This is a genomic window from Candidatus Tisiphia endosymbiont of Stenodema calcarata (assembly GCF_964030695.1).
Taxonomy (GTDB): domain Bacteria; phylum Pseudomonadota; class Alphaproteobacteria; order Rickettsiales; family Rickettsiaceae; genus Tisiphia.
This window is the reverse complement of record NZ_OZ034911.1, coordinates 57,672-173,014: the sequence shown is the minus strand read 5'-3', so window position 1 is coordinate 173,014 and position 115,343 is coordinate 57,672. Positions and strand designations below refer to the sequence as shown.

98 protein-coding genes, 2 tRNA genes and 1 pseudogene (2 of these 101 cut by a window edge) are annotated in these 115,343 nt (G+C 32.5%); 39 read left to right on the top strand and 62 right to left on the bottom strand.

Annotation, left to right across the window (positions count from 1 at the left end; translation table 11 throughout):
* The 3 genes from ACQH1W_RS00845 to ACQH1W_RS00835 form a co-directional block, all read right to left on the bottom strand.
* A protein-coding gene (locus ACQH1W_RS00845; RefSeq protein ID WP_425361071.1) for an autotransporter domain-containing protein crosses the window boundary here: on the bottom strand, nucleotides 1–4,545 show its 5' portion. 237 nt of this gene lie to the left of the window's left edge; only the first 4,545 of its 4,782 coding nucleotides appear in the window; it begins with the start codon at nucleotides 4,543–4,545; the stop codon falls past the left edge of the window.
* Between the two features lie 361 nt (nucleotides 4,546–4,906).
* Nucleotides 4,907–5,074 carry a palindromic element RPE2 domain-containing protein gene (locus ACQH1W_RS00840; protein ID WP_341762508.1) on the bottom strand — a complete coding sequence of 56 codons (168 nt, stop codon included), beginning with the start codon at nucleotides 5,072–5,074 and terminating at the stop codon, nucleotides 4,907–4,909.
* 374 nt (nucleotides 5,075–5,448) lie between these two features.
* Nucleotides 5,449–7,266, bottom strand: coding sequence for an AAA family ATPase (locus tag ACQH1W_RS00835; RefSeq protein WP_425361070.1), 1,818 nt, complete (start codon nucleotides 7,264–7,266; stop codon nucleotides 5,449–5,451).
* Between the two features lie 402 nt (nucleotides 7,267–7,668).
* Here ACQH1W_RS00835 and ACQH1W_RS00830 point away from each other — a divergent pair, with 402 nt between their 5' ends.
* The 4 genes from ACQH1W_RS00830 (at nucleotide 7,669) to ACQH1W_RS00815 (ending at nucleotide 12,444) form a co-directional block, all read left to right on the top strand.
* Nucleotides 7,669–8,940 carry an HlyC/CorC family transporter gene (locus ACQH1W_RS00830; RefSeq protein WP_375332495.1) on the top strand — a complete coding sequence of 424 codons (1,272 nt, stop codon included), beginning with the start codon at nucleotides 7,669–7,671 and terminating at the stop codon, nucleotides 8,938–8,940.
* Nucleotides 8,930–10,903 carry a heme lyase CcmF/NrfE family subunit gene (locus tag ACQH1W_RS00825; protein WP_425361069.1) on the top strand — a complete coding sequence of 658 codons (1,974 nt, stop codon included), beginning with the start codon at nucleotides 8,930–8,932 and terminating at the stop codon, nucleotides 10,901–10,903. Before ACQH1W_RS00830 ends, ACQH1W_RS00825 begins: the two co-directional genes overlap by 11 nt.
* Nucleotides 10,900–11,427: a histidine phosphatase family protein gene (locus ACQH1W_RS00820; RefSeq protein ID WP_375332496.1), complete on the top strand. Its 528-nt coding sequence runs from the start codon at nucleotides 10,900–10,902 to the stop codon at nucleotides 11,425–11,427. The genes ACQH1W_RS00825 and ACQH1W_RS00820 overlap by 4 nt, the downstream gene beginning before the upstream one ends.
* 126 nt (nucleotides 11,428–11,553) lie before the next feature.
* Nucleotides 11,554–12,444, top strand: coding sequence for a HEPN domain-containing protein (locus ACQH1W_RS00815; protein ID WP_375332497.1), 891 nt, complete (start codon nucleotides 11,554–11,556; stop codon nucleotides 12,442–12,444).
* A 188-nt stretch (nucleotides 12,445–12,632) separates the two neighbouring features.
* Here ACQH1W_RS00815 and prfB read toward each other — a convergent pair.
* Nucleotides 12,633–13,743, bottom strand: a protein-coding gene (gene prfB / locus ACQH1W_RS00810; RefSeq protein ID WP_341762514.1) for a peptide chain release factor 2 whose coding sequence is annotated in 2 segments (ribosomal slippage) — nucleotides 12,633–13,673 and nucleotides 13,675–13,743 — 1,110 coding nt in all. Because the reading frame shifts where the segments join, the coding sequence is not laid out codon by codon here.
* Between the two features lie 83 nt (nucleotides 13,744–13,826).
* Between prfB and lepA the strand changes: the two genes are divergently transcribed.
* From lepA to recO, 6 genes and pseudogenes are all read left to right on the top strand, one after another.
* The gene (gene lepA, locus ACQH1W_RS00805; protein ID WP_341761419.1) at nucleotides 13,827–15,629 is read left to right on the top strand and encodes a translation elongation factor 4; all 1,803 of its coding nucleotides are present in this window, start codon (nucleotides 13,827–13,829) and stop codon (nucleotides 15,627–15,629) included.
* Between the two features lie 240 nt (nucleotides 15,630–15,869).
* A pseudogene (locus ACQH1W_RS00800) lies at nucleotides 15,870–16,324 on the top strand (IS110 family transposase); the annotation flags it as partial.
* Nucleotides 16,325–16,528: 204 nt separating this feature from the next.
* Nucleotides 16,529–17,317 carry a signal peptidase I gene (gene lepB / locus ACQH1W_RS00795; RefSeq protein ID WP_375332498.1) on the top strand — a complete coding sequence of 263 codons (789 nt, stop codon included), beginning with the start codon at nucleotides 16,529–16,531 and terminating at the stop codon, nucleotides 17,315–17,317.
* Nucleotide 17,318: 1 nt separating this feature from the next.
* A complete protein-coding gene (gene rnc / locus ACQH1W_RS00790) occupies nucleotides 17,319–18,029 on the top strand; it encodes a ribonuclease III (RefSeq protein ID WP_375332499.1) in 711 nt (236 codons plus the stop codon).
* A gap of 10 nt (nucleotides 18,030–18,039) precedes the next feature.
* Nucleotides 18,040–18,939, top strand: coding sequence for a GTPase Era (gene era, locus ACQH1W_RS00785; RefSeq protein WP_425361068.1), 900 nt, complete (start codon nucleotides 18,040–18,042; stop codon nucleotides 18,937–18,939).
* Nucleotides 18,936–19,661: a DNA repair protein RecO gene (gene recO / locus ACQH1W_RS00780; protein ID WP_375332501.1), complete on the top strand. Its 726-nt coding sequence runs from the start codon at nucleotides 18,936–18,938 to the stop codon at nucleotides 19,659–19,661. Before era ends, recO begins: the two co-directional genes overlap by 4 nt.
* A gap of 19 nt (nucleotides 19,662–19,680) precedes the next feature.
* Here recO and rpoD read toward each other — a convergent pair whose 3' ends face one another.
* From rpoD to ACQH1W_RS00765, 3 genes are read right to left on the bottom strand one after another with little or no spacing between them, the layout of a single operon-like run.
* Entirely contained in the window at nucleotides 19,681–21,609 is a 1,929-nt protein-coding gene (gene rpoD, locus ACQH1W_RS00775) for an RNA polymerase sigma factor RpoD (RefSeq protein ID WP_341762520.1), read from the bottom strand.
* A 17-nt stretch (nucleotides 21,610–21,626) separates the two neighbouring features.
* A complete protein-coding gene (gene dnaG, locus ACQH1W_RS00770; RefSeq protein ID WP_425361067.1) occupies nucleotides 21,627–23,399 on the bottom strand; it encodes a DNA primase in 1,773 nt (590 codons plus the stop codon).
* Complete coding sequence (locus ACQH1W_RS00765) at nucleotides 23,396–24,016, bottom strand: diacylglycerol/polyprenol kinase family protein (RefSeq protein WP_425361066.1); 621 nt, start codon at nucleotides 24,014–24,016, stop codon at nucleotides 23,396–23,398. The genes dnaG and ACQH1W_RS00765 overlap by 4 nt, the downstream gene beginning before the upstream one ends.
* 76 nt (nucleotides 24,017–24,092) lie before the next feature.
* Between ACQH1W_RS00765 and greA the strand changes: the two genes are divergently transcribed.
* Nucleotides 24,093–24,584 (top strand): transcription elongation factor GreA, encoded by a 492-nt coding sequence (gene greA, locus ACQH1W_RS00760; protein ID WP_341752303.1) that lies wholly within the window; start codon nucleotides 24,093–24,095, stop codon nucleotides 24,582–24,584.
* Between the two features lie 342 nt (nucleotides 24,585–24,926).
* Here the strand turns inward: greA and ACQH1W_RS00755 are convergent, their stop codons facing one another.
* Nucleotides 24,927–25,100, bottom strand: a complete 174-nt coding sequence (locus ACQH1W_RS00755; protein WP_375332504.1) for a palindromic element RPE1 domain-containing protein — start codon at nucleotides 25,098–25,100, stop codon at nucleotides 24,927–24,929.
* 188 nt (nucleotides 25,101–25,288) lie between these two features.
* Between ACQH1W_RS00755 and ACQH1W_RS00750 the strand changes: the two genes are divergently transcribed.
* Nucleotides 25,289–25,456, top strand: a complete 168-nt coding sequence (locus ACQH1W_RS00750) for a hypothetical protein (protein WP_375332505.1) — start codon at nucleotides 25,289–25,291, stop codon at nucleotides 25,454–25,456.
* Nucleotides 25,457–25,598: 142 nt separating this feature from the next.
* Here ACQH1W_RS00750 and ACQH1W_RS00745 read toward each other — a convergent pair.
* A tRNA-Ser gene (locus tag ACQH1W_RS00745) sits at nucleotides 25,599–25,688 on the bottom strand.
* Between the two features lie 217 nt (nucleotides 25,689–25,905).
* Here ACQH1W_RS00745 and ACQH1W_RS00740 point away from each other — a divergent pair.
* Nucleotides 25,906–26,319 (top strand): helix-turn-helix domain-containing protein, encoded by a 414-nt coding sequence (locus tag ACQH1W_RS00740; protein WP_341751650.1) that lies wholly within the window; start codon nucleotides 25,906–25,908, stop codon nucleotides 26,317–26,319.
* A gap of 60 nt (nucleotides 26,320–26,379) precedes the next feature.
* Here ACQH1W_RS00740 and ACQH1W_RS00735 read toward each other — a convergent pair whose 3' ends face one another.
* From ACQH1W_RS00735 to ACQH1W_RS00720, 4 genes are all read right to left on the bottom strand, one after another.
* Entirely contained in the window at nucleotides 26,380–28,551 is a 2,172-nt protein-coding gene (locus ACQH1W_RS00735) for a tetratricopeptide repeat protein (RefSeq protein WP_425361065.1), read from the bottom strand.
* Nucleotides 28,544–29,977 carry a hypothetical protein gene (locus tag ACQH1W_RS00730; RefSeq protein ID WP_341762527.1) on the bottom strand — a complete coding sequence of 478 codons (1,434 nt, stop codon included), beginning with the start codon at nucleotides 29,975–29,977 and terminating at the stop codon, nucleotides 28,544–28,546. Before ACQH1W_RS00730 ends, ACQH1W_RS00735 begins: the two co-directional genes overlap by 8 nt.
* Nucleotides 29,978–30,223: 246 nt before the next feature.
* Complete coding sequence (gene pgsA / locus ACQH1W_RS00725) at nucleotides 30,224–30,772, bottom strand: CDP-diacylglycerol--glycerol-3-phosphate 3-phosphatidyltransferase (RefSeq protein ID WP_375332507.1); 549 nt, start codon at nucleotides 30,770–30,772, stop codon at nucleotides 30,224–30,226.
* A gap of 193 nt (nucleotides 30,773–30,965) precedes the next feature.
* Complete coding sequence (locus ACQH1W_RS00720) at nucleotides 30,966–33,581, bottom strand: AsmA family protein (protein WP_375332508.1); 2,616 nt, start codon at nucleotides 33,579–33,581, stop codon at nucleotides 30,966–30,968.
* Between the two features lie 150 nt (nucleotides 33,582–33,731).
* Between ACQH1W_RS00720 and ACQH1W_RS00715 the strand changes: the two genes are divergently transcribed.
* Entirely contained in the window at nucleotides 33,732–35,516 is a 1,785-nt protein-coding gene (locus ACQH1W_RS00715) for an ABC transporter ATP-binding protein (RefSeq protein ID WP_425361064.1), read from the top strand.
* Between the two features lie 29 nt (nucleotides 35,517–35,545).
* On the opposite strand, the gene ACQH1W_RS00710 is transcribed toward ACQH1W_RS00715, so the two are convergent.
* The gene (locus ACQH1W_RS00710) at nucleotides 35,546–36,226 is read right to left on the bottom strand and encodes a hypothetical protein (protein WP_341747327.1); all 681 of its coding nucleotides are present in this window, start codon (nucleotides 36,224–36,226) and stop codon (nucleotides 35,546–35,548) included.
* Nucleotides 36,227–36,533: 307 nt separating this feature from the next.
* The gene (locus ACQH1W_RS00705; RefSeq protein ID WP_375332510.1) at nucleotides 36,534–37,454 is read right to left on the bottom strand and encodes a murein hydrolase activator EnvC family protein; all 921 of its coding nucleotides are present in this window, start codon (nucleotides 37,452–37,454) and stop codon (nucleotides 36,534–36,536) included.
* Nucleotides 37,455–37,545: 91 nt separating this feature from the next.
* On the opposite strand from ACQH1W_RS00705, the gene rpiB reads away from it, so the two are divergent.
* Nucleotides 37,546–37,980, top strand: a complete 435-nt coding sequence (gene rpiB / locus ACQH1W_RS00700; RefSeq protein WP_425361063.1) for a ribose 5-phosphate isomerase B — start codon at nucleotides 37,546–37,548, stop codon at nucleotides 37,978–37,980.
* Here rpiB and ACQH1W_RS00695 read toward each other — a convergent pair.
* The 3 genes from ACQH1W_RS00695 to ACQH1W_RS00685 form a co-directional block, all read right to left on the bottom strand.
* Nucleotides 37,977–39,428, bottom strand: coding sequence for an ankyrin repeat domain-containing protein (locus ACQH1W_RS00695; protein WP_425361062.1), 1,452 nt, complete (start codon nucleotides 39,426–39,428; stop codon nucleotides 37,977–37,979). The two genes, rpiB and ACQH1W_RS00695, sit on opposite strands and share 4 nt — an antisense overlap.
* Nucleotides 39,429–39,805: 377 nt before the next feature.
* Complete coding sequence (locus ACQH1W_RS00690) at nucleotides 39,806–40,345, bottom strand: DUF2497 domain-containing protein (protein WP_375332512.1); 540 nt, start codon at nucleotides 40,343–40,345, stop codon at nucleotides 39,806–39,808.
* Nucleotides 40,345–41,694: a TolC family outer membrane protein gene (locus ACQH1W_RS00685; RefSeq protein WP_375332513.1), complete on the bottom strand. Its 1,350-nt coding sequence runs from the start codon at nucleotides 41,692–41,694 to the stop codon at nucleotides 40,345–40,347. Before ACQH1W_RS00685 ends, ACQH1W_RS00690 begins: the two co-directional genes overlap by 1 nt.
* 261 nt (nucleotides 41,695–41,955) lie before the next feature.
* On the opposite strand from ACQH1W_RS00685, the gene ACQH1W_RS00680 reads away from it, so the two are divergent.
* The 3 genes from ACQH1W_RS00680 to ACQH1W_RS00670 all read left to right on the top strand — a co-directional run bounded on the left by ACQH1W_RS00680 (nucleotide 41,956) and on the right by ACQH1W_RS00670 (nucleotide 47,062).
* Nucleotides 41,956–43,209 carry a hypothetical protein gene (locus ACQH1W_RS00680; protein ID WP_375332514.1) on the top strand — a complete coding sequence of 418 codons (1,254 nt, stop codon included), beginning with the start codon at nucleotides 41,956–41,958 and terminating at the stop codon, nucleotides 43,207–43,209.
* A 290-nt stretch (nucleotides 43,210–43,499) separates the two neighbouring features.
* Nucleotides 43,500–45,926, top strand: a complete 2,427-nt coding sequence (gene gyrB / locus ACQH1W_RS00675; RefSeq protein WP_375332515.1) for a DNA topoisomerase (ATP-hydrolyzing) subunit B — start codon at nucleotides 43,500–43,502, stop codon at nucleotides 45,924–45,926.
* A gap of 122 nt (nucleotides 45,927–46,048) precedes the next feature.
* A complete protein-coding gene (locus tag ACQH1W_RS00670; RefSeq protein WP_375332516.1) occupies nucleotides 46,049–47,062 on the top strand; it encodes a DUF2608 domain-containing protein in 1,014 nt (337 codons plus the stop codon).
* Between the two features lie 192 nt (nucleotides 47,063–47,254).
* Here ACQH1W_RS00670 and ACQH1W_RS00665 read toward each other — a convergent pair whose 3' ends face one another.
* Entirely contained in the window at nucleotides 47,255–48,079 is an 825-nt protein-coding gene (locus ACQH1W_RS00665; RefSeq protein ID WP_375332517.1) for a DUF2608 domain-containing protein, read from the bottom strand.
* A 149-nt stretch (nucleotides 48,080–48,228) separates the two neighbouring features.
* On the opposite strand from ACQH1W_RS00665, the gene ACQH1W_RS00660 reads away from it, so the two are divergent.
* The 5 genes from ACQH1W_RS00660 (at nucleotide 48,229) to ACQH1W_RS00640 (ending at nucleotide 51,662) form a co-directional block, all read left to right on the top strand.
* Nucleotides 48,229–48,831: a hypothetical protein gene (locus tag ACQH1W_RS00660; protein ID WP_375332518.1), complete on the top strand. Its 603-nt coding sequence runs from the start codon at nucleotides 48,229–48,231 to the stop codon at nucleotides 48,829–48,831.
* Nucleotides 48,832–48,943: 112 nt separating this feature from the next.
* Nucleotides 48,944–49,747, top strand: a complete 804-nt coding sequence (locus tag ACQH1W_RS00655) for a tetratricopeptide repeat protein (protein ID WP_425361061.1) — start codon at nucleotides 48,944–48,946, stop codon at nucleotides 49,745–49,747.
* 207 nt (nucleotides 49,748–49,954) lie between these two features.
* Nucleotides 49,955–50,398, top strand: coding sequence for a PH domain-containing protein (locus ACQH1W_RS00650; protein WP_375332520.1), 444 nt, complete (start codon nucleotides 49,955–49,957; stop codon nucleotides 50,396–50,398).
* 34 nt (nucleotides 50,399–50,432) lie between these two features.
* On the top strand, nucleotides 50,433–50,798 hold the full coding sequence (locus ACQH1W_RS00645; RefSeq protein ID WP_375332521.1) for a DUF1016 N-terminal domain-containing protein: 366 nt from the start codon (nucleotides 50,433–50,435) through the stop codon (nucleotides 50,796–50,798).
* Nucleotides 50,799–50,816: 18 nt separating this feature from the next.
* Nucleotides 50,817–51,662, top strand: a complete 846-nt coding sequence (locus ACQH1W_RS00640) for a PDDEXK nuclease domain-containing protein (RefSeq protein WP_375332522.1) — start codon at nucleotides 50,817–50,819, stop codon at nucleotides 51,660–51,662.
* Nucleotides 51,663–51,725: 63 nt separating this feature from the next.
* Here the strand turns inward: ACQH1W_RS00640 and ACQH1W_RS00635 are convergent, their stop codons facing one another.
* The 4 genes from ACQH1W_RS00635 to ACQH1W_RS00620 form a co-directional block, all read right to left on the bottom strand.
* The gene (locus ACQH1W_RS00635; protein ID WP_425361193.1) at nucleotides 51,726–52,385 is read right to left on the bottom strand and encodes a 7-carboxy-7-deazaguanine synthase QueE; all 660 of its coding nucleotides are present in this window, start codon (nucleotides 52,383–52,385) and stop codon (nucleotides 51,726–51,728) included.
* A gap of 165 nt (nucleotides 52,386–52,550) precedes the next feature.
* On the bottom strand, nucleotides 52,551–53,387 hold the full coding sequence (gene mreC, locus ACQH1W_RS00630; protein WP_425361060.1) for a rod shape-determining protein MreC: 837 nt from the start codon (nucleotides 53,385–53,387) through the stop codon (nucleotides 52,551–52,553).
* A 3-nt stretch (nucleotides 53,388–53,390) separates the two neighbouring features.
* Nucleotides 53,391–54,431 carry a rod shape-determining protein gene (locus ACQH1W_RS00625; RefSeq protein ID WP_341751642.1) on the bottom strand — a complete coding sequence of 347 codons (1,041 nt, stop codon included), beginning with the start codon at nucleotides 54,429–54,431 and terminating at the stop codon, nucleotides 53,391–53,393.
* Nucleotides 54,432–54,465: 34 nt separating this feature from the next.
* The gene (locus ACQH1W_RS00620) at nucleotides 54,466–55,554 is read right to left on the bottom strand and encodes an LptF/LptG family permease (RefSeq protein ID WP_341763027.1); all 1,089 of its coding nucleotides are present in this window, start codon (nucleotides 55,552–55,554) and stop codon (nucleotides 54,466–54,468) included.
* A gap of 35 nt (nucleotides 55,555–55,589) precedes the next feature.
* Between ACQH1W_RS00620 and ACQH1W_RS00615 the strand changes: the two genes are divergently transcribed.
* Nucleotides 55,590–55,841, top strand: a complete 252-nt coding sequence (locus ACQH1W_RS00615; RefSeq protein WP_341763026.1) for a palindromic element RPE1 domain-containing protein — start codon at nucleotides 55,590–55,592, stop codon at nucleotides 55,839–55,841.
* Between the two features lie 260 nt (nucleotides 55,842–56,101).
* On the opposite strand, the gene ACQH1W_RS00610 is transcribed toward ACQH1W_RS00615, so the two are convergent.
* Nucleotides 56,102–56,695, bottom strand: a complete 594-nt coding sequence (locus tag ACQH1W_RS00610; protein WP_375332523.1) for an ankyrin repeat domain-containing protein — start codon at nucleotides 56,693–56,695, stop codon at nucleotides 56,102–56,104.
* A 299-nt stretch (nucleotides 56,696–56,994) separates the two neighbouring features.
* Here ACQH1W_RS00610 and pheS point away from each other — a divergent pair, with 299 nt between their 5' ends.
* Both pheS and pheT read left to right on the top strand, forming a co-directional pair.
* Nucleotides 56,995–58,044: a phenylalanine--tRNA ligase subunit alpha gene (gene pheS, locus ACQH1W_RS00605; protein WP_341763022.1), complete on the top strand. Its 1,050-nt coding sequence runs from the start codon at nucleotides 56,995–56,997 to the stop codon at nucleotides 58,042–58,044.
* Nucleotides 58,041–60,422, top strand: coding sequence for a phenylalanine--tRNA ligase subunit beta (gene pheT, locus ACQH1W_RS00600; RefSeq protein ID WP_425361059.1), 2,382 nt, complete (start codon nucleotides 58,041–58,043; stop codon nucleotides 60,420–60,422). Before pheS ends, pheT begins: the two co-directional genes overlap by 4 nt.
* 85 nt (nucleotides 60,423–60,507) lie before the next feature.
* Here pheT and ACQH1W_RS00595 read toward each other — a convergent pair whose 3' ends face one another.
* The 16 genes from ACQH1W_RS00595 to ACQH1W_RS00520 form a co-directional block, all read right to left on the bottom strand.
* Nucleotides 60,508–60,801, bottom strand: coding sequence for a hypothetical protein (locus ACQH1W_RS00595; protein ID WP_341761466.1), 294 nt, complete (start codon nucleotides 60,799–60,801; stop codon nucleotides 60,508–60,510).
* A gap of 205 nt (nucleotides 60,802–61,006) precedes the next feature.
* Nucleotides 61,007–65,152, bottom strand: a complete 4,146-nt coding sequence (rpoC, locus tag ACQH1W_RS00590) for a DNA-directed RNA polymerase subunit beta' (RefSeq protein ID WP_425361058.1) — start codon at nucleotides 65,150–65,152, stop codon at nucleotides 61,007–61,009.
* An 83-nt stretch (nucleotides 65,153–65,235) separates the two neighbouring features.
* Complete coding sequence (gene rpoB / locus ACQH1W_RS00585; protein ID WP_375332526.1) at nucleotides 65,236–69,342, bottom strand: DNA-directed RNA polymerase subunit beta; 4,107 nt, start codon at nucleotides 69,340–69,342, stop codon at nucleotides 65,236–65,238.
* Between the two features lie 1,536 nt (nucleotides 69,343–70,878).
* Nucleotides 70,879–71,247, bottom strand: coding sequence for a 50S ribosomal protein L7/L12 (gene rplL / locus ACQH1W_RS00580; RefSeq protein ID WP_375332527.1), 369 nt, complete (start codon nucleotides 71,245–71,247; stop codon nucleotides 70,879–70,881).
* A 32-nt stretch (nucleotides 71,248–71,279) separates the two neighbouring features.
* Complete coding sequence (gene rplJ / locus ACQH1W_RS00575; protein WP_375332528.1) at nucleotides 71,280–71,756, bottom strand: 50S ribosomal protein L10; 477 nt, start codon at nucleotides 71,754–71,756, stop codon at nucleotides 71,280–71,282.
* Nucleotides 71,757–71,777: 21 nt separating this feature from the next.
* Entirely contained in the window at nucleotides 71,778–72,485 is a 708-nt protein-coding gene (gene rplA, locus ACQH1W_RS00570; protein ID WP_341761989.1) for a 50S ribosomal protein L1, read from the bottom strand.
* Between the two features lie 3 nt (nucleotides 72,486–72,488).
* A complete protein-coding gene (rplK, locus tag ACQH1W_RS00565; protein WP_341758590.1) occupies nucleotides 72,489–72,923 on the bottom strand; it encodes a 50S ribosomal protein L11 in 435 nt (144 codons plus the stop codon).
* Nucleotides 72,924–73,691: 768 nt separating this feature from the next.
* On the bottom strand, nucleotides 73,692–74,240 hold the full coding sequence (gene nusG / locus ACQH1W_RS00560; RefSeq protein WP_341763380.1) for a transcription termination/antitermination protein NusG: 549 nt from the start codon (nucleotides 74,238–74,240) through the stop codon (nucleotides 73,692–73,694).
* A 3-nt stretch (nucleotides 74,241–74,243) separates the two neighbouring features.
* Nucleotides 74,244–74,444, bottom strand: coding sequence for a preprotein translocase subunit SecE (secE, locus tag ACQH1W_RS00555; RefSeq protein WP_341748453.1), 201 nt, complete (start codon nucleotides 74,442–74,444; stop codon nucleotides 74,244–74,246).
* Nucleotides 74,445–74,465: 21 nt separating this feature from the next.
* A tRNA-Trp gene (locus ACQH1W_RS00550) sits at nucleotides 74,466–74,541 on the bottom strand.
* 209 nt (nucleotides 74,542–74,750) lie between these two features.
* Nucleotides 74,751–75,362, bottom strand: coding sequence for a palindromic element RPE1 domain-containing protein (locus ACQH1W_RS00545; RefSeq protein WP_375332529.1), 612 nt, complete (start codon nucleotides 75,360–75,362; stop codon nucleotides 74,751–74,753).
* Between the two features lie 86 nt (nucleotides 75,363–75,448).
* Nucleotides 75,449–77,524, bottom strand: coding sequence for an elongation factor G (gene fusA / locus ACQH1W_RS00540; protein ID WP_375332530.1), 2,076 nt, complete (start codon nucleotides 77,522–77,524; stop codon nucleotides 75,449–75,451).
* Between the two features lie 9 nt (nucleotides 77,525–77,533).
* Entirely contained in the window at nucleotides 77,534–78,022 is a 489-nt protein-coding gene (rpsG, locus tag ACQH1W_RS00535) for a 30S ribosomal protein S7 (protein ID WP_341747240.1), read from the bottom strand.
* A 19-nt stretch (nucleotides 78,023–78,041) separates the two neighbouring features.
* Nucleotides 78,042–78,425, bottom strand: a complete 384-nt coding sequence (rpsL, locus tag ACQH1W_RS00530) for a 30S ribosomal protein S12 (protein ID WP_341747241.1) — start codon at nucleotides 78,423–78,425, stop codon at nucleotides 78,042–78,044.
* A gap of 166 nt (nucleotides 78,426–78,591) precedes the next feature.
* Nucleotides 78,592–79,281 (bottom strand): RNA methyltransferase, encoded by a 690-nt coding sequence (locus tag ACQH1W_RS00525; RefSeq protein WP_375332531.1) that lies wholly within the window; start codon nucleotides 79,279–79,281, stop codon nucleotides 78,592–78,594.
* Between the two features lie 139 nt (nucleotides 79,282–79,420).
* Nucleotides 79,421–79,795 carry a helix-turn-helix domain-containing protein gene (locus ACQH1W_RS00520; protein ID WP_341747243.1) on the bottom strand — a complete coding sequence of 125 codons (375 nt, stop codon included), beginning with the start codon at nucleotides 79,793–79,795 and terminating at the stop codon, nucleotides 79,421–79,423.
* A 451-nt stretch (nucleotides 79,796–80,246) separates the two neighbouring features.
* On the opposite strand from ACQH1W_RS00520, the gene ACQH1W_RS00515 reads away from it, so the two are divergent.
* A complete protein-coding gene (locus tag ACQH1W_RS00515; RefSeq protein ID WP_375332532.1) occupies nucleotides 80,247–81,065 on the top strand; it encodes a YihY/virulence factor BrkB family protein in 819 nt (272 codons plus the stop codon).
* A 171-nt stretch (nucleotides 81,066–81,236) separates the two neighbouring features.
* Here ACQH1W_RS00515 and fabG read toward each other — a convergent pair whose 3' ends face one another.
* From fabG to ACQH1W_RS00500, 3 genes are all read right to left on the bottom strand, one after another.
* Complete coding sequence (gene fabG, locus ACQH1W_RS00510; RefSeq protein WP_375332533.1) at nucleotides 81,237–81,962, bottom strand: 3-oxoacyl-ACP reductase FabG; 726 nt, start codon at nucleotides 81,960–81,962, stop codon at nucleotides 81,237–81,239.
* Between the two features lie 2 nt (nucleotides 81,963–81,964).
* A complete protein-coding gene (gene recA / locus ACQH1W_RS00505; RefSeq protein ID WP_341763013.1) occupies nucleotides 81,965–83,005 on the bottom strand; it encodes a recombinase RecA in 1,041 nt (346 codons plus the stop codon).
* A 170-nt stretch (nucleotides 83,006–83,175) separates the two neighbouring features.
* The gene (locus ACQH1W_RS00500; RefSeq protein WP_425361057.1) at nucleotides 83,176–85,419 is read right to left on the bottom strand and encodes a tetratricopeptide repeat protein; all 2,244 of its coding nucleotides are present in this window, start codon (nucleotides 85,417–85,419) and stop codon (nucleotides 83,176–83,178) included.
* Nucleotides 85,420–86,052: 633 nt separating this feature from the next.
* Between ACQH1W_RS00500 and ACQH1W_RS00495 the strand changes: the two genes are divergently transcribed.
* The 3 genes from ACQH1W_RS00495 to ACQH1W_RS00485 all read left to right on the top strand — a co-directional run bounded on the left by ACQH1W_RS00495 (nucleotide 86,053) and on the right by ACQH1W_RS00485 (nucleotide 87,397).
* On the top strand, nucleotides 86,053–86,706 hold the full coding sequence (locus ACQH1W_RS00495) for a nucleoside 2-deoxyribosyltransferase (protein ID WP_341761982.1): 654 nt from the start codon (nucleotides 86,053–86,055) through the stop codon (nucleotides 86,704–86,706).
* A 164-nt stretch (nucleotides 86,707–86,870) separates the two neighbouring features.
* On the top strand, nucleotides 86,871–87,071 hold the full coding sequence (locus ACQH1W_RS00490; RefSeq protein WP_375332535.1) for a hypothetical protein: 201 nt from the start codon (nucleotides 86,871–86,873) through the stop codon (nucleotides 87,069–87,071).
* A 98-nt stretch (nucleotides 87,072–87,169) separates the two neighbouring features.
* Nucleotides 87,170–87,397, top strand: coding sequence for a hypothetical protein (locus tag ACQH1W_RS00485; RefSeq protein ID WP_375332536.1), 228 nt, complete (start codon nucleotides 87,170–87,172; stop codon nucleotides 87,395–87,397).
* An 11-nt stretch (nucleotides 87,398–87,408) separates the two neighbouring features.
* Here ACQH1W_RS00485 and ACQH1W_RS00480 read toward each other — a convergent pair whose 3' ends face one another.
* From ACQH1W_RS00480 to ACQH1W_RS00470, 3 genes are all read right to left on the bottom strand, one after another.
* Entirely contained in the window at nucleotides 87,409–87,696 is a 288-nt protein-coding gene (locus ACQH1W_RS00480; RefSeq protein WP_425361056.1) for a transposase, read from the bottom strand.
* A gap of 283 nt (nucleotides 87,697–87,979) precedes the next feature.
* Complete coding sequence (locus ACQH1W_RS00475; RefSeq protein ID WP_341763009.1) at nucleotides 87,980–88,516, bottom strand: NUDIX hydrolase; 537 nt, start codon at nucleotides 88,514–88,516, stop codon at nucleotides 87,980–87,982.
* A complete protein-coding gene (locus tag ACQH1W_RS00470; protein WP_341763008.1) occupies nucleotides 88,513–89,568 on the bottom strand; it encodes a mannose-1-phosphate guanylyltransferase in 1,056 nt (351 codons plus the stop codon). The genes ACQH1W_RS00475 and ACQH1W_RS00470 overlap by 4 nt, the downstream gene beginning before the upstream one ends.
* Before the next feature lie 88 nt (nucleotides 89,569–89,656).
* Here ACQH1W_RS00470 and ACQH1W_RS00465 point away from each other — a divergent pair, with 88 nt between their 5' ends.
* From ACQH1W_RS00465 to rpsD, 3 genes are all read left to right on the top strand, one after another.
* Entirely contained in the window at nucleotides 89,657–90,430 is a 774-nt protein-coding gene (locus ACQH1W_RS00465; RefSeq protein WP_341763007.1) for a LicD family protein, read from the top strand.
* 8 nt (nucleotides 90,431–90,438) lie between these two features.
* Nucleotides 90,439–91,728 carry a DNA recombination protein RmuC gene (locus ACQH1W_RS00460; RefSeq protein WP_375332537.1) on the top strand — a complete coding sequence of 430 codons (1,290 nt, stop codon included), beginning with the start codon at nucleotides 90,439–90,441 and terminating at the stop codon, nucleotides 91,726–91,728.
* A gap of 422 nt (nucleotides 91,729–92,150) precedes the next feature.
* Nucleotides 92,151–92,768, top strand: a complete 618-nt coding sequence (gene rpsD / locus ACQH1W_RS00455; protein ID WP_341755185.1) for a 30S ribosomal protein S4 — start codon at nucleotides 92,151–92,153, stop codon at nucleotides 92,766–92,768.
* A 313-nt stretch (nucleotides 92,769–93,081) separates the two neighbouring features.
* On the opposite strand, the gene ACQH1W_RS00450 is transcribed toward rpsD, so the two are convergent.
* The 4 genes from ACQH1W_RS00450 to hflK are packed head-to-tail and all read right to left on the bottom strand — an operon-like array spanning nucleotide 93,082 to nucleotide 97,382.
* Complete coding sequence (locus tag ACQH1W_RS00450) at nucleotides 93,082–93,840, bottom strand: rhodanese-like domain-containing protein (protein WP_425361055.1); 759 nt, start codon at nucleotides 93,838–93,840, stop codon at nucleotides 93,082–93,084.
* 16 nt (nucleotides 93,841–93,856) lie between these two features.
* Complete coding sequence (locus ACQH1W_RS00445; RefSeq protein WP_375332539.1) at nucleotides 93,857–95,425, bottom strand: Do family serine endopeptidase; 1,569 nt, start codon at nucleotides 95,423–95,425, stop codon at nucleotides 93,857–93,859.
* Nucleotides 95,426–95,450: 25 nt separating this feature from the next.
* Complete coding sequence (gene hflC / locus ACQH1W_RS00440; protein WP_341755183.1) at nucleotides 95,451–96,308, bottom strand: protease modulator HflC; 858 nt, start codon at nucleotides 96,306–96,308, stop codon at nucleotides 95,451–95,453.
* 6 nt (nucleotides 96,309–96,314) lie between these two features.
* Complete coding sequence (hflK, locus tag ACQH1W_RS00435) at nucleotides 96,315–97,382, bottom strand: FtsH protease activity modulator HflK (RefSeq protein ID WP_341763004.1); 1,068 nt, start codon at nucleotides 97,380–97,382, stop codon at nucleotides 96,315–96,317.
* Between the two features lie 945 nt (nucleotides 97,383–98,327).
* On the opposite strand from hflK, the gene ACQH1W_RS00430 reads away from it, so the two are divergent.
* The 4 genes from ACQH1W_RS00430 to ACQH1W_RS00415 are packed head-to-tail and all read left to right on the top strand — an operon-like array spanning nucleotide 98,328 to nucleotide 99,688.
* Complete coding sequence (locus ACQH1W_RS00430; protein WP_375332540.1) at nucleotides 98,328–98,597, top strand: hypothetical protein; 270 nt, start codon at nucleotides 98,328–98,330, stop codon at nucleotides 98,595–98,597.
* 23 nt (nucleotides 98,598–98,620) lie between these two features.
* The gene (locus ACQH1W_RS00425; protein ID WP_341763002.1) at nucleotides 98,621–98,797 is read left to right on the top strand and encodes a hypothetical protein; all 177 of its coding nucleotides are present in this window, start codon (nucleotides 98,621–98,623) and stop codon (nucleotides 98,795–98,797) included.
* On the top strand, nucleotides 98,766–98,987 hold the full coding sequence (locus ACQH1W_RS00420; RefSeq protein ID WP_375332541.1) for a hypothetical protein: 222 nt from the start codon (nucleotides 98,766–98,768) through the stop codon (nucleotides 98,985–98,987). Before ACQH1W_RS00425 ends, ACQH1W_RS00420 begins: the two co-directional genes overlap by 32 nt.
* A 35-nt stretch (nucleotides 98,988–99,022) precedes the next feature.
* Nucleotides 99,023–99,688 (top strand): HD domain-containing protein, encoded by a 666-nt coding sequence (locus ACQH1W_RS00415; protein WP_375332542.1) that lies wholly within the window; start codon nucleotides 99,023–99,025, stop codon nucleotides 99,686–99,688.
* Here ACQH1W_RS00415 and ACQH1W_RS00410 read toward each other — a convergent pair.
* The 5 genes from ACQH1W_RS00410 to ACQH1W_RS00390 all read right to left on the bottom strand — a co-directional run bounded on the left by ACQH1W_RS00410 (nucleotide 99,668) and on the right by ACQH1W_RS00390 (nucleotide 104,694).
* Nucleotides 99,668–100,996, bottom strand: a complete 1,329-nt coding sequence (locus ACQH1W_RS00410; protein WP_341762999.1) for an MFS transporter — start codon at nucleotides 100,994–100,996, stop codon at nucleotides 99,668–99,670. The two genes, ACQH1W_RS00415 and ACQH1W_RS00410, sit on opposite strands and share 21 nt — an antisense overlap.
* Before the next feature lie 83 nt (nucleotides 100,997–101,079).
* On the bottom strand, nucleotides 101,080–101,241 hold the full coding sequence (locus ACQH1W_RS00405) for a hypothetical protein (RefSeq protein WP_425361054.1): 162 nt from the start codon (nucleotides 101,239–101,241) through the stop codon (nucleotides 101,080–101,082).
* 167 nt (nucleotides 101,242–101,408) lie between these two features.
* Nucleotides 101,409–101,633, bottom strand: a complete 225-nt coding sequence (locus ACQH1W_RS00400; RefSeq protein WP_341761959.1) for a portal protein — start codon at nucleotides 101,631–101,633, stop codon at nucleotides 101,409–101,411.
* 212 nt (nucleotides 101,634–101,845) lie between these two features.
* Nucleotides 101,846–103,936, bottom strand: a complete 2,091-nt coding sequence (gene risK1, locus ACQH1W_RS00395) for a T4SS effector phosphatidylinositol 3-Kinase RisK1 (protein ID WP_425361053.1) — start codon at nucleotides 103,934–103,936, stop codon at nucleotides 101,846–101,848.
* A 35-nt stretch (nucleotides 103,937–103,971) separates the two neighbouring features.
* Nucleotides 103,972–104,694 (bottom strand): alpha/beta hydrolase, encoded by a 723-nt coding sequence (locus tag ACQH1W_RS00390; RefSeq protein ID WP_375332544.1) that lies wholly within the window; start codon nucleotides 104,692–104,694, stop codon nucleotides 103,972–103,974.
* A gap of 190 nt (nucleotides 104,695–104,884) precedes the next feature.
* On the opposite strand from ACQH1W_RS00390, the gene ACQH1W_RS00385 reads away from it, so the two are divergent.
* Nucleotides 104,885–106,528, top strand: coding sequence for a hypothetical protein (locus ACQH1W_RS00385; RefSeq protein ID WP_375332545.1), 1,644 nt, complete (start codon nucleotides 104,885–104,887; stop codon nucleotides 106,526–106,528).
* A 166-nt stretch (nucleotides 106,529–106,694) separates the two neighbouring features.
* Here ACQH1W_RS00385 and ACQH1W_RS00380 read toward each other — a convergent pair whose 3' ends face one another.
* From ACQH1W_RS00380 to dapD, 7 genes are all read right to left on the bottom strand, one after another.
* A complete protein-coding gene (locus tag ACQH1W_RS00380) occupies nucleotides 106,695–108,770 on the bottom strand; it encodes an ATP-dependent DNA helicase RecG (protein WP_375332546.1) in 2,076 nt (691 codons plus the stop codon).
* A gap of 13 nt (nucleotides 108,771–108,783) precedes the next feature.
* Nucleotides 108,784–111,360, bottom strand: coding sequence for an N-6 DNA methylase (locus ACQH1W_RS00375; protein WP_425361052.1), 2,577 nt, complete (start codon nucleotides 111,358–111,360; stop codon nucleotides 108,784–108,786).
* Nucleotides 111,361–111,394: 34 nt separating this feature from the next.
* The gene (locus ACQH1W_RS00370; RefSeq protein WP_375333228.1) at nucleotides 111,395–112,006 is read right to left on the bottom strand and encodes a ribonuclease D; all 612 of its coding nucleotides are present in this window, start codon (nucleotides 112,004–112,006) and stop codon (nucleotides 111,395–111,397) included.
* A gap of 14 nt (nucleotides 112,007–112,020) precedes the next feature.
* Complete coding sequence (locus tag ACQH1W_RS00365) at nucleotides 112,021–112,338, bottom strand: FtsB family cell division protein (RefSeq protein ID WP_341762992.1); 318 nt, start codon at nucleotides 112,336–112,338, stop codon at nucleotides 112,021–112,023.
* A complete protein-coding gene (locus ACQH1W_RS00360; protein WP_341762991.1) occupies nucleotides 112,335–112,997 on the bottom strand; it encodes a phosphatidate cytidylyltransferase in 663 nt (220 codons plus the stop codon). Before ACQH1W_RS00360 ends, ACQH1W_RS00365 begins: the two co-directional genes overlap by 4 nt.
* Entirely contained in the window at nucleotides 112,984–113,673 is a 690-nt protein-coding gene (uppS, locus tag ACQH1W_RS00355; protein ID WP_375332547.1) for a polyprenyl diphosphate synthase, read from the bottom strand. Before uppS ends, ACQH1W_RS00360 begins: the two co-directional genes overlap by 14 nt.
* 370 nt (nucleotides 113,674–114,043) lie before the next feature.
* Complete coding sequence (dapD, locus tag ACQH1W_RS00350) at nucleotides 114,044–114,865, bottom strand: 2,3,4,5-tetrahydropyridine-2,6-dicarboxylate N-succinyltransferase (protein WP_375332548.1); 822 nt, start codon at nucleotides 114,863–114,865, stop codon at nucleotides 114,044–114,046.
* A 95-nt stretch (nucleotides 114,866–114,960) separates the two neighbouring features.
* Between dapD and ACQH1W_RS00345 the strand changes: the two genes are divergently transcribed.
* Nucleotides 114,961–115,343 carry the 5' portion of an MJ0042-type zinc finger domain-containing protein gene (locus tag ACQH1W_RS00345; protein WP_375332549.1) on the top strand. 268 nt of this gene lie beyond the right edge of the window, so 383 of the gene's 651 nt are visible here — the first part of the coding sequence; the start codon lies at nucleotides 114,961–114,963; its stop codon lies beyond the right edge, outside the window.

Here is a 115,343-nt window from a genome sequence, read left to right as displayed (position 1 = left end):
TGCTTCAGGCATCACTGTAATACCGCTAGTATCTACAGAAACTGCAAATCTAGTACCAAGCACAGCTTCAACTTTATTGTTAGTCTTCTTAGCAACGACCTTATTTGCGTTGTCCGTACCAGTTTCCTTATAACCTTCATCGCTAGATCCTGTATAACGAATTCCAGCCATCGGTATTAATGACATTGAGTCAGACATTTTAGCATTGTAACCAAATAATACTTGACCACCGTAAGACAGAGAATCATAACTAGCTTTAGCAATTTGCTGACCACTAGCATTACGAGAAGTAGGAACTTTTCTAGGATCGCTATTCTTAATTTTATTTGAACCAAGAGAAACCAAACCTTGTACAAAGAAATTTTTATCAAGTTGTTGTGATCCATAAATAGAGAGCATCACAGTATTAATGTTTGTTTTTTCTCCAATTTTATAATCTTTGTATTTCATATCAGTTCTAACAATACTAACAGCAGCACCGATCATTAGATTTTCGTTTGCTAAAGCATCGAAACCAAGGATTCCACCAGCAGATTTCGCTTTATAGCCAACAACACTACCTTCACCCTTCTGAACAGCTTGATTATAGTATGGCATAGCCCATGCACCCATTGATTCACCAGCTACATCATCAGAGCCACTAGCTACAGGTTTTTGTTGATCATCAACTTGGGCAAGTCTTGCTCCCACTAAACTAGCAATCCCAGCATTAGTATGTTCGACAGCATCAGTTACTAGTGCATTCTCAGCATTTGTAATTCTTTTTAGTGCTTCACCACGTACTTTTGGGTCTTGTGATAACGTACCAATATCAGTCATAGCAGCTAATGCCTCACGACCAAGCAAAGCAGCATTTTCCTGATCTTTATCATCGCCACCAGCAGCTTTCATATCAGCTGGAGCTACAGTTGCAGCATCATTTAAACGCAACAAGTAAACATCTTTATCATCTTTAGTAGAAACAACCCACTTTGCATATGCTTGATTTGTTGATTTTGCTACTGTTAGAGAACCAAATCGTACATCATTACCTAGAATTAGATTTTTACCATTGCTAATCAACTTGTACTCTTGATCCGCCCCTAATTGAGCTTCATCCTTCACAACTATAACATTAACTGGTACACTAGCAGCCACCTCTATAGGAGTATTAACTTCTATAGAGCCAAGTTTTCCATCTGCAGTTAAGGTAGTTGCAATAGAAGTTTTAGGACCCCATGTAGAATTTACGTCATTTTGGTTATCTTGGAAGATTAACTTACCAGAGTCCAAATTAATATTGGCATTAACATGTGAAGTACCACTAATTATGTTGCTATCCTCAATTTCGATATTTTCAGTACCGAAGTTAACTACTTTTGCATACATAGCAGCATTCCCCAAGCCTACTGTTTTATTGCCATTAAATGTTATAGCCTTAAAACGAGCATTCTCTGTACCAAGCTTAGCAGTAATACCAGCATAATCTGTGAAGTTAATCTTATTATCTTCTCCCTTACTGGTCATATCAGCCTTCACCCAAACACCATCTTTAAACTCAGCTACAGAACCACCTTTATCACTACCAACTTGTAGTCTACCAGCTACTATTCTACCAGCTTTGTAAACTACATTGTCATTAATAATACCATTATTGACATAAGTATCACCAAAGTTTTCGGTATTTACTTCAAAAGTTACATCTTTTAAGCTGTATTCGTCAGAACCTAAACCATAAACCTTATCAGAACCAACCTTAAAGTTAACAGCACCTTGATTATCAGTTGTAGTTGTTACACCAGCAAAGAAAGTTGGAGTATTAACATCTAAGGTATTATCTCCAGCAAATTGTAGATTAACCAAATGATCCTTATCAGTACCAATATGGTTAGGTTTACTAATAGTGTGATTAATATCTGATAATATAACTGTAGGTCTAGCGTCTATAGGACTCTCATCAGGAGTACTAAAAGTACTATCAACATTTATATCTTTAAGTTTCATATTTGAAGCTAAAGTTAAGCTTGCAGCAGTTGCAAACTTAATATTGCTAAATTTCAGACCGTTATCACCTACTAATTCAACATTACCACCATGCAATTCTAAGGTAGATATACTGCCAGCATTAGCATTTGCTGTAGTAGTGAATTTTACACCAGTACCAACACCAGCAGCATTAACAAATTTTAGTATTCCCTTACCAGGAACATTACCAACAACTGCATTAGCAGTATAATTACCATCTACAACTAATGTAGATCCGGCATCTGCTAATTCTATATTTCCGCTGAAAAAGCCTTGACCCGATGTAATTGCCTTAACACCAGCATTTACTTTGAGACTCTTAAAATTCCTTCCTGATGTTCCTATGTCGCCTTTTAGAGCAGCATCCCCAGCAAAAATTAGATGACTTCCGCCAGCTCCATTGGAAGCAGTTATACTATTAGCAGTAATATCATTACCTTTATAAAGAGTAAGAGTCTTATTATCTGCTGTAAACTCAATCTCCTTTACTCCCCCATCCTTAGAAGTTGTTGTATTATATAAGGCAACATTCTCACTAACTTTAAATATAGCTTCCCCTGCATTTGTCAAAGCTCCAAAGGCATATTTAGCATCACCAACGTCCATCTTAACTGTTGAAGCTTCACCACCAAAATCAATTCCAGCAATATTAACCCATTTATTGGCTGCAGCTATGTCAAAGTTAAGTTTTTGTCCTTTCAGTAATAATTTATCTAGAGGCTTTTTATTATTATTATTATCAGCAGGATTCATACCAATAGAGCCAACAATCTTTAAAGTACCATTTTTTTTCATTTCAGTTGCATCAATAGTACCGTTACCATTAGCACTCATTGTAGATGTAATGGTTACATCACCTGCTTTATTAGTTAATTTCAATGTTCCACCATCAGTATTACTAAAGATACTAGCAGCATTAATCGTAGCACCACCAACTTTTACTGTTTTATCCTTAGGGATGATAATATTACCAACTGTTCCAGCACCAGCAGCACCAATGTTACCAGTAATTTCAGCATTACCCTCAAACGTTAAATTTGAAGCAGCAGCATCAACATTAGCAGCAACTTCATTAATATTACCGATCAGTTTATAACCATCAGTAAATGTAAAATGTGTATTAGCCGCCTTTCCTCTTAGTTCAGTGACAGTATGCTGTCCTGACAATGTCAAAGTACCAGCTTGTGTATTTTCAATTGCAACTAAGTTGTTTATTATATCAGCTTTTAATACACCCTCACCTTTAAAAATTATCGTCCCAACTTTAACTGCACCGCCACCGTTTAAGTCAGCATGAAAGTTTCCTTCAAGTGTTTTACCAGCTTCCACAGTAATTGTACTATTAGCTACACCACGGAAATCTGTTGTACCAAGATTACTATTTTCGTTTAGAGTTAGATTTGTAAGTGCTTTCATGTTTGTAGCACCATTATTTCCTACATCAACCACACCGTTGAAAATGATATCCCCACCGTTAGATTCAATCTCTTGAGCATATACTCCTCCTGTAATTGTTGCAAGATTAGCAGCAGTAACTATGAACTTCTTAGCTCTATGCTCCTTATCTATACCAATTACGGCACGAGCTGGACCTCCAGCACTAGCAAGCAGTCCAGCTGCTGCATCAGTATGGAAGTGGATTATACCGTGTCCATCTTTATCACCACCAAGAGATCCATTATCAACTGTAAAGTTCGAAGCATCAGGACCTGCTTTAGAAGTAAGTAATAATGTACCACCACCATTAGCACCAAAGTTGATTCTACTATCTGCTCTTTGTTGTAAGTGCAACGTAGCAGCAGCAGCAGTAGATTTGAATTCAACAGTGCTACCATCAGAGATGTTAATTGTCTGGGCTGTAGCAACTGATGCTTTGTTAAATGTTATTGTATTATTAACATTGTCAATATCCAATGTTGCATGTGCACCGTTAGCAACTTCAAATTTAGCAAACGTGATGTTAGCAGCAGTAATAGGTTTAATATTTAAGGTATGATCACCTACAGCTGTGAAGTCAATCGTACCTAAAGCGGCATAATTGTTAATAGCTGTAGTAAAACCATGGTGAACCTCAGCAGCATCTGCACCGTTTAAGGTAAGAGTACTACCAGGAGCAACAAAAGTAAAATTTACTACTTTATTACCAGCAGCAGCATGACCAAGAATATCAACGACAGAACCAACAGTAAGATTTGCATTAAGTCTTACAGAAACATCATCCTTGCCACCAGCACTAATTGCCCGAAGCGTACGATTAATATCAATATTAATTACATGATGATCATCACCAAATATAGCTGCATGACCTTCACCTGGACCTGCTTGGTCAACATCAGCAGTAGCAGCACCAGCATTATCAACACCTGACCATTTCCCAACTGTACCATTTGGTGCACCAACGTCAGCTGGGCTACCGGCAGTAATCCTAGCGTCTCCGACCATACCAAATGCTACATTACTTCCACCTACTATAACTGAAGCAATAGAAGCAGTCGCTAGCAAGTTTTTCAAAAAACTGCTTTTTTTACTTTTATTATTCATAATTTTTTCCTATTTAAGTTAATTCATTTTCTAAATACAGTTTCTTGGAGCAATTAGTTTCAAAAGTTATTTCTGCTCGATGTCATTCCCGTGCAGGTAGAGAAATCTAAAAAAACAGCCTAGCAGACTATATTAAACTTTTCTAGCCCCATACTTTCGCAAGGGCAACCATCGAGTGCACAGGGATGACCCTACGCAATCATAATACCTTAAAACCTTTTTAGAAATATCTAAACACGCAGCTACTATATATGTAAAAATAATTAATTACAAGCTACTTGACTATTTTTTTTATAAATTTCTATCAACTGTGTTATATTTGAAACAGCTATAGAAATTTGTCATATCATGATAGTTTGACTTACTTGACTCCCAAACTTTCTTCCAAGCACCAAACAAACCGCTGTGCATTTGTGATATAGTCAATTGATGAGAATTTGGTGACGTCGTCTTCGATCGCTCGCCTATTATCTATAGGCTTCGCTCCATCGTTCCTAGCATCAAATCCTCCTGAATTGACTATAAACATAAACAAACTGTTGTGGTGATCTATCAATCTTAAGTATAGGCTAAAATAAATCCTTCTTTAAACCAGTTTGTTAGAAGACGCGAATTCGGGATAAGAATTAACTAATTCTTATCCCGAATTGAGGTAGAAGGCACAAGTGTTGAAAGTTCAACAAACGTCATTGCGAGGAGACCGTAGGTCGACGAAGCAATCCATATGACAAGCTTCATGGATTGCCGCACTCACATACGTTCGCTCGCAATGACGGTTTAGGGCTGGCAACGCTCATTGCAATGACGTTTGTTGAACTTTCGACAGTTGTGGGGCGTAGTGGACAATTTCAGAACCACGATAGACATAAAATTATTAGTTATTCAAGCACTAACGCTCTATTATTAAAGATTTGTTACTTGATATTGTAAATCCATATTTTTACCATAAAAAGCCATGCAGATTTTTAGTATTTGTTTAACATGTTGATGTTCTTTTATTTTAGTATCATATTTCCTATCAATAATTTGTTGTAGACCAGACCCTGCTATAGTCGTTAAATCTTCTGTATTTTTAGCTATCTTATACTCAATAATAATTGCCTTATCTCCTTTACCAGCTTTGGGGATCATGATTACATCAGGGCGTCCATCACCTGATTCTTGCTCACTTGATATTATATAGCTCGGTGCTAACATGTTAACAATCCCTAGCATAAAGCCGCTATAAAATAATTCGGCCTTTTTCTCTCCCACTTGATGAAAACTAGTAGCGTTAAGCAGCAACTCCTGCATTTTGTGTTTAAACTCCTCTATTCTGCCATCTATTAACAAGCTAATAAATGAGTAGTACCTAGAACTATCAATGTTTATTTGTTTGCTAACCCATTGGAGTACTCTTTTTTCGTAAATATATTTTACTTCATAATTAGGAATAGATAGTTCATAAATATCCCTTTCTGGCATCTTAGCATGTGGATTTAAATAGCCACTAAATAACAATAAACTAAACAACCCTTCCGGCTGACCAATGTCCATGAAACTGATATGCTTGGTAATGCTAGAAATGATAGGTTTACCAGCAGCTAATAGCTGAATATCCTGCTGCATTTCATCTGACAATAAGATATGGTCGATCCAACCAGTTCCTCCACTATCTAGCCAGTAATGATCAAGCTTACCTTCACTTGATAAACACATCATAATTGACCAAGGATTATAGATGACTTCTTCCCCAAAATTATAGCCATTATACCAATCCTTAATTTCTGCTGGACTGGTAGTAAGTGGTACTTTAGTTAATAACTCATCTACTTCTGTTTGAGTAAATCCATAGCTACTTGCAAATTTTTTATCTAATAAACTATATTCTTTAACATTATTCAAACCGGAGAATAACTCAGCTTTGGCAATCCGCAAAATTCCTGTAATAACTCCCCGTTCAACTGGTAATTCCTGATCGCCAGTTTCCTTTTTAAAGGTAGATTTCATGATGCCACGAAAAATTTCTAACACTTTCTGAAATTCTGCCTCATTAGTACCAAACCATCTGTAAGCACTATTAATGGGCGTATCATATTCGTCAATTAACACCCAAGGCTTTTTATTATAATGTTTGTACAGCAATCGGCTTAAAATAGCCAAACTATTCTTGATATTGTCTAGAGTTACCTCGCCAAATAAATATTGGTTGAAATCAGCTATCTCACTTATTTTAAGTTTGTTACTATCACTTAAATAGCTATGTGCCTGAAACAATTTCCGTAACTGGCTCTTTACCCCCTGTTTGATATCATGATAGCTTGAACCTTCTACGCTTTTAAAGGTGATGAATATTACGGGAAATTGACCTTGGCGTTTCATTATATTTTCATAAGCCGCTATCTTTAAAGGTTGCAATTTTTTTACTTCGTCAAACCCCAAATCTACTTCTCCTCCAACAAATAATTTATAATTTACTCGCTCTTCTGGCGGTAAAGGATTACCCCTATTATCTAGCTCTATTTCTAGAAAGCATCTGACCATATCCATATTAATACTCTTGCCCCAACGCCTTGGACGAGTAATTAGAGTCACTACACTATTATCCTCTAGCAATTCTTTGATCATTAGGCTTTTGTCAACAAATACATCGCTATTTAATAGTAATGTCTTAAAATCATCAGTACCAACAAACATCCTTAGTTGATAATTAATATTATTTTTGCTCTTTTTTTCTGTCATTGTTTTTACTATTTTTTACTAACTATAATATCATTATACACCTGTTTTATTATCCACTAATAGATTATTAGTAAAATTTTTGCTAATAATACTATTTTTTATCAATATTGAAGTCAAACCTTAACTTCCTTAACTTTTGTATTCTGGTCGAAATTAATTATATATGCCTCTTCTACACCTAATAAGTTAAAATGCACTCGCGTCAGCCGCTTCAAGAGTGCATTTTTCCTTATAACAAAGCCAGTTCGATATAAGAATTATTAATTCTTATATCGAGATTTAGGTTATTTACAGTTGCGACTTTTAAATTACCATGAGGCAAGAGCATACTAAAAAAGTATTAGGGGAATTGCACAGTTGCCAATATAATTAGATTTACGCTAATAATTTATACAAGGATCAATGACTATTTTTTTGACAATCATTATTGTTCTAATGATAGGATGTGCCGCACTGCTTTCAGCTACTGAAACAGCCATCACCGCGTCTTCTCCGGGGAAAATACAAAAATTTAAGGCAAAAGGTGCTAAACGTAACACTGTATTACAAGTTCTAAAGAATAAAGAAAAAGTAATTGGCACATTATTGATTGGTAATACTCTGCTTAATACTGTTTGCACTACCATTGCTACCAGTATATTTATCGACTGGCTAGGTGATGGCGGCACTGTCGCAGCTTCAGCAGTTATGGCTTTCGTGATAATTGTTTTCGGCGAAATAATACCTAAAGCTATTGCTGTAGCAAAAGCAGAACAGTTAGCATTATTCACTTCTCCAGCAATTATATTTTTCCTAAAGCTTTTGAAACCAATTAATTCTATTTTTGAAGTTATAGTTAAGCTGTTCTGTTTTATTTTCCGTATTAATCTACAACAAAATATCTCGGGAACAGAAGAAGTCAGAGGAGTTATTGAACATTATCATCAAGAAGGTAATGTTTATAAATCTGACCGTGACATGTTAGGGGGTATATTAGATATTAGGAAAATGACAGTATCTGAAATTATGATACATAGAAGTAACATAGTAGCCATTAATGTAGATTTGCCTAAAGAGGAGATAGTGAAGCGAGCATTATTATCCAGCCCCCATACAAGAATACCATTATGGAAGGATACTCAGGACAATATAATTGGCGTACTGCACATGAGAGATCTACTCCGGGCTCTTTATGAAAAGAATAACGATGCAAAAAAAATTAATATCAAAGAATTAGTAAATCAGCCTTGGTTCATACCTGACAATGCCTTGGTAACTCATCAACTTCATGCTTTTAGGGAAAGAAAGAGCCATTTTGCCTGTGTTGTTGACGAATATGGTGATCTACAAGGTATTATTACTCTAGAAGATATTCTAGAAGAGATTGTTGGTCCTATTATCGATGAGCATGATTATCCTATTAACACAATTGTAAAAAAATCTGATGTGGAGTTTATTATTGATGGATCTGTAACCATAAGAGATGTAAATAGAGAATTAAATTGGAGTCTACCTGATGATGACGCAAATACCATAGCTGGCTTAATTATCCATAAACTTGAGCGTATTCCCAATCAAGGAGAATCTATCAAGATATTTAATTTAAGTATCACCATTAACAAAAAAATAGGTAACAGACTTGATAGCATAAAAGTCATTATTCTACCAAATAAAGAATCTGAAAGTGATAAGTAGTCTTGGCAATTATTTACAAATATCTGCAATCTTATTCAGCATACTAACAGTTGTTAGTTCTTTATATTTATATCGTTCTGCTACTTTTTTTTTCTACCTTAGTTTCCTGTCAACATTATTATCTTTCTTACTATTAGTATATGGATTTATCATATCAGATTTTTCTGTGCAGAATGTCTTTCTGAATTCTAGTACATTAAAACCTCTTGGATTTAAAATTGCTGCTAGCTGGGCAAGCCATGAAGGTTCTATACTGCTGTGGCTATGTTTGTTGCAGATTATAGGTTTTATTTACATCGCTCTATTCAATAGCCGTCCAACTCAAGTATATCACATAATTATACTAGCACTAATACAAATATTATTTGGTAGTTTTATTTATTTTACCTCTAACCCATTTGACAGCCTATCATTCCGTCCCGCCCAAGGTCTTGGTTTAAACCCTATGCTGCAAGATATTGCACTAATAATACATCCACCTATATTATATTTAGGTTACGTCTGTTACGTCGTACCTTTCACATCTGCTTGCGTAATCCTACTTACGTCTAGTTTAGACTTTATTAATCTCAGAGCAATTAAAATATTTACCAATTTAGGAATGCTATTTTCAACCTTAGGAATAGCCTTAGGATCATGGTGGGCTTATAGAGAACTTGGCTGGGGAGGGTTTTGGTTTTTTGATCCAGTAGAGAATATTTCCCTGTTCCCATGGCTATCTGCTATTGCTCTACATCATTCAGTCTTGGTAACGATAAAATCTGGACAAATGAAGAATTGGACTATAACCTTATCAATCATCACTTTCTTACTTGTAGTATTTGGTACGTTTTTGGTACGTTCAAGCGTAATCACCTCAATTCACTCTTTTGCATCATCACCTAAGCGAGCAATCTACATGCTAGCAATATTTGCTATCCTCGCTACATCAAGTTTAGTTTTACTCATTCTAAAAGGTCAAAATATCGGTATCCTTCTTCCGACAAAATTAGACAAACCTAGACTTATTATTTGGGGTAGTAGCTTTTTCTTAATAGCCTTAGTAGTATTACTATGTGCCACCATTTACCCCATAGTTTATTCTTTATTATACCAAGAATCTATTACCATTAGCGAAAGATTTTTTATCAATAATTTTATAATCTTTATTATTCCAACGCTTTTACTAGCTGGTATTGCTCAAACAAATAATATAAGAACAAAAAACCTACTAGACTTCTTGCATAAATCAAAAAAACTTTCGGGGTTTTTAGGAAAAACGAAGCCAAACACCGCAGCACACATAGACGATTGTTACGGAGCAAGGCAAGTTTCGAGCGAACAAGAATCACCAACTAGATTGATTTATCCAAGAAGTCTACTTATCCTAGCTTTTTCTTTAGTAATAACTTTTACTAGCTCGTATCAAATTCAGTATGGTTTTATTTCAGCATGTACCATGACATTTTCTCTTTTTCTAATAATACAAAATTGTTATTACATACTAGCAAAAAGTAATTTTTTTAGAAAAAAGCTAAAAGCTATTGCAATGATCTTAGGACATCTAGGTTTTGGATTACTTGTTTTTACTATTACTGTTAATTCATTATTACAGAGCGAAGTAGATTTTATAGGAAAAGTTGGAGACAAGGTAGTATCAGGAAATTTTGAAGTTACGCTCAGAGATATTAGAGTATCATCAGCTCAAAATTATTATCGTCAAATTGCTGAATTTTGGATTCAGGATAAACAGAATAATATCACTATATTAAAGCCTGAAAATAGATTATATATAATAGAAAAGCAGCTATCGCAAGAAAGTAATATATATTCTTATTTAACTTATGATCTTTACGCAGTTCTAAGTAAAATTGATGATGATGTAATTCACGCAAAAATATATTACAAACCAATGATGAGTTTTATTTGGATATCTATTATGCTTATGGCTGGAGGATTCTTAATCGGATTATTGAAAAAATGACAGTTTTCTTCTTAATAAGGCATGGTGAAACCGATTGGGCATTAAACGAGAGGTATAAATTAAAAGGTGCAAGTAGAGATTTACCTTGTTTGACAGAAAATGGCATAAGAGAAGCTAACGAAGTATCTAAAGACCATAGATTAAAAAAAGCAGAAATAATTTTATCTTCTCCTTATACTAGAGCCCTTCAAACTTCTGCAATTATATCAAAAAATATTAACCTAGATATTATTGTTGAATTTGATTTAAGAGAATGGCAACCAGATTTAAATTTTATGATAAAAAATCAATACGAATTAAAAAGTACAATTGAGGATTATGAAAGAAATAATGGGGTATATCCAGCTGGTATTAGTAAAAGATGGGAATCAAAAGAGTTATTAAGTAATAGAGCAAATAACGTATTAAGAAGGTACTTAAATTATAAATATGTAATAGTTGTAACTCATAAACAAGTAATAAAAACTTGGATAAACACTATCAAAATAGATCACTGCTTTATTAATGAGTTAAATATGGTTTAAGTTAATAAAAGAAGTGTTGCTAACTTTCATAGCAACTTTGAGAAAATAAATCAATTCATGGTTAAATTATTATTGACTATTTACTATATTTAGTATATGATTGATTTGGAATAAAAAAGCATTTTTATGAAAACTACCTTACCTGACCGCTCACTAGTGATTAAAGAAAAGCTAGATAATATTATTAAAGAAATCTTATATGTAGGCAAATCAAAAATAGCAATGATTATCTTATTTGGCTCTTATGCTAGAGGAGATTGGGTAGAGGATATAGAGAAGGTAGGGGATATTAGTTATTATAAGTATCAAAGTGATTTTGATCTTTTGTTGATTTTAAAGAACGGAGAATATGCTGGCTATCCAGCTATCAACCTACAACATAAGATAGAGAACAGGCTAAGTAAAAAATTCTCATTAGATGAAAAACCACCAATTACTCTGATACTTGAACCTATTAGGTTGGTAAATAGGCAACTGGAAAAAGGGCAATATTTCTTTAGTGATATCAAGAAAGAGGGAATTCTTTTATATGATAGTGGTGAATTTATACTGTCTGAAGCTAAGGAACTATCATGGCAGGAACGCAGGCCAATAGCTGAGAAAGATTTTAAATATTGGTTTAGGAAAGGTATAGAATGCATAATTGACGTCCATAATATCTTACAAAGAAATAATTTTAATAAGTGTGCTTTTGAACTCCATCAAGCTACCGAGAGCTTTTATAATGCTATCCTGTTAGTTTTTACTGGTTACAAGACCAAGTCACATGATATACTAGGACTTGGCGATAGGGCTAGAAGTCATCATTACGATCTCTATAAGATATTTCCACATGAGACTCCTGAGCAAGAAGAGTGCTTTACGTTACTGCGAAATGCTTATGTTGATGCAAGATATGATCAAGATTATACAATTAGTAAAGAACAATTACTTTACCTTATTAACCGGGTAGAGGAATTAAAGATAGTGACTGAAAAGATATGTCTAGAAAGGATTAATAAAGAAGACTTAATGTGATTATTTTTCCTGAGGTATTTTTTCAATAAAAACTTTATCAAATTAGGAATATATACTCTTCTGCTTTGAAGAATTGTTTTTTGAAAATATAATGTTAGCATGCTCATCATTCATTTTCAAATCCAATTCTTCAAAACAGAAGAGTATAGATAATTTATGTAAAAAACTAACTATATAACTAGTATAGTCTAATGACTAATATTACCAACACTCATTGATAGGCTGGCTGAAACGAATTTCTCTAAATCTCCGTCAAGTATCCCCTTAGTATCAGAAGTTTCATGGTTGGTACGTAAATCCTTAACCATCTGATAAGGCTGTAATACATAAGATCTTATTTGATGTCCCCAACCATTTTCAGTCTTGGATGCATTTTGTTCATTAATATCATCGGTACGTTTTTTTAACTCTGACTCATAAAGCCTTGCTTTAAGCATTTTCATAGCTTGTGCTTTATTTTTATGCTGCGATCTATCATTTTGGCACTGGGTTACGATATTAGTCGGTAAGTGGGTAATCCTTACTGCAGAATCGGTAGTGTTTACATGTTGCCCCCCAGCCCCGGAAGACCTATAAGTATCAATTCTAAGATCTTTTTCATCTATTATAATGGAAATATCATCATCAATTTCTGGATATACCCAACTGCTAGCAAAACTAGTCATCCTTTTACCTGCGGCATTAAAAGGTGATATCCTAACTAGCCTATGCACACCAGATTCCGTTCTAAACCAACCATATGCTTGGTAGCCATTAATTTTGATAGTACATGATTTTATTCCAGCTTCTTCGCCATTAATAAGATGAATAATTTCGCTTTTAAAACCCAGCCTTTCTGCGAAGCGTAAATACATACGCATCATAATTGATGCCCAGTCGTGGCTTTCTGTTCCTCCAGCTCCGGCGTTGATTTCTAGAAAGCAATTATTACTGTCAAATTCTCCAGAAAATAAACATTCAGTCTCAAATTTTCCGGTAATAATAGATAGTTTCCCTAAATCTTCTTGAACTTGCTGCAAAACTTGTTGATCATTTTCAGTAAATGCCAAATCCTCAAGTTCTAAACATTCCGTAAAATTAGACTGAAGTTGTTTAAACGAGTTAAGCTTGATCTCTAGAAGTCTTTTTTCTTTTAGAATACTCGAGGCCTTCTCTTGATTATTCCATAGATCCGGATCTTCTGATATATTTTCTAGCTCTAAAAGCCTTTTGCTTGCATTATCGAAATCAAAGCGACCTCCTGAGCAGTTCTAAAGACTGTTCGATTTTTTTTACATAATGTTCAATTTCAGCACGCATTGTTAATTTTCCTACTATAAAATGGAATTTTATTATATAAAGATAAAACTTCTTTCTAATTTTAACATTATACCAAATATACCATGAATAATCAAAACTTTATCAGAAATTTCTCAATCATCGCTCATATTGATCATGGTAAGTCTACTCTAGCAGATAGATTAATTGAATATTGTGGGGGGCTGGCAGCTCGGGAGATGAGTCATCAAGTACTTGACTCAATGGACATAGAAAAAGAACGTGGTATCACTATCAAAGCACAGACTGTTAGATTAACTTACAAAGCAAAAGATGGTAATACATACTATCTAAACCTAATGGATACTCCTGGTCATGTGGATTTCTCTTATGAGGTGAGTAGATCGTTAGCTGCTTGTGAAGGTTCTTTGTTAGTAGTGGATAGTAGCCAAGGTGTTGAAGCACAAACTCTAGCAAATGTTTATCAAGCGATCGATAATAATCATGAAATTATTCCAGTTCTAAATAAAATTGATCTACCAGCTGCTGATCCTGATAAAGTTAAGCAACAGATAGAGGACGTAATTGGCATAGATGCAGGCGATGCATTGTTGATTTCTGCAAAAAGTGGTATAGGAATAGAGGAGATACTTGAAGCAATTGTTAATAGGCTGCCATGTCCAAAAACTAATCAAACAGATATTCTAAAGGCATTATTGGTTGATAGCTGGTACGATTCTTACCTAGGGGTAGTAATTTTAGTTAGAGTTATCGATGGAGTTTTACGCAAGAATATGCGTATTAAAATGATGGCTACCAATTCTACTTATAATGTTGAAAATGTTGGGTATTTTACTCCTAGAAAACATATATCAGATATTTTATACCCAGGAGAAATAGGCTTCTTTACTGCTTCAATAAAACAAGTTGCTGATTGTAAGGTTGGGGACACAATAACTGACGAGAAAAGACCTTGTCAGGAATCTCTGCCTGGTTTTAAGCCGCATTTACCGGTAGTGTTTTGTGGTTTATACCCTTCAGATGCTTCACAATTTGAGCATTTAAAAGATTCTTTAGCTAAATTAAAACTTAACGATGCTAGCTTTGAATTTGAAGTAGAGAGTTCAACAGCCTTAGGTTTTGGCTTTCGCTGTGGGTTTTTAGGGTTACTACATCTTGAAATAGTACAAGAAAGATTGGAACGCGAATTTGACCTTGATATGATAACCACCGCTCCTAGTGTGATTTATAAGATTAATATGCGTGGTGGAAATCAATTAGAAATACATAACCCAGCTGATTTGCCACCTGTGCAAAATATCGACTCAATGTTAGAGCCTTGGGTTAAGGCAACAATATTAGTACCAGATGAGTTTTTAGGTAATGTGTTATCTTTATGTACCGATAAAAGAGGGGTGCAAATTGAATTAACTTATGTAGCCGGTAGGGCTATGGTAATTTATCGATTACCGTTAAATGAGATAGTATTTGATTTTTATGATAAGTTAAAAAGTTATACAAAAGGCTATGCTAGCTTTGATTGGGAAATAGATGTTTATCAGGAGAGCGATTTGGTAAAATTATCTATTTTAGTTAATAGCGAGCCAGTTGATGCTTTATCTACTATAGTACATCGTTCAAGGTCAGAATATCGAGGTCGAGAATTGTGTAAACGCCTCAGTGATCTAATCCCAAGGCAATTATTTCAAATTGCTATTCAAGCTGCTATTGGTAGTAGAATAATTGCTAGAGAAACTGTCAAAGCAATGCGTAAAGATGTCTTATCTAAATGCTACGGCGGTGATATAACTCGTAAGCGTAAATTACTGGAAAAACAAAAAGCTGGCAAAAAACGTATGCGTAATATTGGTAATGTTGAGATACCTCAATCTGCTTTTATAGCTGCTCTTAAAATAGGAGATGAGTGATTTAGATTACTTCGCTTACGCTCGCTAATAGACGCTGTGGTATAAGTATTTGTAAACTTTCAACAGTTGTGCCCAAAGTGGCTTCTCGCTAATAGACTCTAGGCTATTTTCCCTATGACTTTTAAATGCCATGCGTAAGGTAATGGTATGGACCTCCTGATATACAGAATGAAAAGCAGTGACTAATCTTCTAGAGTTAATATTCAATATATTAAAACAACAAACAGGAGGCTAAGATGGATAGTTACCACAATTGGTATAGATATTGCAAAAAGAATTTTTCAAATTCATGGTGTAGATAAAAATGGTAAGACGGTATTAAAGAAAAAATTGATGAGAGATCAGGTTTTAACATTTATGGCTAATACGCCAAAATGTTTGGTAGGAATGGAAGCTTGCAGTGGAGCTAGTTACTGGGCAAGAGAAATAACTAAATTGGGACATATAGTAAAACTAATGACTCCACAATTTGTCAAACCGTATGTTAAAACTAATAAAAACGATCAAGCTGATGCTGAAGCTATATGTGACAAGACCTAATATGAGGTTTGTACCAATTAAAACTATAGAACAACAAGATATTTTGTCAATTCATCTGGTAAGAGAGAGATTGGTAAAAAGCCGTACGGCACTTGCGAATGAAATTAGAGGATTATTACATGAATTTGGTTTTATTATTCCTCAAGGGATCAATAAGGTTGTGATAAAATTAACTGAGATTTTAGATGAAGGAAATTTAAGTCAGCTAGGTTACCAAATATTTAGTGAACTGAAAGAGGAATTTTTGGATAATGATAAAAGAATAAAAGAGAGAGAAAAGAGATTAAAAATAATAGCTGGATTTAAACATAGTAATAAGGTATTGTAGGCTGAATTTAGTTCGTTATTAAATAATAATTATGCAAACAACAGCTGCGGTTACCAACAAAAAAACACAAATTAAAGAATATACTTCTTTTATCTTTACAATATTTTTGGCACTGATGATAAGATTTTTTGTCATGGAACTTTTTTTTGTGCCAACAGGTTCAATGAAAGCAACAGTGCTAGAGAATGATTATATTTTTTCAACAAAATATTCTTATGGATATAGTAATTATTCTTTTCCTTTTAGTCCCAATATTTTGAATGGGAGAATATGGGCGTCACAGCCACAAAGAGGAGATATAATAGTTTTTCGCCCACCAAATAATATGGATATTCGATTTATAAAAAGACTAATTGGTCTACCTGGAGATAAAGTACAATTAATCAATGATGTAGTGTATATAAATGATAAAGCCATAGAACGCACTGAAATTGGTACATATATAAGTGAAGAAGGAAAAAATTATATAAAATATAAGGAAATATTACCTAATGGTGTAAGTTATTTTTCTTATAAATTAAAACAAAATAATCATTCATTAATAAATAAATATGGTAATACGGAAAGCTTTTATGTACCAGAAGGTAAGTATTTCTTTCTTGGAGATAACAGAGATGAATCGAATGATAGTAGGATAGATTTAGGATTTGTACCGTTTAAAAATTTTATAGCCAAAGGACAATTTATTATTTTTTCTACAAAAGAAGAATTATGGCAAAGTGATATTGGGATAATTAATCAAATACTCCGTGTTGGTACTTGGCTGACATCTATTAGATTTAACAGAATATTTACATCCCTTTATACAGATAAAATATAAAATGATAACAAGTAAAGAATCAGCTCTTTCTGCTCCGGAAAAGCTTGAACAAGATATAGGATATAATTTTAATAATAAAGATCTTTTACTTGAAGCGTTAAGTCATCCTTCCCTTAAGCAACATACCCTAAAGCATGGAATTCAAAAAAACTATGAACGTTTAGAATTACTTGGTGATGCAATAATTAATTTTATCATTACTGAAATTTTATTTAAAAATTTCTCTACTTATGATGAGGGGAAATTAGCAAAAATTAGAGCATATCTAGTCTGTAAAGAATCACTTTGCAAAGTAGCTGCAAAAATCAATTTGTCAGACTATATTATTATGACCCATGGCGAAGCAGTATTAGGGGGAAGACAAAACCCTAATAATATTGAGAATACTATGGAAGCATTAATTGCTGCCATTTATCTTGATAGTAATATTGATACGACCCAAAAAATAGTATATGATTTGTGGTATGAGTTTATATCTATTACTGATTTAACTGATTATGACCCTAAAACTACTCTTCAGGAATTAGCACAAAGAAAGGGAATTGAAAGACCCGTGTATGAAGTGATAAAAAGAGAAGGATCTCCACACGCATCTATCTTCACTGTATTAGTAAAAATGGAAGCCTACCAACAAACTGGTACTGGTCATTCAGTTAAAGAAGCAGAAAAAGTTGCGGCTCGTAAATTAATGAACTACCTCAACAAGTTGTAAGGTTTAATCCGTGGGAATATCTCAAAAGACAATTTCTCTATGTATAATCGGTAAACCAAATGCTGGTAAATCATCATTATTAAACAAACTTATTGGACAAAAAATCTCCATAGTAACGAATAAAGTTCAAACGACTCGCTCCATTATAACTGGAATAGTTACTATAAAAGATACGCAGCTGATAATACTAGATACTCCAGGTATATTTGAGCCAAAGAAACAGCTGGAAAAAGCAATGGTACGGTGTGCATGGTCAAGTTTACATGGTGTAGATTTAGTTTTATTGATAATAGACAGTACGAAACCTATAGACCAATTTACTTTACAAATATTGAAAAAATTACAAAATCTTAAAATAAATTTAATGTTTTTGTTAAATAAAATCGATATTCCTTCTAAATACCTAGAAGAAATAGAAAATATTATAAGGTCTCAGTTCATAGATGCTAATATATTTAAAATATCCGTTTTAAACGGAGAAAATATCAATAATCTACTAAATTACATACAAAGCCAAGCAGAGTTGTCGCCTTGGCTATACGAAGAAGATGATGTTACTAACCTACCTATGCGATTTTTAGCAGCTGAGATAACTAGGGAACAATTATTCTTGAATCTCCACCAAGAATTACCTTATAATTTAACTGTTCAAACTGAAATGTGGCAGGAGAATAATGATAACTCTATCAAAATTCATCAGGTAATAGTGGTTTCAAAGAATTCTTATAAGACTATTATCTTAGGAAAAAATGGTTGTAAAATTAAAGAAATAGGATCTAAGGCAAGAATAGAGATGCAGCTAGCTTTTGATTGTAAAATTCACCTTTTCCTTTTTGTGAAAGTACTTGAGCTTTGGGAAAATGATCCACACTCATATAGCCATATGAGATTGCAACAGGCTCAAATATGAATTTTAAAGATATAGGTATAATAATTGCCAAAAAACCACTAAAAGAAAATACGGCTATTATTACAGTTTTTACTGAGAATCATGGCTTATATTCCGGTGTAATACGAGAAACATCTAAAAAATTTGGCTCTGTAAATCAACAAGGTAATATTGTTGATTTTTTTTGGCAAGCTAGATTACACGAGCATCTAGGAATGGCTAAATGCGAATTAATAAAATCTTACGCTGGTCTTTTAATAACTAATAAAATTAAGCTCTACGCTTTTAATTCAATTATTAGCCTTATTAAGATGGCATTTCATGAAAGAGAAAAACACAATAAATTTTTCCCAATTTTTGTAAAATATTTAAGTAGTCTAGCAAATAGTTTTATTTTTGAGGAATATATTAAATTTGAATTAGCCATACTTCAAGAATCAGGCTATGGTCTTGATCTGCACAAATGTGCGGTAACAGGTAGTAGGGAGAATCTAGGTTACGTCTCGCCAAAATCTGGAAGAGCTGTATGCTTATCAGAGGGGTTACCATATCAAGACAGGCTTCTAATCTTACCACAATTCCTAACCTCCACTAATAGCCAAATTACTAATAATGATAAAAAACAAGCTTTTAATTTAACTACATATTTTTTTCACCGGTATTTCTTTCACAACCAACAACAACTACATGCACGAGAGAATTTCATAGAATATATTATTCGATTCGCAACACTCACATTGTAAAAATAAAACTTATAGAAAATCATCCTCCAAAAGCAGAATCTGAAGAATTGTTTTGCTTTCTAGATCCCCCCCGGAAACTACTAAGTTTTTTAGATCTAGTCGGATGCTTCAATTTGCGTAGTGCTTTGGACTCTATTTGCCTAATACGTTCCCTAGTAACGTTGAATTGTTGTCCAACTTCTTCTAGTGTATGATCAGTACTCATTCCTATACCAAATCTCATTCTTAGAACTCTTTCTTCACGAGGAGTAAGAGTTGCTAAAACTCTAGTTGTGACCTCTCGTAAATTCGATTGAATTGCTGCGTCAAGCGGTAATACAGCATTTTTGTCTTCAATAAAGTCTCCAAGATAACTACCATCATCATCGCCTATTGGATTTTCTAAGCTAATTGGCTCTTTAGCTATTTTCATTACTTTTCGTACTTTATCAACTGGCATAGAAAGGCGAGCGGCAATTTCTGCCGGAGTCGGTTCATAACCTAGCTCGTTAAGCATCTGCCTAGAGGTACGAATAATTTTATTGATCGTTTCAATCATATGCACGGGAATACGTATGGTTCTAGCTTGATCAGCTATAGCTCTAGTAATAGCTTGCCTAATCCACCAAGTAGCATAAGTGGAAAATTTATATCCCCTACGATAGTCAAATTTATCAACAGCCTTCATTAACCCAATATTTCCTTCCTGAATTAAATCTAAAAACTGTAATCCACGATTTGCATATTTTTTAGCAATTGAGATAACTAGACGCAGATTAGCCTCTATCATAGCTTTTTTTGCCCTAAGGACTTGTCTTTCACCCTTTTGTATTGTATGCACTAACTTTTTAAATTCAATAATTGGCAAACCAATAGTCATTTCCATGGTTTTTAATTCACTAATCATTTGATCAATAGCATCAGATTCTTTAGCAAGGAAATTTTTCCAATTAGATTGCCTATTTTTTTGCATTTGCCTTTTCCAGCTTTCATCAATTACTGCTCCCATATATTCATTTAGGAAGTTCTGACGACTTATGCCATATTTCTCAGCTAATTTAAGGAAGCTCCCTTCTTTAGTTACTAATTCTCTATTTAGACTATATATTTTATTTAGAATTTCTTCTGTCCTTTTAGAGTGAAAATGGATACTAGAAATTTCAATAATTAGTAATTGTAGATTCTTGGTATATTTTTTGTTATCATGCAATCCTTTAGGCTGAGGATAACGTGTGTAATGTTTTTTTGCCTCAATTAACAACTCTTCAGAAAGTTTAGAAACTTTTTCCATACGCTTGATAACACTAGGTAATAACTGTAACTCAATAGTAGCTATTGATAAATTACTAGCTTCTTCATGTTCTTCATGATCTGATTCTATATAATTATTTTGATTCTCTTCAGAATTACTATCATCCCCGTTGAGCATATTAGCTTCTAGATCAATCAAATCTCGGAGTAGTATTTTTTCATTAACTAAATCTTCATGCCATTTTATAAAGAATTTCATCGATATTGGATTTTCACAAAGTGACTTAACCATTATCTCTTTGCCTTCTTCAATATCTTGGGCTACTTCTATTTCAGTCTCACGAGAAAAAAGTCCAACTCCTCCCATATCTCGTAAATATAATCTTACTGGATCATCGGTCGTACCTAAATTTTCTTCTTCACTTTCGTCTTCAGGCTCACGATCAACATTATTAGATAGTTTAAATTCATCATCTACATTAATATCAAGTTTGATCTCGTCATCATCACCTTCTATAATATCAACTCCAGCCTCAGAAAACTTTGATATTACCTTTTCTAAATCGTTTACTGATATATTATTAGTCATTGGAATGACTTTATTTAGATCATAATAAGTGACTGCAGTGCCTTTTTCTTTAGCTGTTTTAACTAGGTTATCAACTGCAGTACCAACTGCAGTACCTTTCACATCTATTTTCTCTTTTGCTTCTGTCATAATTTATAAACCTTGGGTCAATTAGTAAAAGATTCGTTTAGATTATAAATCTCTTTAGAGATTTTCAAAATTTCTTCTCGATATAATATAGCTTTTTTTAGCTCTTCATCTGAGCCATTTTGAATAATTGAGGTATATTCTTGTTTTAATAGCACTAGGTGATGTTTTTTATGCAACCATTGCCAAAGTAAGTCAGAATCGATATCATCCTTATTAAATGACAAATCTAGAAATAGATTATTGGATTTTGACAATACTGAAAAAGTGTCATAAAATCCAGTTTTTTCTGCCAAACCAATAATATTTTCCTGATCTAATATATCGTTGCTAATAATTTCTGCAAAATACCAATCACGAAAAGCTTCAAGCATTTTATTTTGGAAATTTAACGTTAATAAGAAATCCTTTATTTCTTGCTTTTTGGTCATTTCAGGAAATTTAACCAATATTATACAAAAAGTTTGTTCTAATATTTCGATTTCTGAATAGTTAGGAGTGGTAGATGTAATATTTGAACTTGTTATAGTTACTTTATTTTGCCGTTTAATTAAATTTTGCCATATCTGATCTTTAAAATATCGATAATAATTATTGCTAAGTAGTTTATCCTTTATTTGTTTACAATAATCTCCAAGATTTTTTTCCAAAATAGCTTTGTCTTCTGGAGTTGAGAAAATCTTACCTTCATATTCAGAACGCCAAATCATTTCAGATAGATTAATTCTTTTATCAAAAATTTGTGTAAAACTTCCTACACCATCTTTATTTATAATATCATCAGGGTCACTTCCGCTAGGTAACACCACAAAGGAAATTTTCTTATTGCCATTTATCAGAGGTAGTACTAGATTAATTACCCGATGGGTGGCTTTTATTCCTGCTATATCCCCATCTAAACAGAGTACTATTTCATCTCCGGCACGCCATAATTTTTGTAGGTGATTCTCTGTAACCGAAGTACCAAGACTTGCCATTGCTTCTTTAAAACCAGCTTGGTGTAAGGCAATAACATCCAAGTACCCTTCAACTAAGATTGAATGATTTTTCTTATAGGCAACACTAATCGCATTATTCTCCCCATATAATGTTTCATTTTTTTGAAATAATATGGTTTCCGGAGAATTTAAATATTTAGGTAACCCCTCACCAAGCACTCGCCCCCCAAAACCAACTACTTTATTATAAACATTCTTAATCGGAAAGATTATCCGATTATAAAATATCTCATATATTGTACCATCATCTCGCTTGCCCACTAAGCCTGCTTTTTGAAGTTTTTTCAAAGATATTGATTTTTTTTCAAAAAATTTCTGTAATGCTTTAGCTGGAGGAGCAAAACCGATGGAGAATTCCTTAATTGCTTCTTTACTAATACCGCGGTCATGTAAGTAGCTACATACTTCTTGTGACAATTGTGATGTAAAAAATCTTTCAGCCATCTCTAAGATATCAAATAGTTCATCCGATTCTTCATAGAGTTTCTGTTGTGCTGCTGTTAATTTAGGCAATTCAATGCCATAATCATTAGCAAGTTTAATGGCTGCTTCCTTATAAGATAAACCGCTAAAGTTGGAAACAAACTTTATAACATCCCCGTGAACAGCACAGCCAAAGCAATAATAAAACTTCTTGGCATCGTTTACAGTGAATGATGGAGATTTTTCAACATGGAAAGGACATAGTCCCAAGTAATTTACAGATTTCTTAGTTAAGACTACTTTTTGTCTAACAATATCTGATAAATTAATCCGAGTTCTAAGAAGTTCATAAAATTCTAATGGAATTCTCATAAACTTAAAATAAAGGTGAATATGATTGTAGAGAAACAGTAGCTAAGAGGTATTAATAAATTATCGTTTATTGATACCTCTTTTGAGTAGAATTCACTAATAGTAGCAACTATAGAACTAATTATGATAACAGTAAAACTAGTGTGATAGCCGATGAAAAAATACACTAATATGCTAATAAAAATTGCAGAAATTAGAAAGGCAATGGAACCTTCCAATGATTTGCCATTTTTTAGAGGCGCACCTATTTTTGTACCCACTAACGCAGCAAGACAATCAGCTATTATCAATATAAGCCAAGATGAAATCGCTAAACCTTTTGAAAATAAAAGAGCAGTTAAGAAAAACCCAACCACCATAAAACTGCTACCACTTAGTCTGAATAAACCACTCTGTTCTTCAGGTCTCATAAACTTTCCAAGAAATTTATCTGTAAATTTCTTAACATATAAATTATAATGCCTTGTAATATCTATATATAATACACATATTATAAGTAGAAATAATAGCGTAGTAACAACTAATTTAGATGAAAATAAATAAAAAAGTGGTATAATCAAGCTGTATAAATGGAAAGTTTTACGTTGTATTTCAAAATTAAAGAGTTTAGTTTGCATAATAACCTAAAAGGCCTATTTGACAAAGTTTGACACAACAAATATACTAGAAAACTTAACTTAGACAAGACATATTATTATGGCAGATTTTCCTATTACACATAAAGGGTTTGATAGTTTAGAAAAAGAAATTAAACATCTTAAACATATAGAACGACCAAAAGTAATTGAAGCTATAGCAACGGCTAGAGACTTTGGAGATTTATCTGAGAATGCAGAATACCATGCAGCGCGGGAAAAACAAAGTTTTATTGAAGGTCGCATTGTGGATCTTGAAGATAAAATAGCAAGAGCTAAAATTATTGATACCTCAAAACTCTCCGGTGATACCATAAAATTTGGGGCGTTAGTTAAGTTGATCGATGATGAAACAGAGGAAATAGTTATATATCATATTGTTGGAGAGTATGAAGCAGATATAACCAAAAAGAGGGTATCCATAGTATCGCCAATTGCTAAGGCTCTCATCGGTAAAGGGGTTGGAGATATAGTAGAAGTAACTACTCCTAAAGGTTCAAAATCTTATGAGGTTTTAGAAGTATCCTATCAAGAATTAGTAGATATTTAAGATAATAACTATTAGTGCTAGCTTATTTATATGTTATAACCTGAATTAGATGTAACTTGTTACATCTAATTCAGTATTGTATATAGAAACAATCAGGTTTGAAGCTGTTCTACTCGATAGTCAAGAATTAACCGAGATTTTAGATGAAGGAAATTTGAGTCAGCTAGGTTACCAATTAAAGATATTGTACTTTTTTATGGCGGTAATCCAAACTTGGTGGAGCTGAAAATATGATCCCATTCGAACTTTCGACAGTTGTGGGTCTATACTCTTAGGTCTATGGTAAACATGGCTAAAGAATTAGGCTTAAGAAGTAAAAAGAATTGTCCCTAAATAAAACTGTTATACATCAGACTTCTTTCGAAACTCTACTTCTGCTGGTGATTTGTACGTCGATGCGGTACTCGAATCCTCACGTACACTAGAGTACGCTGCGGGTCGAGGTTCCGCGTCTCCTTCAAATCCCTCAGCATAAGCGAGTTTCGAAAGAAGTCTATCGTTTAATACAACAACCATTTTATTACGGTGAAATGAGAGTAAAAGGAGAGATGTGGTCACATGGTTACTAGGCAATTATAACAAAAGAGACCCTATCATACTTAAAAAATACTAATGAGCTAAAAAAAGCTGAGCATGACCAAGCAACAGCTTCATTAAAGAAAGAACATACCGAAAATGAAAATAGATTAAATTCATTAATAGATTTGCGACTCAGTGGTGAACTTAGCAAAAAAGAATTTCAAACAAAAAAACAACAATTGAAAGATCGCCAATATGAAATTGATCGTTTACTGAAAACTTATGATGAAGCAGATGATAAATTTACTGATACCGCTACAATGCTGATAACTCTAGCATCGCAAGGTCTATGAAACTTTCAAAGGTTCTGAAAGCCCTCAAAAACGCAAAATGATAAATTTCGTATTTCATAACCTCAAACTAAGAGGCAAAAAACTTGAGACCTCTCTACGTTTCCCTTTCGATATTTAAAAAAAACGATGACTTGTACTACAGTGGCGGATAGGGTGGGATTCGAACCCACGGTACGGTTGCCCGCACGCTAGTTTTCAAGACTAGATCCTTAAACCACTCGGACACCTATCCAAGGTAATACATATCAGATAGATTGAAAAAATTCAAGTATAAATGTTTATAAGAGGGGTCAGGGTAATTTAAATTTTTTAGTAGATCATTAAAAATTAGTGTTACAAACTCCCATGATCTAAATAAATTAATTATAATTAATTATTTTAGTTATTTACTTTTTGATGGTTATACCTTATTATCTAGAAATATTAATTTTATATATAGAATCTTATCTATGGCAAATTTACAAACCAAACTTAGCTCATTAATGGTGCAAAAAAATATAAATGCTGTAGAGATAGAGAAAAAAACTGGATTAAGTAGAAATACTGTTTATAGCATTTTGTATGGTAGTTCAAAAAACCCTAGTGCTAATAATTTACAATTAATTGCAAAAGCCTTAGATATTAGCCTAGAAGCTCTTGTTGTTGATAACGAAATAAGCCATGAAGTGCTAACTATTGATCAAATGAAAATTTTTAGTAAAGCCACTAGTGCAACAATTAATATGTTAATTGAAAGAAACTTAAATTTTTCATTTACAAATCTTACAGTTCTAATAAAAGAAGTATATGAATATGCACTGAAAAAACAGTCTGTTGATAATACATTTATAGATTGGATGATTGATAAATATCACAAACCTTAATCTTGCTTTACCCATAAATCCATGTCATATTGTTTACAATATTCAAACATGGCGATAGTATTAGGGTGATTTATTCCAAATTTTAATTTGTGGTTTACCAAAGAATTTATAATTATATAAATCTTTGTTTTTACAAGCTGCTTTTGCTCCTTTGTTATATAACTCACTTACTTGGACAACATTTTTACTTTTGTCCCCATAGAAATAGTGGTATATAGCATAAGCTTTTTTATAAGATTCTATACTTTCTTTAATGTTACCTTGAGCAAGTAAAATATCACCTTGTACTACATAACCTGCTGCTAAATCTGGATCTTCCAAATGATCTACATTCTTAGGATTTCTACGTTCATCTGCTAACAATATTGTTATAGCTTTATTAATATGATCTAAAGCAATATCTATTTTATTTAATCCCAGTTCACTTTTGGCCATTTGTATATAAATATAACCTAATGCCTCTTGGTTTACAGATTTATGCATATTATATACTTGTTGAGTTTGAACATAAGCTTCTTGATATTTGCCAATAGAGCTTAATATTGCTGCCCTAAGTAAATAATCTCTAGTAAAACCTAGATCATTAGGATCTAACGTCTTCCATACCTCGATGCCTTTATTGACGTATTCTAAAGCTTCATTATATTTGCCTTGAATAAAAAATATTCTAGCTTTCACATGATATAATATAAATATATCTCCTCCCTCTATCCTATGTTTAAATAGCTTCTCCATTTCGTTAATAATTTCTTCAGCAGTTTTTATATTACCTAAATATACATGAGTTAGAGCAATGTTTAAGCTACAGTTAAATTTAGAATAAATATAATCATAATCATCACCTAGGGTATCTAAAACTTTAAGTGCTTTAGTTAAATAAGAAATAGTTTTTTGATAATTTATCGATGTTACTCTATTGTAAAGTCCTACTCCTACTAAATATCTAGCGTAACAAAATTTCTGATAGGTAGACATTTGCCAAAATTTAAACTGTTCGTCTTGTTCTTTTTGCTCAAACCAGTTAACCATTTGCTTTGATTTGTATAGATTCCAAGCATTCATATATGAGGCAAACAATTGCAATCTTAAGTTAAGCATTAAATATATGTTAATATTATATTTTTCAGCATTTTGAAAAATAATCTCTAAATTTTCGGATATAGTATTAGTAGCTCTCCATACATGGGCAGAATGCACTCCTTTGAGTTTAGGTAATTTTAGAATAATATCCTCTAAACATATTCTATTGTTTTTATCTCCATTCATCTCCATTATTTTGTTGCTAACTACATCATTCATTTCAAAAATAGGATTATCCTGATTAGAATCAATATTGCTAATCAACATAAACTTAGATAATTGGTATATATCATCATCGAGAGTATCTTTGTTATCAGTAATTATAGTAAGTAATTGTTTTGAGAAACTTTGGTTATTTATCAAAGCTATTTTATTAAGTAACTTTACCGCACTAGGCTTTAATTCCTTTATAGCCATGCTGATATTTGTTGCTATTTTATCAGTTGATTGATAAATTTTCTTTTTATACTCTTCTTTATCTAGGTCTTTAATTTTATTTAGTAATTGGATTCCTTGAACTATAAGTATTGGATAACCACTAAAAGATTGCGTTAAAAATTCGATACTATTTTTATCTTTATTATCCAATAAAGTATTAGCCAAAGTTACGATAGTAGGTTTATCAAACAAGGTCATTAATATAACATTAGGTAATCTTTCGTTATTTTGAGAACAAAACACCACATTACCATTATGTTCCCAATCAATAAAGTCTTGCACTTTTTTATTTTCATTAACTTTTAAATTATCAAACACCAATAACCATTTACTAGTAGAAGTTAAATATGACATTACTTCTTTTTTGGCTAGAGTTACTGCTTCAGATATATTAGTTTGTTTGACCATATTGAGTTGTTGGACTAATTTAACAAATTGTTCATTAAGGTCTAGGTTACAATCAAACAACCAAATTAGATCATAATTATTTTTATTCTCATAAGTATACATCCTAATTAACTGAGTTTTACCTATACCACTAGTACCAACTATACTTGCTTGTCTATATTTACCTAAATGTTTCTCAAGCATTTTAATTTGTTGCTCATGATTGACAAAATAACTAACTGGAGTGATCAAATTAGATATTTGTGTATGGGCAAATGAATTATTGACTATAAATAACACCATAAGTGGCAATAAATATTTATTCATTTTTTTTCCTCGTTAAAGAAGCTAGTAGAATCACATTATTTTCTGTTTTTATTGGTTGTTGGTTACTTTTATTTTCCTGTCTTATGCTTGAATCATTTGGATAGATTTCTATAATATTGCTTTGGTTATAACTTATTTTATAGTTGAATCCATCAGCTCTTAATATATTAAATATTTGACTTAAATTAAGTAAAAAAGGGTTAGCATGCGTTTTGAAAAAATGATTTGATGTTTTGAGTAGCTCTTCTGCTGTCATTATAGGATAACCGTCATATTCAAAACGTAGCTCTATTTTTTGTTTTATATTATCGATAGTTAACCTAATATTGTGTTTGGTAGTAGAAGATTGTTTTTTTAACAAAAAAAATAGATAGTTAATAACACTATAAATGATTTGGTACAACGCTGCATTAGAAGCAAAATATAATATTTTTGCTTTGCTTAAAATTTCAATCGATATATTTTCGTCTTCCTGATTAAATCTATCAGTAAATAAGTCAACTAATTTACTGGCATTAATTTCTTCTATTTTATTTTCTTGATACAGAAGTATAGAGCAAGGTACTTTATCACCAAAGTTTTTTAACCTATAATCCTTGATCATATCTTCTTGATTGTTAGAACTCTTATCAAGCAAGGATATTTGATTAGCTTCCTGAGCAAATAAACAATTAATTTCTAAATCTTTTTGTTTATTGAAATCATTATTCCAAATTTTCCTCATTAAAGAGGTTTCGCAATTTTTTAATTCCTGCTGATAATTAAACTTAAGCTGTTCTAATTCTGTAGCATGTTTGTCTTGATAATGTAATGCATACGATTTATTGAAACTCTTAAATAAGCTTTTAAAGAGAAAATATAACAATAGAAGATTAGCAGTAATAAATGCTGTTAATATCCAAAATGGTCTTTTAATATCTGCTTTTACTTTATGCCAATATGTACTATTAATTGCCAAACTAATATTAAGTTGGTTAGAAGCGTTGATAGGATATATTTTATCTATTTGATAATTTTGAGTTTTGATATTTGAATAAAGAAATTTTTTATTAAGTTCTATCTTGTAATAAATGAATTCCGGAACATGCTTATTCAATAATGCTCCAAAATTAAAAAGATTATAGTTTATACATTTTTCTGCCTCATTACATATCTCAAGTTCACTACCATTACTATTGATTGTAACATTTTTTTCCTGAATATTGCTAGATAAATGATACGCTAGAGAAGAGATTTTATTCATACTTACTGCTAGTATTTTATTATACTGGTTTTGTAGAATTTGTGTTTTTTCCATTTCAACTTTAGCATTATAATATTTATACAATGAAGCTATGATTGTACTATAAACTATAAAAATTAAGATAAATATCTGGAATAAATTTTGCTTTAATTTATCTAAATATGGTGAATTTTGCTCCTTCATAACCCAATAAACTAATAGTTAGAGATTACATAAGGTTCTTTAGGCTATGTTGTATTTTTATCATCTTTGTTAATAACCACGTTGCATAGCGTAAATTACCTATCACTTAGTTATATATCATACTTTTTATGCTACACTAAGTTACTATTATATCAATAATTTTATTTTTTTTATTATAATAAATAATTGCTTTTAGATGGTAAAATTTAAATCAATAGTGATATTTTGGCTTAGGAACTAATTTGCTCAAAAATATTTACTACAGACCTTCAAATATGAATATCCGGTTACTACAGTTAAAAGTGCGGCAATCCATAAAGCTATTTGACCTATTAAATCCATATAAATTATACCTGAACCTTTAGAACCAAGAATTAACGCTGACAAAGCAAACATTTGGGTAAATGTTTTAATCTTAGCTAATCTAGACACAGGAATACTTACTTGAATTAAAGCTAGAAATTCACGTAGTCCAGCCACTAAAAATTCACGAGCTAAAATTAATAAGCACGGTATCTCTCCCGCTGCTCCTTTTTTTACCAACATTATAATTACACAACCTACTAATAATTTATCAGCTATTGGATCAAACATTTTACCAAACCCTGATACTAAATCAAATTTTCTAGCAAGATAACCGTCAAAAAAATCAGTAATACTAGCTATAATAAATAATAACGCTGCAATTCTATGAGCTAGTTTAGAGTTATCTAGATAAAAAGTCATTACAATAATTGGAATAACCACAATACGAGCTATCGTCAGATAATTTGGTATATTTTTGTCAATAGTCATTTATTATATATTTTTACTTCTTGATTTCTTGAGAAAATGACAACGACGGATTATGACCTAAATCCAAGAAAATAGGAACAAATTTTTATAGAATAACTTAAAAGAACTAACCTAGGTTGCCAGTCAAATCCACATCATCATTACGCGAATTTGGTAGGGTAATAGGGAAAGTAGCTAGGTCTAAAAAATGTCATTATTTAAATAATCCTTTTAATCCCTTTTCAATGGTAGATTTTACTTTGTTGGTAGGCTGCTCTTCATTAGTAGAATATCCCCTATCTTTATCATTTTGCACTTCTTCTCCTGTGGATTTTTTATCTTTGCCTACCCCAATAATATCTTTTAGTATGTCTTCAGGTTTTTTACCTTTCTTAACATCGTTAACCACGCTATTTACTAAATTCTTCACAAGATATTGCTGTAGTGCTTTAGTATCAAGTTTATGTTGTGGATTATTAAGATAGCCATAAAAACGAACTTTGAATGGTGGCATTAATTTTATATCGACAGTAATAACGCTATCCGTATCAAATGTATAGGCAGGAAGGTTAATATTGCCGGTAACTGCTACCTTTGACGAGGGGGCATCTAATGTACCATGTGTTATATTAACTATGCCTTCTGTTATTTCGGTATCTACAGCAAGTTTTTGAAATTTTGTTTCACCACTTGCAAAGAAACCATCGAGCATTTTTAAAATAGTTTGAAGGTCTTTAATGTTTTTAAGGCTATCTAATACTTTTTGTAGATCAAATCGACTAACTTTACCATTGGACGCCGTTAATGTTGTTTTACCAAATAAGTTACTTACATATTGCAATTGACTCTGACCTTTTGTTTTTAGATCGAGTACACAATTAACAACCCCTTGCGTAACTTTAATTTTACCTCCTTGTGGTACTATATTTTTTAACTCGGCATCCTTAATACTAGCTTTAAAGCTAACAGGTTGATTAACTTGAGAAGAAATTTTGCCAGTAGCGATTAAAGTGCCACCATATAAATTGCCATTTAAAGATTTTATATCCAGCACACCATTTGCTAATAACATAGTAGTTTTTATACTATCAAAAATCAGACTCCCTTTAATAATTTTTTGTATAGTTAAGGTTAAATCTCCATCAAACTTGTTTAAAAATGACAAATCTATCGTATCTTTAGACCAAGGCATAGAGTTGTCTACATTTTGCACCGAGTTAGTAGATCCACTATTAGGCGGGGCATCACTTAAATCATCTAAATTTAAGGAAGCTATTTTTATATCTGATAGAATCTTTGGTTTAGCAGATGTCAAATTTATATTTACTGCCCCACTAAAATTTACAGGGTTCTTTTTTAATGCAACAGTAAATTTATTTATGTTGATTTTTATAATTTCTGTCATATCTCCTTCGACTTGTGTTGAAAGAGAATAGCTACCAAGTATTTTATTAGGCGAACTAGTGGTTAATTGCCCTATAGTTTGACCTAAATTATCACCAAAACTCTCAATAGTAATAGCAGGTTTAATAACCTTATCTAAAGAGATAGTTCCTTTGACATTATTAGTAGTTTTTGCCAACATTATCATGCTATTAGTTTTAAAAAGATTTTGTTGCTTAATAGTCTCACCCTTTAGCAAAACATCGCCAAGATTAACAGGTAAAGTTTTACCAAACAAACTAGCAATGGTTGGTATATCACTAATTTTTAAATTATAAGAAATAACTAGGTCTTTATCCCAATCCTTAAGACCTATATTGCCTGTTAAATTAGCTTTATCAACAATTAGATTAATATTATTTAGCAATAAATTTTGATCTAAATATGCAAAGCCTGTGGCAAAAGAGAATGGCTTATCCAATAATTTAACGTTTAAATCTCCCTTATTATCTTCAAAATAAAAATTAGCATTACCTGTAGCTGATAGCTTACCTGCCGTAAAGTCAATACTACTTATTTTAAATGATTTCTTATCACTATTGATGTTAAAGGTTAGTTTGTGATCTAAATCGTGTAGGATAGGTATATCAGGAAAAATACTTTGCAGATTCTTAGCAGCTCCTTCCAGTTTGAGCTGTCCAGCAAAAGTCATATTGTCGTAAGCAAAGTCACCTGAGAGATTAACTTTTTCTTGCAGAACATTTAAATTCACTGTTAAAGCTATACTACCATGCTTCTCCTCTATATTACCTTTGATATCATAATGCTTTCCGGAAGAATAGAACTGGCAAGCTAAATCAGATGGTCCATGCAGGTTTTTAATTTCTAATCTATCGATATCTATTGTTGTTGGGGAAACACTATTACCTCTAGTACTACCGCTAAAATTAACATAATTTAGCTTAGCATCAACAATTTTAATTAAGTTTATATCTAACGAAAATTCTGCATTTTTATCATGCATTTTATCAGTTGAACTGTTACTAACATTGCTTTGTATTTTAGGAAATTCCCAAGAAGATACACCATCTCGCATCCGTTCTAAATTAAGTACTGGTTTATTAATTTCAATCTTTGAGATTTCTATATTTCCTCTAAATAGCGATAATATAGAAAGAGAAGCAGATACTTCCTTAACTTCCAATAGAGAAAGATAATGAGCATTAGGTAGAGAAGCAAGCTTTATATCTCTAACTGTAATAGTAGGAGTTGGTAATAAAGATAGGGTGATCTTACCATTGACTTGTAGCTCTCGACCAGTTATTTCTTTGACTTTATCAGTTGCTAGGCCTTTATATGATTCTAAGGAAATAAATAAAGGAATTATTAGCAATATAACGATTATTAAAATAAATAACCCAGCTGAATATTTGAGAAATTTTTGCACTACAATTCCCTTTTAATTATGTAAAGAATTCATTATAGCAGGTTATAACTTTTCCACTAATTAAAAAAAATATTAAAGATAGTACTTAGTGGAGATATTATAACCTGCTATGATAAAGTGCATTTTTGCATAATTAGAAATAAATATTTTATGGTCTCTACTAAACAACAAAACTATGAACTAAAATCATACTTATACGCCTTGGCTTACAAATACCAGCTGTACCTAGCTAGCCTTACGCTTATGTCCATTGGTGCTGCACTGTTTAATATGTTCGTTAATTATCAAATTAAAGAAATTATTGATACTATTGCCAAAGATCCAAAAATAGATGTTACCCTACTTCTTTGGTTGTTTGTATTATATAAAATGATGAATCACGGTACGTTTTTTATCGTTAGGCTTTTTGATATTAAATACAAGCCAGCGATGCTTGCAGAAATCATCGAAAGCACTTATGGCAAAACTATCAGACACTCTTTACATTGGTTTGATTCTCATTTATCAGGAGAAATTGCCAGTAAAATCACTGATTTTCAAGATGGTATTATAACCATAATTACTGTTCTCAATCGTTCTTTGGTACAGCTTACAACTGTGGTAAGTGGTATAATATTTTTATTCATGATGAATTATAAAATAGCAGGGGTTGTAATTGCTTTTCTTGTTGTGTATGTACCAATAATATCAGTTTTATTAAAAAAACAAGAGCAGCTGCAAGAAGAATATGTTAAGGCTCGACAAGAAGCGGTTGGCATTATCAATGACTCTGTTGCCAATATTTTTGGTATTAAAATTATTGGCAATGTTTGGACAGAGCTGAAATTAAAACTCCTTCCTGCCATTGATAAATGGAAAGGCTGGGATAGAAAAACTAGGCAGTATGATGCTTATTATGTAGATTTGATCGATTCCATATTACTTACTATACTAGCAGCAGCCCAAATATGGCTGTTGGCATATTTATACAAAACTGAACAAATCACAGCTGGTGAATTTGCAGTTACTATAGCTATTACTTTTAACATTGAGTGGGCGATTGATCAGTTATTAGACAGTATAATATTTTCCATAAATCCTAAGATTGCTGCCATTAAATCTTCATTTAACTTTATTCATACTATCTCAGATGTTACTGATGCAGAAAATGCTAAGTTGCTTCCTCGTGTCAAAGGTGATATTAAATATCAAGACGTAACCTTCCGTTATAGTAGTGGAAGTACTATATTTGACAATCTTACATTACACATCAAACCTGGAGAAAGGATCGGTATAGTTGGCACATCAGGTGCTGGAAAAACTACTTTAATTAAATGTTTGCTTAGATATTTCAATTTACAAAGCGGATATATTTTTGTAGATGGATATGATATTTCACAGGTAACGGAGGAGTCGCTAAGAAGCAATATTTCAGTAATCCCTCAAGATATTACGATGTTTCATCGTTCTATTCTAGAGAATCTGCAGCTAGCTAAATATGATGCTACTTTACAAGAGATTGAAGAAGCTTGTAAAAAAGCTAAAATACATGATGATATTCTACAAATGCCTAATGGTTATCATTCGGTGGTTGGCGAACGAGGTGTAAAAGTAAGTGGCGGACAACGGCAACGTATTGCAATCGCTAGGGCTATTCTAAAAAATGCACCCATCCTTATTTTAGATGAAGCAACATCGGCACTTGACTCACCAACTGAAGCCTTAATTCAAAAATCTATAAATGAAGTTTTGGAAACTACTAATGCTACAACTATTGTCATTGCTCACCGTTTATCAACACTTCTGCATATGGATCGTATTTTAGTATTCGAACGTGGCAAAATTGTAGAAGATGGCACTCATACTATGTTAATTACTAAAGGAGGAATCTACAAAACTTTGTGGGATGCACAAGTTGGAGGATTTCTGCCAGATGATAAAAATAAGAAAGCATGAAAATATAGAGTAACAAGTATATACTCAAATCATTTGGATATATTGTAAAACTTTTGTGTTTCAAGGGAACAAATACTATTTGGAATAATTTTATGCCAAATAGTATCTGCAGGTTTTGTGGTAGAAATACAAAATATACCTGAAATAAATGCACGATAACCGTAGGCATTATCAGGTAATATTGATATACTTTTTGGCATTAGAACCATCGTTTTTTTAAATCCTAATGCATTGTTTGTATTTGGAATTAATAAATTTGATTTTACAGGAATTTCTTTCAATAACACCCCAGAAGGGAAAGGAGTTCTTAGTAGTAATGTACCAACATGTGGTATTTGTCCTTTTATTTTTAAATCATAATTTTCATCAGAATCATTAACTAATTGTGTAATAAGATGTGTATAAGGGAAATCTTTTTCTTTACACTCTTTAAAGTCTTCAACATATATTGTACCAATAATATTTTTCTCTTCTTTCCCATGAGTAGCAATTACATTTGCAACTAACATATAGAGTCGTTCTACTAGTTTTTCTTCATCTGCTTCTCCTAATTGTATTAATTTTTTCCTAGCAATCTCCCTAGACCACATCAAGTCAGGAATGTCATCTATAGAGTCAGGAAAACCTGTACTTTGCATGTCATACTTATATACAAAGAACCAAAAAGCCTCTGCAGCAAGTTGTTCTATCAACATAGTGTTAATAATCATATTATTTCTCTATATTTGTTTATCAGAACCTTTTTACTTATGTTATAGACTTAACATAGATAGTGCAAGAAGAAAATATCAATAGTAGAAAAAACAAATACAGCTACGTATTTGACTCATAGTTAATAAATCAACTTAATTTGTCCTATAGTTCCTAATATAATTCGCTCCTTCTAGGAAACAAATCACTCAATCCTGTTTCTTCCATTATGAACTTGATCGTAGAGCGTATCAAGTGTGAGTTCCTAAGAAACTTATTATTAATCAATTCTTAAAAACATAACAATTGTTATTGTATTCCTATTCATTATTTTTTATAGTCTACATAGTTTAGCGGATCAACAGCTATCTTTCCCTCGCGAATAGCAAAATGTAGCTGAGGATATTTAGCATCTCCAGTACTCCCTACATGTCCTATTATCTTGCCTTGTGAAATTCTTGCTCCTTTTTGAACAAGTAGGTCTTGCAAATGAGCATAAGCAACATAAAGGTCGCTATTATCTAACTTTATTATTAATAAGTTACCAAACTTTGTATCATTACCTGCAAACACTACTTGACCTGTTGCAATAGATTCTACAGCAGTTCCTTCGTCTGCAGCAATATTAATTCCTTTGCTTTTTCCTCTAGATGTTTGTTCACCAAATTTGATAATAATTTTACCTTCAATTGGTTTGATAAATTTTGCTGTATTAGTTTGAACAGTATTTTTCGTTTTTTTTACAAGACTTTCTTGATTTTTTTTATTTAATAACTCAGTACTAATCCTTATTGTGATAATTTGGGATTCGTTAAGATGATATGGTGCAGAGATGTTATTTAGTTCAGCTAATTCTTCAACCTGCTGACCATAATCATTTGCTATTGATACTAATGTTTCTCCTTGTTGTACCTCATGGTAGATTAGCTTACTATCATTTGGTTTCACTTTTGGAACTATTATTACGTCGTCTCGATTTTCAGTTTCTATGGCATTACGATCTTTTAAGAAACCAGTTGGAGCGTCAAAATCTTTTTCTTTCTCATCAATTTCTCTGCTTATTATTTCATCTTCATCGCTTTCTAATATGTTCTTATTTTCGGAATATGCTGTAGTTGGTGAATTGATGGTTGTAGACTTTTTAGTAAAATCCTTTCCATGATTATACTCAATAGGGGCTGGAGGTTGTGTGCTACATCCAGAAATCAAAAAGACTATAAAATAGACAAAAACTATATTACTCTTCATAACTTACCAAAAAATTTGCAATTTTATTATGCAATAAACTAACTTTAATATAGAATCAAGTCTAGTATTTTTTTATCAAAATTAAGTAATTATGAAAACTTACGATCTTATAATAGCCAGTGATCACTCCGGATTTCTACTCAAGAGCAAAATTATCAGTTATTTACACGATAAAAATATATCTATTCTTGATTGTGGTACTTACAATCAAGAAATAGTGGATTATCCAGATTATTCTAAAAAAGTTGTTGATGGGATTTTAGAAAATGTAGCTCCTTTAGGAATTTTAATTTGTGGAACTGGCATAGGTATGTCAATTGCCGCAAATCGTACGTCTGAAATAAGGGCAGCTTTATGTTTTGACTTATTTATGGCAGAAAGATCAAGGGCTCATAATGATGCTAATATAATAGTGTTAGGAGCTAAAATACCCAATGAGGAACTAGCTTGTAAAATGATCGATAAATTTTTAACGACTAAATTTGAAAGTGGAAGACATAGTGCTAGATTAGCAAAAATAAACTAATTTGCTGTTGCTTTCATTATCAAACAGCCCACATTATTATTTTGTTCATCAGAGATGTCCAATGCCGTTCTACAATGATAATTAGTAGCCTTAATGTTTATACCACGCATAATTAATAGTTTTGCTATATAGTAATTATTAGTTTCTGCAGCTTCATGTAAAAGAGTATAATTATCATTCCCCCTTCTTTGGATGATTGGATAATTATCCAAAAGAACCCTAAGAACAAATAAATTATTTTTTCTAACTGCCTCAAATGCTCTATCCGTTGCATCACTTACTATAGTAGTATGGAAATCACTATCATAATTATCAATAAAATTATCTATCATCTTTCTTTGCTGCTTTCTATTGTCACTATCATAAATTTTCTTAAACATTTGAATAAATGAATACATATCCATTTGCTCTAATCTTGCCTCTTCTGTAAGCTCTCCCAATACTACATCATCATTTGGTAAAAGTAACATTTGTGTTTCATCTTGTACAAATTCAGTTATTTTAGGCGATGTTTCTTTGATGGTGCTAGCTTTATCTTTTGTAATTGCAGATTGATGAGGTTGATACTTATTTACTTCTTGCACTTCTTTGATTACATTCCTATCTCTCTCTATGGTATCTTTCTCTAGGGCAGTTTTACTAGAGTCATCTAGTTGCTTATCCTTTTTTACAAATACTGGGATAAGAGTTTGAGGCTTAGTCACTTTAGATTCAGTATTTTCCTTAGGTGATACTATTGGTACGATAGGAGCAGTTACTTGCGGTGAAGCAGGCTTTTTTTCTTGCGAAGAAGGCAATATATCTAGATTAGGAGCAACCACTTCTTTATTATCTTCATTACTTGACTGCTGCAATATTACTGGATCTTTCTCTTTATCAGGTATAGTTACAGAAGGTACAGTAGCTTGTGGCTCAGACTTATTACTACTCGGAATATCTATTTGAGGTTTAGACTGAGCAGATGAATCAAGTGGCTTAATAGGTACAGCATCTTTAACCTCAGTTGTTGGAAAAGTAGGAGAATCTTTGTTGGTATTACTGTCATTCTTACTAGGTGTATCTAAATCAATTTTTTGGTACAGATGTTTATCTAATTGATCCAATTCTTTTGTATTTTCTAAGGTTGGTAATTTATTATTCCCTAAATCAATGAAGGAATCTGTTTCACCTTCTTCATTATTAGTATCTTGTGGTGTGGATGATGGTTTGCTTGATCCTGATACTTCATTATCAATTTTCTTAGAATGCATAAATTGCTGTATTTTTTCCAGCAAAGAACCTGCCTCTTCTTTCTGTTGATTCATTTTATCACTTTCTAATTGTGGCAATGCTGGGGGAAGAGGTGGTGGAGCAGCATCAGCCTTATCCATAAACAAAAAGATAGTTATTAGGACTATAAAAAATTTGTTACCTAAGATAATTTCCTTACTCTCCATGTTAAAGTACATTTATAATTATTCTCACGTTAAATTTATTATACTAGGTTCTTATATCTTTAAATCATGATATAAGAACCTAAGTAATCAAAAACGATAAATAGCCTAAGTAACATCCCCACAACTGTTGAAAGTTAAAAGATCGTCTATTAGCGAGGAGACCGTAGGTCGACGAAGCAATCTATATGACAAGCTTTATGGATTGCCACGCTCACGTACGTTCGCTCGCAATGACGATCTTTTAACTTTCAACAGTTATGTTGGCAATGCCTACGCGGGAATGACACCGAAGGTGTATTAAGAACTCTATCCCCTATTTATCAAATATAGCCCGACTTTTAAATTACCCTGTTAAAATAAGACTAACACAAATGATATCCTCCACTAAGTCATTTTTTATCATTTGGTATTAATTTTTGAATTTCTTTTTCTACCAACTGTTTTACTAATAAAGGTAAGTTTTTATTTAACCATTGACTCAATTGTGGTCGTAACATTTCAATAATTATATCCTCTAATGTTTTGACCGTAGGGTTCGAAGCATTTGTACTAATCTCCTGAGCTGTTTTAGAGAAATGCTGGAAAATCTTAGTAGTTTCTGCTGCAGATTTATCGGATACCAAGGATGTCTGCAATAGTTCCTCTTCTAGTTCACTATGCCTATTATTTTCTAACTTATTTGCCTCATCCCCTACTATATTTGTCAATTCTAGTATTTCATCATCGTTAGATTGATTACTATAGTCAATTGAGGAGAGGTCGGTAGCGTTGTCTTCGATCGCTCGCCTATTGCATATAGGCGTCGCTCCATCTCTCTTGCTACCCAATCCTGCTGAATTGACTATACCACGACTATCAATCATTCCTTTAATTGATTTCAATATCTCTTCAACTGACATATCTTGGTTTTTTTTATGATCTTTACTCATTAAAAACCTATAATAAGTTTCTTCTTGAGTCCTTTAAACTCATCTTCAGGAATAAAATATTTAACTTTCAATTTTAAGCTTTTTGCTGTCAATTCCCCAATTAAAGATTTCATTTGGTAAGCTGCTAAAATAGAGTCTCTGTGTGCATCAACTTTTGACACCCTAGCACTATGTAATTTTTCTTCAGCAGTTAAAACGTCTAAGATTGTTTTAGAACCAACAATTTCTTCTTGTATTGTCCCATCGTAAGCTATTTGAGCAGCTTCTACACCTTGTGATGTGGCAATAATTTTAGACTTTGCTGCTTCAAATCCTTCCCAACTACCAATAGCACTTGCCCGAATTTGTTTTATTGTATCATCAAGTTGAATAGCTGCACTCCTAGTACTATTTTTAGCTTTCCTAATTCTTGAATATTCGCTACCCCCGTGAGAATAAATAGGTATATTAACTGATAATGTAGATGTAGTACTTCTATTATTGGTATTATATAGGCTTTCTGGAGTGTAATGGGTTTTACCAGATTGAACTTTAAAGCTTACCTTGGGTAAAAGTTCAGCTTTTGCTGCCAGTTCACTAGCTTTATAACTTTTAACACTATGTCTTGTACTATCTATGTTAGGATTAACATTTATCGCTCTTTGCATTAAATCCTCTAATGAAGTAGGTAAGTTATCAGGTATAGGAGGCATATCAATATCACTTGCTTCTATACCGAACATTCGAATAAAGCTTGCTTTTGTTGCTTGATAATTAGCATATGCTGTTAACTTCTCAGTTTCAGCTTTTGCAAGACCAGCTTTGGCACTAGCTAAATCTATTGATGTTGCCTCACCTAATTTTAGTTTTTCTTCAATGGTTTCTAATTGCTGTTTGTTAGCTTTTACACTAATTTCAGAAATCTCATATTTTTCTTTTGTTTCATAACAATCGAGATAAGTTTTTATTAGGTTAAGAAGAATTTTTTGTTCTTCTGCATAATATTTAGCACGTGATGCTCTAAAAGCTGATTGGGCGGCTTTCAAAGTTGCAACACTACTCCCACCACTAAATATAGGCTGCTCTATTACTAAAGCTCCCTGTTGTGATTTTAGTTCTTTTTTAGTAGAAGTAGCATATTGACTATTCGGTTTATTCGTATTAATAGCAGAATCAATATTATAAGACGCACTGGGCATAAAACCTGAGAAAGCTGCAGAGAACTGTTCAATTTCATTTAAAAAAATCTGCCTATTGATTTGTAACTCACCATTATTATTATACGCACTAGTTAGAGCATCAGATAAGTTAACAGCATAAACTGAATAGTTTAGTAAAATGATAACGGCGAAGTATAGGAATTTATGCATAATTGGTTTTCTAAAAATATGTTTATGTTAAAAAATTTTGCTAGCTTATGCAAGAAGTTAAAGGTATTCTTGATCTAAAACTTGATTTGTTGTGATAAAGCTAGCACGTATAGCTAAAAAATATTTAATCAGATCAAATCAAGTAGCTATAACATATCAAAAACTAACTGTCAGAGCAATATAACAGTTTTAAAGTGTAGTTTTTATTTGTATTATTTTGAGTAATAATTTAAAAATTTTAATATAATTCAATTATCTATTATGCCTAACATATACTCTTTCCTTTCAAAAGTCGCTTTACCCACTATCTTATCAAATGCTTCTATTGCTAGTGCTATAGAACAGTTAAAGTTTGATTCTATGAAAACACTCAAAACGTTTCCTAGGAACTTAAGAGCTATTAAAAAAAGAGTTGACTATATATATAACATATTTCTAGATTCAGAAGATCAACAAAGGGAGCGAGAAATAGCTGAATCATTCAGAGAAACAGTAGGTAATTCTTTAGATGAATTAGAAAAGTACCTTGATGAACAGCAACAGGTAAAGGAAGAGATATTATTCTTTGAAGATGCTTTCATTGAGCTAATAATAAAAGTTCTTGAAAGTATTTTGGAGTTTCAAAATAAACTAGATAACTTGTATCCTGGAGCGTCAAAAGATATAGTTGATTATTTAGGTAATTTATTAGTTGGTATAATAGCTGTACAAATGCCTGTAGTTGGTTTAATACTCAAGGGAAGTGGCTTATTAGACTCAGTAAAATCTTTTCTCAGTACTGAAAATCTAACTAAGACAGTAGAGAATTGGCAAGAAAAACTAGAAATAGTTAGAGAAAAACGAACCGAAATAGAAAAAAGTACAAACCTTAAAGAAAAATATTCCAAAGCTACGCAGATTGTTGAAATCACAGAAATAGCAGGGGTGTCACCTGTAGCTGTAGCAGAATTAGGGTTAGATATTGACTCTTTTAAGAAAATTAATAAATTGGTTGTACAAGATCCAAAAGAAAAAAAATCTTTTAAAAAACTTATTGACTTATCTGAAGAAATCCCTCATACTAAGGATGATATAATGGGAGGTGTTGACCTTCTACGTAAAGGTATGACTAAAATCCTTGGGAATATACCTAATCAAGGAAAAGATCTAAAAAAATCAATTGAAACCGAATTATCTCACATAAAAGAAAACCTCATTGCTGCATTAGATCCCAATAAAAGCATTCTTGAGAAGTTAGGATATTGCCAAAAAGCAGCCAAAAATATATTGATTATTGAGTCAAAAATACAAGAAACAGTCAAATTAATACCTGACAGGGAAAAAATCACCACATCTTTTGCGAATTTAGTTAAGGATAAGACAAAAAATATTCTACCAGCATATTTTTTGAAAAACCTTACATCGTTAAGAACCCCGTTAGAATCGTTGTCTGAACTATTACAAGTAGGAAATGCTATGAAAGTAGTCCTTGAAAATAGTAGTAGTAAAAACCAAGGTGTAGTACGAAAAAGGTAACATTTTTAACAAACTACACGCGAATTAGGGATAAGAATTAACTAATTCTTATCCAAAATTGGGGTAAACTACTTGAAAACTATACACTTGCTGTAATTTTGGTGTATAGTTATTCTTTATCTTTCATTTTATGTATACTCGGTGAACTTCAAGAATTGGCGTCGTCGTGTCTAAAGATCGAAGCTGCTCACGTACTAATGTACGCCTAGTAGCTCGACTTTGACACTCCTAGCTCTTCTTGAAGTTGACCTTCGTCTACCCCCAACTCTTCATTTACGAGCAGTTATAATATGTCAACTAATCAACAACAATCAATAGCAGAATTAGAATATGGAGCTGACTCCATCAAAGTTTTAAAAGGTCTTGAGGCAGTAAAAAAAAGACCCGGTATGTATATTGGTGATACTGACGATGGTTCAGGATTACATCATATGATTTATGAGGTTGTTGATAACGCAATCGATGAAGCTTTAGCTGGTTATTGTAACTTAATTGAAATAATACTAAATGCAAACGGATCTGTAACAGTGCGTGATAATGGACGTGGGATACCTGTTGATATTCATGAAGAAGGCATATCAGCAGCTGAGGTTATTATGACTCAACTGCATGCTGGAGGCAAGTTTGATCAGAATTCTTATAAAATATCTGGTGGATTACATGGTGTTGGTGTATCTGTGGTAAATGCTCTGTCAGAATGGTTAGAACTTAAAATTTGGCGGGCTAATAAGGAGTATTTTATAAAATTCAGAGATGGTGCTACTGAAGTACCATTGTTACTGAAAGGAGATTCATCAGAGAAGAATGGTACTGAAATTACTTTTCTTCCATCTGTTACAACTTTTAGTACGATCGAATTTAATTTTGCTACTGTAGAGCATAGACTTAGAGAACTAGCCTTTTTAAATTCCGGTGTAAGGATATTATTAAAGGATCATCGTTTTTCTGAACAACAGGAAGTAGAATTCTGCTTCACTGGTGGTGTAGAAGCTTATGTCAAGTATGTTGATAGAGCCAAAACCTCATTACATAAATGTATAGCACTCAATACCAATAACCAAGCAACAGGGATTACTTTCGAACTAGCTATGAATTGGAATGATTCATATCATGAAAATATTTTATGTTTTACCAATAATATAAGGCAGCGTGATGGTGGTACGCACCTTATTGCCTTTAAAGCCGCTCTTACTAGAGTTGTCACAACTTATATTGAGAATACTCAGCTTAACAAAAAAAATAAAGTAAATTTCACTGGTGATGATACGAGAGAAGGTCTCTCATGTATTTTATCAGTAAAAGTACCAGACCCTAAGTTTTCTTCACAAACTAAAGATAAATTAGTTAGTTCTGAAGTTCGACCTATCGTAGAAAGTGCCGTATATACTAAGATTTTGGAATGGTTTGAAGAACATCCTAGTGACGCAAAAATAATTATTAATAAAATTATTGAAGCTGCAACTGCTAGAGAAGCAGCAAAAAGAGCAAGGGAATTAACTCGTCGGAAATCGGCTCTCGAAATTTCTAACTTACCTGGAAAACTTGCTGATTGTCAAGAGAAAGACCCTGCTCTTTCAGAGTTATTTATTGTGGAAGGAGATTCTGCCGGTGGTACAGCAAAGCAGGGTAGAGATAGGAAATTTCAAGCAATTTTACCACTGCGAGGTAAAATCTTAAACGTTGAAAGAGCTAGATTTGATAAAATGTTAAACTCTGAGCAAGTAGGGACTCTAATAACAGCTCTTGGCACTGCTATTGGTAATGAAGAGTTTTCTTTGGAGAAGTTAAGATATCATAAAATAATTATTATGACTGATGCTGATGTTGATGGTTCGCATATCAGAACCTTATTACTTACTTTCTTTTACCGGCATATGCGTCAATTAATTGATAAAGGATATCTATATATAGCTCAGCCGCCTTTATATAAAATAAAAAAAGGTAATAACGAGCTTTACTTAAAAAATGAACAAGCTCTGCAAGATTATTTAATCAAATCTACTATTAGTGATGCAACAATTATGTTGTATAATGGGGCAGAGATCATTGGTAATGATCTTGAGGGGGTAATAAAGGCGGTTATTAGGTTCACTACGTTACTTGACCAAGTAAGCAAAAAATTTAATCGGCAAATTGCAGAATGTCTAGCTATAAAAGATTTATTAGGTAATCAAATATTTGATGAAAATAAAACAAATGAAATAAATCAGGCTTTAAATATTTTAAATCTTGGTGATATTACACCTGATAAGACAGATTGGCAGTTTATAGTTAACGCAAATAATATAGAATTTTTCCGTTTTGTTCGGGGGGTAAAAGAAAGTAAAATTTTATCAAAAGAACAGCTTGAGTCTTTTGAATTTATTCAGCTAGCTAAAGCATTTACCCCACTTGTAAATTTATTTATTGGACAAGCAAAGTTGTTGATCAAAAATCAGGAATTTATGATTACGTTACCTAGTATCTTGCTGAATTATATATTAGAACATGGTAAAAAAGGTATATCTATTCAACGTTTTAAAGGTCTTGGAGAGATGAATTCTGATCAGTTAGGAGAGACAACATTAGATCCACAAAAAAGAACTTTACTGCAAGTTAAAGTACATGAACAAGATAGTGCCGAGGTGATTTTTTCAACATTAATGGGAGATATTGTTGAACCTAGAAGACAATTCATTCAAGCAAATGCTTTGAATGTAGTTAATTTAGATGTTTAAAACTCATAGGCACTCCCTTAAAGGTTAACTAAGTTTTTATAGCAAGAAGTAGAAGTGTATTGGGATACCATTCATCCAAATGGTGACTAAAAATAGACATCATCAAGATAGGTTGTGTAACGATGAAAAATTACTTGAACCAAATTAAATTGGGTATACTCTTCTGCTTTAAAGAATTGGCTTTTGCAAATACTTGTGGAGAATTCGCGTACAAACAATGGTTTACTACGCCTAGTCCGCTCGCCTCTTGTTTTACGCTCCAATTCTTCAAATTATTTGAGTATATCAAGATTGCATTTATGGTGTTCATGGGCTTTTTCGCTTTTGAAGCAAATGCTCAAATTGTACAAGCATCTTCGGTTAACGAGATTAAAACATATACTTCTCAATTTGATGGCGAAAACACTCTTATTTTATTTGACCTCGATTATGTGCTGTTTGTCCCACGGGATAGCGTGTTGAGATATGTGGGCGAAAAAGACAATTATCGCTCAAAACACCTCAAAGCCATCTTTAAAGATTTCCAAGGAAAAGAGATTGCACTTAATGGGCGTAAAGTACCGATGGCTGAGTATTTAACTAGTCAGATTTTGTCTTCTATTAAGGTTGAATTGCTTTCTCCAGACATGCCAAATTTTGTTAACGAACTTGATGCTCAAAAAATGACTATTGTTGGGTTTACGGCCAACAGCAGTGGGAACTATGGTATCGTTCAGAATGAAGCACAACTTCATTTATCACGCTTAAAGTCTCTTGGATATCATTTTAAAGATAATGGTGATTTATTAAAGGAGGACTTTCCTAAATGTATCTCTCGTGTTATATTCACGAACAAAACAGATAAAGGGAAAGTGCTTTTAGGTTTCTTGGAGCAATTAAATAAAAATTACAAAAATATCATTTTTGTCGATGACCACTTGAAAAATCTAATTTCAGTGCAAAATGTACTTAAAGATAAATATCCTCAAATTAATTATCTAGGTATTCATTATACTGAACTCAAAGATAAAAATGAGGTATTAAATCAGGATATAGCAGATAAACAGTTTCAAGTATTATCCCAAGAGCATATATGGCTGAGTGACGATGAGGCACAAGCTCGACTGAAGATGAGATCCATCCGAAATTCTGATTAAAAGGGATCAAATTTCAATTCTAGTTAACCACCTCTCTCTTACTCAAGGCATTTTGTACAATATTTATGTCCTCTGATAGTGATTTTTTGTCCGAAAATTACACTTTTTTGCTCCTACTTAGAAATATTCACAAAGGCTAATTTTACAATTCACATTTAACCTAATTTTTCTTTACATTATTCAACTTTGGCTTTATTTATTCCTCATTTGTAATAAAACTGAGGCTTGTTTATCACTTAACCAAATAGATTGAGTTTTAAGAAAATTTTGCTGCAAAGTAGAAATATTGTTTGTAAATTTTTGTTCTACAAATTTATCATAGCTATATTCTACTAGCACTATTTTACCAATCTGATTTTTTAGGTGTTTTTCAATAGAATCTAAATTTTGAGGTTTATCGTCTATCACCACTATCTTGCTATAGGCAGTATGTTGTTGATCAAGGTATGCCTTGAGAACTAATCCCTTTTCATATCCTCTTGCAAAAATAACTCCCTCAATGGCTTTTGGCTGGGGTCTTTTTTGTTTATCACTTTTTATTTGACCGTGATATCTTTTATCAAACAATAATCCTTTATCTTTAAGCATATCAACACGATCTTGTTCCTGATCAAAATATGGATTATTTGGTCCCATTGATGTTAAGGCAATAACGTTGTAACCATTGAACTTTAGAAACAAAAAGTGTTTCATTAAGCTTGGTTCAATTAGCTTATATTCCATCTGAGCAGCAATAAGTGCATATATATTTTTTCTCTGAGCTAGACCTTGTGATTTTTCAATGTCATCAAGAAATTTATGACGTACTTCACGATTATTATGGCTTAAATAGCTGTCCTTAGGACAAAGAATAACTCCATCAATATCAAATACAATTAGCGCATCTTTACCTTTTATTGTGTCATTTTTAATTTGATCAACTAAATTATCAAAAGAATGTAGCTTTATTCTTTCAATACTTGCAAATGCTTCTATTACGATAAATTGCAAAATTAGAATTATTAAAATTTTTCTCATAAAAATTCTCTATTCATATTTTTAATGATGATTATTATTAATATTCAAACTTAAGTTGAGTTATTTTTGCTTATTCTTTATAATTATTCGTAATAATATGTTTTATACGTACCGTTAGGGCATAATTTCTTTTTCAACAGTTTCATTATATGAAAAAATTTCTAACATTATTCATATTACTAATTATTTATAGTAATACTTTTGCTCAAGAACAAGTATCTAATTTAATCACTCCAGTTAGTTATTTTGTCAATCATGAGCAACAACTTAGAATTCTTGATGAATATTTAAATAAATATAGACAAGCAAGTATAGTGGGTACTAGCGGTATAGGTAAAACTCAACTGATTAGGATGTATGGTTATGAGAATAAAAATAATTATGATCTTATTTGGTTTTTTGATTGTAACCTTGATTTTGATGAACAATTTGTGAAATTAGCCAAACAACTCAATATGGTTAAACGAACTAATATATCTGAAGAAGTTACTTTAACAAAAAAAGAAATAATATCATATTTAACTACTACTACTAAATGGTTATTGGTGTTTGATAATTTAAAAGTTAATGAAAATAAAAAAGTACAAGATTTAATCGATTGGGAACATAATGGTCATGTAGTGTTTTGCTCGCAAGATAATGAAAAGTTACATAACATTATAGCCATGCCACTACTCGATCACCCTACTATTGTAGCTTTAGCTAATAACTTATTAGACAATAAAAATAACAATAATATTAAGAAATTTTGAAACAGCGATTTCTTATCTTATTAAATCATTAAAGATTTTAGGTAAACTTGATGATGATGAATCTACTTATTCTCTCAAATTTAATTTTATATCTCATATATCTGGATCTTATATGTTTTTAGGAGAGATAAAACTTGCTGAAGAATTTCTTAAAAAGATAGAAAAATTAGTAAAACAAAGAACAATACAAGAAGCTGATCTATCTATAATATATTCTTTAAAAAGTGCATTATTTAATATGCAAGGCAAATATAAGGAAGCTTTAGAGGGTGAAGATAAAATTATCGAACTATTTATAAAAAATGGATCGCATATTAATGACCCATACTTTACTGGAGCTTATATGCCTAGAACAAAGATATTGAATTCCCTTGGTAGATATCAAGAAGCTTATGCTCAAGCTCAACAGTTATATTATATACATAAGCCCATAAAGAATGAAGATAATGAAATATTTGCAGATATTTATACAGAAATGGCAAGAAGTGAATTAGGTTTAGGTAAAATAGATAAAGCTTCTGAATACATTAATAAAGCTATTCCCATATTTTTAGCAGATGAAAACAACAATCCGGAAAAAACAAATTATTCTAAAAATCCTAGCTTAGCAGCTAGTTATGTAGTACAAGGTGATAGTTTGTTTGCTCAAGATCAGCTTAAGCAAGCTATAGAATCTTATAAAAAAGCGTTTGTTATATATCATTATTTATATGGAACTAGAAGTAAAAATGTTGCTCAAGTAAGTGAATTATATAACAAAGGGGCAAAAGCTGCCTGTAAATCAAAAGATATATATAATTATAAATTTTTTGGTAAACCGCAAATTAAGGAGTTTGGCATACACCACCCTAATACAATTGATATGTTTGAATATTGCAAACAATATAACATGGATTTGTGGGCCAAAAATCATTAAGGGGATCTAAGCTGTATGATTTATATAGGCCTAGGACTAAGGATCAGGTTTTAAACAACTTACTAAGGATGGGTTGCTATTTTTAGCCTTACCCCAATTACGATTGTAAAGTTATATCTTATTTCCTGTAACTTCACTAAATGTTTAGTTTTAGGGTATGATGGTTAGTAATATGTAAATAAACATCAATATGGGAGCGAATAATATATGAAACAAATTAAGCTTATATTAGATTTTAGGTATTATGGTATGTATGGAATACTAATTTGTATTCCTTATATGTGTATTCTTAAAATTTTATATATATCAGATGTCAATACACTTATCCTCACTTTATTAATTCTAGTACCTTTTATATTATTTGGAGCTATAGCGTTAGAATATCATTGTACAGATTTTTTAATTGGGGCAGATAAAGTTTCATATATTAATAGTTTTATTAATTATACAAGGGTAGATATTAAGTACGAAGATATAAAAGAACTAAGTTTAACATGTGGTGTCTTACAACGTATTTGTGGATTGGGTGCTGTTTCAATGATTAGTAACGCAACTATGAATCAAGCTGGTGTAACATTTTATAGTCTAAAAAATCCCCATAGAGTTTACGAGCTGATTCAAGCAAGAATAGCTGAGCATAAGAAATCATAATTAAAATAACCATATGCAATGATAGGAAAAACAAATGAACCAAATAATAACGAATGACCATAATTCTTTGATAGAGGATATAAAATTTCTGATTATTCAAGCCAAAAGCCGAGTAGTAAGAGTAGCAAACTCTGAGATGACTATGGTATATTGGCACATAGGTAAGAGAATTAAGGAAGAAATCTTAAAAGATCAAAGAGCAGAGTATGGAAAGCAAATTGTTCAATTTTTAGCACAACATTTATCTCTAGAGCATGGCAAGAGTTTTTCTCGTGTATCACTTGTAAGGATGATCCAGTTTTACGATCATTTTTCAAATATAGATATTAGTTCGACACTGTCGCAACAATTAAGCTGGAGTCATATAATAGAATTATTGCCGTTGAAAGAACAAAACTAAAGAGAATTCTACGCATATATGTGTATTCAAGATGGTTGGAGTGTACGGCAACTTCGCACTAGCATCCATAAAATGACTTATGAAAGAAGCGAGTTATCCAAGCAATCTGAAAAACATAGTGGACAAATCTTGTCGTTATTAAAATCAAATAATGAATTAGTTCCAGAGTTAGTGTTAAAAGACCCATACATATTGGAATTTTTAAATTTGCCGGATGCACCTTATGAAAGTGATCTAGAAAGTGCTATTTTGCAGCAAATTGAACAATTTATTTTAGAGCTTGGTACAGGATTTTCATTTGTTGCACGTCAAAAGCGAATGACCATAGATAATGAGCATTTTTACTTAGATTTACTTATGTATAATCGGAAACTCAAAAGGTTAGTAGCGATTGAACTCAAAACTGGCAAATTTAAGGCAGAATATAAAGGGCAAATGGAGCTTTATATAAATTGGCTTAAAAAGTATGAGATCTTTGAAGGAGAAAACCCACCAATTGGTATTATTCTTTGCACTGAAAAATCACATGCTCAAATTGAGCTTTTGGATGTATCAGCAAGTGGCATACATGTAGCAGAATACTGGACCGAATTGCCACCTATTAAGGTCTTTGAGAAAAAAATTCAGGAAATAGTCCTACAAGCAAAAAATCGATATGACCAAAAAGCAGTAGTAAATATGAATGTTATTAATCAAGAGGAAGCGTATCTCAACTTTATGCCCATAAACTCCGTATGTTTGAACCTAACTATTCTACTTAGTTGGTTATCAGCTGTTATATTCTTGGCTGCTACTTCTGCTGGTAATTTATTCGTGCTACCGGTACTCTGCTCCTCACGTACATCATCGTCTGCTGCGGGTTAAGATTCCGTGGCTTCTTTAAATTCTTCAGCATAAACGAGTTTGCCAAAGATATCTAATATATAATCACTCAATACCCAAAATCTTATGAGTTTGTAAGGAAAGGCGATGACCATACTTAATGGCCAAATCAATAGCTAACCGTTCATTTTCTTTATTTAGCAACAGATTATTTTGATCCATAGGCTGAATAAATACTGGTATATTATACTTGCTTTGTCCTACTTCTGGTATGTTAGAGTATTTGGGGATATTTTTAGCCACCAAAAATTTTAGGGCATTAATATGAGATAGTAAGTCATCTCTCAATAGTGCATAACCATTTTTCCCAGCTTTTGGTGAACAAACTATATGGACTTTATCTGGAAGATTACGATATAATGTGCCATTAGTTTCAATTTGCACCATATAGTCCAAATCTACTAATTTATAGCACAATAATTCTATAGGTTGACGAAAAGGCTCACCACCAGTTATAACCACTAATTTGATATTAATCGTAAGTTTTTCAACTTCTTCGATAATATTGTTAATGGTTAACATATTAAAATCTTCAAAGTCTGTATCACAGAAATTACAAGCAAGATTGCATCCACCAAGCCTAATAAAAACAGCAGGCATACCTATAAAAGAGCCTTCTCCCTGAATAGTCTTAAAAATACTCTTAATTTCTAGACTAGTTCCATCATTAAATATGGCTGGTCTTTTAGGATTTTGTCCAAACATAATATACTCAGGTAGAATAAGGTCGTTGTGTCTAAAGATTTCAGCTGCTCCGTTACTCATGTACGCCTAGCTACTCGACTTTGCTACTGCCTAGCTCTTCTTGAAATTGACCTCTTCGTCTATCAACTCTTGAAATCATAGCAGTATAAAAGCCGATTATTAGATTCATTGAGGAAGCAATATACTAACAAACTCAGTTTTTGATAAGTCAACTACAGGCTTTACAAGAACCTTTTCTGCATTTGCTTTTTTTACGTAACCTACCGTTATGCCGTAAGGATAAATATTACCATAACCAGATGTTATAACTTTTTCGCCTTTTTGGACAAGATGAGTTTTTGGTAAATAGAGTATTTTGCTACCATTACCATAACCGCTCATGATGCCTTTTTCTTTTGAAGATACGGTAGTGATCGGGATTCGAGAGTTTACGTCATTAACTAAAATTATTTTAGAGTAATTGTTGCTTACTTGTATTACTCGCCCAACTAATCCTTCACTGTTGGTAACTATCTGATCAACTTCTACACCATGTCTCACTCCAGCTGACACTAAAGCAGTTTTACTGAAAGGGTTTAATGAAACACTTAGTAATTTAGCACTGACATAGTTATATTGTTCTTCTTCTACAACTGATAGTAGTTTTTTTAGTTCTTTATTCTCAGATTGGATCAAATATATATTACTATGTAACTTTCTTAGTCTTGCCACTTCTAATTGTAGTTCGATATTTTCTCTTGCTAAGTCTCGTAAATAAATAAAATTTTGGGTTATTAAATTAATTTGCTTAAATATGTTTTCATGAATTAGCAATCCACCAAAAATAACATGTCCAACGACTTCAAGAGAAATAGAAGAAAATCTTTTTGGAGCAGCAATAAATAAGTAAAGTGAGGCGATAACAAAAAATAAAACGAAACCACGTCTCAAAGTAACAAGTATAAATCTAGCAAACTCTACTATTTTACTAGAACGCTTTATTCTGTTTGCAAGTAATGCCATTGGTTAATCTTGTTTAAATAACACATGCTTAAATTTTTGAAAATCTTCTAGTACTTTTCCCGTACCAAGAGCTACGCATGATAGTGCTTGATCAGCAATAATTACCGGCAGTTTAGTTGCTTCTTTTAGGACATGATCTAAGTTTCGGAGTAATGCCCCACCACCAGTCATAACAATTCCCGTATCTACAATATCGGATGAAAGCTCTGGAGGAGTGCATTCCAACGCCACTTTTACTGCTTCTACAATTTGACTAATTGGTTCAATTAGACTGTCAGCAATTTGTCTTTCGTTTAGTAGCATTTCTTTAGGGATACCATGGATTAAATCCCGTCCTTTAATTTCCATTACTCTTGGTTCTAAACTATCATCTACGTAAGCAGCCCCAATCTGCTTTTTGATTTTTTCTGCTGTAGCTTCACCGATTAGTAAATTATAATGCCTTCTAATATAAGAAATAATAGACTCATCCATTTTATCGCCACCTACCCGTACTGACCTAGCATACACAATACCACCTAATGATAGGACTGCTACTTCTGTTGTTCCTCCGCCTACATCAACAATCATTGAACCAGTTGCTTCTGTTACTGGTAAGCCAGCACCAATTGCTGCTGCCATAGGTTCTTCTATAAGGTATACATCTCTACCTCCTGCACTCTCTGCTGCTTCTTGAATAGCTCTACGCTCAACTGGTGTAGAACCTGAGGGTACACAAATTATAATCATTGGACCAGTAAATGATCTACGATTATGTACTGTTCTGATGAAATATTTTATCATTTCTTCAGCTCCCTTAAAGTCGGCTATAACACCATCTTTTAGTGGTCTTTTTGCTTCAATGTCTGTTGGGGTACGTCCTAACATATTTTTTGCTTCCTGACCAAATGCGTATGGCTTAAATGCTCCGTCCACTTTAATCAATGCAACTACAGAAGGTTCGTTAAGTACGATTCCTTTGCCTTTGACATACACTAAAGTATTAGCCGTACCAAGATCTATGGCCATATCACATACAAATTTCCTGAAAAAGTTTGTTAACATTTTTATTTCTCCAAAATCAAATCATTTTAACGCATCAGGTTTCTTTAGAATGCATAATAACAAAATTACTGAAAAATAATATACATATATTTGGCAATAAAATAGCTAAGAAAGGGGGGGTTGCATTATATGCGAGTATTTTAAACAAAATCTCTAATAGGAAATAAATAATAAAACCTAGAAATAAGCCAATTACTAAGATTTTTTCTTGAGAATTATCACGTTGCTTGAGACTAAAAAAGCAGGCTGCTAAAATCACTGTGGTAGCCATAATTATAGGCTTAAATAACTGTTTATAGAAATAAACTTGATAGTTAGTTATTGGCAAACCAAATTCTACTAAATGTTTAATTATATCTGGTAAATCCCAAATAGCAATCATCTCAGGATTTATAAAACTATTTAGTAAGTTACTTATTGATAAATTTGTTGAAACGGTAAAATGCTCATATTGTTTGACATTATAGTTATCCGAAATTTTTACAGAAGTTAGTTTTAAATTATTATCAACTAAAATAGCATATTCCCCATCAATTCTTTTTAAGAAATTATTTTTGTCATCTAAAAATAATATAATAATCTTATTTAACTTATTGTTCACTACATCAATAGACCCAGCCTGAATAATTCTTTTATTGCCTTGATAATTCTCAAAAAATAGTAAACCAGATTTTGATATTATAAAATTATTAGATGTCTTTTTACTCAATTTTGCTTCTAAAGATTCATATTTTTGTAAACCAAATGTACCAATAGGGTTACATATAGTTATTAGTATTATACCAAAAATCACCGCTGCAAAAACTGGAACAGCAATAACCCTCCAAATATGTATACCATTGCATAAAATAGTTATTAGTTCGTTATGTTTAGTTAGTCTTTTTAGAAAAAATAACATCGCAATGAAGCTAAGAAGAGAAGCTACTTCATTAACTAAATAAGGTATTTTATATAATACAAGTTTCCAAAAAAAATGTGTTGGAATATATACAGCTTTAAATTTTTGCAAAAGGTCAAAGATATTTGAAAGAATTAAAACCCCGATAATCAGAAGCAATATACCGATGAAATAGCCACAATATAGCCTGAGTAAGTAAATTGAAAGAGTTTTAAAATTAATCATTTAAAAATAAAAATTGGTGACCGTAGTGGATGATTTTGATTCTATCGTCTATCAACTCTTCATTTACTAGCAGTATATTACATTTGATACAAAAGTTCAATGTGATTTTTATTAGACCTCTTTCGAAACTCGCTTATGCTGAGGGATTTGAAGGAGACGCGGAACGCAGAACCGCAGCGTACTCAGATGTACGTGAGGATTCGAGTACCGCATCGACGTACAAATCACCAGCAGAAGTAGAGTTTCGAAAGAGGTCTATTATAAAAATAACGAGCATTTTTATCTAATCATCTAGCTGTATAAACTACGAAATAATTATAAGATTATTATTTTTTAAAGTTAAATTCAGTAAGTATTGTGGGAGTAATTAGGGCCAAATAAAGTGAGCCGAAGGAAAATATAGAATCAATTATAATGTGAGCCAAGAAATTTTGAGAGTCAATTAAATCGAGCTAGACTGTATTTTTAATAAAGTCATTTAATTTGGGTTACTTGTTACCGATAAAAGCGAGCTGCTACAACTAGTCATATAGTTTTTTATCTCCATTTAAACCTCAGGAATAGGAAATGTTACATCTCCTGTAATCTTGAGTGAGTATTTCAAAGTATTATTATCTTGCGGTACTTCATTAATATCATTGATAATTGTTTTAGGAATGTCCAGACTGTTAACATTTCCATACAAATTAATTACAGCAACCTTGCCTATGATTGTTAAAGGTGCAACGGAATCTGAAAGTAATTTGCATCCAATATCATTACCACGAGCTTTAGTAATATCGTACGGGGTAATATTTTCTTTATTAGGTATAAGAGCAGATTTTTGGTCGTGTCTGATCAGTAGAGCCAATTCATTATTTTTATTTAAATCTGCCGCATAATGATAAACAGTATTACCATTTGCATCTTGACGCTTTAAGTCATAATAACACTTTTGGAGTAATAGCTCTAAAATCTCATATGAACCATATATAACAGCCACTTGCAAAAAGGATTGGTAAGTCGTATCAAGCACCGATTGATTTGTATCAATCGATCCTTTAGAATTAATAAATTTTTCAAGAGCATTGAAGTTTTTATTACGAATTAAGCTAACAAAGCTTTCGTTTTCAGATTCTGATAATCGTTGTGTGTCAGGCATAAATATAATATTAAGTTAGTTCTATGAATTATATAGGAATATTAATAAAAAATCAAGGGTTTTATCACATTTGTAAATCGTGGTCTAGCGAGAATCGTAAAACCTTAAATTTTGGACATTATGATGCCATGAGCATAACAAAATTCTCAAAAGTAGCACCAAAATGCTAAGCATTATATAATAACATAAACAAGAGGCAGCCCTGCAATAACATGTTATTGACATTTGCTTCTAATTAATCTAGAGATATAATAAAATTTAGTCTAATATTTATGGCTCGATATTATTATTAACTTGTTATGAATCATCTAAACCAAATATTAAAATCTGCACAAAGCAGAATAGAATCAACTCAAGCTCTATCAGAGTTGCAACAAATTAGGGTGGAGTTTCTTGGGAAACAAAGCTTACTTAATCAAGAAATGAGAAAGCTTGGTAGTCTTGAGCAAAATGATCGCAAAAAGTTAGGCGAGGCAGTTAATCTGCTTAAAGAACAGATTAGTAATTTGCTAGAAGCAAAACAAGCAGCCTTGGAGGAAATTGAATTAAATAAACGATTTGCTGAAGAGAAGACAGATTTAACAATTCCAACCCGGCAGTATAAGAAGGGGAGCATACACCCCATTACCCAAGCTACCGAAGAATTAATTCAAATATTTGCAAAATTTGGGTTAACAATTGAGTATGGTTCAACTATTGAAAATGATTGGTATAATTTTACTGCCCTAAATTTTTATGAAGATCACCCCGCAAGGCAGATGCACGATACTTTCTATCTAAAGGCAAAAGAGGCAGAACATCCCCTATTGTTACGTACTCATACTTCACCGATACAAATCAGGACGATGCAAAATGGTAAACCGCCTTTTAGGTTTATTGCTCCTGGTAGAACTTATAGGTCTGATTCCGATATAACACATACACCAATGTTCCATCAGATTGAAGGGTTGGTGATCGATGAAAATATCAATATGGGACATTTAAAATATGTTATCACTGAATTTATCAAAGATTTCTTTGAACAAACAAATATTGACATACGTTTTAGACCAAGTTTTTTCCCGTTTACTGAGCCATCGGCAGAAGTGGATATTAAGATGCAGGGTAGCAATAAATGGCTTGAGGTGCTTGGTTGTGGTATGGTTCATCCAAATGTTCTTAAAAATGTTAATATAGATAGTGATCTCTATCAAGGCTTTGCCTTTGGTCTAGGTGTTGAGCGTTTTGCTATGTTAAAATACGGTATCAAGGATCTCAGACAATTTTTTGAAGGAGATATAAGATGGTTAAAACACTATAACTTCTCTGCTTTTGACTTGCCAAGTCTAGCTGGAGGATTAACAAGATGAAATTTACTTTATCTTGGTTAAAAAAATTCCTAGATACCGAGAGATCTGTTGAGGAAATTGCTGAATGTTTAACTATGCTTGGCCTTGAAGTAGAAGAAATAATAGACAGAAGGACGGAACTAAAGGATTTTGAAGTAGCTCATATACTAGCTACTAAACCTCACCCATCGGCGGACAAGCTAAAAATATGTGACGTCCAAACTAGCGAAGGTATTTTACAGATAGTTTGCGGAGCAAGTAATGCTAGGGAAAATATTAAAGTAGTACTGGCAAAAATAGGTTGTGAAATCCCTAATGGTAAATTTAAAATTAAAGAGTCGGTAATACGAGGAGAAAAAAGTTGTGGAATGTTATGTTCTGAAGAAGAACTATTAGTGGGTACTAATTCTGATGGTATAATAGAATTGATGCCCGATGCTAAAATAGGAGAGCCATTTATACAATATTATGGGTATGATGACCCAGTTTTTGACATTAACGTTACCCCAAATCGTGGTGATGCTCTTGGCGTCTATGGTATAGCTAGAGACCTAGCTAGCAAGGGTATTGGTACGCTTAAAGAATTAGAAGTACCATCAATTGCCGGAGAATTTAAATCTATTTTGGCTTTAGAGATAGAAAATAAAGAAGCATGTCCATTATTCTGCTTTCGGGAAATAAGAAATTTACAAAACAAGACAAGCCCTGATTGGTTAAAGCAATTATTGCAAAATATTGGGCTAAAACCGGTTTCAGCCCTAGTGGACGTCACTAACTATATATCGTATAGTTTCGGGCAACCAATGCATGCTTACGATAGAAGTAAATTATCAGATAAGCTGCAAATTACATTACTTAAAGAAAAAACTAAATTTCTAGCTTTAAATGGCAAAGAATATGATTTAGATGAAGGGTCTTTGGTAATTCAAGATGATAGGCAAGTACTTACTCTTGCTGGTATTATAGGAGGTGATAGTAGCAAAAGTGAGCTTGAGACGCAAAATATCTTGCTAGAAGCGGCGTGTTTTTCTGCTAAATATATTACTAAAACTGGTAGATCTCTACAGATTGATACTGATTCTAGATATCGTTTTGAACGTAATATTGATCAAGCATTTACCTTAAAAGCCTTAAATATTGCAAGTAAAATGATTTTATCTATTTGTGGGGGTGAAATTTCTGATATAGTGTATAATGGGGATATCTCCTTTGCTCAAAGATTCGTGGAATTCCCTGTAGATTGTCTAGCTAAAATAACCGGTCTGAGCTTAAATAAGATAGAGATTTGTAATATTTTAGAGAAACTTGGCTGTGGTATAGTAGATATAGGTGATACTCTAAAACTTAGCATACCTTCTTGGCGGTATGACATAGCAATCAAAGAAGATATTGTTGAAGAAATTGTTCGTATTTATGGTTATGACAAGTTAGACTCGATTAAATTACCAGAAATGCAACTAACAAGGATTATACCTAAAGAGCAAAGAAGAATTTCTGATATTAAAAGAATTTTAGCCACTTGCGGGTATGATGAAGTTGTAACAAACTCATTCATGGATAGTAACGTTGCAAAATTATTTGCTCCAATAAAAGAGGAATTATTTCTACTAAATCCTATTAGTGTAGATAATAATTATATGCGACCTGGTCTCATTGCAAATTTACTTAAATTAGTTCAAAAAAATTTAGCAAGATCAATTAGAGAAATTGCCTTGATGGAAATAGGATCAATCTTTAACTCTTGTAAATCTGATGGTGAGTTAGTTTTTGCTTCTGCAGTAAGATGTGGACAATATCATGTGAAAGATTGTCATTCTGAAGCTCGCTTAGTAGATGTTTTTGATATTAAATCTGACCTAGAAAATGTTTTAAATTATACTGGCTTATCGATTGATAAGTGCCAATTTTGTCCAACTGAGTTACCGTATTACCATCCGACAAAATCAAGTATTATAAAACTTGGTAAAAATGCCATAGCATATTTTGGACAAATTCATCCATCTATATTAAAGCATTTTGATATTGATTGCGAGATATTTGCCTTTGAAATAAATATTGCCAATATACCATTTGCTAAAGCAAAGTTTGCTAAAAGAGATGAGTTTATTGTTTCCGACTACCAGCCAACTTTTAGAGATTATGCTTTTGTAGTTGATCTAGAACAGCCGGTTGGCGAGATGATGACTTATATAAAGAATTCTAATAAAAAAATAATAAAATCAGTTGATATATTTGATATTTATTCAGGAGATAAACTACCATCAGGTAAGAAATCAATGGCAATTAAAGTACAATTCCAAGCAGATGATCGTACACTAAATGAAGCAGACCTAAATTTATTAAGTCAAGAAATTGTTACAATTGTTTATGAGAAATTCCAAGGTAAGTTGAGAGAATAAACTTCTACTTTCAGACTAAATATATATCCAAAAAATGCTAAAGTAACCTAAACATCCGTAATGGAAGTCAATAAAAAATAGTAACTTAACATAAATTTTCATTGTAAGAAGAATTATTTTTGACAATAGAGTGCATAAAAGCTAGTAATTTGCACATAACAACAACAAGAGCAACTTTTGCTGCTTTATGTTTAGCAATTAAGTGGTCATAAAAATTGCGTAAGTGCTTATTACATTTCTTAAAAGCCTCAATGCGTAAATCATCCCAGTTAGTTAAGTTAGCTAGGGTTTTATTTAATACTTTCCCGTCTTCGCGATAAGAGGTACGAAGCAATATTGCAGGACGAGAATTTCTATTTAGGACAGTTGTAATATACATGAATAAGATTCATACCCTTCTTATTCTAGCCATGTCAAGTAAAAAATATCATTTACATGACTACAAATTTATCGCAGAATTCTTGTAAACCTTACTTTCCTGCCTCTTCAAGCACTTCTCCCTCTCGAAGATAAGACGCGAATCCTTGATATTCTCAAAAAACAATTCGTAGGAGCAGAAGAGTACACTCCCTATTAAAGAGAATCTATCCTAAAGTTTTCTGATAATTGACCTCTTCCTGGTCCAGTTTAGCTGCAAGTTTACGCATTCTATTCATGTAAAAGCCTGTTCCTGCTGGTACTAATCTACCAACTATGACATTTTCTTTCAACCCACGCAATTTATCAATTTTTCCAGCTATAGCAGACTCCGTTAGAACTCTTGTTGTTTCTTGGAAAGAAGCCGCAGAAATAAATGATCTAGTTTGCAACGATGCCTTAGTAATACCTTGTAGGATTGGTTGGGCTTCAGCCGGTCTTAAACCGTTATCTATAGCTTTTGTATTAATTTCAGCAAATTCACGATGATCTATCTTCTCATCAACCATTAATGTCGTATCCCCAGAATGGGTTACCTCTACTTTTTGTAACATTTGGCGAATTATTACCTCAATGTGCTTATCGTCAATTTTTACGCCCTGTAAACGGTAAACTGCTTGGATTTCTCCCACCATGTAGCTTGTAAGAGCTTCCACTCCCATTACCTTTAAAATATCCTGTAGAACTGGATTGCCATCAATTAACATATCGCCTTTTTTAACAAAATCACCTTCATTAACAACAACATGTTTGCCTTTTGGTACCATATATTCAATTGGTGTAGTGTTATCACTTGGCTGAATAACAATACGCCTTTTTGACTTATAGTCTTTGCCAAATTCAACTCTACCATCTACTTCTGCAATAACAGCATGATCTTTTGGACGTCTAGCCTCAACAAGTTCAGCTACTCGTGGAAGACCCCCAGTAATATCTTTTGTTTTAGTTGATTCCCTTGGAATACGTGATAAAATATCACCTACTGACACCTTAGCACCATCTTCAACATTTAAAATAGCATTCACTGGCATGTAATATCTAGCCTCCAAACCATTGGACAGCATAATAGTTTCTCCATTCTCATCAACTAATTGAATACGAGGACGTAACTCTGCTCCGCGTGAATATTGTTTTGATTCAATTATAACTTTGCTAGAAATACCAGTTGTTTCATCAGTGATATCACGAATTGACACTCCTTCTACCATATCCTTAAATACAACCTTTCCAGATTTCTCGGTAATAATCGGAATAGTGTACGGATCCCTCTCTACTAATTTTTGTCCTTTTTTTACCTTATCTGAATCATCGGCTATTAATCTTGCACCATACGGTACTTTATGTCTTGCCCTCTCATTATTATTAGCATCCAATAATAATAACTCACATGAACGACCCATTACGATCTTACGTCCCTCAGAATCAACAACCACATTACGACCTAAAATCTTCACTTTTGCATCATGAGAGGCTTCTATTGAAGATATTTCAACACCTTTCGTTGCAGCTCCTCCAATATGGAAAGTTCTCATAGTCAGCTGGGTACCTGGCTCACCAATTGACTGGGCAGCAATCACTCCTACTGCTTCTCCGACTGATACTAAAGAACCAGTGGCTAGATCTCTACCATAACATCTTACACATATTCCATCAACAACCTCACATGTTAGAACAGATCTTACCATTACCACATCCAAACCAGAAGATTCGATTTCTTCTAATTTTGCTTCATTAATTAATTCACCGGCTGATAGTAATAATGCATTAGTAACTGGGTGATATACGTTAATCGCAACTGTTCTACCTAAAATTTGCTCTGCGAGCGATACAATAACTTCACCACCATCGATAATACTTCTAACTTCTATGCCTTTTGTAGTTTTACAATCTTCATCAGTAATTATACAATCTTGAGCAACATCAACTAATCTACGGGTTAAATACCCAGAATTAGCTGTTTTCAAGGCTGTATCTGCAAGACCTTTACGTGCACCATGTGTAGAATTAAAATATTCAAGAACAGTAAGACCTTCTCGGAAATTAGAAATAATCGGGGTTTCAATAATCTCACTTGATGGTTTAGCCATCAAACCACGCATACCAGCTAATTGCTTAATCTGTGCTGCTGATCCCCTTGCTCCCGAAGTAGCCATCATATATATCGAATTTACTTTCTGATGATTAGGCTTATTATTAACAGGTGTCATAGCAATTTCTTTCATCATGTCATTTGCTACTTTATCCGTACATTTAGACCAAGCATCAATCACTTTATTGTATTTTTCACCGTAAGTAATTAGACCATCAGAATATTGTTGTTCAAACTCTTTTACCTCAGTCAATGTTGAATTAATATGACTATCTTTTGATTTTGGTACAACCATGTCGTCCATACCAAAAGAAATGCCTGAGGAACAAGCATATTTAAATCCAAGTTTCATTAGTTGATCAGCAAAGATCACTGTAGCCTTTTGTCCACAGTGGCGATACACCAAATCAATAACCGCAGATATATCCTTTTTAGTCATGGATTTATTTACGAACTTAAATCCAACATTATGATTACGTGGTAATAATTCTCCTATAATTAACCTACCAAAGCTAGTATCCACTATAGTTGAGACAACCTCCCCTTCAACATTAAGCACATCGCGACGAAATTTTATCTTTGAGTGAATAGTTATTACCTTATTATACAAAGCATGTTCAATCTCCGACATGCTAGCAAAACTCATCCCTTCACCAGGTTCATTGTCAAAAACCATTGTTAAATAATAAAGACCTAGTACTATGTCCTTATCAGGGACGATAATCGGACGACCATTTGCCGGACTCAATATGTTGTTTGTTGACATCATAAGTACTCTTGCCTCAAGCTGAGCTTCAATTGAAAGAGGGATATGCACTGCCATCTGATCACCATCAAAATCAGCATTGAACGCAGCACAGACTAAAGGATGTAGCTGGATAGCTTTCCCTTCTATCAGTAAAGGTTCAAAAGCTTGGATACCTAAACGATGCAAAGTTGGTGCTCTATTCAGCAATACTGGATGTTCACGTATAACTTCTTCTAAAATATCCCATACTTCTGATTTCTCAGCTTCAACCATTTTCTTAGCGGCTTTTATAGTGGTAGCAATTCCATATAATTTAAGCTTTGAATAAATAAATGGCTTGAATAATTCCAACGCCATCGTCTTTGGTAAACCACATTGGTGTAACTTAAGCTCTGGTCCCACAACGATAACAGAACGACCAGAATAATCCACTCGTTTACCAAGCAAATTCTGACGAAAACGACCTTGTTTACCTTTTAGCATATCACTAAGTGACTTAAATGGACGTTTATTAGTATTTTTCACTACTTTACCACGACGACCATTATCAAATAATGCATCGACCGATTCTTGTAACATCCTTTTTTCATTTCTAATGATAATATCCGGTGCTTTTAGTTCAAGTAGTCTTTTTAATCTATTATTTCTATTAATAACCCTTCTATAAAGTTCGTTAAGATCAGAAGTTGCAAACCTTCCTCCATCAAGCATAACTAATGGTCTAATTTCAGGTGGGATAACTGGCAGAACAGTCATAATCATCCATTCTGGCTTATTCTCAGATTCAAGAAAATCTTCAACTAACTTAAGTCTTTTAACAATCTTCTTCTTTTTAACTTCTGAAGATGTATTTAATAAATCTTCTTGCAAACTCTTCTTTAATTCAGGTAAATCAAGTTCTGTAAGCATCTGCTGAATTACTTCAGCCCCAATAGAAGCAGTAAAACTATCTTCTCCGTACTCATCTTGTACCTTTTGCAAACCGTCTTCCGATAAAAGGTCACCTTTTTGCAGAGCAGATAACCCAGGATCAACAACAACATAACTTTCAAAATATAGAACTTTTTCTAGATCCTTCATAGTCATATCTAGCAATGTACTAATCCTTGATGGTAAAGATTTCAAGAACCATATATGGGCAACTGGTGCTGCTAGTTCAATATGCCCCATTCTTTCTCTTCGGACTCTAGATGTAGTAACTTCAACACCACATTTCTCACAAGTGATGCCACGATATTTCATACGTTTATATTTACCACAAAGACACTCATAGTCCTTCACGGGTCCAAAAATTCTAGCACAAAATAGTCCTTCTTTCTCTGGCTTGAAAGTACGGTAATTTATTGTCTCAGGTTTCATTACCTCACCAAAAGACCATGAACGCACTTGATCAGGACTAGCAATATTAATTCTTATTTGATCAAATTGCTGAGTACTGCTTAATTGTCCGTAAAAATTTGTCATCCCTGTTGTCATAAAGATTCTTCCTTAAAAAATTTTTCAGATATAGTTTAGTAAAAAGCCTCTTGGACCTTCTGTAGCAATTGCAAAAAATATCTTTAATCTGTGGTAGTATCCTCAAGCTTTACATTTAAGCACAAGGACCTGAATTCTTTGATCATCACGTTAAACGACTCAGGAATACCCGATTCAAAATTATTATCACCTCGGACAATAGATTCATAAATTTTAATTCTACCAACCACATCGTCTGATTTTACAGTTAACATTTCTTGTAACGTATAAGCAGCACCATAAGCTTGCAGTGCCCAACACTCCATCTCACCAAATCTTTGACCTCCAAAATGCGACTTACCACCTAATGGTTGCTGAGTTACCAAACTATAAGGACCGATAGAACGAGCATGAATTTTATCATCAGCCAAATGATGTAATTTTAGGAAATATTTATAGCCAACTGTAACGGCACGATCAAAATACTCTCCTGTTCTACCATCAATCAACCTAATTTGACCTGATGGGTCTTGATCTGCAAGGACTAGCATTTCTTTTACATTCTCAACCTTTGCACCATCAAAAACTGGGGTTGAAAAATATACCCCCTTATCGATATTATTACAAAACTCAATAATCTCTTGATTGGACATTTTCTTTATATTTCTTGTCGTTGAGTTATGCCCATATACCTCGGAAACAAAAGATTTAAGCTCTTCTACATCAATTTTGTTGTTATGAACTTGATCCAACATAGAAGATATTTTTTTACCAAGATTTACTGCCGCCCAACCAAGATGAGTCTCTAAAATCTGCCCTACATTCATACGTGAAGGTAAGCCAAGTGGGTTAAGAACTATATCAACTACTGTGCCATCTTCTAAAAATGGCATATCTTCTTCTGGCATAATACGAGAGATAACACCCTTATTCCCGTGTCTTCCGGCCATTTTATCTCCAGGTTGTAACTTATGTTTAGTAGCAATGAATACTTTTACAACTTTAAGAGCACCTTGTGGTAAGTCATCACCACTTTGTAATTTCTCTACTTTGCTAGTAAAACACTTATTAAGCTTCTCTTGCTTTTCATCATAATGACGTTTAATTTGCTCAATTTCATTCATTACATTAGCATCTTCAACAATCAGTTGCCAAAATTGTCCTTTTGATAATGACTTAAGAGTTTGATCACTAATCAATTGACCGGATTTTACGGATTTAGAGCCGCTAACAATTATTTGTCCTGTTAAAATCTTCTCTAAACGCATAAAAACAAAATGCTCTATGATTCGAAGTTCATCATCCCTATCTTTTGATAATTTTTCAATTTGTTGTTTTTCAATAGCTATAGCACGCTCATCCTTTTCTATTCCCCTACGAGAAAACACTCGTACTTCTACCACTGTACCAGTGATCCCAGTAGGAACACGTAAAGATGAATCCCGAACATCTGAAGCTTTTTCTCCAAAAATAGCTCTGAGTAATTTCTCTTCTGGAGTCATAGGTGACTCACTTTTAGGGGTAACCTTACCCACCAAGATATCGCCTGGTTTTATTTCTGCACCAACATATACTATACCGACTTCGTCAAGATGGCGTAAACTTTCATCACTAACATTTGGAATATCGCGAGTAATTTCTTCGGGACCAAGTCTTGTATCTCTAGCAATTATTTCAAATTCTTCAATATGAATTGAGGTATAAATATCATCTTTTACAATACGTTCTGATATTAAAATCGAATCTTCAAAATTATAACCATTCCATGGTAAAAAAGCTACTAGCACATTTCTACCAAGAGCTATTTCACCATTATCTGTACTTGGTCCATCAGCAATTACTTCACCTTTTTTTACATAATCACCAACGTTAATCAACGGCTTTTGATTAATACAAGTATTATGGTTAGATCTTTGAAATTTTAATAAATTATAAATGTCCACACTAGGTGATCCATCTGTTTTCTGCTCCTTAGTCCTTACAACTATTCTAGTTGAATCAACTTGCTCTACTATCCCATCATGCAAGGCTACAACTGAAACCCCAGAATCTTGTGCAACAATTCCTTCAATACCAGTACCAACTAAAGGGGCATCACTTCTAATAAGCGGCACAGCCTGACGTTGCATGTTTGACCCCATCAAGGCTCTATTAGCATCGTCATTTTCTAAAAATGGAATAAGTGATGCAGCAACGGAAACAACCTGCATCGGGGTAACGTCAATGTAATCCACTTCTAGAGGGGTAACCATAACAAAATTACCACCTTCAGTTCGACAGTTAATTAATTCTTCTTGTAACAAACCTTTTTGATCGACAACTGCATTAGCTTGAGCAACTTTATATTTTCCTTCTTCAATAGCTGACAAGTAAACAACTTCGTCAGTTACATGACCATCCACGACTTTTCGATAAGGTGTCTCAATGAAGCCATGCTTATTAACTCTAGCATAAGTAGCCATGGAATTAATCAAACCTATGTTCTGTCCTTCTGGTGTTTCAATTGGACATATCCTCCCATAATGAGTAGGGTGGACGTCCCTCACTTCAAACCCTGCTCTCTCCCTGCTAAGTCCACCAGGTCCTAAAGCTGATAATCTTCTTTTATGAGTTATTTCTGATAATGGATTAGTTTGATCCATAAATTGAGAAAGTTGTGAAGTACTAAAAAATTCTTTTACTACAGAAACCAAAACTTTTGAATTTACTAAATCATGAGGCATAACGGCATCAAGATCAACCACCGACATTCTTTCAAGTACTGATTTCTCTATACGAACAAGACCAATTCTGAACTGATTCTCAATTAGTTCACCAACTGACCTAACTCTTCTGTTACCAAGGTGATCAATATCATCTATCGAACCTTTACCATCTTTTAGCTCTACTAAAACTTTAAGAATATTTTTAATATCTTCAATAGTTAAAATAGCTGTAGATTCTGGTATATTAAGTTCCAATCTTGCATTCATTTTAATACGACCAACTTCTGAAAGATCATATCTTTCATGGTCAAAGAACAAGTTGTTAAATAATGTTTTAGCAGCTTCAATATTAGCTGGTTCTCCTGGTCTTAATACCCTAAATATGTCTATCAATGCTGATTCATAATTTTGATTTTTATCAGCAAATAAGGTGTTCCTTATGTAAGGACTTGATTGTGGATTTATAGCAAGTACATCGACAGACGGAATTTCAAGAGTCATAATAGAGTCCAGCATATCCATTGTGATCATTTCACCAATTTCGGCTAGTACCTCACCATTATCCGGATTAACAAGATTTTGTGCTAAATATTTGCCTACTAAATATTCACGTTCTACCAAAATATTTTTCACTCCATCTTTAGCAAATTTTTTAGCCAAACGAGGAGTAATCTTCTGACCAAATGCAAGTATCACATTACCGGTATCCGCATCCACTAAGTCATTAACTAGCCTATGAGCAGTTATAGACTCAGGTATAAACTTTGTTGCCCAGCTTGCATTTTTGGTAAAACATGTTACCGTATCATAATAGAATTTTATAATTTCATTGGTAGACATTCCAATGGCTCTAAGAAGAGTAGTAGCATAAAGCTTTCTTTTCCTATCTATTCTAAAGTAAACAATATCTTTAGCATCAAATTCAAAATCTAGCCATGATCCTCTATAAGGTATAACTCTAGCAGAATATAGAAACTTCCCTGAAGAATGAATTTTCCCATCATCATGATAGAAAAATACGCCAGGTGACCTATGCATCTGTGATACCACCACTCTTTCTGTACCATTAATAATAAAAGTACCATTCTTTGTCATTAGGGGAATATCCCCCATATAAACTTCTTGTTCTTTAATACCTTTGATTTCTTTTGCTCCAGTGTCTTCATCAATATCCCAAATACTTAATCGCAATGTGACTTTAAGAGGAGCAGCATAACTAAGACCTCTTTGAGTACATTCTTCGACATCATATTTAGGATTATCAAATTCATATTTAGCAAATTCTAAATATGCAACATTAGAGGGGTCGTGAATCGGAAAAATTGAACTTAATACTGATTGTAATCCTCTGTTTTCTCGCTCAGAATCTTTAACTCCTAATTGTAAAAAACCTTTTTCATAAGAATTTTTCTGAACCTCTATCAAATTTGGTATAGACGCTACCAAATTTATGTGACCAAAATTTTTTCTTACGCGTTTGCCAATTGATAAGGATTGCGTTGTCATATAATCTCCCGATTAATGCTTTTAATAATTTTTTATTTTGAAACCAAGTAAAAATCTACTTCAAACTTGGAATCTCACATATTACAATAGTCTCAATGTCATTCCCTTCAATGTCCCCCTACGAAAGTAGCAAGGTCTAGAAAAAACCTAGAAGGCTACTTTTTTAGATTCCACTACCCACGCTGGGATAATATAGAGTTTGCTTATCCGTGTATCATAGCTCGGATAACATCAACCCTAACAAAGATAACATTAAATTTGCTACTAACTTGTTACATCAAATTCAGGTTATTTAATTCAAAATTAAACTTTAATTACCAATTTCTTTACCTTAACATAAACTAAATTGTTATACTCGAATGATCTGAAGAATGGGGACAACAAACAAAGGGTGAACAAACGCAACGTAGTAAACCGTTGTTCGTACGCGAAATCCCCGCAACTATTTACGAAAGCAATTCTTCAAAGCAGAAGAGTATACCTTAAATTTCTTTTTTAGTATTCTATATAAACTCCAAATAAAGATAAAAATCTAAAAAAACTCGATTTAAAAATATACTTGAATGATTTAAAGAATTAGAGCATAAAACAAGAGGGGAGCGTAGCATATGTACATTAGGAATAAAAATATGCGAATACTCTGTAATTTTGCGAAACCAATTCGTTAAATTATTCAAATATAATAGGGGTGTACTTAAATGATTTGAAGAATGGGGACAATAAACAAGGGCTAAGCGAACTAGGCGTACATCTAGTACGTAAATACACAAATACCCGAAATTTTGCCACACCAATTCTTTAAAGTAGAAAAATATACTAAAATGTACAAATCTGTTTCTTATCTTCATCTGATTCAGAATTTTGGATAAATAAATACAAAGACCTCTTAAAGCAAAAGAACTTTGTCTTAAAAGTTTTATAAGTTTTTGTACAAAATGTAATAGTTTATACGGGTATGATAACATATTTAGCAACATAACTCGTAAACCAAATAGAATATCACACAACAAGTTCATTTCCATTATTAACAATACAAACCTAGATTTAGTCCCAAAATGTTTCTACCAATCTATGTATATTCTAAATCTTGCGGTATACTCGAATGTGATTCCGAATTGGATTTGAAAATATCAGGGACTCGCGTACTCACGTACCTTATGTACGCTCCATTCACTCGCCCCTCATTTTTAAATCCAATTCTCCAAATCATTCGAGTATATCATCCCTGTGACGGTTAATGTCATTCCTGCCTACACGGGAATGACATCTTTTTTGTTAAAATACTGCTCAACAATAACAAAACCCTGTGCTTAAGTTAATACCCATAAAAACTGCTGGGGATTCACATACTTACAAATGTACGCTTAATCCTTTACCCCTTTGTCCCTATTCTTTGATCACTACACTCTATAATTAACTTAGAAAGTTATCCTAACAACCTTCACAGAACCTAATTAATATGAACTTACACAAACAAGCTATTTAATACACCCCCAAAGTAAACTCTAGGCTTTTTCTACCCGATGGTACACTCAATTATTTTAATTCAATTTTTGCTCCAACTGCTTCTAATTTTGCTTTAAAACTTTCAGCATCTTCTTTATTTACACCAGATTTAATAGTTTTTGGGGCAGCATCTACTAACTCTTTAGCCTCTTTTAAACCAAGACCAGTAAGTTCTCTAGTTACCTTAATTACCTCTATTTTTTTATCACCACTACTGACTAAAACAACTTCAAATGCTGTCTTTTCAGCTACTGCTTCTGATGCTACAGAACCCACCACCTGTGCTACAGGAGCTGCGGCTGTTACACCCCATTTTTCTTCTAGCATTTTTGCAAGCTCTGCTGCTTGAATTACTGTAAGTGTTGACAATTGATCTACGATTTTTACTAGGTCTGTCATAATTTTCTTCCTCTTAAAACTTTTTTATTAAATTATTCTTTATTTGCATAAGCTTGAAAAACTCTAGCAAGCTTGGCTGCAGGAGCTTGCACCACACCAATAATTTTACCTCTAAGCTCATTTAATGAAGGCAATTTTGCAAGTTGTTGTACAGAATTCGCATCTAATATTTGATTATTTACTAAACCACCAACTACTTTCAAACATTCATTAGTTTTAGCAAATTCTACAACAACTTTCGCAGCCTCAACAGGGTCTTCAGAATATGCAAAGGCTGTCGGACCAACAAGCAAATGTACTATATCACCAATACCAGCCTTATTTGCTGCTATTTTTGACAAAGTATTTTTAACTACTTTGAACCCCGCATTTTTTGCTTTAAGAGACCTACGCAGTAGAGTTACTTGACTAACAGTAAGCCCATGATAATGAGTAATTATCACGGAATTTGACCGTTTATACACCTCTTCAAGTTCTACGACAAATTCATGTTTCTCTGATCTTAACACCTTAACTCTCCTTGTCGTATTTTACGATATACTTGCTAAATCTATTTTTACTGATGGACTCATAGTAGAAGATAGATATATTGCTTTTAAATAATTTCCTTTAGCACCAGAAGGCTTTGCTTTAACTACAGCAGATATCAAAGTTGATGCATTATCTAGCAAATCTTGTTTAGAAAATGATAATTTACCAACTCCAGCATGAATAATACCTGCCTTTTCAACCCTATACTCTACTTGACCACTTTTGGCGTTTTTAATTGCCGTTACAATATCGGTAGTTACAGTCCCAAGTTTTGGATTTGGCATTAAGCCCTTTGGACCTAAAATTCTTGCCACTGCACCTATTGCTGACATCATATTTGGTGTTGCAATACAAACGTCAAAATTAATTTTTCCTGCTTTAATATCATCGATAATTTCTGTAGAACCAGCAATATCTGCTCCAGCTTCTTTAGCTTCTTCTATCTTTTCATCCTTACAAATCACTGCAACTCTACTAACTTTACCCGTACCAGCTGGTAATGCGACAACACCACGCACCATTTGATCTGAGTGCTTAGGATCTACCCCTAATTTCATCACCACTTCCAAAGTAGAGTCAAATTTAGTATAAGACACAGACTTAAGTAACTCTATTCCTTCTGCTAAAGTGCGGTTGCCAACTAGAGCTACTTTTTTTCTTGCTTCTCTAATCTTTTTGCCACCAACTAATTTTTTATCAACTAACATATATTAATCTCCTACCACTTCAAGCCCCATAGATTCAGCAGTACCACGAATAATTTTAGCGGCAGCTATTAAATTATCAGTATTAAGATCTACCATTTTAATTTTTGCAATTTCAATGCAATCTGACATGGTAACCTTACCAACAAATGCTTCTTTTTTAGTAGCACTAGAACCTTTAGGAATTTTAGCAAATTGTTTTAAGTAATACGATGCTGGAGAAGTCTTAGTTACAAAAGTAAAACTATTATCTTCATAAGCAGTAATCACGACTGGAATAGGAGTACCTGGTTCAATAGCACTAGTTGCTGCGTTAAACGCCTTACAAAACTCCATAATATTAAGTTTCTTCTGACCAAGTGCAGGACCAATAGGTGGGGATGGATTAGCCTTACCTGCTGGCACAGTTAACTTAATATAAGCGGTTATTTTTTTTGCCATTATAATCTTATCCTTACTTATTTAATTAATAGCTTTATTCACGTGAGCCTTGTCAATACACTCTCTATGTCATTACCGTGTAGGCATTGCCCACAACTGTTGAAAGTTAAAAATCGTCTATTAGCAAAGCACTGTTGTAAGGCTTAAACCGTCATTGCGAAAAGCCGCTGCAAGCGGCAACGTGGCAATCTTGTGAAGGATACCTTACTCCACGAAGATTGCACAGCACCTAACGGCACTTCGCAATAACGGTTTTTCAACTTTCAACAGTTATGGCATTACCCACGCGTGGATCAAAAAGCCAACGTAAGTAATGGTACTTACAGAACCAAAAACGAGGTCATTCCTAGCTAAAAGCGAAAATCCAAAAAATAACCTGCAAAGGCTATTAAACCTCAACTTACGTTGGGATGACATCAACGACAAATATTATATCGAATTCAACTTAACCTCAAGTATCGATGTAACAAATTAATACTAGGCTTAGTATTATCCCTACCCCCTACGTAGGCAGAGTCTAAACAACCTAGAAGGCTCTTTTCAGACCCCAAATTACGCTGGGATGACATTAAGTTGACAATCATACACCTTTAGCTAGGATGGTAGAGACAATAAACTGCATACTCTTCTGCTCCTACGAATTGTCTTTTGAAAATATCATGGATTCACATGTGTAACTATACTATATGTACGCTACGCTTTCTCACCATTCATTTTCAAATCCAATTCGTAGGATCATTTGAATACACACCCTACTCTAAACAAACCCTAATTATTTTTCTTAACCTGCGTAAAATTTAGTTCTATAGGAGTTGCTTTACCAAAAATAGATATAGACACACGCAATCTATTTTTGTCATAATCAATTTCTTCTATAACCCCTGTAAAAGTCTCAAACGGACCGTCAGTAACAATTACTGCCTCACCAATTTCATATAATTTCGAAATTCTAGCATCTTTGGTTTCAGCTTCTAGTTTACTAAAAATATTTTGTATTTCTTTTTCGCTAAGGGCTTGTGGTGTACTTTTACCACCTAAAAAACCTGTAACCTTAGTTACACTTTTTACCAAATGCCAAGAATCATCTGTCATATTCATTTTAATCAGAATATAACCAGGCATAAATTTCTTCTCTGTCTTAACGTTTTTACCACGTTTAACTTCAGGTACTTCAATAACCGGAACAACGATATCCTCAAAAAACTCCGACATACCCTGCTTAGCAATTTGATCGAGAATCATTTGCTTTACACGCTTTTCTGAGCCTGATAATGTATGAATAACGTACCACTGCACCACAATTTTCCCTAAACCTATTCCTTACTTCCCAATATTAAGTAAAACCTGCATTATGCTATGTATACCGTAGTCTAACACCAAACAAATTATACTAAAAATAAATACAGCCACCACTACTATAAGAGTTGAAGTTATCAACTCTTTCTTACCAAGCCAAACAATTTTATAAACTTCTTGCTTTACTTGCTCGTAAAATTTGTAGACTCTATTTTCCTTTAACATATTATACGAACTCATTATAGTTGGCAGGAGCGACAGGAATCGAACCCGCAACCTTCGGTTTTGGAGACCGACGCTCTACCAATTGAGCTACACTCCTATCATATTTTTACTAAAAAATCAAACTATTTTTTTAATAAAGTTCTATATTTACCAAGTGTGCAAGTTTTATTAACTTAAGTAACCTCGGTGTCATCCCCGTTTTGGTGCGGGATATAAAATATCTAACAACATTATCCATAGTATTTTTTAGATTCCCGCCTACGCGGGAATGACATCAACCTTTAGGACTATTATACTTACTTAAACTTACACACTTAGTATATTTGTAATTGCTTCTGACCCATCCCCTATAGTAGTTACTTCCTCGAACTGTTCTTGTTCTGAATCAGTTAATGTTACGTTAGATAACGTATCTGATATTGTTTCATCAGAACTATCTTTACTATCACCGGAAATTAGTTCTTGTTTTAATGTCTTATCTCTAATCTTTGCGTAGTCTAGTAAACATTTTTCCATCTCACTATTACTAAAGCTTTCTGCCAAAAATAATACTGTATCATACTCATCTTTCTGTATGGCAACACTACTTAGTAAATAATCCATTATTTTAGTATTTTTGCTAAGGCATGCCGCCTTATATAAGAGTTCTTTTTGTAGCTCTTGCAACTCATCACGGTTATTAATATCTCCGTTAATATCTTCCATCATCAAATTTAATTTTGAATAAACCCAGTTGCCATACAAGTCAATATCACCCTTAACTAATTGCAATAATTCATTAGACATTTTGCAAAATTCTACTTTTACCGATGATTCGGACATCGATACGGTACTTGAATTCTCACGTACGTCTGAGTACGCTGCGGCTTTGCGTTCCGTGTCTCCTACAAATTCCTCAACATACGACATCTTAGCCATTTTCACGCCTTATATTATTTATTCACAAAAAATAACATTATAGCATATTATATATGATACACTAATAGCTATCTTAATAATTTTTTTTATTTCTTAGCTTTAATAGTTTCGGCCACCTGTAATGGTACTTGCTCATAATGAGAGAAAACCATACTATATTGAGATCTACCTTGTGATAAAGATCTCAAAGTACTAACATACCCAAACATCTCGGCCAACGGCACATTTGCAGTTATAACTTGTGCATTACCTCTTGGATCCATACTTTGCATTTGTCCTCTACGACTGTTTAGATCACCAATAATATCCCCCATATACTCATTAGGAGTAATTACTTCAACTTTCATAATTGGCTCAAGTAATTTTGGATTACCTTTTGGCATACCTTCTCTAAAAGCAGCTTTTGCAGCAATCTCAAATGCAAGTACACTTGAATCTACATCGTGGAATGCTCCATCTATCAAAGTTGCTTTAAAATCAATCATTGGATAGCCGGCAACTACACCTGTATCTTTAATATTATTTAGACCCTTTTCAACACCAGGAATAAATTCTTTAGGTATAGCTCCTCCAACAATTTTGCTTTCAAAAGTAAATCCTGTTCCAGCTTCTTGAGGTTCAAATATTATTTTAACCCGTGCAAATTGTCCAGCTCCACCAGATTGCTTTTTATGAGTATAATCAATTTCACAAGGCTTGGTAATTGTCTCCCGATAAGCTACTTGTGGTGCTCCAATGTTAGCCTCAACTTTAAACTCACGTTTCATACGATCAACCATAATCTCTAGATGCAGTTCACCCATACCTTTAATAACAGTTTGACCGCTTTCCTGATCAGTTGATACTCTAAAAGATGGATCTTCAGCAGCTAACCTAGACAATGCCATTCCCATTTTTTCTTGATCAGCAGTTGATTTTGGCTCTACAGCTAATTCAATAACCGGTTCAGGAAATTCCATTCTCTCCAAAATAACCTGCTTATCCGGATCACACAAAGTATCACCAGTAGTGGTATTTTTAAGACCAGCTAAAGCAACAATATCTCCTGCAAAAGCTTCTTTAATATCTTCTCTTTCATTAGCATGCATCAGAAGCATCCTACCTACTCGTTCTTTTTGGTCTTTTACCGTATTAATGACAGTAGCACCTGAACTAATCTTACCAGAGTAAATCCTGATAAATGTAAGAGATCCAACAAATGGATCGGTCATTACCTTAAAAGCTAAAGCAGAGAAAGGTTCAGATGCTGATATTTTAAAATCTTTTTCTTCTCCAAAATTAATATCTATTCCCTTGACTATTCCAATATCGATTGGTGAAGGTAAGTAGTCAACAACTGCATCCAGCAAAGGTTGCACACCTTTATTTTTAAAGGCACTACCACATAACACAGGAAAAAAGACTCGGTCAATCGTTCCTTTCCTTATCACTACTTGAATTTCTTCCTCAGTAAATTCTTCACCTGATAAATATTTCTCCATCAAATGATCATCAGTCTCAGCAACCATTTCAATTAGCAAAGCACGGTATTCTTCAGCCTTTTCTAACATATCAGCAGGGATTTCTTGGTACGAATATTCAGCTCCAAGAGATTCATCCTTCCAAATTATTGCCTGCATCTTGATTAAATCAATAACTCCTTTGAAATTCTCTTCAATACCAACTGGCAACTGAATTACTAGAGGTTTTGCACCAAGACGATCTTTAATCATTTCTACACATTTGTAGAAATTAGCACCCATTCTGTCCATTTTATTGACAAAGCACATTCTAGGTACTTTATATTTATCAGCTTGTCTCCAAACTATTTCTGACTGAGGTTCAACACCGGCCACACCATCAAATACCGCCACTGCTCCATCTAAAACACGTAAAGACCTTTCTACTTCTATTGTAAAATCCACGTGACCTGGGGTATCAATAATGTTAATCCTTATATTTTTCCAGTAACAGGTAGTAGCAGCAGAAGTAATAGTGATACCACGTTCTTGTTCTTGTGCCATCCAATCCATAGTGGCACCGCCTTCATGAACTTCACCAATTTTATGTGATTTTCCTGTATAAAAGAGAATACGCTCGGTTGTAGTAGTTTTACCAGCGTCAATATGAGCACAAATACCTATATTACGAGTATTAGCAAGAGAAAATTCTGTAATCGCCATATGATTTAATTACCTTGGTTGCGATTTTTTGGGACTAAAATGAGCAAAAGCTTTGTTAGCTTCAGCCATTTTATGAGTGTCCTCTCTTTTTTTAATAGCAACTCCTCTATTATTTGATGCTTCAAATAATTCTTCCGCCAACTTATCAATCATCATTTTTTCAGAACGTTTATTTGCTGCATTGATAATCCAACGTGACGCAAGTGCATACCCTCTTCTTTCATCAACAGGGGAAGGGACCTGATAATTTGCACCTCCCACACGCACTGAGGTAACCTCAAGATATGGCTTTACATTATTCATAGCATTATTGAAAGTTTCATAAGGATCTACCCTATGTTTTTTTTCTATTTTACTAAAAGCAGAATATACTATCTTTTCGGCTAGAGCTTTTTTCCCTTCCTTCATGATATTATTAATAAACCTAGCAAGCAGAGGGCTATTATATTTCATATCAGGCAAGATAACCCTTTTCTCTGCGGCATGACGACGTGACATTTTATCTCTCTATTTCAAATTATTTTTTTACAGCTTGCTTCGCTGATGTACCATAACGTGAGCGTCCTTGCTTACGATTTTTTACACCCTGAGTATCATAAGCACCGCGTACTATATGGTACTTAACACCTGGAAGATCAGGAACCCTTCCGCCCCTTACCAACACCGTAGAGTGTTCTTGTAAATTATGCCCTTCACCAGGTATGTAAGCATTCACGTACTGCCCATTACTTAAGCGAACACGTGCCATTTTACGAAGAGCAGAATTAGGTTTCTTAGGAGTAACAGTTTTCACTATTACACAAACACCTTTCAAAAATGGATTAGATTCCAAAGCTGGGGATTTTGTCCTACGAATCTTCGACTGTCTTCCAAAACGTACTAACTGATTGTTTGTTGGCATTCAATACTCCAAATTTTTCCTTTTGATATTATCTATCAACCCTTAAAGCTATAGGGAAAACCATATACTGCACCACTTTCACTATTAAGTGGCAACAAGTGGAACTATAGCTATTTTTTTTATAAAAGCAACGAGTTTTTAACAACATTGACTAGATTAGCTATTTTTATGAACTTAGGGTTGTAATTACCCCCCTTAAAGTTTGTAGTTCTGTACTAGATAATTTATCTATACGAGTAAAAATATTCATAATATTTTGAGTCATGTGTAATTTTTTCTCAGGCACTTTAAAGAAATTCTTTTTGTTTAATTCAGTAAACAAATGTTCAAAGAAATATCCTAATTCTCCTTTTGATGCTACGTCCTGTTCATTACTAACATTTATTCTCAGCTGTTTATTACGAAATAGCTCATAACATATAATAATTACTGACTGCGCAATGTTAAGAGAACTAAAACCCCCTGTATTAATGTTAATAATTTTATGGGCATAAGTAATTTCTCTATTTCGCAAACCACAATTTTCACGACCAAACATGATAGCGACTTTAAGACCTGTAGGATAATCCTGACTTAAATGCTCTGATAGAACATAGTTTTTATTGATATTACGTGTTGCTGAACTTGTTGCATATAAATAATCAATATCCTCTATACTTGCTTCCAAACTATCATAAATCTTAGCATTATCTATGATATTTACCGCTGATACCGCCATATTACGTGCCTGTTCATTCGGCCAACCATCTCTAGGTGAAACGATTCTCAACTCTGAAACATCAAAATTCTTCATTGCTCTAGCAGCAGCACCAATATTCTCACCCATTTGAGGTGCTACTAAAATAATAATTGGCATAAATATCTTTGATTAATATGTAATTATTTTCTTCTAAATAGCTATTTAATTCCTACTAACTACTCGTATATAATTACTATACTCTTTCATCTCTGTCAACTATTAGTTTCATAATGAGCCAATGATTTTTTTATTTTATCTAATCTTCTTTAATCAAAGAACGTATCAATGCATTAACTGCTTGCTGATGTTCTGAGTTACGAATTTTCATAAAATTCCTTGACACTTCTATACACATACGCTGATGTTGAGTAAGTACAGGCTCGACATTGTCAGCATCTTCTAAACCTTGATAGAAATAATCGATATTTTTATCTAACGCTTTAGCAATAAGAACCAACCTACCTATTGATATTCTATTAATACCCTTTTCATATTTTTGTAACTGCTGATGTGTTACCTCTATTACCTCTGCAAGTTGTTGACGTGACAACCCCTTGGCAAGCCTTAGAGAATAGATTTTCCCACCTATAAACTGATCAACTTTTTGTATGTAGTCATTTCTTCGTACCATAATTAATTCCCTTATGCATGAACTATTAAATTTTAAGAATATAATAGATTATTAACAAATAAAAAGATTACTGTCATATATTATATAACCTAGAAAGCCAACAATTCACATAGGAATACCCACATGTAAACTGTCTACTATCAGTAAGTATTGATTATATTTTTTGTTTATGTACAAGTAGTGCTTAATATTTTTTAACTATTATATAATTATACTGATCTTATAGATACTTAGCAACCTTGTAAATTATAATTTCATTTTTATCGTATTTTTTTAACCTTTTTTTACTATTCTAGATAGAATAAGACTAAAAAATAAAAATCATAGAATTAACTAGGATATTTAAAGAATTATTGCAGAATGTTAAAAAATATACTTAATATAAAAAGTGATAATGTTGAATTTTATATATATACTTGAATGATTATATAAAACAAAAGAAAGTTACTTGATGAAAAGAATTATAAAATGCCTATATCAGGCAGCCTTTAAAACAATTGAACATGATGGTGTTGAACATTCAGGGTATATGTCATTTATGGTACTCCTAACAATCTTTCCTTTTTTAGTTTTTTTGTTAGCACTAACAAGTTTTGTTGGAGCATCAGAACTGGGAAAGAATTTTATTACTATTCTTCTTGAGAGTATGCCAGAACTGGCTACTGACTCAATAAAAACTAGGATAAACGAACTTGGAAAAACTCCTCCTCAAAGTCTAATGACCTTAGCGATAATGGGAAGTATTTGGACGGCTTCATCTTTTGTTGAATGTTTAAGAACAATTTTAAATAGGGTATATGAGATAAAATCTCCTCCTACCTACATAAGGCGAAGATTACTTAGCATAGCACAGTTTTTAGTAATCAGTATATTCATTACCTTTGCCATGCTTATTCTTATTATAGTACCAATAATATTAACAAAACTACCGATAATTTTACAAATGATAGAAGAACATAAGCACACTTTAACCCTTTTTCGATATGCTATCATTTTCTGCTCATTATTTATTACCTCCTCATCACTATATTATATAATCCCTAATGTAACATTAAATTTTACAGACGTAGTTCCTGGAGCTTTATTAACGGTAACTTTATGGGTGATAAGTGGATATTTATTATCTACCTACATAATATATTATAACCAATTAAGTATAATATATGGTTCACTTGGTAGTATAATAGTGACTTTAATATTTTTTTATATTATTAACATGATTTTTATATATGGGGCAGAATTTAATTACCTACTAAGAGAATATCCTTGAAAGCAGAAGAATATATCTGCTTTCAAGAAAAGCTATCGCAAAACTTTGAGGCGTGCATGCACGAACAATAGTTTACTACTATAGTCAATTGATGAGAAGTAGATAGCATCGTCTTCGCTCGCCTATTACATACAATAGGCGTCGCTCCATTTCATAATTTCACTTCTTCAATTATATCATCAACATTCCACCATTAACATGGATAGTTTGACCGGTGATGTAGGAAGCTTTGTCACTTGCTAGGAAAGCTACTACGTTTGCAACATCTTCGGCTTCTCCGAAAGTTCTAAGAGGAATTTTTTGCATTATAGCCTCTTTTTGAGCTTCGTTTAATTTATCAGTCATGTTTGATTTAATAAAACCAGGAGAAACTACATTAATTGTGATACTCCTACTTGCTACCTCAATTGCTAGAGACTTTGTCATACCGATCAAACCAGCTTTGGAAGCACAATAATTTGCCTGTCCTGGATTACCAGAAACTGCAACCACAGATGATATGTTAATTATTCTACCATAACGAGTTTTCATCATTTTCTTTATCGCTTCACGATTTAGAATAAAGCTAGCTTTTAAGTTTATATCTATAACTTGATCAAACATTTCATTGGACATTTTTATTGCCAGCATATCTTTAGTGATTCCGGCATTACAAACTAAAATGTCGATTTGTTCAAGACTAGACACCAAGTTAGTACATTCATCAATATTTGCTAGATTACATGGTACTATCGTATAATTATCTTTTAAGTTATTTGCAAGTTCTTGTAATTTCTCTTGGTTACTACCACTAATTATCACATGACTACCAAGAGAGTGGAATAGCTTAGCAATGCTACCACCAATTGTCCCAGATGCTCCAGTAATTAGAGATTTTTTAGCAGTTAAATCTATCATTTCTATTCTTCCTCTTCTATAGTTATCGTTTCGCTATCAAAAGTAACACTAGTATTATGAGAAGACTTTTGGCGAATTAGTTGTTCTATTTCAGAGCAGATAGCAGGGTGTTCTCTTAGGTAATGTTTGACATTTTCTCTACCTTGACCTATACGAGTGTCATTATATGAAAACCAAGAACCTGATTTTTCTATTATTTCAAATTTAACACCAAGATCAATTATCTCGCTTTCTCTAGAAATACCACTACCATACATTATATCAAATTCTGCCGTTTTAAACGGTGGAGAGACTTTATTTTTAACAACTTTAATCTTAGTTTGGCTTCCTACTAGATCTTCTTTATCCTTGATTGTTGAAATTCTTCTAATATCTAGCCTTACTGAGGCATAAAATTTTAAAGCATTACCACCTGTGGTAGTTTCTGGACTACCAAACATAACGCCTATTTTCATTCTAATTTGGTTAATAAAAATAATTATACAATTAGTTCTTGAAATTGATGCAGTGAGTTTTCTAAGTGCTTGGCTCATTAATCTAGCTTGTAACCCCATATGAGAGTCACCCATTTCCCCTTCAATCTCTGCTTTAGGCACAAGAGCAGCAACACTATCTATAACGACCATATCAATAGCTCCAGAACGTACTAGAGTATCAGTTATTTCAAGTGCCTGCTCTCCAGTATCTGGTTGAGAAATAATAAGCTCGTCAATATTTATGCCAAGTTTTTTGGCATATGCTGGGTCTAAAGCATGTTCTGCATCAATAAAAGCACAAGTACCACCTTTCTTCTGTGCTTCAGCAATTACATGTAGAGTTAAAGTGGTCTTTCCTGAACTTTCCGGCCCAAAAATTTCAATAATTCTTCCCTTAGGTAAACCACCTATACCGAGTGCCAAATCAAGCCCTAGAGATCCTGTTGGTATTGCCTCAACGTCTACAGCAGGGCGTTGACCAAGTTTCATGACAGAACCTTTGCCGTAACTTTTTTCAATCTGGCTAAGTGCAGCAAGCAATGCTCTTTCTTTGTCTATAACGTTCATTTCTAGAATCAGCTTAATAAAATTAAATTAAATTTATAAAGTAACATACGAGGAAAATCCAGTAAAATAATTACAAATATTAATATCATAGTGATTTAAAAATTGCAACTAAAAATTAAAAGAATCTATTCTTTAACCTAAAGCTGATCTGTCAACAGCAACCTTAATGTTTAATTGTTCTTGACCCACAAATCCATGTTATATTGTTTGCAATATTTAAACATATCAACGGTATTAGGGTGGTGTATACCAAACTCCTTAATTTGTGGCTTGCCAAAGAATTTGTAATTATATAAATCTTTGCTTTTACAAGCTGCTTTTGCTCCATGATTATACAAATAACTTATTAGGGCAATATTTTTACTTCTATCTCCATATAAATAATGAAGTATAACAAACGCTTCTTTGTAAGATTCTATGGCTTGCTTAAGCCTATCTTGGGCAAACAAAATATCTCCTTGTGCTATATAACTATCTGCTAAATTAGGATTCTTAGAATAATTTGCACTTTCAGAATCATTGTTTTCATTTGCTAGCAACATATGTATAGCTTTATTAATGTATTCAGAAGCTTTATCTATTTTACCTAAACCTAGTTCACTTCTTGCCATTTCTGTATAAATATCTGCAAATATTTCATGATCTTTATGCTTTATGGGCTTAAGTATATCATATAACTGTTGAGCTTGAGCATAAGCTTCTTGATATCTACCAAGAGAATTCAATATCTTTGCTCTAAATATATAAGGTCCACTAAGGATTGGGTCATTAATATGTACCCCATTTTTTATACGTAGTTCAATAACTTTCTCTTCCCACTCTAAACTTTCCTGATATTTGCCTCGTGCCTCACATAATGTACTTTTTAAAAAATATATTATAGATATATCAATTTCTTGTATTACTCCTTGTTTTGCTAGTTTTTCAGCCTTTTTAAGAAATTTTTCAGCTAGTTTTATTTCGCCTAAAAATATATAAGCCCAAGATGTATAAGAAATTAAAGTAAGTTTAAGGGAATAATTAGCTTCATCATCATCAAGCTTGTCCAAAATCTTTAATGCTCTAGTAAGATAAGAAATCATTACGTCAAAATTGCTTGATGTTATCAAATACATTCCTATTGCTACTAAGTACCTAGCATAACAAAATTTTTGAGATTCAGACATCTTCCACAATTTAAATTCTTTCTCTTTTTGACTAAACCAATCAAACATTTGTTGCGCTTTGCTGGTATTATGAAGGTTGACATACAAAGAAAATAACTCAACTCTTAAGGCAAGTATTGCGTATAGGTTAACATTATATTTTTCAGAGTTTTTTAGAATAATTTCTAAATTCTCTGGTATAGTTTTGGCACCCCTCCACAAATATCCTGAATAAGTCCCTTTAAATTTAGGTAATTTGCTAATAATATTTTCTAAATATATTTTAGAACTATTGCCATTTCGTTCCATTATTTTATTGCTAATTATATCATGCATTTCAAAAATAGGATTATCCTCGCTAGCATTAGTATTACTGATTAGCATAAATTTAGATAGTTGATATATATCATCATCTAAAGTATCCTTATGATCAGTAATAGTAGTAAGAAGCTGTTTTGAGAAGCTTTGGTTATTTAATAAAGCTATTTTATTAAGTAATGTTACTGCATTAGGGTTTAATTGTTGAATAGCCATACTAATATTTGTTGCTATTTTATCAGTCGATTGATAAATTTTCTTTTTATATTCTTCTTTATCTAGACCTTTAATTTTATTAAGTAATTGAGCCCCCTGCACTATAAGTATTGGATAACCACTAAAAGATTGCGTTAAAAATTCGATACTATTTTTATCTTTATTATCCAATAAAGTATTAGCCAAAGTTACGATAGTAGGTTTATCAAACAAGGTCATTGCTATAATATTAGGTAACTTATCATTATCTTGCGAACAAAACACGACCTGACCATTATGTTCCCAATCAATAAAGTCTTGTACTTTTTTATTTTCATTAACTTTTAAATTATCAAATACCAATAACCATTTACTAGTAGAAGTTAAATATGACATTACTTCTTTTTTAGCTAGAGTTACTGCTTCAGATATATTAGTTTGTTTAACCATATTGAGTTGTTGGGCTAATTTAACAAATTGTTCATTAAAATCAAGGTTACAATCAAAAAACCAAATTAGATCATAATTATTTTTATTCTCATAACTATACATCCTAATTAATTGAGTTTTACCTATACCGCTAGTACCCACTATACTTGCTTGTCTATATTTATCTAAATGTTTCTCAAGAATTTTAAGTTGTTGCTCATGATTGACAAAATAACTAACTGGGGTGATTAAATTAGTTATTTGTTCTTTTGCCAAAGTTCTAGTATTAATGATTAATACTATGATTAATAGTAAGAATTCTTTCATATAATGAAACCGGTGAAAAATAAATTATGCCCTAGCGGTTACGTATAAAACACATTATACGAATAACTATAAAGAATAAACAAAAATAATTCAACTTAAGTTTAAATATTAATAATAAAAATCATTAAAAAGTAGGAAAGTTTGTTTGCTAATTCTGAACCTAAATTCCACTAGCCTAGTATCAGTAGAGCATCTTTACAATCTCAAAGTTCGTATAAATAATCCCTTATGGTGATTTTTGACATGTATAACGCCGATAGACCTCTAAATTATAACCTTATCCCAACGTAACTAGTGATTTGAGCAGTATTATTTATCAGGAGTGTAAATGACATCGTCAAACTCCTCATTTAACGAGGGCATTCTGATTTGCAAACTTGCTGTACAATTTATCACATTGAAATTGATGGAATATATTTACAACATATATGATACAATTAACAGCTTGTAAATTGTTATAGTAAGTTATAAACTATCAAATGCAATAGGAAAAAATTACAGGGCTGTTTAAAAGTCATAACTTTAGTCGGGACTTTTAAACAGCCCTGAAAAAATTACTGGAAATTTTATCTTGACAAATCAGTCTAGATCATAAATTGTTTTTTATTCATAACTAACATAGGACTTTAATATATGATCAATCATGTGAATTCAGTAGCATCTTCTAAGGAAAATGTAACTAAAAAATCTTATGATTTGTATTTCGCAGGTCCCTTATTTACTAATAAGGATCTTATAGGTAATTTATATTTGGCTTTAGCCCTAGAGGAGGCATCTAGTGGTAAGTATAAATGTATATTACCTCAAAATTTAGAACAAAGGGATATCCATGCTCAACACATAAAAAATAATGATTTAAAATCTGTAAAAGAAGCTGATGGAGGCATATTTAGTTTTGACGGTTCAGATCCAGATTCTGGTACAGTAGTGGAATTTATTCATAGTAAATTTTTAAATAAACCTGCAGTATTATATAGAAGTGATATTAGGTTGGGGGGAGATCATAAAAGAACCCAGGGTGATCCTTGGAATCTGATGATGTCAAATTATCCGCGTACTAAAGTTGTCATAATTGAGGATATAGTGCCAAAATACCAAGATTTATATAAGCAACATTCAGGTGATGCACACAGTATATCGAAAGCATTATCTCTTTTTATGGTTCAGTCTATTATTAAGGCATTAGATGAAGCATTTGCTACACCGCCATTAGTGCTGCCTGATAACTTAGATAAGAAAATGCTAGATAAGTACTTTCATATACTTAATGATTTAGATATGTACTAGTCAAGACGGACTATTGAAAATAGTATAACAATAATATTTTTTATTGATATAAAATACAGATAAAAATATTTAATTTTTTTAAAAGATAATTGCTGTTAAGAGCCTTAGAACTTATAGTTCGATATATACCAAATTTATCATATAAGAATTTGGTAATTATTTTAATGTTCCCATTAACTATAGTTTTGTATTATAAAGTTTTTCTTTTTAAATATGATAAAGTACCTAATCTAACACTATGGAGTTGGCATAGATCAGATGACTTATTATTTATTGATAATAATACAGCCATTGCATCCTTAATAGCTACCATCTATATAAACCTAGATAAAATAAAATTATACCAAGAACAAATACTCTTATAACCCCAGCTAATACTTTTATTATTCCAGTTTTTCGTTTAGAAACGAAAGCAAAAGGAAAATTAGATGCAAAAAGTTTAACTGATTTAAGTAATATTATTTTGTCTGCATCTCAACCTAGACAACTGATACAATTAGATTTTGATGCCACTTATAGTCAAAGAGAAATTTACTTTCAGCTAGTTGAAACATTAGTAAAAAACAATAGAAAAATTTCTGTTACTGCCTTATCTTCATGGTGTATGTTTGATAGTTGGATAGATAAACTTTCAATAGAATATGCCGTGCCAATGGTGTATCAAGGCAGAAAAGAAAATCAAGATATTTAAAGTTTTTGTATTTAATAAAGATAAATGGAATGTCGACCTAAATCATCATCAATTACTGTCTTCTCATAGCTACCATTACGACGATTATTATCTACTTTTTCTACTTTACTATGTTTTAAGTAGCCCAATTCATGATACAACTCACTTGCCAATATTTTTTCGACTATTTGTTTTTTGAATTTTTGGAACAATACATCCCGACCAAATACTTCTGACGGATTTGCTTTTGCTAACAACTCTTCTACTAGCTGATTATTTATGTTTAATTTTTCTTTATCTTTATCTATTTCTTTAGCCATAATTTTCCTTTGTTTTATTTACTTCTTTTTACAGTAATCTCTTACTGCTTTTTTTGCAACTTACACAAATCCTATTATAGACTCAATCTTTCTTAATGGTCAAAATCTAGAGTATACTCGGTGAACTTCAAGAATTGGCGTCGTCGTGTCTAAATATCTCCGCTGCTCCGTTACTCATGTACGCTCCGCTGCTCAACTTTGACATTCCTAGCTCTTCTTGAAGTTATACTATCGTCTACCAACTCTTGAAATCATAGCAGTATATATTTACGAAGCCAATTCTTCAAAGCATAAGAGTGTACTTTTTTATCATCCTTTCTACTGAATTATCTAGCACAAGTTCTTGATAATTAGAAGCAAATTCTATCCATCGTAATTCGTTTGATTCAGAATTTTTTACAAAATAGTCGTTGCAAACGGTTTTTAATAAAAATCTCACATCATAATGATAATGTTCTTGGTCTATAGAATTACTAGGAATTAGATGAACATCTATATCATAAATCTGTCTAGAAACCGGTTCAATCTCTAAAATACCGGATTCTTCCTGTGCCTCTTTAATTGCTACAGCCAAAATGTCATTATTACCATCACAATGTCCTCCTGGTTGCAACCATTTATCCAACTTACGATGATGCATCAGTAAGAATTTTGTTTTATTAGAATTAAGCAAGAATCCTGAACCGGTAAAATGTCCTTCTTTTGTCTCCCTACTAAATGGATTTTGACAATTATCTAGAAAGTCCAACATCCTTTCTTTATATTCATATTCTTCTTGAAAATTGCTGACATAATTTTTTATATTTTCATGTAAGTTCATAATACTTCTTTTCGTCCCATCTCTGTCATTTCCATTACAAGCTGCTTTATTTTCTCAACTCTTGATTTATTTACGATCAGTAAAGCATCCTCAGTATTAATAATTATTATATTATCAACTCCTATTACAGCAGTAAGCTTATTATTAGAACTAATATATGAATTTGTACTATCAATGTTTATAACATCGCCTTCGCAGTAATTATTCGTTATATCTTCTTTTTGTATTTGCCATAAAGAATGCCAATTGCCAATATCATTCCAACTAAAATTGGCTTCTATCATAATCATTTGACTAATGTTTTCGATTATAGCATAGTCTAAAGAAATTGGGGTAATATGTAGGTATGGTTCTAAAGCAAGTGTTATATTATTATAATCTTTGGTTGCAAAATAATATGCATCATATGCATGTTTAAAGAGTGCTTTTTGCCATAATTTAGCCTGCTCTAAAATAAAATCTATATTAAAAATAAAAATTCCTGAATTCCAAAAATATTTGCCATTTGCTAGATAATTTTGTGCTTGTTGAAGAGTAGGTTTTTCCACAAATTGTTGGGTGTTGTAAGTTCTATCTGCTAGTAACTTATTTATTTTAATATAACCATATTCGGTATTTGCAAAACTAGGCTTAACCCCTATAGTACAAATACCAAATTTTGCGACATAATTCAAAGATTCATTAATAGTAATTAGGTACTTATCAATATCATGTATATAATGATCAGAAGGCAGTAGTATGATCGTATCATAACCGTTATTCTTTGCTTGAATAGCTGATATAATTGCACATGAAGCTGTATTTTTAGGCATAGGTTCTATTATTAAGTCTGCTTCTATATTTAGCTCTCTAAGTTGCTCTTTTGCTATTAATTCATATTCCTTAGCAATTATTAAAGTTGGTTTGCCTAAAGTTCTGTTTGTAATCAAAGTTTTTTGTATTAAACTCAAATTATTAAATATTTTTATAAATTGTTTTGGTTGCATCTGTCGTGATAATGGCCATAATCTAGTTCCTAGACCACCAGCCATAATTACTGGTTGTACTTTCATATATTATTAATTATATAATTATCTAACTAAAGCAACTTATAGTTTATAACTTTAAAAAAGTCTACTAAAATAAACATGGGAAATATATATGCACAAAAATCATAAAAAAACTAATAAGCTTTTCTTTAAAATAGCTGGAGTACTTATAATTACTTATGGTTTTTACCTAGGCTATGTAGAGTTTTATGATCACAAATGGAGATATGTAACTCCTACCGACCAACAAGTACAGAAATATACAATTAGTGAAAACAAAGCCCTAAGATTGTACCAATTAATGAAAGATACTCATGAGATATTGACTAAACATAACATACCATATTGGATTACAAGTGGTACACTTCTTGGGGCAGCAAGGCATAAAGGCATCATACCTTTTGATGATGACTTAGATATTGGCGTAATGCACGCTGATGAAATAAGGTTACAAGATATACTAACAGATTTTGTCGAGTTGGGTTATAAAACTTCTCATCAAGATTTTTACACTATATGCAACAAGGTATGTATAGATATTTTTATTTTTCGCCCAAAAGACAACATGTTTATATATGCTAATTTCAGAACGTTACGTAGATTTCCTAATGATTTCTTTTATATTAACGAAGTATTTCCACTGAGGAAATATCAATTTGGTGAGATTGAAGTTTATGGTCCTCATGAATTTAAAGCTAACCTAGATAGGCAATATCCAGAATGGGATAAATACGGGATAATTCAGCAACCGCATAGTTATTTTGTTACTCTTTCACCTATTGAACAAAAGACTAAATTCATTTTAACTCCCAAATTATTAAAGCCAGCTATGCCAACTGGTCCTTTAGAAGACCGGGTAATTCCGAAATTACTAACTAAAGAGTAAACTTATCAATGAGTTATATTCCATTATTGCTTACTACCGGACTTGTTGTTTTATTTGGTTTATTTGCTTGGTTTTATCATAAGACAACCAAATTAAATGCAGAATTAGGCTTTCTATCAAATAACTATTTAGAAGCAAATAAGCAGAATCAAATTTTGCAGCAAGAGAAAATTTCTTATATACAAAAAATTGAGCAATTATCTAGTAAAGTAGACTATCAGAATCAATTGATAACTGAAGCAGATAAAGCAAGACAGGAGTCATATGCATCGGCAAAAAATGCTTTATTTGATCTTGGTAATGAATTGTCTAAACAATTAATTGAAATTCATAGACGGGAAAATCAAGAAGCAAGGGAATTATCAGAAAAAAATATTTCGGGGGCAACAAGCAAATTTAATAACGAGTTTGAACGTTTAATAAACATGGTTGGGTCATTAAGTAGGGATATCGAACAATCTAAAGGAACAGTAGACATTATTAAACAATCCCTTCTTTCTCCATCTGGAGCTGGATTACTTGCTGAAATTACTCTTGAGAACATTCTAAAATCATCAGGTCTACGTTCTAATTTAGACTTTATCATACAATATTCTGTGACAACTACCGATAATTTAAAACTTAGACCAGATGCCCTAGTTTTCTTACCTTCTGGTAACTTAATGGTTATAGATGCAAAAACTTCAAAGTTTTTAGTAGATTTAGGGCAAGATAGTTCTAATCTTAGTAAAACCATGAATAATCATTTAAAATCCTTAAATAGTAAAGATTACGCGGAAAATATTTTAGTTAGTTTCCAAGATAAAAAAGAACATTTTTCTAATATAGTTACTTTGATGTTTGTCCCTACTGAACAAGCAATTGAAAAAATTCTGATTGCAGATAATAATTTTTTATACAAGGCTTGGAAAAGCAATATTTTCCCAGTTGGTCCAGCAGGACTTATGAATATGCTATCATTTGCTAAATTCCAAATTTCAGATTATAGACGGTCAGAAAATCACAAATTAATTATAGAAGAGGTAAGAAAATTATTGACCTCTATTGCTTCGTTAGCGGAGCATTCGCAGAAACTTGGCAATAATATTCAGCATATAGTCAATAATTATGATAAATTTGCCGCTTCTTTTAATCGACATTTTTTATCTAAGGCTAGGAATATTCAAAAATTAGGCATAGATATTGGTAACAAAACAATTCAGCATCCTATAGAGCGTTATCAGCTTGTTTCATCAAAATCTGAAATTATTGATGCCCAGTTGCTCGAACCATCCGATAAAATCAAGGAATTAGAATAGACCTCTTGTATAATTTGCTTATGTTGAGGAATTCGCAGACACTTCCATAATTTCAAAAAATGAGGAGTTGACTTTAATTGTTAAAATGTATATACTTAAATGATTTGAAGAATTGGATTTGAAAATAGACTTCTTTCGAAACTCGCTTATGCTGAGGGATTTGAAGGAGACGCGGAATCTCGACCCGCAGCGTACTCTAATGTACGTGAGGATTCGAGTACCGCATCGACGTACAAATCACCAGCAGAAGTAGAGTTTCGAAAGAAGTCTAATGAATGGTGAGCAAGCGGAACGTACATATAGTATAGTTACGCATGCGAATCCATGATATTTTCAAAAAACAATTTTTCAAAGCAGAAGAGTATACTTAAATTAACGTCATAATGACGTCAGTATGATATCAAAATTATGAGACATAGAGCGTGACAAAAATTATTAATTCTAAATATAAGGCTAGCAGAAGACTTGGTGTAAGCCTGTGGGGCGATAGTAAAGATGCCTTCAATACAAGAAATTATCGTCCTGGTCAACATGGTCAGAATAGTATGGTTAAAACTTCTGATTATGGTCTACATTTGAAGGCTAAACAAAAACTTAAATGCCATTATGGTAGAATTAACGAGAAGCAATTTAGAAATACTTTTACTCTCGCACAAAAAATGAAAGGCAATACGGGTGAAAATTTTATAGCCCTGTTGGAAAGAAGGCTTGACGCTGTTATATACAGAATGAATATTGCACCAACGATTTTTGCTGCAAGACAATTTGTTACCCATGGTCACATTAAAGTGAATGGTAAAAAGGTTAATATCCCAAGTATAAGACTAAAAGAAGGAGATGTCATCGAGCTAAAGGAATCAGCAAAACAAATCCCTGTAATACTCGAGACAGCTAGTAAACAAGGAAACATTGTACCAAGCTATTTAACTTTTGATTCCAATTCATTGTCTGGTCAGTTTGTCAGAATCCCAGTAATTTCTGATGTTCCGTACCCATTTGAACCAGAAGTACATTTAGTAGTTGAACTCTATTCAAGATAATTAAGAGACTAAATATCATCCCTGCTTCGGTGCAGCTTACTCGCCATGTTATCACCATGTAGGCAGGGGGCTATAATACTTAACACATCCTTCTCGGCTATTTTTTTAGATATTAGCCTGTTGGGATGACAATTCATATTAAAATCTGATCCTGCCTATAATAGCTTATTAGATATCTTTCGAAACTCGTTTATGCGCAAGGATTTAAAGAAGCCACGAAACCTCGACCCGCAGCGTACTCAAATGTGCGTGAGGAGCAGAGTACCGGGAGCATGAATAAATTACCAACAGAAGTAGAGTTTGCCAAAGATATCTATTGATTACCACGTTCCAACCAATGCCCTTCAGCTGGTGACAAGTCACTTGCCACAGCTCTTCTGTCATCAAATACAAAACATTCTCCTTGCCATAACCTATTACGATTATCGGTCACTTCTAAATATTGTAAAATACCGCCTTTAAGATGGTACACATCATTAAAACCCAGTTTCTTCAAATAGGCTGTTGATTTCTCGCATCTAATCCCACCAGTACAAAACATTGCTACTTTTTTTCCAGCAAGTAATTCTTTATTCTGCTCTACCCATTTGGGAAACTGCTTAAACGTTTCTGTCTTCGGATCTATAGCCCCTTTAAAAGTACCTACACAAACCTCATAGTCATTTCTAGTGTCTACTAATACCACATTATTTTGGCTAATAAACTTGTCCCAGTCCTTTGGTTCAATATACTCTCCTTTAAGATTTGCAATATCAAGATCCTCAACTGTCATAGCAATAATTTCTTTTTTCAGCTTTACTTTTAATTTTTGAAAAGGATGGATATCACAATAATTTATTTTAATATTTACATCTTCCGCAGATGTAAGTTTTATAATTTCATCTACTAAAAAATTTACCTCTTCTTTTGTCCCAGAAATTGAACCATTAAATCCTTCTGGAGCTAAAAGAATAGTACCCCTAATTCTTCTTTTTTTACCAATAAGTAAAATCTTTGGCAGCAAAATCTCAAGGTTTTCTAGGTTAGTAAAACTATAAAAACTTAATACTGCTATTTTAAAATCATTATCCATACTGACTTCATTACTACTAATTTTCAGATTTGGTAACTGGCAAGGCTATAAACATAGAAACACCCCGTCTCTGTACCAACAAGATTATATTTTGCTTTTTAATAGATTGGGCATTGTCATACAATACATTTAATTGATCTATAGAAGCTATAGGTTGTTGATTGCTCGCTATTACTAAATCACCAATTTTAAAACCATAATTTTTTCCATCTTTTGCGATATCAGTTACAATAATGCCCTCAACTTTACTTTTAATGGCAAATTTTCGTTTAAGATTATCTGTTAAATTGCTAAAAGTAACATTATTTTTTACAACAGAAAATTTATTATCAGAAGTTTTATCACTTACCTTGTCGTTTACTTTTTTACCTTCTAGATCCTCTTCACTACTAATCTTGCCACTTAATTCTTGATTTTTGCCATCGCGTACAACGATAATTTTTACCTCTTGATCCACGGTAGTTTCAGCAACCATTACCTGCAATCTCCTAGAATTTTTTACCGGTTGTCCAGCAAATTCTATTATTACATCCCCAGGTTTTATACCAAATTGATCAGCTGGACCATCTTTTTGTACTTCCACTACTAACGCTCCCGAAGCTTCTTTTAACTCAAACCCTTCAGCTATTTCGTTAGTTACTTCTTGAATTACTACCCCAAGCCTACCACGATTAATTTTTCCATTTTGCCTTAGTTGGTCAATAATTGATTTAGCAGTATTAGATGGAATAGCAAATCCAATACCAATACTAGTCCCAGAAGGTGAAAATATTGCTGTATTGACTCCTATAACTTCACCATTAATATTGAACATTGGTCCACCGGAATTACCATTATTAATAGCCGCATCAGTCTGTATAAAATCATCTACTATACCGTTAGTGTTATCAATATCACGTCCCTTTGAAGATATAATACCAGCAGTTACTGTTCCTCCAAGTCTACCAAAAGGATTACCAATAGCAATAACCTGATCTCCTACCCTAGCTTTACTGGAATCACCGAATTTTACAAAAGGCAAAGGAGTTTCAATCTCAATTTTTAAAAGAGCAAGATCAGTTTTTTTATCACTACCTACCAATTTAGCTGATAGCTCCCTATTATCCGTTAATTTTATGTGAATCTCATCTGTATTTGCAACTACATGATGGTTGGTAACAATAAAACCTGTAGAATCTATAATAAAACCAGAGCCAAGGGGAACAGATTTAGGATTGGAATACATCTCATCAAAATCAAAAGGTAGATTAAAACGCTCCAAAAGTTCATTAAAATGATCAAATGGAAAACGCTCGAAAGATTTTTTATGAGAATCTTCTGATTTTTGGTTATATTGTACTGTATACACATTTACCACAGCTGGAATAAGTGGCTCAACAATGTCTGCAAAACTATAATTATGGGATTCAGGTATCTTTATTGGCACTGACTGTAAATTACTAGATTCCTCAGGAGTAATTTTGCTTGACTGAATATCTTTAGCAAAAACAGAAGATGCCAACCACATAGTCATTAGAAAAGTGGCAATTAAATACTTAATTAAATACCTTAGTAAATTGTTAAACTTACAAATATTTTGAACCATATCATCTACCTAATTACTAGTCATCCTATTTACCCAAATTTAGATATTTAAATAGCTCTGCTTCCGGAGACAACACAAAAGAAGTATCATCTTTCTTTAAAGTATTTTTATATACTTCCAAGGATCTATAAAATTTATAGAATTCTGGATCAACAGAATAAGCAAGATTATATATCTTAGCTGCCTCCATGTCACCATCACCTTTTATGATTTGAGATTGCATATAAGCTTCAGCAAGTAATATTTTACTTTCTTTGTCAGCTCTTGATCTTATGCGAGCCCCTTCTTCTTGCCCTTCAGCTCTTATTTGGGTAGCTTCTTTTTCACGAGCAGTTTGCATGCGGCGATAAATTGCTGCACTATTCTCTTTCGGTAAATCAGCTCTTAAGATTCTAACGTCAATTACATCAAGTCCAAAATTCTTTGCTTCCTCATTAACCTGATTTAAGATATTTGACATTATGTCAGACCTTGCACTTGTAAGAAGACTAGTCAAAGGTAATCTACCTATAACTTTTCTCATTGAAGATTCTAGGTTTTTATTAAGTCTAATTTTAACACCTTGGTAGTTATGTACAGTTTTGTAAAACATCACAGGATCAACAATACGAAATTTGGCAAAAGCATCTACGATTACCCTTTTTCCATCAGAAGCAGTTAGCTCCTTTGCTTCTGCCTCTACATTTAAGATACGTTTATCAAAAAATTCAACATTTTGAATAAATGGAATCTTGATATTTAATCCTGGACTTTCAATGGTCCTCATTGCCTCACCAAATTGAAATACCACAGCGGAATGGCGTTGATCAACAGTAAATAAAGCACTGGTAACTGATAATAATAATCCGAAAACTACGAAACTTATATAATAAATTGTCTTCATCCAGCACTACTCCTTAATTTTATTTTGCTGAATTGCCATATGCGGCAAAACGCCATTAGTACCCATAATAACTTTGCTGGTATCCGTTAGAATATTTTCTATAGCTTCTAAGTAAAGGCGATCCTTAGTTATTGACTTATTAGCAACATATTGTGTATAGACAGCAGCAAACCTTTTGCTGTCTCCTTCAGCTCTTGAGATGACCTCTTGTCTGTAACCTTCTGCTTCTTGGACAATTTTAGCCGCCTGCCCTCTAGCTTTAGGTAAAATATCATTATTATAGGATTGTGCTTGATTTATCTCACGTTCTTTATCAGCTTTAGAAGTTTGTACATCCCTGTAAGCATCAATTACTTCAGCTGGCGGTTCAGCTTTTAGTAACTGCACTTTCTCAATACCAACACCAGCATTATAATGATCAAGTATTTTCTGTGTTAAAGCTTCAATCTTATTAGTGATTTCTTGTTTTTGGTCTGATAATATCGAAGAGATAGGAGTATTGCCTATAACTTCTCTTATAGCACTTTCAGCAGCTGTTTTTACAGAATCTTCTGGATTAACAATATTAAAAATATATTTTTCTAAATCAGTAATATGCCACATTATATCACAATTTAGTGCAACAATATTCTCATCGCCAGTAAGCATAGTACTTTCAGCAGCCACAGCTTTGGTGTTGTCCATATTAGACCTAAGGCTACTTGTTGATCTATAGCCGATCTCAATTCTACGAGACTGGTTTACCTTCTCAACTACTACCTGTTCAAACGGTAAGGGAAGGTGATAATTCAAACCAGGGAATCCTTTACGAACGAACTTACCAAACCTCATTACTGCAGCTTCCTCTCCTTCCTTAACTTCATAAACTCCGGAGGCAAACCAAACAGCAACTAACGACAACAAAACTAACACCATTATGTTATTGTTGAAGCCAAACTTATTATAGAAATCATTAAGGTTAAACTTATTTTTTTTCCTTGGTCTAGTAAATATATTATATTCACTTTTTTCTTCCTCTTCAGAATCTCCCCAAGGGGATTTTTTTAGAACTTGAGTATATATTCGATTAAACATTTTCTGCTATTGCTATTTTGTTAATTTGTATACTATATCACTAAATATAGTTAGCACTAATACTATTTGATAAAAAAATTTAGTACATTATTATATCTTGTATATCTAACCGCGTCAAGGCTCGTTACTAAAAAATCAACACCTGTATTATAACATTTCTAGCATCTGAGGCTTATGAAAATATAGAAGTACTAGAACTACATGAACCTACTACTAGATTAATGCTAAAATTACTCCTGAAGTAAGTAGAGTGTAAATTGTAAGCAGTGTTTGATCCTCTATTGTAATCACATCTGATACTAATTATCTTTCAATATAGAATTAACAGGTATAATTAATATTAGGTCTATCACCAGTTGGAATAGAATTAATAATTCTATCTTAAAAAATAATCAGTATGACCTACCTCTTGCAATAGTAAAACCCTGATGAGGTATGGATTGTGGGGATTAAACTATGAACTTATACCATTTCCCAAAACTAAATTGCTACTCGGAGTACTAGTGTCGAACACCGGAGTACATAACTGTCGAAAGTTAGTAAGATTTTTGCCATAATAGTTAATCCTATTTCAAAAAAATCTTATAATTTGCAGCTAAAAAGTTAAAATAGAGTAATTTAAATTTTGTTCAGAGCCTAGATATATGACACCAGTTCATTTCATCTTCCTAAAAATACAATAACCAAAACTACTCCACTGAAAGTTCAGAACAACAAAAATATTAACCATCAAAAACTATAATAACAATTTTAGCGACTGTTACTAGATTAACATTATTCTAAAAAACTTAAAAAATTCCCTTTACTCTGCGGAAAAATAATTGTATTCATGCAAGATGATACTACGTGGTGTAGTGTCAGCACCGAGGTTAGGACAACCAATGCAAGATTTTAATCTAACCTCAGTGTCTGTCTTCTGAAACACAAAAAATAGGAATTAATTTTATGACTAACGATGTTAAAAATCAACCACAAAATAATTTTACAAATGAAAAAATAAATAATATAATTAATATTGCGGCACAAATATTTAAAGGAGTTTTGCAGAACAATAATATAACTTATATAGAATTTATCGCAGTTCGTATAGGTTTAGAAGGAATTGAAATACTTAGCAAAGTTTTAGAAGATAATAAGCTTATAACCGCAATACGTCTTTGCAACAACGATATTGACCTTGAGGAACTAACTATGCTTCAAACCGTTAGAGAATAATCATAGTGTGATTAATATAGATATTGGGTTTAATAATATTAGGTGTTCAGGGGCTAATCATACTAGCTGAATTTCTAGCAAGTGATAAAACCATAAAGCAAATAAGTCTTATAGGCAATGATATTGGTGATGAAGGGGCGGATATACTGGCAGGAGTTCTAACAAATAATGAAAATTGTAAAGCAAGTGGATATTGGTAGCAATAATATTACTGATAAAGGAGTAATAACACTGGTGAGACTTCTAGAGTTTAATAATAAAATTACAAGCAAAATAATAATAGAGTTCACAGATTATGACAATGAAAATATTAGTTATCAAGTAGAAGAGCTGTTAACTGAGACTCTAGAAAGCCATAACAAAACTAGGGGTAGAAAATATTTTGTTTAATTTAATGTACAATCAAAATAATGGGGAGGCATTTCATGGAAGATATTAACAATTGGCAGATCAAGTTTAAATCTTGCGAATATTCTGCTAAGTTACTTAGTAAATTGATTTCACTAAATGAAAAAGTAACTCACCCAGTAGATATCAGAGAAATTATCAAAGCTATCTATTATGCTAAGAAATATCATGGTAGTCAAATGCGGCAATCAGGTGAACCATGTTATTCACACCCGATTGAAGTAGCTTATATGTTTGCTAGCTATACAGCTCAAGCAGTTCACCAATTATTTAACACTAACATGATCGTTACCAGTTTACTACACGACACGATCGAAGATACAAAACTTACCGAAGAGATGATTACTCAAATTTTTGGGAGTCTAATTGCTAGCCAAGTGGAAGCTCTAACAAGAATCAAGCCTTACGGCAAGATTAGCTCCAAAGAGATTTTAGATTTATTAGTTCAACAAGAAAAATATGATGTAGCATTGATTAAAATTTTTGATCGCATTCACAACTTACAAACTCTAGGAGCTAGATCACCTGAAAAGGCACTGAAGGTAGTTAAGGAAACTATAGGATATTTTATAACTCTTTGTATTCGCTTAGAAATACCAACAGCCGAGCAACAATTAGTAAATCTATGTTACAAAAATTTGCCTATTAACTCCATACCGGCTCTAGACTATACAGTTTTTTGAGTGGATGATTTTAGCTATTTTCGTCAGGTTTTCAAAATGCAATAATCCGTAAGTAAAACCAATGATTATAGGAATTATAATAAACCATATTCCCCAATTGCCAAAACACTCAACAAGGTAGACAAAACCAAAAGCACTAATAACATATATCATAGCACGAGATACAGAAAATGTCATGCTAGCATAGGTAAAACGTTTAAATATAGGAAAGCTTTTTAAACAAATAGGAGTAGCGGGGTTTAAGCATTGTTTCCATAAAACTATAAAAAATTGAATAAAAAATAACTGATAAGGAGAATTAACATTATTCAATAAATACGGACAAAATATCATAAAAATAGAAAATATTAGCAGTGTAATTTTTATGATTAATAATGGATATACTTTTAAACTTAAATAACATAATATTAATGTGATTAACAACTCCATTATACAAACAATAAAATTATGCTTAATAATTTCGGGTACTGTGTAACCAAAGCTAGTTTTTAAAATATTACCACAATATATATAAATAAAATAAACACATACCGGTAAGGCACATTGTAGTAAAAAGAAAGCTATTACAGTTTTTTTATTAACTTTTTCTTGCCAAATAGGATCGTTTTTTAAAATATTTATATCTGTATTAGTTGTTTTAAAAACTTTTTTTATTCGACGTTTGGCATCGGCAAATTCTGGGGCTTCTCTAAGTTTTTTTCTTGCAACAGAACCAACAAATGCAATTATTGCACCAATCCAAAATGCTATACGCCAATTAATACCATAACAAACAACAAGTGAAGAAATTGCCAAAGCTCCTACTGTTCCTAGGACAGCACAAGCCCCTATCAATCCAACACTTGCATATTGTATTGGGGGCGCAAGCATTTCAGTTAAATAAAGTTCTGCCCCTACTATTTCGCCCATAGAAGACATACCTTGAACAGCCCGGCAGATAATCGCTATCCAAACCGCTACGATTCCTACTTGTTCGTAAGTAGGAAGATTAGCCATAACAACGCAAGCAGATGACATCATGAAAGTTGTGATGATAACTGTTGATTTACGCCCTATATTATCACCTATCCATCCAAATATTAAAGCCCCTAATGGTCTAAGTAGGTAAGTTGTACAAAAAGCACCTGCAGAATACAAAGCAGTAGTGTGTGGATCAGTTTTGGGAAAAAATAATTCATTAAGAACCCCTGCCATATGAACGTAAATCATCAAATCAAAATATTCAAGGAATGTGCCTATTGATAGTAACCTCACAGCTTCTTTTTGTTCTTTGTTTAAACTTCTTTGTTCTTGAGGATACCCTATCATTTTTCTTACCATCAATAGCTTGACTATTAATGATAGCAAGAAAAAATAATATTAAAAGTGAAAATAAATTTTAGTTAACGATATTACAACAATCTTAATAACCTCAATTTCGGATTAATTTCATTAATCCGAAATTGGAATGAGAATTTAGACTGGAGATCAAAAAAATCTGATTCTAATATCTCTGCTTTTGCGTATTCATAGAGTATTTGGATTTCTCTACCTACTTCTAAAAAACCAAACATAGTATTTATATTTTTAATTTCTTTAAGGAATAGAAAAATGATATCAACATTATTACAAGTAATAGGAAACTATTTTCTTAAGAGTTTTGCAAGCATAATATTGAACAAACAAATAAATGGAGTTATATATACATATACAACCCTTGTATTTTATTCATAATTCCTAATCAAAGAAATTCCGTCTCGATTCTACCAACCATTGGTGACATTAACCGGTATTGCTCCTCCGTTCTAATTTGCACCTCAGTGGCAGTCATTTCTTTATTTTCCTTCTGCATCCTAAATATATCGATATAGAATGCCTTATATATGGCATCGCGACATTGATTTTGTTCTATCTCAGTAGGTATAAGATTTTCCATACCAGTTAGGGGCATTATTTTATCCGCCATGCCATTATGGTAAAAGTTAACACTACCCAGAGGAGGCGATGGAATCGCCTCCTCGCAATGACCTTGGTTATTTTTCTGCAACTTTTAAACTGTCATGATGAATTCTAAAACCGCTGCCTCTTCGAACTTTCGACAGCTCTGACCTATGATCCCTGAAGACGACAACGCAATTCTTGATTTTCTATCTGAGTATACCCTGCAAGGTCTTTTGTTTATCTTGCTTTATCCATTCTAGCTGTTGGTGTAGGTTTCACTGATATAGGTTTTACTGCTACAGGTTTTACTATAGGTTCTAACAATATTTCTTTAATTTTTAGGCTTTCAGCTACAACCTTTTCTGTGTCATCTATCTTAGCCAATTTTTCAGGAGTAATTTTATGCATCAAATGCTTCGATAAACTAGGGAGTCCTATTTTTTCACAAAAATTTGCTGCCTTATAACATATCTTCTCTACATTAGTTAAATTAGGGGTCGTCATTACCATTAGTTGAACTGTCTCTGCAACATCCCTAAGATAATATGGATCTTGCTTTATTTTCTTAACATCTTCATCAGTAAGGTAATTTTCTTTTTTAAGATGGGTCAATAATTTGTCATAAAAATTCTTTAGTTTTGCCATAACATTCTCGTTACTTGCTGTTACTGTTTCTTTTATGAAATCCTCAACTTTCTTTCCAAAAGATTCAAGACGTTTGTCTATATCTGCAACATATTCTGTTGGGTTCAAACTTGTTACACTTTTTTGAACCTTCGACACCGAGACTTCTACCTCTTGCCATTTACCATCTTGACTCTTTTGCCATTGTTGTTCTTGAACAGTTGTTGTTACAGGTTGAGCAGGCACTTTAATTTGATAATCATGTTCGCTAGCCCACTGTAAAGCACTTTTTCCTTCAATTTTAATATTATAGTGAGCTGCATAGGCTACCGGGTCTTTAATAGGCGATTTAGCAAAAGTTTCTAACCACTGACCGTTTTTAAATTCAGGCGATACATCACTAAATTTAGCCACTATGTCTGCTGCTCTTGCTACCTCTTTCATATTATTGAGGTTTTCCTTGATATGTTCTTTATAAAATGTGCTTAATTCATTAAAATCATTAATTTGCTTTCCTTCAAATTTATCACCTTCAAATCTAGCTGTTACAACGAGACCTTTTGGAGAGAACCCATGTTTTTTCAATTCATCAACTTTTTGATCAATTATAGCATCTATCTGCTGGTCATCTAACTGACCTATCATTTGCTTTAATGCTTCACTATATTTTTCAATGTTAAATGATAAATTACCTGCCTTAATAGCTTTAGTATAGTTAACTCCCTCATGTGAAAACATTTTATGTGTTGCCTCAATCATAGCACCAAAATCTTGGTGAAACATTGCAAAAGATCTACCGTGATCTATTTTAGTTACAGTCTTCCCATCCTTCACCATCAAATTACCGGCATGATAATCCAATTCTCCTAACATATGACAAGCAGCAATAACCTTTTCAAACCCTTCTAATTCTTTTAATTTTTGATCATTTGCTCCAATGGTAGTAGTATAAGTACCCTTAGCAAATTCTGCAAGCTGTACCACGTTATCAAAAAATTTAGAACGTATAGTAATGAATGGTGACTTGGCCTGATCAGATACTAATGCCTCTTTAGGGGTGCGATCATATAATAAAAACTGATACATAGAAGAGCCTATTAATTCCCGTACACCATCATTCCGATCTGCTAAAGCTTGCTTTTGCTGTTCTTGTGGTAGGCTGAAACAATGATCATGCTGTTTATAGAAACGTTTTAACATGAAAGTATTCTGTGTTCCTTGTTCTTCAGCAACATATCCAGCAGATACACCAGCTTGCTTATCGCCTTTTCTTTTAAATTCTGTATTTTTAGCCGTTATTCTATCACGTAGCATAGCTTCAAGTGGATCTTTTTGGGATTCTTTTAGCTTTTTTGGACGTGCTGGCTTATTTTCTTTAGCTAATGCATCCATAAGCGGAATATCTATTAGTTCTCTTAGTGATTGGTTTTGATCTCCAGGAAAAGCTTCTTTTATTACCTTTAATGCTTCACCTACAATGTATTTAGAATGTGTAAGTTTCCGCATTTTCTTTCTATACAAATCAATATTAGAGTCTGATGGCTCTTGAGCAAGTGCTATTACGCTACTAGCAAGTTCTTCACATTTGTTAGAGATTTTAGCATTTATATTTTGATCTTCACCCTTTGACTCTGCAAGTTTTATTAAAGTTGTAAATAATTTAGTATGTAAAGATTGTTTAATTTCTTCTTGATTTTGTGTCATAAATATCCAATTTTGTAATTAATTGCTAATTGAAGTTAATCTAAGAAAACTTTTTGCAAAGGTTTATTTGCTAAATTTTCCTCAGTTAAAAAATCCTTCTTTAAATGTGTAACCTGATTATTCAATAATCTTAATTGTAAGTAATCATTAATTGCTTGGGTAAAATCACCAAGTTTGTTCCGAAAAAAATGATCGGCTCCTTGGATAATCTTATAGTCGACAGTTATATGTTTTTGCTTAGATAATTTATCTACTAGTTCAAGCACTGATTCTTCGGATACAATACTATCATTGTCACCTTGTATTACAAAACCAGAAATAGGGCATTGAGACAAGAACGAAAAATCATATTTATTTACTGGCGGAGATATCGCAATAAAATTATTAATCTCTGGTCTTCTCATGATAAGTTGCATGGCTATCCATGCTCCAAAAGAAAACCCTGCTATCAAATTTAGACTGCTAGTAGGGTTGTTAAGTTGCAGCCAATCAAGTGCTGTTGCAGCATCAGTCATTTCGCCAATACCATTATCAAACTCTCCTTGGGAACGTCCAACGCCCCTAAAATTAATTCTGAGTACTGTGAATCCATTAGCTACTAATGATTTATAGACATTGTAAACCACTTTGCTATTCATAGTGCCACCGTAAAGCGGATGCGGATGTAATAATAAAGCAAGGGGAGCTTTAGGATTACTAGATTTAGTATAAAGCCCTTCGATCCGACCAGCAGGACCATTAAAAAAAACGTTAGCCATAATTATAACATATAATATATCAATTTATATCGATCACTAAGACCAAAAACAAAATTATAACATGCCATTTTATAGATTTCAAGATAACTATATATTAGTAATGTTACAAGACCGACTTTTAAATTCTCCTAGATATCAATTAGTATTTCTGCTAGGTTCTTATTATTCAAATTTGTACGTTTAAATAACCATGAAGAATATATTAATTATTAAACTATTACTTTTATTATTTACGATTAAACCCGCTTTGGCACAGCCATTGTCAATTGATAGCATATATCAAAATTTATTAGTAACATCTCCAAAATACAATAATATCACTTATAATAAACCTTCAACCAATTATTTAGTACCAAATCATTGGTTGCTGCAAACGCCAAATATTTGGGGTGCTGCTTTAGAAGAATATGGAGAAGGGCTTACGCCAGTTGGAGATAACGTGATAGATGCACAATTTTTTGTCCCAACATGCCGTACTCAATCAGATTGTCGTGGAATCAGTACTTGTCGGACTGCTGATTTTACTTTGGATAATAGAACATTATGTTTAACAAATGCATATAATGTGTTAAACACTATGTATAATACAATTATTAATGCTACTACATCTGTAGATATTACAACTCTTGGTAGAAATTACTTTAGTTCAGGAGCATTTACTGCTATGTTGAAAAATGCTATAATAACGCTAGGTAAAAAAAGCATTAATTCTCCTCATCTTATAACTATACGCTTATTATATGGTACGTATAAAGAAGTTCCACCTGAATGGATGAAAAGCTATTTAAATAATATTATTTCTAAATTACCAGCCAATAATAAACTAATTATATCAATTGCTAATATTAGGTCATGTACATTTAAATCCAATTGTGGAAATCAAGAGAAACAACATGATATCTCTCTTGATTTCTCTTGGAATCATGGCAAAATTATTGCGGTGGATGGTAATACATTAATCACTGGTGGAGAAAATTTATTTGGTCAGGATTACACTCAAGCAGAGCCAGTTAATGATGCCAATATTAAAATATTTGGACCTGTTGTAAATGGGGCAACAACTTATGCTAATATATTATGGAAATATGTACAACATCATCGAGATATAGCAGTAAACCGTTGTTATACATATAAGAAGGGGTATATTTCAACAAAATGTGCTAAAGCTATTTCCTTAAATAACGAATTTAATATTAATAGTTCATTACCTGTACAGGCAATGTTTATTAGTAAATTGAACAATGGAGTTGGCATTGGTGATGATGCTGATCAATCAGAAATTGCAAGGGTATTTGCTCTAAAAAATGCTACTCGCTCTATCAAAATTAGCCAACAAGCCCTATTTTTTAAAGAGAGTAATTATCCACTGCTAGATAAAGTACTGCCACCAATTAGTACTGTTAATGGCAATATTATTCAAGCAATAGCATATGCTATACATAATAATGCAGTAGATACATATATAGTGACCAGCAACTTATTCAGATTTAATTACTCAGATCATGTAGATTTACAATATTTATATGATTATATACTTAATACGATAGTTTCTGACTATCATGTTGAGAGTAAAGTAGCCGAACAAGAATTAAAACAGCATCTCCATCTTGCTTATATAAGTTATAATCATAGTATTAATACCAATGCAAGAAGCCATAATAAGTTTTGGATAGTAGATGACAAAGTTTTTTATTTTGGTAGTCATAATTTTTACCCAACATCATTACAACAATTTGGCATTATTGTAGATAGTATAGAAGCTAGTAAAATATTATTGGAAACCTATTGGAATCCTATGTGGGAATATTCTGCTAAATATACTGCTCGTAAATGAAGAGTTGATAGACGATAGTATAACTTCAAGAAGAGCTAGGCAGTAGCAAAGTCGAGCAGCAGAGCGTACATGAGTAACGGAGCAGCGGATATCTTTAGACACGACAACGCCAATTCTTGAAGTTCTACCTGAGTATATAACTTCAGAATGAATAACGGTTGAACTGTTAGTTCAATTCATTAAACTCTACTCTAGCAAATAATTTTGTTTGAAGTAGAGAGAGTTCAGAATGATCTTTTGAACCTTCTTCTGCTAATTTATTGGCTTTAGTTAAAAGGTCTAAATCTCTAGCTAGATCAGCGAAAAAGAATCTTATTTCACCACTTTGCTTTGTTCCTAATATTTCTCCGCTACCTCTTAAGAGTAGATCTTGCTCTGCTATATAAAAACCATCATTGCTGTTTCTCATCACTTCAAATCTAGATTTTGCAACCATACTTAATTTTTGAGGATCATATAGAAGAATACAATGAGATTGTAAAGTTCCACGTCCAACTCTACCTCTTATCTGATGTAACTGAGCTAAACCAAACTGTTCAGCATTTTCTATTACTATTAAGGTTGCTTCTGGTACATCGATACCCACTTCAATTACAGTTGTAGCAACCAAGATTTTAATATTACCATTCTTAAATTGGTGCATAATCATATCTTTTTGCTCATTTTTCATTTTACCATGTATAGTACCTGTAATGTTAGGGTAGGCATTCTCAATGGTAACTAGTCTAGTATTGATGTCGATTAATCCTGTATTTTTTGCCTGTGTTGTTAACTCTTCATCATTTTGATCGATAAGGGGACATATCCAGTAAATTTTCTCTCCAAATTTTAGCTTTTTATCCAAAACTGAAATTACATCATTTAGCTTGGTCTTTGGCAATATGCTAGTAATAATTGGTAGTCGATTTTTTGGTTTGCTTGTTAATTTAGCAATATCCATATCTCCAAACATGGTCAAAGTAAGACTTCTAGGAATAGGGGTTGCGGTCATCACCAAAACATCGGGATGCGAGGCTTTGTTAATTAAATCCAACCGTTGTTGTACACCAAATTTATGCTGTTCATCAATGACGATATAACCTAAATTTTTAAAGTTTACTTTTTCTTGAAATAATGCATGAGTACCAATTAATATATCAATATCTCCGTTTTCTAGACTTGATAGAACTTTGTTTCGTTCTTTGCTAGATATTTTTCCAGTAAGTAAACCAAGCCTTATTCCAGTTTCACTTAAGGCTTTAACGAAGAATTGGTAATGCTGGTTTGCTAATAAATCGGTAGGGGCCATTAGTGCAGCTTGAAATTTATGGTATGCTACAGTGACCATTGTCAATAAAGCTACTAAGGTTTTACCAGAGCCAACATCGCCTTGGAGTAAACACATCATTTCTGTAGGAGATAATTGATGTTTTTCAATTGCTTCGATTACTTTTTTTTGGTCTAGTGTGAGTTCAAAGCCTAATGTCTTAAGTATTGATTGTTGTAGCTGACTAGACCCTGTAAATGAATTACCTTGTTTTAATTTTGTTTGCTGGCGGAGATATTGTAATGAAATTTGATTAGCAAAAAGTTCTTTTTCTGCCAATCGTCTTAAGGCTTGAGTATGTAATTCTTCTAATTTCTTAGTTTTAACCTGATATAAATGTAAAGTTTTTAAATCTTCTAATAATGATTTAGTATAGTCCTTTACTTCTTGAAAACTCTCAGGAATACAGCTCCACTCTTTCTCAAACAAATCAAGCCCCTTTATTATATAGGAATAAAGTTGCTTATTAATTATCCCATAGGTCAAAGGATATATTGGTTCTAGGGGGCTGGTAAGTTTTTGATCCAAAATAAATATTGGGTGGACTATTTGAGGTAAGCTAGAAAAAACTTGTACCTTACCATTAATTGTATGTTTACTGCCTATTGTAAGTTTACTTAGGATAAAATAAGAGGGTCTATTAAAAAATATCAGTAGAATTGAGCCAGTTTCATTATATCCTAAAATTTTCAAAGGCTGTTTTTTGTTCTTAGGCACAAGAACTTCTTCAATTGTTATTTCAGTTTGAATTAACTGACCATTTTTTAGTGAAGATAAATTTGGTGAAATTATTTTAATTTGATAAGAAGTAGGACTATAAAATAACAAATCTCTTAAATTGATTATTCCCAATCTTTTGAGTCCAATAATTATATTATCACTAACGTTAATACGTGATTTAATTGGTAAGAAAAAAAACTTACTGCTAGTTAACATATTATTTTTTTAATTAGTATAATCCTATATCAACTTTAATATTTTCAATTTTTTCTAGCTCTGCTTTCAGATTTCTTTTTATTTCTTCAATTTTACGATATTTTTCTGCTATTTCTTTTTGTTTCTGTAGATCAAATTCTCCTGCCTGGGTTATTGGGATTTTGACTTTAACATTTTTGATAATTTCAACAGTAACTCTTTTATTATCAGTACCTTTTGCATAAGTTTTTAGGTTTTCAGTCAAATAGGAATATACATATTCTAAAGAAATATTTGGTATTTTGGTTATTAATGCTCCGCAATGTGTTGTCATGGAAAATTTACCGTTACGCACAAATACTGTGCCAGCATAAATTCCGTCTGTTGTCCACGTTAAGCATTCGCAATCATAGTCATAGCTATCAATGTAACCAATAATACCTCGATCAATTGTTTGTGCTGAATATAGGGGATAATCACCTTTATGATTTTTGACAAAAATATTTGTATATTTTGCTAACCCTTTTTTAATTTTAAAAATATTAGCTATTGACAGTTCTTTATAAAGAGGAGAGTAGGTCTCTATATGAAATTCATCCTTTATTTCTATAGATGCATTATTTAATGATTGAGATGTGTCTTCAAGTATAGAGCTAAACTCTATTGGAGAAATTAGATTAAACTTATCTATTGCTCCAAGTTCTATCCTTTCCTCTTCACTCCAATTGCAATCAATATTCCAATCTCTTAAATTATTTTTAAACCATTCAACTTCCAGTATTTTGCATCTCTTATCATGATTAATTTTAGCAAAATATTTTTTATTTCCTTTAAAAGCATTGTATAAATTGACTGCCTCTTTTAGATCATCTTGCTCAATATCAAATCTATAAATATCTCTACTCTCTCCAATTTCACTTACTAAATAAGTAAATACTGGGTCAGTTTGTATTTCAGTAGTATTATTCTTCTTTGTTAATGCTAAAATGTATGTTTTTTTACTAATTGTAAAAAATGTTTTAACAGGCAATGAAATTATTGCATCAATATAGCAAATATCTAAAATATATTGTCTTAAATTTTTATCATTTTGCCTGTTAAACATTCCTTCAGGTACAATTATAAAAGCCTTGCCATCTAGTTTTAAAGCTTTTATAATCCATTCCACAAACAAACCTTCAACACCCATTGCATTGATTTTGTAATGGTTTTTTAGGTTCGTTTTGGCAATTTCTTCCTTAAAATTACTACTTCCATCACTAAAATAAGGAGGATTTGTCAGAATTAGATCATACTGGTTTTCAACAATTTCTGATAATGTACCTAGTATTGATTCCCTCTTTAAAATAAAGCTTTCATTGAATATATTAGCAAATCCTTTTGTAAGCCCTGCATTATCTTTTATAAGGTCACAAAAATAAATCAGCATATTTGCCTTTGCTAAGATAATTATTCTTTGTGCATCTTTATCAAAACCTTTATCAAAACCAACTATTTTTACCTTTTGTTTTATTTCACCATTTTCAATAGTGAATAATTTATCAAGTTTATCTTTTATAAATTCCAAAGGAAATTTTCCGACACCACAAGCAGGGTCACAAATTGTCATGCCTTCTTTTAATGTACCTTCTGCCATTTCATTCACTGCACGCACCACTTTGATCGGTGTAAAAAATTGTCCCAAGTGCTTTTTACTGGTACTTGCCTTTAAAAAACTTTCAAATAATTTGCTTTTAAAATCATGATCAATATGTTCAAGTTTACCATAGTTTCTAAACTTTTCTAAAACTTTTTTAAAGACAGTTCCGTATCCAGTAATAGCTTTTTGATCTTCACTTACAAATATAGTGCAATTTATAATCGTTGTTTTATCTATAGGATTTTCTGGAAATAACTCTTTTATTTTGGGTCTTATAATATTTGCATAATGTTGTAGTACATCGTTATATTCATCATATTTGTACATATCTATTAATTTATCAAACGAATAAGTACCAGTTAATATATTTAAATCGCTCAAATATTTGAATATAAACAACTCAACAAAACTATATAAGCAATTTTCAGGAGTTGCACCACTTACACTCCAAATATCTTGCCAAATTTGTTTGGAAAGATCTGTTGGATTGACTAGTTTTTTAGGTAAAATCCTATCATTTTTTTCATTTATCGATTGTATTATTTCTATAATAATTTTTTGTAAATTCTCATCTATTGGATTAAATTTATATTTAAAAGCATTACCATTCGCATCTTTAATATTATTGCCAGTTGCAACATTAATCCAAAGCGTTTCTTGAGTATCAGTTGCAATTATTAGCTTGGTTTTTAACTTCTTTGCAACTTCAATTCCTTGTAAAATAGCCTGATTTTTCTTGTCAACTGTATTAAATTGCTTAGGATGTTTATATTCAACTATTGCTATAACTTCCTTTTGCTTTACAATAATTGCATCAACTTTTCTACGTTCAACACTTCCATAATCTATACTTCTTATTATATCATATTTTTTCAAAGCACTAATAGTTGTTGCACCAATATTATAAAAATTCCAAGTTCCTATTTTCTGAGGATTTTTAATTAAGTTGCGTTGCAGTAATTCTTCACTCATAATAGTAACTATATTTGTTCGCAGCATCTAGAGCTTAGTGCATAAAAATATCAATATCGTTCCATCCTACTAGGTCTAAGTTAGCTCTAATAGGTAAAAACTTAAAAATCTGTTTTGCAATATCTAACCTATTTTCGACCAGTAACATATCTTGCAAGGTAGCACGAAGTTGATGTAGGTAAAGGACGTCTTTGGCGGCATATTCTTTTTGTTCAGCTGTAAGATCCAACCTTCCCCAATAGGAAGATTGTTGTTGTTTAGAAATTTGGACTGAAAGTAGTTCGCGGCATAAGTCCTTTAAACCATGACTGTCAGTATAGGTTCTAACCAGTTTAGAAGATATTTTTGTACAGAATATGTTCTCCAAATCTATTCCAAGATATTTTTTTATTGCTGCTAAATCAAATCTAGCATAGTGAAATATTTTGCATCGATTCTTATCAAGTAATAGTTTTTTTAAATTAGGTGCTACGTAATTCTTGTCAATAAAGTTTACTAAGTAAGCCTTACCATCTCCATTACTCAGTTGCAAAAGGCATAACCTATCCCTATGTAAGTTTAATCCCATCGTTTCTGTATCGATTGCTAGGTCTCCTGCAATATTAAAATCTTCCGGGAGATCATTCTGAAAAACTATAATACTGATAATAACCTCCTAAGTTATTTTATGGTAAAAACCTGTTCTTTTGGCAACGCTACCCCTAAAACTCTTCTTGCTTCTTGGTCAAGCATATCTCTATCTAGAGATTCTGGTCTAAGTAGTTTTACTTTATGTTCAAGTTCAATGCGTTCTGCCCTTAAATTTTCTAGTTCACTATAGGTTTTTTCGAGTCGTTGATTTAATGTAAAATAAGCAATAATCCCTCTATTACCACAAATAGAATGGAAGATAAAATAAGCTAATAATAAAGATAGCAAAACATTAAATATTATCTTTTTGGAATTTTTAACTGAATCAATAAAATATCGATAATTCATAATATTTTAATAATAAAAAATAATATTGGGGCGGTAAGAATTATGCTATCAAACCGGTCTAGAACACCGCCATGACCTGGTATTATAGTGCCAGTATCTTTTATAGCAAATTTACGCTTAAAATATGAAATAAATAAATCGCTCATTTGTGCTATTAGTGCTAAACAAATAGCTGCTATAATTAAGTGCCGTTTGTTTAATAAATAGTCAGTTGGTAAGTCAAAGCTAGGTACTAAACTTAATAAAAACGCTGTAAGCCCACTAGCTAATACCCCTATGATTAATCCACTCCAAGTTTTGTTAGGACTAATCTTGGGGGTCAGCTTAGGTCCGCCTATATTCTTCCCACCAATCATAGCAAATATATCAACTGACCATATTATAATGAAATATAGTAATAATAGCCATCGATTTTTATCTTCAGTAGCAATTATTATTAAAGATATAGTAGGAATGGGAATAATAATAAAGCCCAGTAATATATGAAAAAAGGACGATTTTGTCATTTGATACCATTCATATAACATAATTATGGCAATTAATAACATAACTATATAAAATAATGACTTAATAAACATTATCGCTATAATAAATACTGGTCCTATTACTAGGGCTGATAATATTCTTACTACTATATTAAGCCTCTTATCTGGCACCAAAATTCCTTTTTCTTTTTGAATAATCGTTTAACACTTCTAGTATATCTTGTTTGTTAAAGTCAGGCCAGTATTTAGGTAAAAAATATAGTTCAGCATAGGCAGCTTGCCATAGTAGAAAATTACTGATTCTACATAGACCACCAGTACGAATTAACAAATCTACATCAGGCATTCCTGGATCATATAGATAATTACCAAACTCATTCTCGCTAATTTGTGTTTTACTAGAATTGATGATTTTCTGACATGCATCAACAATCTCTGCTCGCCCGCCGTAACTAAAAGCAATACAAAGAGTTATGTTATTATTATGTTTTGTTAATTCTATAGCATCATGGATTTGTTTTTGTAACATATTATCTAACATATCCAATCTACCGATAACTTTTATTTTGACTCCGTTTTCGTGTAGTAGTGTAGTCTCATTTTTTAGATAATAACGTAATAATTTTAGTAAAAAGGTCACTTCAGTCTTTGACCTACGCCAATTTTCTGATGAGAAAGTATAAAGTGTCACGTAAGGTATATTAAGTTCTATAAAATCTGGTAATAGTTTCTTTACTCTATTAGCACCTGCTCTATGTCCCTCAGATTTTGGTAAACCTTTTTCTAAAGCCCACCTTGCATTACCGTCCATGATAATGGCTAAATGATTTACTTTGTTGATTGTACTCATATTTATTGTATATACGCTGGAATGACTCGAAGTTATCACAATTACTATTGCTAACCTCAATTTCGGATTAATTTCATTAATCCGAAATTGGAATGAGAAAGTAAACAATCAGGCTTAAAGCGGTTTGACGCCTGATTGTTAAATATTTCATTTGCTAATAATCTTATTTTTATTGATATAAAAATAAGATTATTAGCGATAATAGATTAAAATGCATTCGTAGAAGTGCTTCAAGAATGCATTTTTCTGATATTATAGCCAGTTTTGGATTAAAATTAAAAATTTTAATCCAAAACTGAGGTTGCTCAGGTTAGCTATATAATAACACAGAAATGCCATTAATGGACATGCGGTCAGTTATAGGAAAATTTCACCGTAATAGATCATTTATAGATACTTTACTTCTAGTTCCTTTATCCACCTGTTTAACGATTACTGCACAATATAAACTTGGTTTTCCCGAATCAGCAGGCAGGCTGCCAGGTACTACAACTGAGTAGGCCGGAACTCTACCATAAATTATCTTTCCACTTTCCCTATCTACTATCTTGGTAGAAGCACCAATAAATACTCCCATACTAATTACACTTCCTTCTTCTACTAAAACCCCTTCTGCTATTTCTGATCTTGCACCTATAAAACAATTATCTTCAATTATTACCGGGGTATTTTGTATTGGCTCTAGTACCCCACCAATACCTGTCCCGCCGGAAATATGACAATTCCTCCCTATTTGCGCACATGATCCTACGGTGACCCAAGTATCAATCATTGTTCCTTCTCCTATATATGCACCTATATTAATAAAAGAAGGCATAACAATAACGTTTTTAGCTAAATATGCCCCCGTTCTTATAAATGCTCCGGGAACGATACGACAGCCGTGGGTTCTAAATAATTCTTCATTATGATTTGTAGAAAATTTGGGAGCAATTTTATCATACCATTTCATACAATCGCCAGAATGGATTTGCGAATCAGTTACAATAAAATGTAATAAGATTGCTTTTTTCACCCAAAGATTAACTCGCCAACCAGCCCCTTCTTTTTCACAAACCCTAATTAATCCTTGATTTAAACCATCAATAATATTATTCAATATTTGTTTGGCGTAGTTAGTTTTTTCTGAATCCTTGGTTAATTTATCGCGTATTTGCCACAATTCTTCTATAGTATTGATGTGTTTTTGCATAACGTCCTTGCTAAACTATTAAAAAAATCATAATTTACTTTATTTTTAAGTCAACCTATATACTCAAATTTGAGTATACAAATTAGATCACGTAAATGAGTATTGCTTGCCCAAATTGTAACACTACCTTTATAGTTTCAAGAGAACAAATAGGTATGACTGGTAGGAAGGTCAAATGTTCAAAATGCCACCATATATGGTATCAAAGGGCAGAGTTTGATCAGCAAGAACCTCCTATTATATCAGATAATACCACAAAAAACGCTAGCACTAATGAAAATAATAAAATATATTTAACCAAAGGTACTAACTTACCGGCTTTATTACCAACTAAAATTCCTGAGCAATCGCATATTTTATCTATGTTATTGTGGCTTAGTTTAATTGTCTTCTTATTATTAATGTTATTTCACGAGAAGTTTAATATACCAGCTCTGTATAAAGAGAATAATAATATATTAACTATAAGAAATATACA

What these genes read in the sequence shown, in the direction of transcription:
- ACQH1W_RS00840 (WP_341762508.1), bottom strand. Translation starts at nt 5,074, where the DNA reads ATGTTTATAGTCAATTCAGGAGGATTTGATGCTAGGAACGATGGAGCG.
- ACQH1W_RS00835 (WP_425361070.1), bottom strand. Translation starts at nt 7,266, where the DNA reads ATGACAGAAAAAAAGAGCAAAAATAATATTAATTATCAACTAAGGATG.
- ACQH1W_RS00830 (WP_375332495.1), top strand. Translation starts at nt 7,669, where the DNA reads ATGACTATTTTTTTGACAATCATTATTGTTCTAATGATAGGATGTGCC.
- ACQH1W_RS00820 (WP_375332496.1), top strand. Translation starts at nt 10,900, where the DNA reads ATGACAGTTTTCTTCTTAATAAGGCATGGTGAAACCGATTGGGCATTA.
- ACQH1W_RS00815 (WP_375332497.1), top strand. Translation starts at nt 11,554, where the DNA reads ATGAAAACTACCTTACCTGACCGCTCACTAGTGATTAAAGAAAAGCTA.
- lepA (WP_341761419.1), top strand. Translation starts at nt 13,827, where the DNA reads ATGAATAATCAAAACTTTATCAGAAATTTCTCAATCATCGCTCATATT.
- lepB (WP_375332498.1), top strand. Translation starts at nt 16,529, where the DNA reads ATGCAAACAACAGCTGCGGTTACCAACAAAAAAACACAAATTAAAGAA.
- rnc (WP_375332499.1), top strand. Translation starts at nt 17,319, where the DNA reads ATGATAACAAGTAAAGAATCAGCTCTTTCTGCTCCGGAAAAGCTTGAA.
- recO (WP_375332501.1), top strand. Translation starts at nt 18,936, where the DNA reads ATGAATTTTAAAGATATAGGTATAATAATTGCCAAAAAACCACTAAAA.
- rpoD (WP_341762520.1), bottom strand. Translation starts at nt 21,609, where the DNA reads ATGACAGAAGCAAAAGAGAAAATAGATGTGAAAGGTACTGCAGTTGGT.
- dnaG (WP_425361067.1), bottom strand. Translation starts at nt 23,399, where the DNA reads ATGAGAATTCCATTAGAATTTTATGAACTTCTTAGAACTCGGATTAAT.
- ACQH1W_RS00765 (WP_425361066.1), bottom strand. Translation starts at nt 24,016, where the DNA reads ATGCAAACTAAACTCTTTAATTTTGAAATACAACGTAAAACTTTCCAT.
- ACQH1W_RS00755 (WP_375332504.1), bottom strand. Translation starts at nt 25,100, where the DNA reads ATGGTTGTTGTATTAAACGATAGACTTCTTTCGAAACTCGCTTATGCT.
- ACQH1W_RS00740 (WP_341751650.1), top strand. Translation starts at nt 25,906, where the DNA reads ATGGCAAATTTACAAACCAAACTTAGCTCATTAATGGTGCAAAAAAAT.
- ACQH1W_RS00735 (WP_425361065.1), bottom strand. Translation starts at nt 28,551, where the DNA reads ATGAATAAATATTTATTGCCACTTATGGTGTTATTTATAGTCAATAAT.
- ACQH1W_RS00730 (WP_341762527.1), bottom strand. Translation starts at nt 29,977, where the DNA reads ATGAAGGAGCAAAATTCACCATATTTAGATAAATTAAAGCAAAATTTA.
- pgsA (WP_375332507.1), bottom strand. Translation starts at nt 30,772, where the DNA reads ATGACTATTGACAAAAATATACCAAATTATCTGACGATAGCTCGTATT.
- ACQH1W_RS00715 (WP_425361064.1), top strand. Translation starts at nt 33,732, where the DNA reads ATGGTCTCTACTAAACAACAAAACTATGAACTAAAATCATACTTATAC.
- ACQH1W_RS00710 (WP_341747327.1), bottom strand. Translation starts at nt 36,226, where the DNA reads ATGATTATTAACACTATGTTGATAGAACAACTTGCTGCAGAGGCTTTT.
- ACQH1W_RS00705 (WP_375332510.1), bottom strand. Translation starts at nt 37,454, where the DNA reads ATGAAGAGTAATATAGTTTTTGTCTATTTTATAGTCTTTTTGATTTCT.
- rpiB (WP_425361063.1), top strand. Translation starts at nt 37,546, where the DNA reads ATGAAAACTTACGATCTTATAATAGCCAGTGATCACTCCGGATTTCTA.
- ACQH1W_RS00695 (WP_425361062.1), bottom strand. Translation starts at nt 39,428, where the DNA reads ATGTACTTTAACATGGAGAGTAAGGAAATTATCTTAGGTAACAAATTT.
- ACQH1W_RS00690 (WP_375332512.1), bottom strand. Translation starts at nt 40,345, where the DNA reads ATGAGTAAAGATCATAAAAAAAACCAAGATATGTCAGTTGAAGAGATA.
- ACQH1W_RS00685 (WP_375332513.1), bottom strand. Translation starts at nt 41,694, where the DNA reads ATGCATAAATTCCTATACTTCGCCGTTATCATTTTACTAAACTATTCA.
- ACQH1W_RS00680 (WP_375332514.1), top strand. Translation starts at nt 41,956, where the DNA reads ATGCCTAACATATACTCTTTCCTTTCAAAAGTCGCTTTACCCACTATC.
- gyrB (WP_375332515.1), top strand. Translation starts at nt 43,500, where the DNA reads ATGTCAACTAATCAACAACAATCAATAGCAGAATTAGAATATGGAGCT.
- ACQH1W_RS00670 (WP_375332516.1), top strand. Translation starts at nt 46,049, where the DNA reads ATGAAAAATTACTTGAACCAAATTAAATTGGGTATACTCTTCTGCTTT.
- ACQH1W_RS00665 (WP_375332517.1), bottom strand. Translation starts at nt 48,079, where the DNA reads ATGAGAAAAATTTTAATAATTCTAATTTTGCAATTTATCGTAATAGAA.
- ACQH1W_RS00660 (WP_375332518.1), top strand. Translation starts at nt 48,229, where the DNA reads ATGAAAAAATTTCTAACATTATTCATATTACTAATTATTTATAGTAAT.
- ACQH1W_RS00655 (WP_425361061.1), top strand. Translation starts at nt 48,944, where the DNA reads ATGTTTTTAGGAGAGATAAAACTTGCTGAAGAATTTCTTAAAAAGATA.
- ACQH1W_RS00650 (WP_375332520.1), top strand. Translation starts at nt 49,955, where the DNA reads ATGAAACAAATTAAGCTTATATTAGATTTTAGGTATTATGGTATGTAT.
- ACQH1W_RS00645 (WP_375332521.1), top strand. Translation starts at nt 50,433, where the DNA reads ATGAACCAAATAATAACGAATGACCATAATTCTTTGATAGAGGATATA.
- ACQH1W_RS00640 (WP_375332522.1), top strand. Translation starts at nt 50,817, where the DNA reads ATGTGTATTCAAGATGGTTGGAGTGTACGGCAACTTCGCACTAGCATC.
- ACQH1W_RS00635 (WP_425361193.1), bottom strand. Translation starts at nt 52,385, where the DNA reads ATGTTTGGACAAAATCCTAAAAGACCAGCCATATTTAATGATGGAACT.
- mreC (WP_425361060.1), bottom strand. Translation starts at nt 53,387, where the DNA reads ATGGCATTACTTGCAAACAGAATAAAGCGTTCTAGTAAAATAGTAGAG.
- ACQH1W_RS00625 (WP_341751642.1), bottom strand. Translation starts at nt 54,431, where the DNA reads ATGTTAACAAACTTTTTCAGGAAATTTGTATGTGATATGGCCATAGAT.
- ACQH1W_RS00620 (WP_341763027.1), bottom strand. Translation starts at nt 55,554, where the DNA reads ATGATTAATTTTAAAACTCTTTCAATTTACTTACTCAGGCTATATTGT.
- ACQH1W_RS00610 (WP_375332523.1), bottom strand. Translation starts at nt 56,695, where the DNA reads ATGCCTGACACACAACGATTATCAGAATCTGAAAACGAAAGCTTTGTT.
- pheS (WP_341763022.1), top strand. Translation starts at nt 56,995, where the DNA reads ATGAATCATCTAAACCAAATATTAAAATCTGCACAAAGCAGAATAGAA.
- pheT (WP_425361059.1), top strand. Translation starts at nt 58,041, where the DNA reads ATGAAATTTACTTTATCTTGGTTAAAAAAATTCCTAGATACCGAGAGA.
- ACQH1W_RS00595 (WP_341761466.1), bottom strand. Translation starts at nt 60,801, where the DNA reads ATGTATATTACAACTGTCCTAAATAGAAATTCTCGTCCTGCAATATTG.
- rpoC (WP_425361058.1), bottom strand. Translation starts at nt 65,152, where the DNA reads ATGACAACAGGGATGACAAATTTTTACGGACAATTAAGCAGTACTCAG.
- rpoB (WP_375332526.1), bottom strand. Translation starts at nt 69,342, where the DNA reads ATGACAACGCAATCCTTATCAATTGGCAAACGCGTAAGAAAAAATTTT.
- rplL (WP_375332527.1), bottom strand. Translation starts at nt 71,247, where the DNA reads ATGACAGACCTAGTAAAAATCGTAGATCAATTGTCAACACTTACAGTA.
- rplA (WP_341761989.1), bottom strand. Translation starts at nt 72,485, where the DNA reads ATGTTAGTTGATAAAAAATTAGTTGGTGGCAAAAAGATTAGAGAAGCA.
- rplK (WP_341758590.1), bottom strand. Translation starts at nt 72,923, where the DNA reads ATGGCAAAAAAAATAACCGCTTATATTAAGTTAACTGTGCCAGCAGGT.
- secE (WP_341748453.1), bottom strand. Translation starts at nt 74,444, where the DNA reads ATGTTAAAGGAAAATAGAGTCTACAAATTTTACGAGCAAGTAAAGCAA.
- ACQH1W_RS00545 (WP_375332529.1), bottom strand. Translation starts at nt 75,362, where the DNA reads ATGGCTAAGATGTCGTATGTTGAGGAATTTGTAGGAGACACGGAACGC.
- fusA (WP_375332530.1), bottom strand. Translation starts at nt 77,524, where the DNA reads ATGGCGATTACAGAATTTTCTCTTGCTAATACTCGTAATATAGGTATT.
- rpsG (WP_341747240.1), bottom strand. Translation starts at nt 78,022, where the DNA reads ATGTCACGTCGTCATGCCGCAGAGAAAAGGGTTATCTTGCCTGATATG.
- rpsL (WP_341747241.1), bottom strand. Translation starts at nt 78,425, where the DNA reads ATGCCAACAAACAATCAGTTAGTACGTTTTGGAAGACAGTCGAAGATT.
- ACQH1W_RS00525 (WP_375332531.1), bottom strand. Translation starts at nt 79,281, where the DNA reads ATGCCAATTATTATTTTAGTAGCACCTCAAATGGGTGAGAATATTGGT.
- ACQH1W_RS00520 (WP_341747243.1), bottom strand. Translation starts at nt 79,795, where the DNA reads ATGGTACGAAGAAATGACTACATACAAAAAGTTGATCAGTTTATAGGT.
- ACQH1W_RS00515 (WP_375332532.1), top strand. Translation starts at nt 80,247, where the DNA reads ATGAAAAGAATTATAAAATGCCTATATCAGGCAGCCTTTAAAACAATT.
- fabG (WP_375332533.1), bottom strand. Translation starts at nt 81,962, where the DNA reads ATGATAGATTTAACTGCTAAAAAATCTCTAATTACTGGAGCATCTGGG.
- recA (WP_341763013.1), bottom strand. Translation starts at nt 83,005, where the DNA reads ATGAACGTTATAGACAAAGAAAGAGCATTGCTTGCTGCACTTAGCCAG.
- ACQH1W_RS00500 (WP_425361057.1), bottom strand. Translation starts at nt 85,419, where the DNA reads ATGAAAGAATTCTTACTATTAATCATAGTATTAATCATTAATACTAGA.
- ACQH1W_RS00495 (WP_341761982.1), top strand. Translation starts at nt 86,053, where the DNA reads ATGATCAATCATGTGAATTCAGTAGCATCTTCTAAGGAAAATGTAACT.
- ACQH1W_RS00490 (WP_375332535.1), top strand. Translation starts at nt 86,871, where the DNA reads ATGTTCCCATTAACTATAGTTTTGTATTATAAAGTTTTTCTTTTTAAA.
- ACQH1W_RS00480 (WP_425361056.1), bottom strand. Translation starts at nt 87,696, where the DNA reads ATGGCTAAAGAAATAGATAAAGATAAAGAAAAATTAAACATAAATAAT.
- ACQH1W_RS00475 (WP_341763009.1), bottom strand. Translation starts at nt 88,516, where the DNA reads ATGAACTTACATGAAAATATAAAAAATTATGTCAGCAATTTTCAAGAA.
- ACQH1W_RS00470 (WP_341763008.1), bottom strand. Translation starts at nt 89,568, where the DNA reads ATGAAAGTACAACCAGTAATTATGGCTGGTGGTCTAGGAACTAGATTA.
- ACQH1W_RS00465 (WP_341763007.1), top strand. Translation starts at nt 89,657, where the DNA reads ATGCACAAAAATCATAAAAAAACTAATAAGCTTTTCTTTAAAATAGCT.
- ACQH1W_RS00460 (WP_375332537.1), top strand. Translation starts at nt 90,439, where the DNA reads ATGAGTTATATTCCATTATTGCTTACTACCGGACTTGTTGTTTTATTT.
- ACQH1W_RS00450 (WP_425361055.1), bottom strand. Translation starts at nt 93,840, where the DNA reads ATGGATAATGATTTTAAAATAGCAGTATTAAGTTTTTATAGTTTTACT.
- ACQH1W_RS00445 (WP_375332539.1), bottom strand. Translation starts at nt 95,425, where the DNA reads ATGGTTCAAAATATTTGTAAGTTTAACAATTTACTAAGGTATTTAATT.
- hflC (WP_341755183.1), bottom strand. Translation starts at nt 96,308, where the DNA reads ATGAAGACAATTTATTATATAAGTTTCGTAGTTTTCGGATTATTATTA.
- hflK (WP_341763004.1), bottom strand. Translation starts at nt 97,382, where the DNA reads ATGTTTAATCGAATATATACTCAAGTTCTAAAAAAATCCCCTTGGGGA.
- ACQH1W_RS00430 (WP_375332540.1), top strand. Translation starts at nt 98,328, where the DNA reads ATGACTAACGATGTTAAAAATCAACCACAAAATAATTTTACAAATGAA.
- ACQH1W_RS00420 (WP_375332541.1), top strand. Translation starts at nt 98,766, where the DNA reads ATGAAAATTGTAAAGCAAGTGGATATTGGTAGCAATAATATTACTGAT.
- ACQH1W_RS00415 (WP_375332542.1), top strand. Translation starts at nt 99,023, where the DNA reads ATGGAAGATATTAACAATTGGCAGATCAAGTTTAAATCTTGCGAATAT.
- ACQH1W_RS00410 (WP_341762999.1), bottom strand. Translation starts at nt 100,996, where the DNA reads ATGATAGGGTATCCTCAAGAACAAAGAAGTTTAAACAAAGAACAAAAA.
- ACQH1W_RS00405 (WP_425361054.1), bottom strand. Translation starts at nt 101,241, where the DNA reads ATGTTTGGTTTTTTAGAAGTAGGTAGAGAAATCCAAATACTCTATGAA.
- ACQH1W_RS00400 (WP_341761959.1), bottom strand. Translation starts at nt 101,633, where the DNA reads ATGGCGGATAAAATAATGCCCCTAACTGGTATGGAAAATCTTATACCT.
- risK1 (WP_425361053.1), bottom strand. Translation starts at nt 103,936, where the DNA reads ATGACACAAAATCAAGAAGAAATTAAACAATCTTTACATACTAAATTA.
- ACQH1W_RS00390 (WP_375332544.1), bottom strand. Translation starts at nt 104,694, where the DNA reads ATGGCTAACGTTTTTTTTAATGGTCCTGCTGGTCGGATCGAAGGGCTT.
- ACQH1W_RS00385 (WP_375332545.1), top strand. Translation starts at nt 104,885, where the DNA reads ATGAAGAATATATTAATTATTAAACTATTACTTTTATTATTTACGATT.
- ACQH1W_RS00380 (WP_375332546.1), bottom strand. Translation starts at nt 108,770, where the DNA reads ATGTTAACTAGCAGTAAGTTTTTTTTCTTACCAATTAAATCACGTATT.
- ACQH1W_RS00375 (WP_425361052.1), bottom strand. Translation starts at nt 111,360, where the DNA reads ATGAGTGAAGAATTACTGCAACGCAACTTAATTAAAAATCCTCAGAAA.
- ACQH1W_RS00365 (WP_341762992.1), bottom strand. Translation starts at nt 112,338, where the DNA reads ATGAATTATCGATATTTTATTGATTCAGTTAAAAATTCCAAAAAGATA.
- uppS (WP_375332547.1), bottom strand. Translation starts at nt 113,673, where the DNA reads ATGAGTACAATCAACAAAGTAAATCATTTAGCCATTATCATGGACGGT.
- dapD (WP_375332548.1), bottom strand. Translation starts at nt 114,865, where the DNA reads ATGCAAAAACACATCAATACTATAGAAGAATTGTGGCAAATACGCGAT.